This window comes from Pontibacter harenae (genome assembly GCF_020907245.1).
GTDB lineage: Bacteria > Bacteroidota > Bacteroidia > Cytophagales > Hymenobacteraceae > Pontibacter > Pontibacter harenae.
This window is the reverse complement of the sequence record NZ_JAJJWH010000014.1, coordinates 1-114,641: the sequence shown is the minus strand read 5'-3', so window position 1 is coordinate 114,641 and position 114,641 is coordinate 1. Positions and strand designations below refer to the sequence as shown.

Genomic DNA, 114,641 nt, shown 5'->3' with positions numbered 1-114,641 from the left:
ATTTATTCCTACATCATACATTCTAAACCACAACCAAAAATTTATGGGATTTGACGTTAGACACACCATATGATGAAAGTATCAATTCAAACTGTAAACTTTTGTTAGGTAAATGGAATGTTGATATTGAAAATTTAAAACAGCTGCTTTTAAAGAACAAGGCGTATACACTAGGCAATATATTTCAAGAGATTCATCAAACTAGTGTAGCAAAGAAATATTATAAACAAGTAGTCAATTCAAAATATTCTGATTTGTATAGGGGAAAAGCATTTATAGGACTGGCTGATGTTTATAAAACGCAATGGGATTCAAAATCTCATTTTAAAGTAACACAAGATGCTTTGAAGATAGCCAATAGATTGAAGGATGAAACTGGTAGGATTGCATGTTTTATCCATTTAGGCATATACTATAAGAGAAAAGGAAGCTTCGGTCAAGCACTCAGAATGCATAAAGATGCATTTAATGTTATCTATAATTCAAAAAGCCTCGATTACATGAATAATCAATCAGAGCTCTCTGAACAACATTATCATATTGGAATTATAGAGCGTGCAAAAGGTAATAATGATGAGTCTTTAAGTCAGCTTTCTAGAGCGGAAGGTATGGCAGAGATTGTAGGTGATGAACATTTATTTGCTCATATCTTAAAGGAGAAAGGATCGAATTATGAAGAGATGATTCCTAAACTTGCTGATATCTCATCTGTAGATGAATTTCGAAAAGAGGCTTTAAAGTTTTACAAATTGTCGCTAGAAAAAGCAACAGCACTTGCTATTCCAACATTGATAATAGAAAACTTGATTCATATTGGAAGGCTCTCTGAACCCAACATTAGAAAAGAGAATTTAGCTAAAGCAGCAGAATTAGCCCAGCTAATTAATATCAGTCATTACCAAGATAAGGTGAAGAAGGAAATGGATAAAATCTAACATAATTCTTCCTCATCATAACCGTTCTTACACTTCCGTAGTCTTAATCAGCAGTTTTCTGTACTTGGTAAAGATGCTCGATTTTGAGACAAAGCCAACATATACCTCACCATCCAATACGGGTAAGTTCCAGGCACCAGTTTCATCGAATTTTTTCATAACGGCAGCCATATTATCATCTTCCTGCACAACGGCACGAGGTTTTATCATCAGGTGCTTTACCTGTACTGTTTTATATTTCTCTGTTTTAAACATAATCTCCCGAACCTGTTCCAGCAGAATAATTCCTACCAGTTTCTGTTCGGCCGTTACCACAGGGAAAATATTACGGCTGCAATGGGCAATTACCTCTACCAGTTCTCCTAAACAGGCATCTGGCGAAATAGGTTGAAAATCGGTTTCAATCAAATGGCGAATCTTCATGATGCGCAGAATGGTGTTGTCCTTGTTATGGGTAAGCAACTGGCCTTTCTGAGCTAGCTTTTTTGTGTCGAGTGAGTACGGCTCGAAGTATTTTACCAGAGCAAAAGAAGTAGCAGACACGATCATAAGAGGGATCATGAGCGTATAGCCTCCCGTAATTTCGGCAATAAGGAAAACAGCGGTCAAAGGGGCATGCATCACGCCACTCAAAATACCTGCCATACCCACCATAGAGAAACTGTGTTCTGGTAATCTGCCAATGTCAAGCATGTTCATCAGGCGCGAGAAAAAGAAGCCTGTACTGGCACCCACAAACATAGAGGGCGCAAAGTTGCCACCGTTACCGCCTGATGATATGGTAAGTGTGGTGGCAAATACCTTCACCAATGCCAACGCACCTATAAAGCACAGCACCAGCCATTCGTTTGTCCCGAAAAAGGCGAGCCAACTATCCTGCAAAAGCTGTTCAGCTTGTGAGCTCTCCAAAAGTTTAATACTGTCGTAGCCTTCTCCAAAAAGCGGGGGAAACAGCATAATAAGCAGCCCCAGCATTGCGCCGCCTACCAATGCTTTGCTGTATACTTTATCCTGATAGGGTTCAAAGAGATCTTCTACCCGATGCACCATCCGTACATAATATACCGAAATGATACCTGCCAATATTCCCAGCAGTACATAATAAGGCACATGGCTAGCTTCAAACAATTCATTCTGGCCAATGTAAAAAAGTATTTCTTCCTGAAGGATAATTCTGGAGCATAGAGCACCTACTACGGCAGAAATAATAAGGGGAATAAAGGCAGCGATACTAATATCGGTTAGTAGTACCTCTATGGCAAAGAGAACGCCTGCAATAGGAGCGTTGAACACGGCAGCAATACCTGCCGCAGCGCCACAGGCCAGTAGTAATGTGCGGTCGCGATAGTTTAGATGGTAGTCGCGGCCGTAGTTAGAACCGATAGCTGAACCCGTTACCACAATAGGGGACTCCAAACCCGCTGAACCACCAAAGCCTGCTGTTATACCACTTGTAATTATATGAGAATACATCTTGTCCCTTTCAACCATGCTCGACTTCTGCGAGATCGAGTACAAAATGTTAGCCGTGCCTCTACCTAGTTTGCCGCCAAAAAAGTTCTGTACAATAACAACTGTAATCAGAATACCGATAATTGGAAAAACAACCAGCCAGTAAGGTTGATCTAGCAAGCGGTTACCATAAGCCAGGAGCATGTGTATGTAATGCACCAGTGTTTTGAGTACCACAGCAGCAAGCCCTGCCGTAAGCCCAACAAGCACACTGGAAAGGAGCATGAACTCCCTGTCGGAGGTATGGCGGCGAAGCCACAATAACGGAATCTTATACTTTTTGTAATGAGGCATAGCCGTTTACGGCAATTAATAGAAAGTGGAGCGCAAATGTAACCAGAACAATTGCGGGGCTCAACCTTTTAGAGACAAAAGAAAAAAAAATATACTAAAACCAACTCAAGCGCTGTTTTCGGTGTTTATATATAGTGCAATTTCAGCATTCAATTTAAATTTTGTATGGCTCCAGCAGATCAAAAATTTAATAACTTGATACTCCCTGACCTCCACGGTCCGTTTCATATTATTGGTGATGTGCATGGCTGCTTTCAGGAGTTGCATGCCCTCCTGCACCTGCTGGACTTTAAAGTTGAATATAACGAGATTGAACAACGTTTTCAGGCTAAGTTGCCACAACACCAGAAGCTGATTTTTGTGGGTGACTTGGTAGATCGAGGCCCTGATTCGCCTGCTGTGTTACAGCTTGTGATGGACCTGGTAGAGCAGGGGCTCGCTTTCTGCGTACTCGGAAACCACGATGATAAACTGTACAGAAAACTAAAAGGCCGCAAAGTAAAAGTGAGGCACGGTTTGGAGGTAACGATGGAGCAGCTTCAGGATCGAAACAAGGCTTTTATTGATCGTGTGAGGAACTTCATTGGTAAGCTACCGCACCACCTTGTGCTGGACGATGACAGACTGGTGGTTGCACATGCTGGCTTAGAGGAGCGGCTGCATAAAAAGAATACCAGAGCTGCCAGAGAACTTAGTTTGTATGGACCTACAACAGGTCAGTTAGATCAAAACGGGTTTCCCGTCCGATTAGATTGGGCAGCAGACTATGCAGGTGAGGCTGTAGTAGTGTATGGGCACACACCTGTTTATGAGCCTCGTTGGCGTAACAACACCATCAACATAGATACTGGCTGTGTTTTTGGTGGGAGATTAACTGCCCTTTCTTATCCCGACTTTCGTCTTACGGCCGTAGATGCCTTTAAACTATACACTGAACCAGCCAGACCTTTTGTAAAATACGCTAAAGCCTCTTAGAGTTTTTCTGAAGCTGATCTTCAACTTCGTCTTTGTCCAGTTCACGCTTTTGGAGGTAGTTCTGAAACTCTTTCAGATCTGTTTTCTTCCATAAAGGCACCTTTTTATAAATAGCAGTGCGTGTAATGGCATGAGCGGCCACTGGAGAAGTAATCAGTGTAAAAAATAGGATAGCGAGTATCTTAAGCATTATCTCGGTATCGTTAAAGTATACGCCAATACCTATCACAATCATACCCATCCCCAGTGTAGCTCCTTTCGTGATGGCAGACATGCGGGTATAAAAATCAGGGAGACGCAGCAATCCTATCGAAGCGACGAGCATAAAAAATACACCCGCCAATATAAATGCGCTGCTAATGATTTCTTTAACAAATTCCAGATCTATATCCATTAGTTATTTCTTCTCAACATGTAGTAGGTAAAAGAGATGGAGCCAAGAAAGCCAAACAACGACAGAATCAATGCCACATCAATCAGCTCAAAATCTCTGGTAAGTTTGCTGTAGATGACTATAATGCCTATCACATTCGCTACAATTAAATCGAAGGCCGTGATGCGGTCTAGCAGGCTTGGGCCCATGGCAAACCTTATAGCCGCTAGCAGCAGACAAACGCCCAAAACAAAAAAAGCAATTAGAAGTGTCGTATCGAAAATATTCATCGGGTTATCGCTAAAATTCTTTTTTCAAATCCGTCCTTTAACTCCTTCTTAATGCTTTCAACTTTTTCATCGTCTGCATAAAGTAGGTGCACATAAAGCTCCTTGCGGTCTTCTGAAACATCTACGCTTAAAGAGCCAGGTGTAAGCGTGAGCATATTCGCCAGCAGGCTTATTTCTAAATCGGTAGATGCTTTAAGAGGTAAGGCAATAATAGAAGGGTTCATAAAGTAACGGGGAGTTATAATATCATAGGCTATTTTTAGGTTAGCCATGATCAGTTCTTTCAGAAAGAAAAAGAACAGGCCCAGCACCTTCGGGATTTTCCTGAAGTAGTTTCTGTCGTATAAAATCGAGCTCAGCCACAGAAAGGTGAAAGCGACAAGAAACACTAGTATGGTCATGGCTGCACTATCGTCAAACCAGTTAAGTTTACCTATAGCCCAGGTTACGGCATAAGCCGCTATGGCAAAGTGTATGAGAAAAGTATTCATGACGCAGTATCGAGCTTAGTTATTGTTTAATACGGCATTAATGTACATTTCGCTATTTAGTAGCTGTTCAGCGGCACGCATGGTAATGTCAATAAAGGGCTCAGCATAAATACCCAGCGCTACAATACATGCCAACAGCATCAGCATAGGCAACTGCAGCATGTTTTTCAATGGCTGCACAGGCAGTAATGTTTGAATGTTCTCTGGCCTTTCCTTCAGAAAAACCTGGTTCCATATTTTTGTCAGGTAGATAATAGTGACAACGCCAGCAGCCAGGGAAACACCTGCTAACGTATAAAACCCACTCTCGAAGCCAGCTTTAGCTAACATAAACTTACCCCAGAAACCTGAGAAAGGCGGAATGCCCGCCAATGAAAGCGCAGACACAAAAAAGATGATGGCCAGCAGCGGGTGCTTCTTATAAACACCTCCCAGATGCCTGAACTTAAAGCTTCCCTGTGCCTGTGCTACGGCACCACCAACCATAAACAAATTCGTTTTCACAAGCATGTTATGCATGATAAAATATATGGTTCCTGCTAAGGCTAAGGGAGTGAAAATGACAAGCCCCATCAGCATATAGCCTATTTGGCTCACGATGCTAAAGGAGAGTACTTTTCTGTAATCATTCTGTGTAGCTGCTCCCAATACACCTACTACCATGGTTAGTCCTGCCATAATCAGCAGCACGTACATGGTAAAACCAGGCTCTACTTTAAATACCAAAGTAAATAGCCTAACCAGCACATATAAGCCCACTTTAGTGAGTAGGCCAGCTATAATAGCGGAAACAGCAATGGGAGGCGTGTGGTAAGAAGCAGGTAGCCAGAAGAAAAGTGGGAAAGCAGCTGCCTTTATACCAACACTAACTATAAAAAACATACTGGCTACAACAAACAAGCCCTGCAACTGTGGCATAGTTTGCGCCTGTACGGCAATTTGAGCTAGATTAAGCGAACCAGTCATACCATAGATGGTACCGATGCCTACCAGCAATAAGCCAGAGGCAATTAGGTTGATGGTAACATACTTCAGGGCTCCTTCCAGTTGTTCTTTTGTGCCGCCTATGGTTATAAGCACAAAGGCACAAATCAACAGTATCTCAAACCAGACATACAGGTTAAATAAGTCCCCTGTTAGCAAGGTGCCCCCGATACCCATTTGCATAACCATCACCACAGGATAGTAGCCGTAGCGGATACGAGGTTTATCTAAGTCATAAAAAGAATAGATAATAACGGCTAGGCCCGCTAAAGAACCTGCTACCAATAAGAGGCAGCTTAGCATATCGGCCACTAAGGTGATACCATAAGGTGCTGGCCAGCCTCCCATTTGTATATTCACTATCTCGTGCAGTGCTACATGCCTGTAGAGCATAAAGGCACTCGCCAATAAACCTAGTTGAGTTAACAGGGCGATGATTTTTTGAGCAGTAACTTTTCGCCAACAAAAAATGCAGAGGATGGCACCAATAAAAGGTACCAGTATCGGTAGTAGTAGTAGCAAGTGATCTTCTAGCTGCATTGAGGTTATTTTTCTGTTGAATCAATTTTGTCTGTGTTGTTTAGCTCGTCAATATCATCGGTGCCCGCTACCTGGTAGAGCCTTTTTACCAGTACTATAGCAAAGGCCTGCAAACCGAACCCAATTACAATGGCTGTCAGAATCAGGGCCTGTGGAACGGGGTCTGCAAATGGCTCTAAAGCTATTTCAGCATCGGAAGGAATAATGGCACTTTTTTCACGCGTAAGCCTACCTATGGCAAACACATATAGGTTGCTGGCAAGGCCAAATATCATTAAGCCGACAATCAGTTTAAACAAGTGTCGGTGTAGTATTAGGTATAGAGAGGCAGCGAATAGTAAGCCTACTGCAACTGTAAAAATTAGATCCATCGTTTTATTCTTTCGACATTACCAAGGTGATTTTTAGCACTACGGCAGCTACGAGCAGGTAAACGCCTATATCAAAAAGAAGCGTTGTGCCTACTTTGCCTATCAGTGGCAATTGTGCTTTTGCCCACAGCCCTGTCAGAAAAGCCTCTCCAGAAAAAAGAGGTATGAGGCCGGCAAGCAGCGATAAAGACAAACCCACAGGTATAATATGCAGTGGCTCAATCACAAACTGTTTTACAAGTACTTTATCTGCATCAGGCCGTGAATACCAAGGTACAAGGCCGCGCAAGCGATACCCTATATTTCGCAAATAATAATTCATATCAGACTCCTGTTCATTCCGCCTAAGCGAGTAAACGCGCTTCAGGAAAAGCTTGTCATGAGTTTCATCTGCTCCATGTATCAGCACATGAAAGATAAAAGGAATAACTAAAATCAACCCCCCGATAAATCCGCCGCCAGGGTGGTTGTGCCCCCTGATAAGTATATAAAATGAAAAGAAAATAAACAGCGGGAAAAACAGTCTAAGTGCTGCTGAGATTATAATGGTTTTCATAACTGATCTCCTTTCTCTGGATATAGCTTCAGCAGCGAAAAAATACCAATGACTGCGATTGCCAGCACGGTTATTTCTCCCATTGTGTCGAAAGCTCTGTAGTCTACCAGTATAACGTTTACAATGTTCCTGCCTTTGGCCTCAAGCCAACTTGTGGCCCCAAAATAAGCCTTCAGCTCTGAATCTAGTGGGAACTGCCGCACCATAACTAGCACATAGGCCATTGTGGCTCCAAAAAGCACAGACAAGGACAGGTAAAATGCATTGGTTTTATATTTTACCAATGGAACAAACGGAGGCAGTTTATGCAAGACCAGCACAAACAGTACGGCCGTAAGTGTTTCAACCAGAAACTGAGTAGCCGCCAAGTCAGGAGCGCCAAAGAAGATATAAGACAGGGCAATGGCATAGCCTACTAAGCTCATAGTTGTAATGGCAATTAGTCGTGAGTTTGTCAGACACACGAAAATGGTGGCTGGCACCATGAGCAGAATTAGGATGTATTCATTCAGTTCGATGTCGCTGAGGGCGGCTATGAACGTGTCTGGCGTTACCACTCGGTATAGTTCTTCCTGCCAAATTGCCCCTACAACAAGTACTATAAAAGTCATGATGATAACAGCCACATAATAGCGTAGGGAGCCTGACTGTACCGATTCGATGAATCCTTTGCTACCAATAGAAAGGCTGTTTTTAAGCGTATAGTAAAGCTCACCAGGCCCTATTTTGTACAGCCTCTCTAGGTGTACAGGCCAGGTAGTAAAAATATTGGTGAAGGCATAAAACACGATACCCAGTATAATGGTGAGTATGGTTAACATCAGGATGGGGTTAAACCCATGCCAAAGTGCGAGATGTAGGTGTACTTCGGAACCTGCCACGGCACCTGCAGCGGCACTCAGAATAGGTGCAACTGTTATGTTCGGAAGTATACCAAATACGAGACCTGCTATACCTAGTAGGAGCGGTGGTAACCACAGAAATGTTTCGGGTTTGTGTGCGATGTGCGTTGCTTCATTTGCTGATTTACGAAAGAAAATGCCGTAGCCTAAACGTACAGCCACCGCCACAAAAGCAATTCCAGAGAAAACGATAGCAGCTGTTAGTGGTACTGCAAAACGTGGGGCTTCGAATGCTCCTTCATAAAGCAACTCTTTTCCCAGAAAGCCAAAGAAAGGAATCATGCCTGCCATGGATAAGGCAGAAAGTACAGCGGCGGCAGAAAGCAAAGGCATGCGCTTGCCAAGCAGGTGCAGTTTGGTTGTGTCGCGGGTGCCTGTGGCATGGTCTACCGTTCCTGCAATCATGAAAAGGGCGCCTTTATAAAGTGCATGAGCAAGCAGGAAAACCAGCATGGCCTCTAAAGCAAACGTAGAACCGATACCGATAAGGGTAACTAAACTACCCAGTGCACTGATGGTGGTATAAGCCAGTATGGCTTTAAGGTCGAGTTGCTGCAGTGCAAGAAAGGCACCTACTACAGCTGTTGTGGCACCTACGGCCATGATCGTGTAGTTCCAGACTTCGGTGCCGCCCAGCATGGGAGAAAAGCGAGCCAGCAGATACACACCAGCCTTCACCATAGTAGCTGAGTGCAGGTAAGCACTTACAGGCGTAGGAGCTGCCATAGCATTTGGTAGCCACACATGAAACGGAAACTGTGCCGATTTTGTAAAGGCTCCCAGCATAATCAGCAGCACGATAGGGAGGTAAAAACTGTGATTTAGCAGGTCAGGTCGCTGTTGCAGCAGCTCTATAAATGAAAAAGAGTCTCCAGCTATACCTAACAATATTAACCCAGCCATTAAACAAAGTCCGCCCCCGTTGGTGATCAGCAAAGCCTGTAGGGCAGAAGCCCTCGAGACCTCATACTTATGCTTATAACTAATGAGCAGATAAGAACTGATACTGGTAAGCTCCCAGAAAACAAGCAGGCACAATATATTGCTCGAAAGCACTACTCCAAGCATGGCCGTCATAAACAAAGTCAGGTAAAGGTAAAACCTGCCAAGGTGTGAATCGCCCTTTAGATAAGCACCTGCATAAGCCATGACCAACACGCCAAAGCTGGTAATAAGCAGCGCAAAAAATAGCCCCAGCCCATCCAGCATAAACTGTAGGTTTATACCCAAAGAAGGTATCCAGCTATATTCCTGCATAACAAGCTGCCCCGCCACAACAGGTGAAATAAAGGTGCAGAAATAGGCAAACAGTACAGCAGGTAGCACTACCATCGGAACAGAAATGAACCTGCCCAGCAGACGATATAACAGTGGCGCTGCAAACGCTAAAATAAGCCCTGCAAGAATAGTGTAAAGCATGAATTTACCGAATGTTTGTAAAGGTTATACTGCTTGTTCCGTACGTTATATTAAACACTAAGTACCCGCCTGCGCAAAATTGGTTGCATTTGGAAGAAAAGGGAAGATTAAATGCGGAGGTAGTAAAGGTATCATACTTAAAACATATAACTGTTGTAGACATGAATACACTAACTAAAATACTGGTTGGACTGGACCTTTCTGAACTGGATGAAACGCTTATTCAGTATGCTGCTTTTTTGTGTAGCCAGTCTGCCATAGAGGAGGTCGTGTTTGTACATGCCGAGAAGAATATGGACATACCGCCTGAAGTTATTGAAGGAATGCCTCCCATGCAATCGCCCGAAGAATCTCTTGAACTGGTAATAGAGCAGAAAGTTGAGCAGTATTTTAAGCAGGTGCCAGGGGTGCAGGTTAGAGTGCATGTTGTAGAAGGATCGCCTGCAAATCTGTTAAAGCTCTCTAAGGAAGCAGAGGTTAACTTAATGCTGCTAGGGCGAAAACTGCGGCTGAAAGGGAGCGGAGACTTATCGCAAAAATTACTCAGATCGGGTAAGGTCAGTATAATGTTCATTCCTGAAAACACAGTGCCTAGGCTGCAGCGTGTTGTGGTCAGTGTAGATTTTTCTGAGTACTCTATGATGGCTCTTGAAAGGCTGCTCCAATCTGCCTTGGTTGTACCTGCCATGGAAATTGTTTGTTTACATGCCTACGAAGTACCGACAGGATACATCACCTTAGGAGAAAGCTACCAAAAGTTTGATGAGCGTATGAAAGGCTTTGCCTCAACAAAATTTGAACAAGTGTTAGAGCGTTTCCCAGAACTTAAAAGCCGTGCTTCTCTGAAGCTGGTGCGTCAGGAAAACGATGACGACATTGGTGAGTTGATTGTAATGGAAGCAAAACGTGCCCAAGCTGATATGCTGGTTGTAGGTGCAAAAGGTAAAACTGCCGCAGCAGTTTTTATGTTGGGGAGCGTTACAGGAAAAATACTACGCCACAACCATGACATTCCACTTCTTGTGTTTAAAAATCCTGCGGAAAGAGTTGGATTGATGGATGTCCTACTTGGCAGCAGTGAATAATCTTTATGCTACATGCATGCTCGGTACAGTAGGCTTATTGTCATGATGACTGAGTTTCAAAAAAAGTTAAAGCCAGCTTTTTAACGTAAAAGCTGGCTTTAACTTTTTTTGAAACTGCTTATAATTAAGAAAGTATACCTAACTCTTTCCACTGCTCCTTGGGAAGCTCTAGTTCCTTTATACGACCAGATTTTATATCCAGCACCCAACCATGAACTTCTGGTACCTGAGCTGATTTAAAAGCTCTTTGTAAAACCGAAGTTTTGTAGATATTACCTACTTGTGCAATTACATTTAGTTCTGCTAGTCTGTTCACGCGTTCTTCTTCGCTTGGCAGGCTATCTATTTCTTCTCTGTTCTGAAGATAAACTTCTCTGATAGGGTTCACCCAACTTCCTACCACACCTGTGGCAGTTCCTGCATAAGCAGCCGCTACACCTCCACAGAAATAATGGCCACAAACTACCACGTGCTCAACCTTTAATGCTTCTACAGCATATTCAAGCACAGAAAGCAAATTCATGTCTGTAAGCGACACTTGGTTAGCCACGTTACGGTGTATGAAAAGCTCGCCTGCCTCTGTTTTGGTAAAATTTGTAAGTGGCATACGGCTATCAGAACAGCCAATAAACAGGAAAGGAGGCTTTTGGCCTTTAGCAAGGTTCTCGAAATAAGAAGGATCTACAGAAAGTTTTTCCTCAACCCACTCCTGGTTGTTTTTGATTAGGTCGTCGTAATTATGGTAGTGCATAGGTTATAATTTTAGATAAACTATTTGGTTATACTTCTATTTGATACTGTTTCACATATACAATTGTTTGCATGGGTGTAAGAAACTTACCGTTACTAAAACGAAGCGCCAACTACTTCTTTCGAAATATAGCGGGAGTTTAAAATGCTGAGGGCACCCATATAGCGAAGGTTAAATTTAAGCACATCTCCAACCTTGTAGTCCTGAAGGTTCTCACCTAGCTCCACCACCAGCATGTCTGAACTGGCTCCGATCACACTTAAGCTTTCATCTTTTGGTAACAGAAACTTAGGGTTTATATCTAGCAAGCCAATATCGAGTATAGCACGATGGGATGTTTTGCCGTAGAGGCTTTCATCTATTTCAAAGCTTTCACCGCTTGGGTTTTCGGCTAGCATACCACTAGGCACCATTGGCTTTTCCGTCAGTTCAATAATCTCTGTCTCCAACTCGAAAACATCATCGTACATGCCCTCAAATGTTTCACCAGTAAATAAATTAAGGCCAAAAAATAATGCTTCGCCTACACGGAAATGATTTACCCTTTTTGGAAGTTGGTTGTTAAACAGCAGTGGAATTGTTACCGACGTTCCTCCCGAAATCCATGGAATATTGATGTTAAACTTAGCTTCTATAAGTTGCGTGTAGAGGCAGAGCTGTACTAGTTTATCATGCGTTGGCATGACACCGTGCAGACAATTAAAGTTTGCTCCGAGACCAATAACAGAAATACCAGGTAGCTGAAATACTTTAGCATAAAAGTCGAGCAAATCATCGCCCATCACGCCTTCTCTAAGATCACCCATTTCTATCATAATAATGATCTTGTGAAGCTTTTGCTGCCGTTCCGCCTCTTCAGACAGAAGCTTAATCGTTTCCATTTCAGTCTCAAAACTCACATCAGCATATTTGACTACATCAGGAATGCTTTTTTTAGGCGCTGGTTTAATGTATACAGTTTGCACCTCAGGAGCCATCTCTTTGATAACTCTTAAATTTGTTACTCTTGAGTCGTGGATCTCTTTTATACCAAGCGCTAGAACCTCTTTCAGGAAAAGCTCATTGCCGCACAATAGTTTGGTAACTATGCCCCAGTCTATGTTGTGCTGCTTGAAGACTTTGTCCAGGTGCTGATAGTTGTTTTGGAGCTTATCTCTGCACAGCTTTAATACTGCCATATTATCTTATAAGTCTGTATTCTAAGTATTTGTTTGTGAAGCCCATTTTTTCATACAAATGTCTTGCAGGATTGTTCGGCTCCACGTGCAGGGCAATGCTGCCAGAAGTGTGGTCGGCGGCTAATTGCACCAGCTTTTTACCTACGCCTTTCCCGCGCTGGCTGTTGTGCACGGCCACATATACAAGTATATTTTCGGGTATATACCCGCTCATGCCTGTGTTATTTAGTATTAATGCGCCTACTACTTTTTCATCTTCACGGGCTACAAGCACAGAGCCACCTTTACCTTCAGCATCTGATAGGGCATACTCTAAGCATTTGGCAATGTCTTCACGAGCATCTCCATATTCATCAAGATGCTTAAAAAGAAAATCAAGTACTTCGTCGTGGTTTAAGCCTTGAGGGTTTTCTGGAGTGTAGATGCCGTAGCGGACATGATTCTCTTCTGCCATGTTTTATTTTGTTTTAAGATCGGGGTAAAGTATAGTGAAAGTTATATAAAGAACTAGAGAGGCCGTTAAACCAAACAGATTCGCATCAAGGTTGTAAGGCAAGCGAAACGTTAGGTTCAGCCAGTCTATGTGTACGATACTGTTGGTGGCAAGGGTGCCAGAAATCAATTCTCGGAGTTCAAACTCACCCAAACTTACCCAATTGCTGCTTGTTTCAGCAGGAAAATAAGATTGTAATGTGCTTGCTAAACCCAGTAAGTCTGCATCAGGAGCGGGAGCCGAAAGTGTACTTACTTGCAACATGACCGTTACGACTCCACCTACCAGCATGGCCCAAAATGCTGCTGTGCTACTTCTTCGCTTCCAGAATAAAGCTCCCAGTATAGGTATAAACAGCCCAGAAACCATAAAGGCATAGGAGTAGAGCATCAGGTCGAGCACGTTTGTCATGGTGGTGGCCAAGCCAAGCGCCAGCGCACCGATGACAAGTGTCATGATTTGTGATAGCTGCAGGGTGGAAGGTGCATCTGGATCAATTTTCCAGAAATGACTGATCACATCTGTCACAATATTTCCCGAAGATGCCATAAGGCAGCTGTCGGCGGTGGAAAGTATGGCTGAGAAGTAGGCTGAAAGCATTAAACCCATCAGCCCTACGGGTAGCACCGTTCTCAAAAGCATCGGCAGCCCAGTTTCAGGGTCTACTTCTGTGCCTACGCCTAAAGCCTCAAACATACCTTGTTCTGCCGCCACCCGAGACAATATACCTAAACTCACACCCATAAAAGCCATAATCGGCCACTCGAATAGCCCTGCAATGAACCATGCTTTCTTAGCAGTTCTTTCGTCGCGGCAGGCATAAATGCGCTGGTAGAGCGTCATGCCCACAAACCAGATCGGTATAATGGTGATGCCCCAGTTTACGAGTTGCTGCCAGGTTATGTTGGTCAGGCTCAGGAATTCGGGTGGTAGTGTGGTGCGAATGGCAGCCATACTTCGAGCGGACTGCTCACTGAGCCAACCTGCATCAAGAAACTGGGAGAAACGTATCTGCTCCATACCACCACCCACAGCCAGGAAAGAGACAGGTATACCTATAAAGATAAGCCCACTCATCAGAATGGCCCATTGAATAGTATCGGTATAGATTACAGCTTTCATGCCGCCCATCACGGTATAAACAATCGCTATCACACCCATAATGATAAGTGCGGTAGTAAGATCTAAATCAACGAAAGTACCACTGGCCAGTTTGGCACCTGCTAAAATTTGTGAGCTGGTAAAGCCAGTGTAGCCAATGGCAGAAATAATGCCTGCCAATAGCGCCACACGCGCATTGAAATAATAGCCAAAGATCTGCGGAAAAGTAAGGAAACGTGCAAAAGCAGGATTGTTCTTTACTTTTGGAATAAGGAATACCGCCGCCAGCCAGGCTCCTAACAAACCTGTAAACAACATCCAGGAGCCAGAGAGGCCCATAGCATAACCCAAACCTCCCAACCCTATCGAAAATCCGCCGCCAACATCGGTGGCAACAACCGACAGACCTATGTGTCCGCTGCTCATTTTTCGGCCTCCCACATAATAGTCGTCTGCACCCTGGTTCTTCTTCAGAAAGTAAAATCCTACTCCGAGCATGGCTAGCATGTATAGCACAAAAATGGTAAGGTCTATAAAATGCATCTATTAGAAAAGTATAAGTTTAAGTGCCTATTAGGTTTTCTGTTTAACTCTAAGATAACTAAAAGGAGGCTTATATCCTTGAAATATGACCTTCAGGGCTAATATCAATGCATGTTGAGCATAGATACTCTAAATCAAACACAGAACTTTTTATTCTGGTGATGCTCCGCCATCAGATGTGACATCTTCAAAAATGTCGTATCAGTGTCATCAAAATACTATTTACCGCAGACGCTAAGCTATCAGCTTGGATAAAATTATTTCTTAAGTTACAGAGCCCATTGAAGCACCTGCATATTTTGATATTCTCTTTGGAACGCCACCTTATCATTTTATTTGTTGGGATACTTTCTTATTCTGCTATAGAGTTATTGCGTTTGCTTTCTGCCAAAAACCATAACTTTGCAGCATAAGGCAATGGAGTTTGCCTGAAACCGCCAGCACCCTACAACAGGGCATCGGCTGATAACTCCTATATTTTGGCAGGCTAAAGTCTGTCCATGTTGTATATTTGTTATCAGCTATACTTAGTAATGCGAAGAAATTCTTTATCTACCTTTATAAAAAGAGCCTTACGACGTGCCGTTTCGGCTGGTGAGCAGACCATCGCTTTACTGTACCTGTGCAAGTGGCTTTTCATATCCATACTTGTAGGAGCAGTTGCAGGCTCCGCATCAGCCTTCTTTCTAATTTCGCTAGACTGGGTAACAAATTACCGTGAGGCTAATACCTGGATTATCTGGCTGCTGCCGCTCGGAGGCTTGTTTGTTGGATTGATTTACCATTACTATGGCGAACGTGCTGTAAAGGGAAATAACCTGCTGCTGCAGGAAATACATCAGCCTAAAGAAATTATTCCTTTCCGTATGGCACCCCTGGTACTGTTTGGTACACTTGTCACTCATCTGTTTGGCGGGTCAGCAGGTCGGGAAGGTACAGCAGTGCAAATGGGCGGCACCATTGCCGATCAGTTTACGCGTGTGTTCCGTCTGCGCCCCCGCGACCGCAAAGTGCTAATCATAGCAGGTATTAGCGCGGGTTTCTCTTCCTTGTTTGGTACACCACTCGCAGGGGCAGTTTTTGGTTTAGAGGTTTTCTTGATAGGTAGAATACGCTATGATGCACTATTGCCAAGTTTTCTGGCTGCTGTTATTGCTGATTTTGCTTGTAAAGCTTGGGGTGTTGGCCATACCCATTATAGTATTCCATTTGTGCCCGAACTCACGGCAGCAGGTTTTGGCTACACATTGCTGGCGGGTGCTATCTTCGGGTTGGCAGGAATGGTGTTTGCAAAGTCGACGCACTTCTTTGTAGAGCAATTTAGAAAACAAATTGCCTATGCGCCTTTCAGACCTTTAGCTGGTGGTGCGGTTATAGCAGTAGTCGTGTGGCTGATGGGCACTACCAAATACATAGGCTTGGGTATACCGACGATACTTGCCTCTTTCGAGCAGAAGCTACCTATATACGATGCAGCTGTTAAGATTCTGCTTACCGCTTTTACGCTAGGAGCAGGGTTTAAAGGGGGAGAGGTAACCCCTTTGTTTTTCACGGGTGCTACGTTAGGCAATGCTTTATCTCAGGCCTTACCATTGCCCATGGCTTTGCTGGCAGGTATGGGTTTTGTTGCTGTTTTTGCAGGCGCAACAAATACACCGCTTACGTGTACGTTAATGGCTATCGAACTTTTTGGTGCTGAGAGCGGCGTATTTATGGCCTTGGCCTGTGTTACAGCTTACCTTTTTTCTGGTCATTCAGGAGTTTACGGGTCACAAATTATAGGCAGCCCCAAAAGCCTTTTTTTTGGACGTGACAAGGGCAGTACGCTCACAGATATAGGTTCTAAGCGTAGAAACAAAAAAAATGCCTGAACTTTTAATCCTCTATTAGTATTAAGTGTGGTATGTGATTGATTAAATGATGTTTATAAGCTATATTTAAATATGGCGCGCATATAATACACACTTTACTAATAAGCTACTATGAGTGGAGCAAGTACTAAAATATTGCTCTGTTTTTTCTTGTTTTTTGCACTAACGGCGACGGGTGTGGGACAAATTCCTGCTAATGGCGTAGCTAGTGAGGCTGATACTGTGTACTTTGTTCATACTAAGAAAAAGAAAGTAAAAATTCCTTTTCAGCTCGTTCATAATCTGATCATCATACCTGTTAGCATAAACAATTCTCCTCCTCTTAATTTTATATTAGATTCTGGCATTCAGAACACACTCATTACGCAGTTGTATTACACCGACTCTTTAAATCTTCAAAATGCTAACAAAGTTGTTTTAAACGGGCTTGGTACTGGTAATGAAATATGTGCGCTTTATTCAAAAGGAAATATGATGCATATGAATGGCATTGAAGGTATAAACCATCAAGTATATGTCCTGCTAGAAGATGTTTTTGACCTGTCCTTTCGAATGGGTATGCCTGTACATGGCATTATTGGTTATGATATTTTCAAAAACTTTATTGTAAAAGTAAACTATAGCACGAAAATCATTACCCTTTATAAGCCTGACACTAAATTAAAATTTAATAAGAAAGCGGAGGTGCACCCTTTGCATATTGAGGGAAAGAAAGGCTACATTTATGCTAAAGTGAAGCAGCATAACGGCGACACCGTAAACGTGAAACTGGTAGTTGATACAGGTGCCAGTCATTCGCTTTCGCTTTACCTGCCTAGCAATAGTAAACTTCAATTACCGCCCGTGTCCCTTGATGCTTATTTAGGTCGTGGATTAAGTGGAGATATAAAAGGAAAGATAGGCCGATTAAGTAGCTTTATAATCGGCAAATATGCTATAAAAGACATGCCAACTTCTTATCCAGAGGAGGATGCCATAAAACGAGCCATGGTTATTTCTAACAGAAATGGAAATATCGGCTCAGATATTTTTAAGCGATTTGATGTCGTTTTTGACTTCCCTCACAACCAAATTATTCTTAAACCTGGCAGAAAATTCAAAGACCCTTATTATCATAACCTTGCTGGCTTTGAAGTTAACACACCCATTCCAGGTTCAAATATTTATGTTGTTTCGCATGTCTTGGAAGGCACTCAAGCCAAGCAGATTGGCCTTCTGCCTGGTGATCAGCTATTATGGATAAACGGTAAAAATTGCCTCGAAATGAAACTGACAGAGGTTCTGGACTTGCTGCAAAGTAAACCTGGTCGAAAGTTACGCATGAAGCTTCAGCGTAATTCAATTCCTTTTGCCGTGGATCTAGTCCTGCAGAGTGGTATATAGAAAAGTGATTCTTTTTTAAGTGCTTCTTGAAGCGTATGGAAGGCGATAGTGAAACCTGCTTTTTATTGTGGCGTACTTGCCCCTCCGCCGAACAGGTCTACATACACCTGGAAAAGCAACATCAAGACAGCTGCAAATAAAAGGAAAATACCCACTAACATTCGGCTTCTAGGTATAGGGCGAAGCACCTGGTTTCCCGTTTCATTTGTTCTTTTAAATCTGAGATTCGATAAGATTAGGCCATTCCCAAAGCTTAGCCAAATAGCCGCTGTTAGGATTTGTCCTGTTAATATAAGAGCAACTGTGCCAATGGCTGAAAAAAAAATACCGAAGAAAACAGGCAGCGAAAGGCTTTTCATTAAATAAATGTAAAGTAGATTAGAATAAGCGGCAAATTAAATGAATAAAATTGGTTTTAATATTCTACAGCCACACATTCAATACTAATTCATCATGTTAGTATAACTAGTTTTTAGCCTAAAAGAATTTTTTTCTGGTAAAACATTGGTTTTATCAGAATTATTAAGAAACATTTGCATGTGAAATGGGTAAAACTAAATCCCATTTGCTTTAAGAAAAGAAATGCAAAAAAAACCTCTTTTATCATCTAATATGGTAAAACACTCCTTTAACAGGAGTGCGCGTTTTTCTGCCCCTACATTAAGGGCAGTTTTGAGGCACACCCTTCCTACACTACGCTTTAGGCCCTAGGCCGATGCGCTATTAGACTGCCTACGTAGTAGTCGTTATTCCCAACTTTTTTGTTAGCTCTTTTGTCTGAGGTTGCCATACGGCAGGCTTAGTTTAATTGCATTTTATTTTTTGACTTAAAAGCTGTGCGAAGCGCAGTAAAGGAATATTTTCTATCATGAACAATCAATCTGATTTTATAGTAACAGTTGCGGGCGGACAGCACATTATTTATGCTTTGCAAATCTGCAACGAAATGGAATCATCAGCCAAAGCCAGAGGCACAGGTATAGCCAAACGCTCGCCTGACTATGTGGCGCAGAAAATGCTGGAGGGCAAGGCTGTCGTGGCGTTGCACCCTGATGGCCGTTGGGCTGGCTTCTGCTATATCGAGACCTGGGGACACGGCCAATATGTGGCTAACTCTGGTCTTATTGTGTCGCCTGAGCTGCGCAAAAGCGGCTTGGCGAAGCGCATCAAAGAAAAAATCTTCCAACTTTCGCGCACCAAATACCCAAACGCCAAAATATTTGGCTTGACTACGGCTTTGGCTGTGATGAAAATCAACTCTGACTTAGGCTATCAGCCCGTAACGTATTCTGAGCTAACAGACGATGAGGCTTTCTGGGCAGGTTGCAAAAGCTGTGTAAACTACGAAATTTTGATGAGCAAAGGCCGCAGCAACTGCTTCTGCACAGCTATGCTGTTCGACCCTGAACGGGCAAAAAAAAAGGCTGAGGCAGCACAGTTGCAGCAGTCACGCTATACCTCAGGTCCTGTCGAGACAGGCGCACCCGAGCTCCCTCAATTAGAAAAAGTAACTCTTTAAAGAGACACAAGTATCAGGACGCAAGACACAAGATTTATAATCTATACTTGAGGACTTGATAAAAACCGCATTACATTAAATCAATAATCATAGTTAGTCTCAACACATAATTATTAGATGGAAAATAAAAAAGTAGTATTAGCCTTTAGCGGCGGCCTCGACACTTCTTTCTGCGTGAAGCACCTGAAAGAGGACAAGGGGCTGGAAGTACATTCGGTGATAGTAAACACAGGCGGTTTTTCAGAAGAAGAGCTTCAGGGAATTGAAAGGCGTGCTTACGCACTGGGTGTAAAAGAGCATACTACCTTAGACGAAACAGAAAACTACTACCAGAGCTGCATCAAGTACCTGATCTTCGGAAATGTACTAAAAAACAATACCTATCCGCTATCCGTAAGTGCAGAGCGTATTACGCAGGCCATGGCGATTGCAAAGCAGGCTAAAGCCAAAGGTGCTGCTTATGTGGCACACGGTAGTACAGGCGCTGGCAACGACCAGGTGCGTTTCGACATGATTTTCCATATCATGATACCAGATGTTCAAATTCTGACCCCGATCCGCGATATGAAGCTGTCGCGCGAGGAGGAAATCGAGTACCTGAAAAAGCACGGCGTGGAGATGGATTTCCAGAAAGCGCAGTATTCGATCAACAAAGGTATCTGGGGAACATCCGTAGGCGGTAAAGAAACGCTTACTTCTCATCTTCCTTTACCAGAAGAAGCTTACCCAACGCAGGTGACAAAAGAGCAACCAGAGCGCGTAACGCTGCAGTTTGAGAAAGGTGAACTTGTTGGGCTGAACGGTGAAACTTTCGAAAGCCCAGTGAAAGCTATACAGGCGCTGCAGGAAATGGCTGCTCCGTTTGGCATCGGTCGTGATATTCATGTGGGCGACACCATCATAGGTATAAAAGGCCGTGTTGGTTTTGAGGCAGCTGCTCCAATGGTCATTATTAAAGCGCACCATGCACTGGAGAAGCACGTGTTGACCAAATGGCAGCTGTACTGGAAAGAACAGTTGGCAAGCTGGTATGGCAATTGGTTGCACGAAGGTCAATTTGTAGATCCGACCATGCGCAATATCGAAAGCTTTATGCAGGAAACGCAGCAGAATGTAACTGGCAAAGTGCATGTGCTATTAGCTCCTTACCGTTTCCAGGTAGAAGGCATCGAAAGTGAATATGACCTGATGTCGTCGAAGTTCGGAAGCTATGGTGAAATGAACAAAGGCTGGAGTGGCGATGATGTGAAAGGCTTCTCGAAGATCTTCGGCAACCAAGCCATGATGTACCACAAAATAAATGGAACGGAGTTTTAATGGCGGCTAAAGTAAAAGCGGGCATTGTAGGCGCGGCTGGCTATGCAGGCGGCGAATTGCTGCGCCTTTTGCTCCAGCATCCGCACGTAGACCTTGTTTTTGCGCAAAGCGGCAGCCAGGCTGGTAAACCTGTGGCATCTACACACACCGATTTGCTGGGCGATACAGAATTACAATTTGTTGCCGAAGCTTCTGATGATGTTGAGGTTTTGTTTCTGTGCTCAGGCCACGGCCAGGCGGAAAAGTATTTGGCAGACAATGCTATACCTGCTTCAGTTAAAATTATAGATTTAAGCCAAGACTTCCGCTGGAACGAAGGAACTACAGGAGATGCAGTGGAAGCGCAGGGTCGCACTTTTGTATATGGCTTGCCAGAGCTTCAGCGGGAAACTATAAAAGAGGCTCAGAACATTGCAAATCCTGGTTGCTTTGCAACGGCTATACAATTGCCTTTGTTGCCTTTAGCTAGAGCGGGCAAACTGAATGCCGATGTACATATCAGTGGTATTACAGGTAGTACAGGAGCAGGGCAGTCCTTAAGTGCTACTTCACACTTTAGCTGGCGCACCGAGAATATATCTACCTATAAAGTAATGCAGCACCAGCACCTGCGTGAAATCGGCAGAACTTTAAAGTTTCTGCAGTCTGAGCAGGTGCCTAGCATAAACTTTATACCTTACCGTGGTCCATTCTCGCGAGGCATTTTCATCACGGCTTACCTGCAAACGGAGCTGTCGCTTGAAGAGGCGAAGGAGCTTTACAGCAACTACTATAAAAAGCACCCTTTTGTGTGGCTAGCGGAGCAGAACCCAGATATGAAACAGGTGGTGAATACTAACAAATGTATTTTGCATCTGCAGAAGCACGGCCAGCAGCTGGTTATCACCAGTATTATTGACAACTTACTTAAAGGTGCTGCAGGACAGGCCGTGCAAAATATGAACCTGCTTTTCGGATTCGAAGAAACAGCTGGTTTAAATTTAAAAGCAACAGCCTTTTAAGCTATATTTAAATCAACAATAAGCAAATCACTATCAATCAAAAGTATATGAATTTATATACAGAATATTACCTCTATTGTTTATCCTCATACCTCTAGTTATAGAACTATGAACTTGTTTGATGTATACCCGCTATTTGATATAGAACCAGTTAAAGCTTCTGGTTCCATCGTCTGGGACAAAGACGGCAAAAAATACCTAGACCTGTACGGTGGCCATGCCGTTATTTCTATTGGTCACAGCCACCCGCACTACGTAAAGCGCATCGCCCGCCAACTCTACGACATCGGCTTTTACTCCAACGCCGTGCAGATACCGCAGCAGCAGGAGTTAGCCGAAAAACTGGGCAAACTGAGCGGCTACGAAGACTACAACCTTTTCCTGTGTAACTCTGGTGCCGAGGCAAACGAAAATGCTTTAAAAGTAGCTTCCTTCCACACTGGCAGAAAAAAGGTTATCGCCTTTAAAAACGGTTTTCACGGCCGCACCTCCGCAGCAGTAGCTGCTACCGATAATCCTTCTATCATTGCTCCCATAAACGAGACGGATAATGTTATCTTCCTGCCACTTAACGACGAGGCAGCCTTTGAACAGGCACTTCAAGAGCATGGTGCTGAACTGGCCGCTGTAATAGTGGAGGGTATACAAGGTGTAGGCGGTGTTTACATTCCTGAAACCTCTTTTCTCGAAGCACTAGCGGTTGGCTGTGCCAAGGTAGGTGCTTTGCTTATTCTGGATGAAGTGCAGTCGGGTTACGGACGTTCAGGTAATTTTTTTGCCCATCAATACGCCAACATCAAACCTGATCTGATTACCGTTGCCAAAGGTATGGGAAACGGTTTTCCTGTGGCAGGTGTACTCATTAGTCCTGACATTGATGCTAAACATGGCATGCTCGGTACAACTTTTGGAGGTAATTACTTGGCTTGTGCGGCTTCTCTGGCGGTACTGGAAGTAATAGAGCAGGAGAACCTGGTGGAGAATGCTCAAAAGGTAGGAGACTATCTGGTAGAACAACTGCAAAAAATCCCGCAGGTGAAAGAGGTAAGAGCGTTGGGCCTGATGATTGGGATTGAGCTGGCTGAGTCTTGTGCCCCTATCAGAAAAGCTTTGTTACAGGAGCACCGCATCTTCACAGGTTCATCATCAAACAAAAATACACTTCGTTTATTGCCAGCTTTATGCATTACGCGCAAAGAAGCTGATAAATTTTTAGAGGCCTTTCAGGCTGTACTTTCTGAGGTAGCTGTTTAAATGAAAAATTATACTTCCGTACACGATGTTGCCGATATTCAGGCACTTGTAAACGAGGCGCTGGAACTGAAAAAGTCGCCTTACGCACATAAAGAACTTGGGGTAAACAAAACCCTAGGGCTTATTTTTCTGAACCCGAGCCTGCGCACCCGCCTCAGCACGCAGAAAGCCGCCATAAACCTTGGCATGAATGTGATGGTGATGAACATGGATAAGGAGGGCTGGGCGCTGGAAACGCAGGATGGTGTAGTAATGGACGGTGCCACGGTAGAGCACATAAAAGACGCTGCTGCCGTAATGGGCCAGTACTGCGACATCATCGGTCTTCGTTCTTTCCCCAAGTTGCAAAACCGCGAAGAGGATTACAATGAGGAAATCCTGAACAAGTTTATCGAGTACGCTGGTGTGCCTATACTTAGTCTGGAGTCAGCTACGCGGCATCCGCTGCAAAGCCTGGCCGATTTAATCACGATACAGGAGCATACACCTGCAGGTAAACGTCCGAAAGTAGTGCTAACCTGGGCACCGCATATTAAACCGATTCCGCAATGCGTAGCCAATTCTTTTGCCGAATGGATGAGCATGGCAGATGTAGATTTGGTCATCACGCATCCTAAGGGCTACGAATTAGCGCCTGAGTTTACTGAAGGCACTACTATTGAACATGATCAGGATAAAGCTTTAGAGGGCGCTGATTTTGTGTATGTGAAGAACTGGTCGTCTTATGAGCAGTACGGCAAAGTGCTCTCCGATGGCAAAGGTTGGATGATGACGAATGAAAAACTTTCGCTGACAAACGATGCAAAGGTGATGCATTGCCTTCCTGTGCGCCGTGGCTTGGAACTGAGCCACGAAATTTTGGATGGTCCGAATTCTTTAGTGGTAAAAGAGGCTGCTAACCGATTGTATGCCGCTCAGGCCGTGCTGAAGCGCCAGTTGGAAGGGCTGAAGTAGGAAAATCTTTTTAAAATACCTTTGCTAACGTACTTTACTCACCCCTAACCCCTCCATGGAGGGGTTAGGGGTGAGTATACACCTGCAGAATATATATCATATTAACACATGAACTCACTCAACGTCATCAAGATCGGCGGTAACATTATTGATAACCTTGAGAAGCTGCAGCAATTTCTACAGAACTTTGCGTCATTGCCAGGGCTAAAATTGCTGGTGCATGGTGGTGGTAAAATTGCCTCGGCCATTGGAATGAAACTGGGAATTGAGCCGAAGATGGTAGACGGCCGCAGGATTACAGATGAGCAGACATTGGAGGTGGTGACTATGGTGTACGGAGGCTTGGTGAACAAAAATGTGGTGGCACAGCTGCAGGCAAACGGTTGCAATGCCGTAGGTTTAACAGGAGCAGATGCCAACATTATACCTGCCACCAAACGCCCTGTAAAAGAAATCGATTTTGGTTTTGCTGGTGATGTGGCTGGACGTGAAACAATAAATGTAACAGCTCTTTCTGCTTTTTTAGAAGTTGGTTTGACACCTGTTTTTGCTCCGCTTACACATGATACCCAAGGATCGATGCTTAATACCAACGCTGATACCATAGCCTCAGTACTGGCTACTGCATTGGCGCAACAGTATAAGGTAAATTTGATATATTGCTTCGAGAAGAAAGGCGTGCTGCAGGACGTGAATGACGATGCCTCTGTGATTCCAAGTATTTCAGAAGAAGAATACAAGCAGCTGAAGCAGGAGGGAATTATTGCAGCAGGCATGATTCCAAAGCTTGATAATGCCATGAAAGCAATACAGGAAGGAGTAGAGGCTGTATATATCTGCCATGCTGATGATATTCTGAATATAACAGCTTCGGGGTCCTCTTTAGGCACACGCTTACATGCTGTTAAAGGATAACAACTAAACAATAAATAGAAGTATAATGTCTACGATAAGCAAAAAGATTGCAATTATAGGTGGTGGTAATATGGGTGTGTTGTTGGCTAAAGGACTTGCAGCATCAGGCAATTACCAGCCTGAAAATATTACTATCACACGCCGCAATGTTCGCCTACTCGATGGGTTAGCTTCTGAGGGATTCATAATTACTGATAATAATAAAGCCGCCGTAGCGCAGGCCGATGTGGTGGTAATTACTGTGCTGCCACAGCAACTGGACAAGGCTCTGGACAATATTAAAGAGGAAGTGGATGCAGATAAGCACCTGCTGATTTCCATTGTTTCAGGTGTTTCGGGAAAGGATATCACCGATAGATTAGGCAAAGAAGTGCAGGTGGTGCGGGCTATGCCGAACACCGCTATAGCCGTTCGTGAGTCCATGACCTGTATTGCCAGCAGCAATGCCACTTTAGAAACAATGGCTCTGGTAAAAGAAATGTTTGATACGGTAGGAGAGACGCTGGAGATACACGAGGAACTAATCACTTCGGCCACCGCACTTTGTGCCTGCGGCATTGCCTTTTTCCTGCGCTCCATTCGTGCAGCTTCACAGGGCGGAACTGAAATCGGGTTTCATGCGGCAGAGGCTTTACACATGGCAGCCCAAACGGCCAAAGGTGCTGCATCTCTATTGCTAAAGCAGAAAACTCATCCAGAAAACGAAATCGACAAAGTAACTTCTCCGAAAGGCTGTACCATAGCAGGTTTGAATGAAATGGAGCATTTCGGTTTTAGTTCTGCTTTCATAAAAGGCATTAAAATGTCAGCTGTACGAGCAGGTGGACTATACACAGACGAAAAATAACAAGTATATATTCAGCAAAGAGATACGAGATAAGGCATGACCAAACTGCCCGAGCAAGAGGATAAGCAAACAACAACAGAACACTTACACCAAGAAGCGCTGGCGCTGCTGCAGGAGCTTATTTCTGTTTCGTCTTTCAGCAGGGAAGAGGATAAAACGGCAGCTGCGATTTTTACTTTCCTGAAACAAAGAGGAGTGGAGGCGCACCAGTTGCAAAATAATGTGTGGGCATTTAACAAGCACTACAATCCTGCCCTTCCCACGCTGCTGCTCAACTCGCATCATGATACCGTAAAACCCAATACTGGCTATACCCGCGATCCTTTTGCACCCACTATAGAAGGCGGCAAATTGTACGGTTTGGGAAGTAATGATGCAGGCGGTTGTCTTGTTTCGCTTATCTCTACTTTTCTATACTTCTACAAGCGCAAAGATTTAAAGTATAACCTGGCGCTGGCAGCAACGGCAGAAGAAGAAATTTCAGGTAGAAACGGTATAGAGTTGCTGTTGCCGCAGCTGGGCAAAATAGAAGCAGCTATTGTAGGTGAGCCTACCGAAATGCACCTGGCAGTAGCGGAGAAGGGGCTGATGGTGCTGGATTGCTCAGCCAAAGGCAAAGCTGGCCATGCTGCCCGCGAAGAAGGTGTCAACGCTATTTATGAAGCACTGCCAGATATAGAATGGTTCAGGACTTATAAATTTCCAACAGAGTCGGAGCACCTGGGGCCGATCAAAATGAGTGTAACGGTGGTGCAGGCAGGTCAGCAGCACAACGTGGTGCCAGATACCTGCCTGTTTACTGTAGATGTCCGCTTGACGGATGCATACACAATGGAGGAGGTACTGGAGGTAATTCAGCAAAACGTGAAAGCTGAGGTAAAGCCGCGCTCTATGCGCCTGCGGCCGTCGTCTATACCTATGGAGCACCCGCTAGTGCAGGCAGGCCTCAAAATGGGCCGCACCACCTATGGTTCCCCCACCACTTCCGATCAGGCTTTACTACCAATTCCGTCGCTCAAGATGGGGCCAGGTTTTTCAGGCCGTTCGCACATGGCCGATGAGTATATTTACCTACAGGAATTGCAGGAGGGGATTAAACTATACATTGAGCTGCTGGAGCAGGTGCTTTTTTGAAGCGACACACGTAGCACGTATCAAGGCACACGACTTTTAATAAAGCAAGAAGGGCAAAAAATAATGGAAAAGTGTCTTTTGTAGCTATTTATAATTACGCCGTTGTTGTGTGTTCTCACCAACAACTTAAAAAGCTGAAGCTATGTAATCTTTAAACAGATGAGAAGATTGCTATAGCTTAAGACAAAAAGCAAGAATTCAGCTTAAAACTACAGTACCGTTATCACATTACCACATTAAATCATCAGCACATTAAACCACTAGCACATTAACATTAGCAACATGAAACTTTGGCAGAAAGAGACGCAGGTAGCAGCAGAAATAGAACGTTTTACAGTAGGCAAAGATCGGGAACTGGACCTGGAGCTGGCGCCTTTCGACATTCTGGGCTCGCTGGCGCATACCCGCATGCTAGCCGAAGTAGGGCTGCTGGAGCAGGACGATCTGCAGGCTGTGCAGCAAGAGCTAAAGCAACTGTACAAAGAAGTAGCTGGAGGTAATTTTACCATAGAAGATGGAGTAGAGGATGTGCACTCGCAGGTGGAACTGCTGCTGACGCAACGCATAGGTGATGCTGGTAAGAAGATTCACAGCGGCCGTTCCCGCAACGACCAGGTGTTGGTAGATCTGAAACTTTTCATGCGGCACCAACTGCGTGGGCTAGTGGAACAGGTGGAAGCGTTGTTTCATACGCTACAATCACTTAGCGAAAAGCATAAAGACAAGCTGCTACCTGGCTACACGCATTTGCAGGTAGCGATGCCGTCTTCTTTTGGTTTATGGTTCGGTGCCTATGCCGAAAGTCTGGTAGATGACCTGCTACTGGTGCAGGCAGCATACCGCATCAGCAACAAAAACCCGCTTGGTTCGGCGGCTGGTTATGGTTCTTCTTTCCCGCTCAACCGCCAGATGACAACTGATCTGCTTGGTTTCGAAAGCCTGAATTATAATGTGGTGTATGCGCAGATGGGGCGCGGCAAAACAGAACGTACCGTTGCAACAGCTATTGCTGCGGTGGCCGCCACGGTTGCCCGTATGGCGATGGATCTGTGCCTATACATGAGTCAAAACTTTGCCTTTGTGACATTGCCAGAAGAACTGACTACAGGCTCTAGCATTATGCCACACAAAAAGAACCCTGATGTATTTGAGCTAATGCGCGGTAAGTCCAATCGCCTGCAATCTTTGCCGAACGAGGTGGCGCTGCTGATGGCAAATCTGCCTTCTGGCTATCACCGTGAAATGCAGCTGCTGAAAGAGAGCCTTTTTCCTGCCTTTGCGGAGCTACAAAACTGCCTGCAAATGGCGAACTATATGCTGCCGAACCTGCTCATCCGTGACAATATAATGCAGGACGAGAATTATAAATATGCTTTTAGTGTGGAGGTAGTGAACAATGAAGTGCTTAAAGGAGTTCCTTTCCGTGATGCCTACAAAAACATTGGAGCAGCTATTGCCGAAGGTACTTTCGAAGCACCTGCTACAGTACAGCATACACACGAGGGAAGTATAGGCAACCTATGCAACCAAGAGATTCAGGAGCAGATGCAGCGAGTATTGCAAGGGTTTGATTTTATAAAAGTAGATGAAGCTGTAGCTAATCTGTTGATTTGATCTAGCGGAAAGCTTCCGATAAATAGCACTAACAATCCCGTAAATTTTGCTTGAACAAAGTCTTTGATTTGAAGTTTTATAACCCAAACCACCTATTTATAGTAATGTTACTTATATATGCTTTGGCTTATTATATTATATTAATCTCAAATTAAATTTTTCGTTCAATTATAAATCTAAACAACTATGAGAATCAAAAGTGTACTTAATTTAGCACTAGTATTTGTTTTTGCTCAGCTGCTTTTTGCTTGTAACTCAGCAAAATATTATGACTTTGGCGCCACTAAGGGCGGAGCTTATGGAAATGTAAAGAAGAAGCCAGCACCAGTGGCTCCAGCCAAAGAATTAAATTTGGCTGAAATAGCACTAGCTGCATCAGCGCTAGAAGCTGAAGAAAATACGGCTGAACCTGTATTAGAAGCCAAAGTAACTGAGGCTTCAGAGTTAGTTGTTGCACCAGCACCAGCACCTAAAGTTGCTAAAATAACAACGCCAGCGAACACAGAAACAAACAAGTTAACTGAGGCCGAGGCTATGGCAATGGCAAAAGAGAGAATTGCCTCCATGACTAAAGCCGAGAAAAAGGAACTGAAGAAAGAGGTTAGAAAAGCTTTCCGTCAGTCATCAACTACTACTTCTATTGTAGAAATCATACTGGCTATTATTCTTCCTCCATTAGCAGTATTCCTGCACGATGGCATTGGAACCTCGTTTTGGATTAACATTATTCTGACATTGCTATTCTTCCTGCCAGGTATTATACATGCCTTGTTAGTAGTAACAGATACAATTTAGGTTTAGCACTACGCTAAAGCAATAAACCACAAAAGCACCGTGTAAGCGGTGCTTTTGTGGTTTTAAATAAATGCGTAAAGGCTTTATAGAGTTGATTTTGTTAAGTATGTTCTCTCATTGGGAATAATGAAATAATAAATTGGCTGGTCGTACCCACGACAGGTGTCGTTAAAAAGATAAGGAGATTATAATATCTGGTAGCGTAGAAAAAGTACAGCGAGAATGGATTACAAGGACTACTATAGCACATTAGGCGTTGAGAAAACTGCTTCTCAGGACGAAATAAAGAAAGCCTATAGGGCTCTGGCAAAGAAATATCATCCTGATAAAAACAAGGGCAATAGCGCCACTGAAGATCGTTTTAAAGACATCAGCGAGGCCTACGATGTGTTGGGCGATGAAGAAAAACGTAAACAGTATGACCAATTAGGCAGCAACTGGAGACAATTTCAGAATGGTGGCTATTCTACCGGCCAAGGCTACAGGGGTGGCAGAGATTTTAGCGATGAAGGAGATGAAGGTTTCGGTGGCGGATTTTCTGACTTCTTTCAGCAGTTTTTTGGAGGTGGCGGTTTCGGAGGTCATCGTGGTGGAGGACCTAGAACTGCCAAAGGTCAGGATTATGAGGCTCATGTGGAGTTAACACTTCAGGAGGCCTATACGGGCACAGTTAGATTGATAGGCTTAAAGAATCAGCAGCTGCGGATAACGATAAAACCTGGAGTTGCGGATGGGCAGGTGTTGCGTATTCCTGGTAAAGGGGCACCTGCTGTAGGGGCTGGTGTAGCAGGCGATCTTTATGTTAACATAAAAGTGAAGGAGCATGCACAGTTTAAAAGAAACGGTGATGACCTACATAGGGATTTAGACTTAAATTTATACACAGCTATACTGGGAGGTTCTGCGTTTGTTCCTACTATGGATGGCCAGCTAAAATTAAACATTCCTGAATACTCACAGAACGGTAAAGTGCTTCGGCTACGAGGAAAAGGCATGCCAGTATATGGCAAACCTAACCAGTTCGGCGATTTATACGTGAAAACTAACGTTCTTTTACCGACAAATCTTTCTGCGCAAGAAAAAGGTTTATTTCAACAGCTACAAAAGTTACAGCAAAGTAAAAATACCTAAATCATTAACCTTATTTTATCAAACTAAGCTTCAGATGTACCTGACGAGGCAGTTTCTACAGGTAAGCTCATATATGCTGGTTGAATAAAGTCCAGCCACCCGAATTGCTGGCACAGGCGCTGCATGTTCTCTGATAACTTTGCTTTTATAGAAAGTGGCGCACCCGAAACTGGATGTTTAAATTGCGTTTCAGCAGAATGCAACAGCATAAAAGGACTTTCAAGTTCTTCTAAAAACATTTTGTTGTGTCGCCAGTCTCCGTGCCTTTTATCGCCGATGATGTAGTGCCTGATATGTGCAAAATGCTTCCTAATCTGGTGCATACGCCCTGTTTCCGGTTTCACTTGAACCAGGGAGTAACGAGCAGTATTGTATCTACCAACAGCTATGGGTAGTTCTATCGTTGCCAAACGTTCGTAATGCGTTACGGCGTCTTGTGGTGTTTTATGTTTATGATCTTTATCTGGTTTGATAGGATTGTCTATTGTTTCCTTTTCTGGTGTGTAACCTCTGGCTATTGCAAGGTATTTTTTCTCAACAAGCCTATTTTCGAAAGATGCAACTAAGAGTTTTGCTGCCTCTGCATTTTTTCCAAGTATGAGTACTCCAGAAGTGCCTCTGTCGAGCCTATGAATTGGATAAAGGCGATACCCAAGCTGATCTCGTAGCATCTGAAGCGCAAATTCTTTCTTTTCTTCTGCAATGCGTGTGCGATGCACCAGCAAACCGTTTGGCTTGTTGACAGCCACGTAATGATCATCTTCAAAAACTATTTCCAGCACCTTTACTATTAATTAATTTTGGAGCAAAGATACATGCTAATTTGCTACGGCTATAGTCTCACTACTGAAAAGCTACAGCTGTAGTTAAGTCTCTTGATTTTATCAATGCAACTTTGATTGAGTTAAACGTATATTTGCCACATAAACCCGAATGTAAAGGTAGTAGAGATGGCAATTTCAATTGATAACCTCAGGCGAGGGAAAAAGTACAGGTTGCGAAATTATGGCGAAGAAATAGAGTTTCAGGTAATAGATATGCCTGAAGAAGGAAATTACCGAATAAAGGATTTACTAACTTTAGAAGTTTATCAGTTACAGGACTTTATCAAGTACGGCAAAGGCAAAGATTACGATTTAGAGGAGCTAGATTAGTCTGAAGCTATGACCTCACTTTCTGCTTACTTTTCCTTTTAGCTCCCAATGGCTTTTTAGAATATCGTTGCTGTCAGGTTTTCTCACAATTCTGCGCACGTATCGTTCTCCCAAAATAGCACCGTCTTGCTGCCTTTTACCTATAAATAGAGTGATGGGCTCTCCATGTTCGTTTGTAACAAAGGTAATATCCTTGCCAGAATATGTGTCATCTATAGTTGCTTTGGGTGGGTAAGTCTTGCTAAGTTTTGTTTCTAGCTTTGCTTGTAGTGCCATAAATACCGCTTCTCTTATTAATAGTGCTTTTACGTACATGAAAGAGGCAGCGGTTATACATTTTCAATTTTGCTTCAGCCATTCGCGAATTACTTTAGAATTTTGACATCATATTGCAGCAAGAATGTAATAGTATTATTCTTCAACCGTTTACTTCGTAAGCGTAAACACAAGAATTTGTGCTGCGTATAACCCTCAAATCCTAAATGCTTATGCAGTTACAGAATAATCATTACTTCGTATACATATTAAATGGACAGTCTCGGAACGAGTTGGAGATTGGCACTGCAGATAACCTGGAAAAGCGGGTAAAAGATACGAATGCCACTTTGGAGACAAACCAGTTGATTCAGGATTATAAGCTTGTTTATTACGAGCACTATAATGTGCAGGAGATGGCCCTTGCCCGGGAGCGGCAAATAAAAGATGGAGCTATTGATAATACTTACCAGTTGATAGAATCTATGAACCCAAACTGGCTTGATTTGAGCGATTTGCTAGAAGAATAATAAGAACGAAAAACATTAATAGAAACAAAAGAGGCGGTGCTTATACATCGCCTCTTTTGTTTCTATTGTCTATTACATATGCCCAAAGCTAATTTATTCTTTTGCTCCTTTATGTTGGTTATGCTCCTTGAATTAATTTCAACTTTCTACCTTTGTCATTTCTGAACACAGTAGGATGCTTTTATTGTTATGCATTCTTTAAACCCATTTAATGCAACAAGAAGCATCTATAAAACAGCAGGAGACGAAGCGCCTACAGCTATTCATAGTACTGGTAGGCGCGATGCTGCTTATTACGAAGTTTATAGCATTTTTTGTAACGAACTCCAATACCATCCTGACCGATGCATTGGAGTCCATCATAAATGTAGTGGCTGGTTTATTCTCCCTTTACAGTATTATTGTATCAGCACGTCCTAAAGACTTAAACCATCCGTACGGGCATGGCAAAATTGAATTTTTGGCTGCCACTTTCGAGGGATCGTTGATCATTTTTGCTGGAGGAGCAATAGTTTTGAAGTCTATATACAATCTCATTAATCCAGTACCGCTTCAGCAGCTTGATTTAGGTATGGTGTTAGTTGCTATTTCAGGTGTCATAAACTATGGAGTTGGTATCGTTACAGAAAAGCGTGGACGGCAAAATAACTCTATTGTATTAGTGGCAGGAGGGAAGCATCTAAAATCTGACGCTTACTCAACAGCAGGTATAGTTGTAGGTCTGTTTTTGATTTACGTTACAGGTTTAATTTGGCTCGATAGTGTGGTGGCAATTATATTCGGTATCGTTATTGCCACAACAGGTTTGCGCATTGTAAGGTCTTCTTTAGCTGGCATCATGGATGAAGCTGATTATGAACTGCTGCGCCGAATTGTTGATGTGCTAAATGATAATAGAAGAGATAACTGGATAGATATACATAACCTACGAGTGATCAAGTATGGCTCCACACTCCACATCGACTGCCACCTGACGGTGCCCTGGTACCTTAATGTATTAGAGGCTCATGATGAAGTGGTTGCAGTAGGAAAACTTATTCGAGAAAAGATAGACCCCAGTATAGAGTTTTTTATTCATACAGATCCTTGCATAGCACCATCTTGCAGCATCTGTAGTAATGCAAACTGCGACCACCGCTTGCACCCATTTCAGCAAAAGATAAAGTGGGATTTCGATAAAGTAATCACAGACCAAAAACATAGTCTGCATTAGCAGGTTATTTATCAGACACCTAAATTTTAAAGAAGATGGTTAAACTTATTTATACTTTTTTACCGCTCTTTATGCTGTTTTCAGCATGTAGCGAGGCACATACCACAAGTGCGCAAACGCATGCTGATGGAGAAACAAATACAACCACTTTAGCTATAACAGATACTGCTGGACTTGCAAAAGCTACGTTTGCAGGAGGATGCTTTTGGTGTACTGAAGCGTTTTTCGAGCGGCTTCAGGGAGTGGAACAAGTAGTTTCAGGCTATGCAGGTGGCAACAAGCCTAACCCTACTTATCAAGAGGTTAGTTCTGGAAATACAGGCTATGCGGAGTGTGTGCAGATTTATTACGATCCAAACAAAATTTCTTACCAAGACCTGCTAGAGGTGTTTTTTGCGACGCATGACCCAACTCAGTTAAACAGGCAAGGACCTGATGTAGGGGAGCAGTACCGTTCTGTTGTTTTTTATCACAATCAGGAGCAAAAGCAGCAGGCACAGCAGTATGTAAAGAGCTTAGAAGAGGCTAGTGCTTTCCTGAAACAGATTGTGACCAAGGTAGAACCAGTTAAAAACTTTGCGGCAGCTGAAGAATATCATCAGGACTTTTATGAGCAGAACCCTGGTAACAGATACATGCAGCAGGTTGCGGAGCCAAAAATGAAAAAGTTTGAAGAGAAGTTTAAAGAGAAGCTGAAAAATTAGCTTTAAACCTCATTAATTGGATGTAAATCGATTAGCTATTGTCAAGCCTCAAGATGTTTGTTTGTAGATTTCGTTTCATCTTGTTGAAGGGATTATAGCTCTAAATTCCGCTATAGGTTATCAATTTTGCGCATCTGCACGTATGTTAGGGCAATGTACAACTCTAAAATTTAAAACTATGGAATTTATAATAAACTTGCTGGTAACTGCAGGAGTGATTTTGCTACTGGCTTATTTAATGCCAAGTGTTCATGTAAAAAGCTTTTGGACAGCTCTATGGGTGGCTTTTCTTACCGCTATTTTTACAGCAACTATTGGCTGGCTATTAGGAGGTATACTTAACTTGGTAACATTCTTTCTTTTAGAAGCTATTGTAGGCTTAATTGTGACGGCCCTAATGCTGAAGCTGGTAGATGCGCTTGTTGGAAACTTTAAACTTGATGGTTTTTTGCCTGCTATCATAATAGCGATTGCCGTAGCTGTGGCTCTTGCCATAGTAAGTTGGGCAAGAGGAGATAACGAAGGAGAAGTATCTCAGCTGCAGCCACAACCGCAACAAACTGAGCTTTTGCTTTCGCAAAAATAAATTATGAGAAAAAGTTGTAGATAAAAGGCCTGTGCAATTTTTGCACAGGCCTTTTGCATAGTTAGACTTAGGCTTAAAAAATTGCTGTGATTATCGCACAGCCAATTGCTGCTGTTCCTCCTCTGTAAAAAGGCGTGAATATATGATAAACCTTTTTCCGAGCGGTATCTCTAACGAGAAACTGGAACCTCGTCCTGCTGTTACATCCATAATCAGTTGCGTGTGTTTCCAATACTCAAATTGGTCGCGGCTCATGTAGAATTCGCAACCATGCACTTCTCCAAGCAGAGCTTGGTTGGGAGCCGTCGCAGCAACCACCGCTTTGGTGAAACATCAGCGGCCCATGCTTTTCCCGAAGCACATCAATTACTTCTTTGGCAGCATCTGTTATCAGTACTCGTTCAATTTTCTGCATATAAAAAAAGCAGCCTCTACGCCAAAGGCACAGAGGCATGCACTATAATTTGTTAAAAGAAGCCGAGTTTACGCTTGTCGTAAGAGATCAGCATATTTTTGGTTTGGCGGTAGTGGTTCAACATCATCTTATGAGTTTCGCGGCCAAATCCTTACTTTTTGTAACCTCCGAATGGAGCATGGGCTGGGTAAGCGTGGTAGCAGTTCACCCACACACGACCAGCCTGTATGGCACGTGGCAGCTGGTACATTTCATGGGCATCCCGTGTCCAAAGTCCTGCACCCAAGCCGTATAGAGTGTCATTCGCAATTTCTATGGCCTCTTCTGTGGTTTTAAAAGTAGCAACAGAAGTTACAGGGCCAAAGATTTCTTCCTGGAACACACGCATTTTGTTGTTTCCCTTAAAGATGGTTGGCTTTACATAGTAACCGTTTTGAGTCCGCTGTTTAAGTTTGCCGGTCCGCCACCTACTAGCACTTCAGCACCTTCCTGCCTGCCAATATCCATGTAAGAGAGAATCTTTTCAAACTGGTCGTTTGAGGCCTGAGCACCCATCATGGTGTCTTCGGCAAGTGGGTGGCCCATTTTAATGGCTTTTGTACGCTCTACTACACGCTCCAATAAACGATCCGCCACGCTCTCATGCACTAGTATTCTAGAAGGACAGGTACAAACTTCGCCTTGGTTCAGGGCAAACATCACAGCACCCTCTATACATTTGTCAAAGAACTCATCGTCGGCATCCGCTATACTAGGCATAAAGATGTTCGGTGATTTTCCGCCTAACTCCATGGTTACAGGAATCAGGTTTTCAGATGCGTACTGCATAATCAGGCGACCTGTGGTGGTTTCACCTGTAAAGGCAACTTTTGCTACGCGAGGAGAGGAGGCGAGGGGCTTACCAGCCTCAGGACCAAAGCCTGTTACAATGTTTAGTACACCAGCTGGCAACAGGTCCTGGATCAGCTCCATCAATACCATAATGCTTGTTGGTGTTTGCTCTGCTGGTTTCATCACCACTGTGCAACCAGCTGCCAGCGCAGGTGCCGTTTTCCAGGTTGCCATTAGTAGCGGGAAGTTCCAAGGTATAATTTGGCCAACTACGCCTATAGGCTCTTGTAAGTTTATGCTGACGGTAAACGCTTTTTAATTTAGTAGAAAACAGATCCGCTTATACGCTGGAGAACTGTGAGCTGAATGTGTTTGAGACACGTCAGGCCGCCACTAATGTAAGCCTGTCGTTCAACGATTGGGTACTAACCAGCATGCTTCGGGGTAAGAAAGTGATGCATCTTTTTGATAAACCTGGTTTTAATTACTTGCCAGGTGAGTCTGTTATAGTGCCGCCCAATGAGTTGATGAGAATAGACTTCCCTGAGGCTGAAGAACAAAACCCTACACAGTGTATTGCGCTGGCCATTTCTGAAGAGCATATTCGCACCACCATCAATCTGCTAAATGAGCGGCATACTAAAATAGAGTCTGGTGACAATTGGCAAATTGATGAAAAATTCTTTCACCTTGCAAACAAAAAAGAAATTGGTGTGACACCAAGAGCATTTCAGAAGGGTAGTGGGAGATAGAATTTTAAAGCCTAGTTGTTCTTTTATTTCTGTTTTTTTTTCTGCACTGTTGTAATGAACGAATTTTTCGTGCCGTGGTAAATACTTTATGAAAGTTTAGTAATGTAACTCAGCACCAAATATATTTTTAAACTACAGCAGAATTAACCTAATTTAAAATGAGCTTTTCATGTGCTTTTAAATTATTATGAACCATAATCTGAGTTTATCTAATAAACAATTTTCTCTTATTATAGCTGTACCAGGTGACATCTAAACATTCAAAGCCTAAACTTCTGAAGTCCTTTTTGTATCCATTCTTCAAAAAATTTAGAAGGATTTATAGCCTGTCAGTTCAACAAACTCGTTGTTGTGATTTTAGCCATCTTAAATCTCTAGTGCAGTAATGCGATCAGATCATACTCCTTTCACCTGTCGTTAAATAAACTTCTATTTAACATAAAGTATATTATTAGTGACACTTATTATAGATCATTATGATCGTATATTATAAGTCTTATAATATATATTATGTTAAGTAATGTTAAAATAAACAAGAAAGGGAAGCAATTACTCTTCCCTTTCTTGTTTATTTTCTATGCTATTTATTAGCTTAGTTTCCCATTTGCTTGCTGATACGATCGGCATCAGCTTTACGACCTAAGCGTGTATAGATCTTAAACAGGTTTTGCATGGTATTGTAGTCGTCTGAACGAATCTCCAAAGCCTTCTCGAAATATGGCAAAGATGCTTCGTAATGCTTCTTTGCTTGAGCTTCTAAAGCTTTGCCCTGCTTCTGGAAAGTCGCATTGTCCATTTTAGCAGCTTTGTTGTTAATTTCAGCGCCTTTGTTGTACTCAATAACAGCAAGGTTATAATAAGCATCGTAATTTGTAGGTTCAATAGTAAGTACCTGCTTGTAATTTTCCATAGCAGCATCTATTTTACCTTTCTTTTCATTCAAATTACCTAAAACAAAGTATAAACTAGCGTTCTCAGGAGTAGCTTTAATAGCATTCTCTAGTTTTGCATATACTTCATCTTCCTTGCCAGCATTGATCAAATAGTTGATTTCCTGCAGCATTAACGGAACACTAGTCGGGAAAGCTTTCAAGCCAGCTTGTACAGTTTTGTAAATCTCATCCTTACTCTTGCCTTGCTCTTGCTGCACATTTATCATATCTGTATAAATGCTTTCCTTCTGTTGGCCTTTATCCAAAAGATTTTGGTAGTAACCTAGCGCTCTATCATAATCACCGCTTTGGTATGCAATGATGGCAGCATTCTGGGTTCCTAACGTATCCGCAGGATTTAACTTTGCAGTTAAATCAAAATATCTTAGCGCTTCTTCTTTATTTTCGTTGTTATAAGCCTGTATACCTTGGTTGAAAGTATAGATAGATAGATCAGCTAATTTCTGAGGGACCTGCTTAGCATACTCGCTATCGGCTCCACCTAATTCCACTGCTTTTTCGTAAGAGCTAATAACTTTCTGATGGGCATCAGCCGCAACAGTTTTACCATAGATTGGGTGTCCTAGCATGTCCTGAAGGATAGCTCCTCTGGTAAACCAAGTTTTAGGATCATCCTTGGTCTTTTTATGCTCAGTTGCCTTTTCAATTTCTGTTTGTGCTTTATCAAGCGTACCGCTCTTCTGGTAGTTGATAGCCATGTTAACTGCAGACTTTTGTGCTGAAGCAACTTGTATAGATGCAACAGTTAGCGCTACTAAAAGTATTTTCTTCATACTTATATTAGAATTGGTTTATTTTTATATAAACTTTAAAAGGTAAAATAAAATTCCTTTACTACGAGATTATACCTCATCTGTTTCTTCAGGATCAATTAAATTGTCTGGCTGAAGCGATTCTTCAGGACTTAATTCAGACTGTTCCATGATCATCTCCTCTACCTCCTCTTCATTATCCATTTCGATTTTGGCAACAGAAGAAATTTGGTCTCCTTCGTTCAGTTTTATTAGACGCACACCTTGTGTGGCACGGCCAATAACCCTAATGTCTCCTACGCGCAACCTAATCGTGATACCAGAACGGTTGATGATCATTAAATCATCTGAATCAACGACACCTTTAATTGCTACAAGTTTACCAGTCTTATCAGTAACGTTCAAGGTTTTAACACCTTTACCCCCGCGGTTCGTAATGCGGTATTCATCTAGTAAAGAACGCTTGCCGAAACCGTTTTCAGAAACAACGAGTAACTCCGTACCTTCATTCTGTACACAAACCATACCAACTACTTTATCTTCTGGTCCAGCCAATGTTACAGCTCTTACTCCAGTAGCGTTACGGCCCATTGGTCTTACATGGCTCTCGTTAAATCTGATAGCTCTGCCAGATTCTAAGGCGACAACAATTTCGCTGTTTCCGTTTGTTAACTGAACATCTAGTAAACGGTCGTCTTCGTTAATGGTGATGGCATTAATACCGTTTGCTCTAGGGCGCGAATATGCTTCTAGTACAGTTTTCTTAATGGTGCCTTTTTGGGTACAGAAAACGAGGTTGTGGTTCAGCACGAAGTCCTGATTTTTCAGATCGCGTACATTCAATACGGTTCTTACCTTATCGTCACGCTCTATCTGAATAACATTCTGGATCGCTCTACCTTTGGTAGTCTTCCCTCCTTCTGGTATCTCGTACACTTTAAGCCAATACACCCTTCCAAACTCTGTAAAGAACATCATGTGGTGGTGTGTGCTGGCTACAAAAAGGTGTTCGGTAAAGTCACTTTCCTTCGATGCAGCCACTCCCCTGGAGCCTACTCCTCCACGGCTTTGGCTACGGTATTCGCTTAATGAGGTACGCTTTATATAACCTTCATGAGAAATGGTGATAACCATGTTTTCTTCAGGAATCATGTCTTCGTAAGAGATATCACCCATGGAGGCCTCTATACTTGTGCGGCGCTCATCTCCGTAGCGTTCTCTTATTTCTGTCAGCTCATCTTTGATAATCTGCATGCGAAGTCCTTCATTATTGAGAACTTCTGTCAGGTGATCAATGAGCTTCATCAACTCATCATACTCTTGCTGGATTTTATCCCGCTCCAGACCTGTAAGGCGCTGCAAACGCATATCCAAAATGGCTCGCGCCTGAATTTCAGAAAGGCTGAAACGCTCAATCAAACCGTTACGAGCTATTTCTGGGTCTCTGGAGGAACGGATTAAGCTGATTACTTCATCCAGGTTATCCAGCGCTATGAGTAAGCCTTCCAGAATGTGAGCACGCTTCCTTGCTTCGTCCAGCTCGTATTGTGTTCTGCGGATAACCACCTCATGCCGATGCTCGACAAAATGATGGATCAGCTCCTTTAGGTTAAGTGTTAAGGGACGGCCTTTTACGAGCGCCACATTGTTCACGCCAAAAGAAGATTGCAGCTGCGTATACTTATAGAGGTTGTTTAGCACGACGCTTGGCATTGCATCACGCTTCAGATCATACACAATGCGCAAACCATCACGGTCTGATTCATCACGAAGGTCTGAAATACCCTCAATTTTCTTTTCGTTTATAAGAGCAGCCGTTTTTTCAATCATGGATGCCTTGTTGACCATGTAAGGAATTTCCGTTACAATGATCTGCTCCTTGCCTGAGGCTGTTGTTTCGAAAATAGCACGTCCGCGCATCAACACACGGCCACGACCTGTTTCAAAAGCAGCTTTTACGCCATCATAGCCATAGATAATACCACCCGTCGGAAAGTCTGGAGCTGTAATATACTCCATCAACTCAGCAATTGTGATTTCTCTGTTATCTATATAAGCAATAGTGCCGTTTATAACCTCTGTTAAGTTGTGAGGTGCCATGTTAGTGGCCATACCCACCGCGATACCAGATGTTCCGTTCACCAGCAGGTTCGGGAATTTAGCTGGCATTACCGAAGGCTCTTTCAGCGAGTCGTCGAAGTTAGGAACAAAATCAACAGTGTTCTTGTCTAGGTCGGCCAGTAGTTCATCGGCAATACGTTTTAAACGTGCCTCTGTATAACGCATGGCTGCTGGTGAGTCGCCATCTATGGAGCCATAGTTTCCCTGTCCGTCTACAAGCGGATAACGTAAAGACCATTCCTGGGCCATACGCACCATGGTGTCATAAACCGAAGAGTCACCATGCGGGTGGTACTTACCAAGCACCTCTCCTACAATTCTGGCAGACTTTTTATACGCTTTGTTATAAGATACACCAAGCTCGGACATACCATAGAGCACGCGGCGGTGCACTGGCTTCAATCCGTCTCGTACATCGGGTAAGGCTCTGGAAATGATAACTGACATTGAGTAGTCGATATACGCACCGCGCATTTCGTCTTCAATGTTGATCGGTATTATTCGTTCGCCATCGGCCATGTTGAATAGTTAAATAGTAAATGTTATAGAGTCTTTTAATATATGGCAATTTAAGTATAAATGCCCTTACAGTATATAGGCTAGTCTTTATTTTTACTCTTGCTACTGCCTTTAGGGGCTTTTTCCTTGGTAGCCTTCGGTAGCTTCTCTCCTATTTTTGGGTTTTGCTTCTTGAATATCGGCTGCCCCCTAAACTCCTGTCCGCCATGTGCATGAACCATGCGCACTTTGCAGGCTGCTATAGGGCATGTTTTGCAAGACGTTAATGCAGGAGAAAGAATAGCAAAGCAAAGGAATAGAAAAAGAGATCTTTTAGCCATGAAAACAAGATTGGAAAGCCTTTTATACTTGTTAGGCTTTCGTTGCCATATCATACAAAAGTACGATATTCTAGTAAATTTTACTATCTTTTAAATGCATAGTTTTGTATGTACTATGTACCTAAAACGGGTGAAATCCATTGATGGTAAAGCCACCGTCTACGGCCAGTGTTTGCCCAGTAATGTAGGCTGCTGCGGGCATGCACATAAAGGCCACTGCTGCCGATACATCTTCTGGTTTTCCAATCTGTTGCATTGGCGTTCGGGAAATGACAGCATTCATGTAAACATCATTTTTTAATACCGATTGAGCAAGCGGTGTGCTAATGTACCACGGCGCAATGGCATTTACTCTTATCCCATCTGTTGCCCATTCTGCTGCCAGGTTTTTTGTCAGTTGGTTGAGTGCAGCTTTTGTGATACCGTAAATCGCGCCCGTACGCACATGTGTGAGGCCTGCAACAGACGATACATGTATAATGTTGCCTTGCTCAGCTTTCTTTAATAACGGGTACAATCGCTTATTTAAATCGAAAGCAGATCGTAGGTTCGTGTTCATCACAACGTCATATTCTTCTGCCGAGTATTCAGCAGTAGGTTTGCGGATGTTGGTCCCTACGTTGTTGACCAGTATATCCAGACTGCCCCAGAGCTGAACCACTTTCTCCTGAACAGCGGCTCTTCCTTCTGCGGTACTAACATCGGCCGCTAGTACTTCTACACCCGAAGCTGACTCCTGCTGTAGTACATCAAGATCCGTTTGCTTTCTTGCAATTGCCAGTACTTCTGCGCCCAATGCTACAAACTCTTTTACAATGGCTTCGCCTATTCCTTTAGAACCGCCTGTAACTACTGCTTTTTTGCCGCTAAGCGACCATCTGTTATGTTGCATAGAATGAATTTTATGTGTTGTGTTTGATCTATTTATCATGAGCGTCTGTTATACACCAAACAGCTTTTTTCGTTCAAAATAGGCTTGGTATTGGAGAAAATTTAAAAACATTAGGTACAAGTTCAAATTCTCAGGTATTCGATAACCGATACAGTGGCGTAAGAGGTACACCTTTCTTCGTGGACGACTGGACGAAGGGTACAGTTCATATGGCAAATAAGGAGGTTTATGAGAATATGGATCTTAAATTCGATGTTTATGAAAATAGCCTTGTGTTTAAAAGAAACAATAATGCATATGTCATAGATCCAGGCCTTTTGGAGTCTTTTACAGTGGCAATACCGACAGGGCAAGCCTATACTTTCACAAAAGCTCCTGAAGCTGTTGTAGCAGCAGAGCCTAAAACAGCCGCTAGTTTTGTAGCGATGCTGTTTGAAGGGCAGGATGTTAAACTGGCTTTTGTTCCTTCCAAAAGGCTGAAGAAAGCAAATTATAAAGTAGATCGTAACAGTGCGGGTGCGGGTGTCTATGGCAGCAGTTCAAACGATACTTTCGATGAGTTTTTATGGGAGAACACTTACTTTGTAATAAAGAACAACGGTAAAGCAGAGGCAGTAAACAAATTGAACAAAAAGAACCTTTTGAACGCACTTAGTGATAAGGAGAAGGAAGTGAAATCTTTTATATCGAAAGAAAAAGTGGATGCAAACACTGAAGAAGGTTGGAAGAAAACATTAGAGTATTACGATTCACTTTAATTTCTTCAGTATCCTATCAAAACAAAAGAGGCGCTAATTATAGTGCCTCTTTTGTTTTGATACCCCTTATCCTTTCCCAGTAATCAAGTAAATAGGCTTTGTCTACTTTAGGGCGATTGTTGATTTCCTCAAAATTTAAAGCTTCACCAGGTCCTTCAGGCCATACATGGTAAACAAACACATATTGGCCTCCACTGGCTCGCCAATCATCAAATTTTCCGAAGCGCAAATCTTTTATGTAGATTCCTTTTTCCGCTTCTTCTACTGCATAATAGCCTTTTGTTACCTGGAGTAAACGTTCTAGCTTCTCGTTCCCTCTATAAGAATCAAGCAGGTATTCTTTTTGCGGCTCAAAGCTATAGTCTATATTGTTGTTCTTGTCAAAAATAGAGTAAAAACCTGTATAATATCCTTTTTCAGTTTTGGCTGATACCGCCCAGAATAAAGTATTGAGCGGCGTAGGCTTGCTTATGTAATCTAGATAGGCAATGCCTTTTTTTTGCAAGCTTTCTTCAAATGCCCTATCCGCTATTCCTTTAGCTACAAAACTAAACACCAGATAAGCCGAACTGATGGTAAGGCCCAAATAATTTAGCTTTCGCCTTCGTTTACTGTGTCGGTTATAAAAGGCTGCGGCTAATACAAAAGCCATAAAGGGAACAGTATAAAAGGGGTCAACTACAAAGATATTGTAGAAGGCTATGCCCTTGTTGCTAAAGGGCCAAAGCAGTTGTGTGCCCCAGGTGGTAAAGCTGTCAAGAATGGCATGGGTTGTAAAGCCCAGAAAAAAAAGCAGGGTCCAGTCTATGAAAGTTGCTTTGCTGTTTGGATACCATTTCCTGAGCAGCCATGCCAGTAATGGTGCGCATAAGAATGCAAAAAAGAATGAATGCGTAACCGATCGATGAAAGGTAAGCTCCTGTACTGTATCTAACCAGGGGCTTGCCAGTACGTCGAGATCTGGAATAGTCCCTGCAATGGCACCCCACAAGAGTGCTTTATTGCCAATTTTTCTTCCTGCAACTGCCTCTCCTACCGAAGCTCCTAAAACAATCTGAGTTAGTGAATCCATTTGATTAAGTATGTTGTAGGCTTATAATCTTGGTTTGATACAGTTGTAGTAACAACAAAGTAAGATCAAAGGTATAAAAGCTACGGCGATGGAATACCCTTGCGCCTCCAAAATAATTTTGAAATATGGATCTGTACCTATTATTGCCAGGGATTCTGATTTTAGCGATAACCATATTTGATATTATTTATACTGTACTTGCTCCAGGTGGATCTGGACTTGTTAGCGGTGCCATCAGCAATGGCTTATGGAAGATTTTCTATGGCTTGAGCCGAGCGGTCAATAAAAGACAGGTATTAACAGGCGCAGGAGTCACCACAGTAGTGGCCATTGTTATTGGCTGGGTAATGCTGCTTTGGATAGGGAATTTTCTCATTTTAAAGTCTGACCAAAATTCTGTCATCAACAGTTCAACGGGTGATGTGGCAAATTCTAAACAAGTATTTTACTACACGGGGTACGTTCTCTCAACCATGGGTAATGGCGATTATAAAGGAGGATCTGATAATTGGCAGATATTTTCTGCCGTTATTTCCTTTTCAGGTTTAATCATGATTACGATAGCCATTACATACATCGTGCCTGTAGTGGCAGCTGTAACTGATAGGCGAACACTTAGTATTCAAATCTCATCCATTGGCCACAGTGTTCAGTCTATGCTTCTGACTAGCTGGAACGGCAAAGACTTTAAAAGTTTAGAGAGCGATTTGCATGGCATATCTCAGAACATTGCCAGGCAGGGTCAGTTACACTACGCTTATCCTGTCCTGCACTTCTTTCATCACCAAAAAAAAGTAGCTGCCCTGCTTCCAAATCTGGCAGCCCTGGATGAAGCCCTTACCATTCTGTATTTGTATGTTCAGGAGGAAAAACGCCCCTCGCATGAGGCTGTATTACCTGTCAGAATAGCCCTTACAACTTTTCTGGAATCGCTGCAATCTTCTTTTATAAAACCAGCCGAAACGGCACCTCCTTTAAAGATAGAACTTTTGAAGGAGGCTGGTCTTCCGCTGTTGGAGCCAGATCAGGTAGCTTTCCAAAATTTAGACCTACGCAGGCGGATGCTTAAAAGCATGATAGCGCATGACGGCTGGACCTGGGAAGAAATAGATCAGTTTCCGATGAACAGAAAGATGGACGACTACGACAAATTTACCTTATGATAGGCATTCGCTTAAACTCTTTGGTCCTGTCGAAAAGATAGCGGAAGGTAGCATGTGTTTTGTAAATACTGCCTCCAATCTGCTCCACCACTTTCATCATCTTCGGGTTAAAGTCCCCTATCCAGTTCATCTGCAAGTCAACGTAAGGCATAGAAGGATTATTCTGAACTACCTGCCCGGCAGCATAAATCATAGCAGCCTCTACGCCTTTAGCCTGGTGTTCAGGCGTAATACCAAACACGATACCGTACATGGTCTTGCATACTCCTCTCCAGCGGTTAAATACAAACTTCAGCTTGCCCCACAGGTCCATCTTACCATTGTTATACTTAAATATTTGGTTCAGCTCTGGTATAGACAGGAAAAAACCTATTGGTTCTTCGTTGTAGTAAGCAAACCACATCAGGCGTTCGTCTATGATCGGTTTTAAGGTGCGCATAATGGCAGCAGCCTGCGCTTCGCTCATGCCCTTTACACCCTCGTGCTTCGTCCAGGCTTTATTATAAACAACTCTAAAATCTTCTGTAAACTTCTCTACCTGCTTTAGATCCATGTGGCGGAACTGGTAGTTGGTATCTCTTAATATCCGCTGTGCCTTTTCATTGAACTCTGGGGAAAGCGGTGTATCTACCATGCGGTGGTAAGTGTACTGCTTAAAGTATATTTGAAATCCGTAGTTTTCTAGCAACCTCTGGTAGTATGGGTAGTTGTAATGCATACAGTAGGTAGGCGGATAATAACCGTCGATCAACAGCCCCCACCATTTATCACGATCCCCTAGGTTAATGGGGCCGTCCATTGCCTCCATACCACGAGACTGCAGCCACTCCTTACAGGCATCAAGCAATATATTTGCAGCTTCCTGATTGTCGGTGCAGTCAAAAAAGCCCATACCGCCCGTTGGTTGCTCGTATGTTTTAGCAGTCTTTGTATTGATAAATGCAGCTATGCGGCCAATATACTTCCCCTGGTTGTCTTGCAACAGCCAACGAACAGCTTCCCCAGTTCTGAGGAGTTTGTTTTTTTTAGGATTAAAAACATTTTCAACATCCTGATCGAGAGGACGGATATAGTTAGGGTCTTTCTTGTAAAGTCTAACTGGCACCATCAAAAATTCCTTTACCAGTTGGGGAGAGTTCACCTCTATGAGTTGCATAGCCGTATTGCGCTGATTTATCTAAGCTCAAAATAAGCGATTATACCTGATAAAACATAACGGCGACTTATTTGTGCAAATAGTACAAGAGAAGGAAATAGCAGCAGTGGCTTTCAACCATTCGAGAAAGGAACTACTAAACTACGAGCAGGCGGGCTGATGAAATTAGCAATAGCTACTAAAATGAAAAAGCCACTAACAAAGGTTAGTGGCTTTTCAGATGAGCCCCCTGCCGGGATCGAACCAGCGACCTACTGATTACAAGTCAGTTGCTCTACCAGCTGAGCTAAGGAGGCTTGTACTGTATGTTTACTAAAAAGCTGATGCAGTACAAACATAAGCTTTTTTTGGAGATGAGCCCCCTGCCGGGATCGAACCAGCGACCTACTGATTACAAGTCAGTTGCTCTACCAGCTGAGCTAAGGAGGCTTACTCTGGTATGCTTTATTGTTTTAAAGCGTTGCAAAGGTATTCGTATATTTTAATTCTTCAAACACCTCTGCAAACTTTTTTCAGCATATACTACTAAGCTTTTGATTCTCAGAAGGAAAATTTTTAACCTCTATAGGCCTCCCACTGCTTATAAAGCATATCTATGCGCGTTTGAGCCTCGGTTATACGGCCTTCATACTCTTCTCTAAGCTTATTAGCGTTTTTAGAGTTGGCAAAAAACTCAATATTTGTTTTTAGCGTCTGTATGTCGTTTTGCAACTGCGTTATTTCACGACGGATAGAATGCTCCTTCTGCTGTAGCTTTTGCGATGCATCAGGGCTATGCTTTAGGCGTTCTACCTGCAGCTTCACGAAGGTGCTGGTACGTTCTTCTGCAGACAAATCAGTTACTCTCTCCAAGAATTTCTCCATCAGTGCCAGGAACTTCTCCTCAAGCTTTGCGCTGCTGCGCTTGTTTGTATCCAATGCTCTCCACTGTTCTACATAAACATTATATTCCTGCACCGTTGCAGTTGTGTTAGGCTGCGAAAGCTTTTCACTGATGCGGTCGCAAAGTTCATATTTCTCCGCCGACTGTTTTTCGATTTCCGCTGTCTTAACCTGCTCATGGCTTTGCTTCCGATCAAAAAACTCGTTGCAAGCAGAACGGAAACGCTGCCATATTTTATCAGAATGCTTATCAGGTACGCGGCCAATGGTTTTCCATTTTTTCTGAAGCTGAATAAGCTTCTCTTTGGTGGCATTCCAGTCTTCACTTTCTTTCAAGCTCTCTGCTTCTTCACAAAGTTCGGTCTTCAAGCGCAGGTTTTGCATTTTCTGCTCGTCTAGGCTCTTAAAGAACTGGTTCTTATGCTGGAAAAAAGCCTTATAGTTTGTCCAGAAACTTTTGTTTATTTCTTCGGCATACTCTTTCGGTACCAAGCCAGCAGCATCCCATTCTTCTTTCAATTTCTGAATTTCGTCAGTTTTATCGCGCCAATCGTTAATCCTGTCAGTTTTGAAGTCTTGGTAGCCCATTAGTTGCTCCAGTAAAGCACGCTTCTTGGTTAGATTAACAGTTTCCTGCTCCCTGCGCTGCTCCTGGTAGCTGCGTCTGTGTTCGTGTATTTTTTCTGATGCATTGATGAAACGCTCCCAAATCGGGTCGCGTTGGTCATTCGGCACAGGGCCAATGTTTTTCCACTCATCATGCAGGTGGCGTAGTTCCTGCAGTGCTTTATTAATAGATGGTTCGTTAGCCAAAGCTTGTGCTCGCTCTATCAACTGCAGTTTTGCATCCAGATTACGCTTTCTGTCAAGCTCTTTCAGTTCGAAGAAAATACTGCGGTTGTTGTAGAAAATATCCAGCAGCGCGTGGTATGAGTTCCACAGTTCCTGGGCTTCGCCAGCTGGTACAGGTCCAATTTCTTTCCACTCAACTTGCAGTTTTTTCAGCTCATCGCTGCTACTCTTGGTCTCAGCAGATTCTACAAGCTGACGTAGCCTGCTTAGTAGCTCTTGCTTTCGTTCTAAGTTGCGCTGGCGCTGCTCTTCCTGGTTTTGTCGCTCGTGGTACCTAGCTTCTCTATAAGCAGTCAGCAGGTTTTCTATATCCTGGTGTTCTTTCGGAGCATGATAAGCAAATCCTTCTTCAGATCCGCTTTCTTCTTTGAAACGCTCGAGTGCCTCTTGCTTTTCTGCATTAAACTTCAGCTCGTAGTGGCGTTGCAGTTCATTTATAACTCTACCTCTCTTGCGTGCATCCGCACCTTTTAAAATAGAGTTTAGCTGACTGCGTAACTCGTCTATCGAGAACTGGCTATAGTCAGCTTCTTCGTGCTCCTCATGCTCTTCTTCATCCTCTTCGTGTAGGTTGTTCGCTTGGGCAACAGGCGCAGACTGAGGAGAAGTTTGTTCTGTAGTATTTACGACAGGAGCTGCCTCTTCTGTTTTAGTTGCTTGGGCCAAAGGTACCTCGGGAGCCGAAGTCTCTGGTTCTTCTGTATTCAAGATAGCATTTGCCATCACTTCCTCACGTTCAAACACAGTAGTTTCTTCCGCTGCCGTTGTTGATTCTGGCTTTATTTCAGGCTGCTGCTCTTTAGGTGGTTCAGCAGCAGATGACTCCTGCTCTACTTGATCACGGTTATTGATTTCAGCTAATCTTTGTTCTACAATGCCCCTAGGTGTACTAGTATCCTGAGGATTCTGATTAGTGGCATCTTGATTCTGAGGCTTGTTTGCCTCTGCTCCAGCAGCGTCCATATTTTGGTTTTCAGTTGTCATGTCAGCAGTTTTTCTCAAATTTTACCACACTAGTTTAAGCGTGGGTCAACAGGGTAGTTCGACAGTACTTTATACTTGCCCCCCATCTCGCGTAAAATGTTGCGCCATAGGTTATCTGCCTCCAAATTAAATAAATTATCTGTAGCATTGTTATTAACTATCCAAACATTTTTATCAATTTCCTCCTGTAACTGCCCTGGTGTCCAGCCAGAATAGCCCAAAAAGAACTTGATATCATCCTCTTGAACAAGGCCTGCTCCTATCATTGTTTTAAGAGCCTCAAAGTCACCGCCCCAGTAAACATAGTTGCTTAACTGCAACGCCTGAGGCAAATGCGCCAGGCGGTGCACATAATGCAGCGTGTTGTACTGTACAGGTCCTCCTATGCCAAGTACCGCATCAAAAGAATCGTTGTAAACGTCAATAACATCTGAGAGTTTTAGGTTAGACATTCGATTTAACACTAATCCAACAGTTCCCTCTTCCTCATTGTGACCGCACAGTAGTATAACAGTGCGCTCAAAATTAGGATCACCCATAAAAGGCTCAGATATAAGTATACTTCCATTATGTGGTAAATCTAGTCTGCTCTCTTCCATATCTCCTTTATGTTTTAGGCTTCACCATTTCTCTTTAAGATAAAGCTATTTATAAGAACATGCAATTCTTGTACTCTTTCTTACGCAAAGATTTACTAAGTGTAGAGATGAAGAAGGCACTTTATCGCAACTCCTCAAACGAACCCATACATAAACCGAAAGCGTATGTGCAGCCAACGATGCCTTTTTATAATTTAGCAGCAGCGATTAATTTTATAATTTTGGCTTAAAGAGAAAATATGGCACCAACACATAACCTTGCCGCTATACGCAAGAATTACTCGAAACAAGAACTGACAGAGGCTTCCGTAGCCAACAACCCTATAGAACAATTCAACGCTTGGCTAGATGAGGCTATTGTCTCCGAAGCCGATGAACCTACTGCCATGGTGCTGTCTACTGCCGATACTACGGGTAGACCTTCTGCCAGGGTTGTGCTTCTGAAGGATGTTTCAGAAAAAGGCTTTACATTTTTTACAAACTATGCCAGCCGCAAAGGCAAAGAAATGGAGCAAAATGCTTTTGCCGCCCTTACGTTTTTCTGGCCTGTGCTGGAGCGACAGGTACGTATTGAGGGTTCCATTGTACGTGTGTCACCCGAAACTTCAGACACATACTTTCATAGCAGGCCCATCGGTAGCCAAATTGGTGCCTGGGCTTCGCCGCAGAGCCAGGTTATTGCCAACAGAGATGTTTTAGAAGAAGCTGACAAAAGCTTTACTGAGAAGTTTTCAGAAGAAAAAGAAGTGCCGCGGCCAGACCATTGGGGTGGCTATACCTTGCAACCAGACCGTGTTGAGTTTTGGCAAGGCCGACCAAATCGCCTGCATGATCGTATCCTTTTCGAGCTAGAAAGTGAAAACTGGAGCATAAAAAGACTTGCTCCTTGAGTTTCATTTTATATTAAACAAAATAAACCCTTCATGGCTGAAATATTACCCTTCAAAGCCTGGCGCTATAACCAAAGCCTTACTGACTCGATTGATGCCCTTACCGCTCCCCTATTTGATGTTGTGTCTGATAAGCAGCGAGAGGCGCTTTACCGCAACAGCCTCAACAGTATACACCTTTCTGTTCCGCGCGGAGATACGCCTGCTCAGGATGCAGCCAGGCTGCTGGAGAAATGGAAAGCAGAAGGTATATTAAAGCAAGATGCTTTACCAGGCATTTATGTTTACTACCAATATTATAAGCTAGCTGGCAGCACCAAAGAGTATTGCCGAAAAGGTTTTGTCTGTAACATAAAAGCCTACGACTGGAAAGAGGGCATTTTACTCCGCCACGAGAACACGATTCCAAGCTCTGTCAATGATCGGATTCAGTTGCTGGAAGAAACGCTTCTAAACTCCAGCCCTACCCATGGCCTTTATACTGACGCTGCTTTTGTACTGGAACCTTACATGGATGAAAGTATAAAAACGCCTATTTATGAAACAGAAGATTATCAGGGCGTACGGGATGTGCTTTCTGTCATTCATGATTTGAAAGTGATAAAGCTATTCTTAACTACACTAGAAGAAAAGCAAATCTTACTAGCTGACGGACATCACCGATACGAGGGGTCTTTGGAGTATCGCAATAAGATGATGGCGCTAAACCCAAATCATACAGGTTTTGAGGCTTACAATTACCACCTGATGTATCTGTCAAACTCTGAGAACGACGATCTGCGCATCTTTCCTACTCACAGAGTTTTGGACAGCATAAACTTGACAGATGAAGAGTTCTTAGATAAACTTAGCCATTATTTTTCCATCACGCCCAAAGAAGATCCTTTTAAATTAAATGAAGTGATAGTGGGTAAAAAGTGGGCTTTTGGGCTATACCTGAGTGGCAATAGCTATAAATTGCGCCTAAAGCCTGAAGTGCACGAGCACATAGACTGGAATTTTCCGAAGGAGGTGAAAGACCTGGATCTGACAGTGATGCACTATTTCATCTTCGAGAAAGTGCTGGGTATCTACAGGCAGTCGCAGCGTAACTACAGCGGCTTACATTTTGTGCGAAACTTCACAGAATGTATCAGCAGTGTTAGTACTGGTAAAGCCAGAATGGCCATCATCACAAACGAAATTTCGATGGATGAAGTGAAGCGTGTTTGCTACAGTGGCGCTATCATGCCTCAGAAGTCTACGTACTTCTACCCTAAAGTTATTTGCGGATTTTTATTTAGCTCAATTAAAGAAGATGAATTTATCTCGGCCTCTGCTGCTTGCCTCTAACTCCCCTCGCAGAAAAGAACTATTAGCTAGCCTCGGTCTTACGTTTGAGGTGCGTGTAAAAGAAGTATCTGAAGATTTTCCTGATACCTTAAAGCGCGAAGAGGTAGCAGAATTCCTGGCATCGCACAAAGCAGACGCCTACAAAGAAGATTTACAGGAGGAGGCGTTAATCACGGCAGATACCATTGTTTGCCTGGACGATAAGATTTTGAACAAACCAGCCTCTGCTGAGGAAGCGTATGCTATGCTTCGCGCACTTTCTGGCCAGACACACGAAGTGATTACGGGTGTTTGTGTTCTGATGAAAGAAGGAAAAACAGTTTTTCACGATAGCACCACCGTTTACTTTAAAGAACTGACGGATGCCGAAATCAACTATTACATACAGCATTACAAACCTTTCGATAAAGCAGGTGCTTATGGTATACAGGAATGGATTGGGATGATTGGAATTGAGAAAATTGAAGGCACTTACTTTAATGTGGTTGGCCTGCCAGTTCAGAAGCTTTACGAAAATTTAGTGCAATTAAAAATAGTTGTTTAGCCTATATAATGCGACTATTTTGTATTTGTAGTAATTGATAAACAAGAAGTTGCTAACCCTTTATTCAAATTTGCCATAACTGATTTGCCTGTTTATCCCGTATAAAAAAGTAATATCATTTTTTTTACGGATCTAAAACACAAAACAAACTTAATATGGCAGTTAAATTAAAACCGCTCAATGAGCAAGTAATTGTATTAACAGGAGCATCCAGTGGAATAGGGTTAGCAACAGCCAGGGCGGCTTCTGTAAAAGGTGCTAAACTCGTGCTAGCATCCCGTAACGGAGCTGCTTTAGCAGACATAACACAAGAGATTAACGATGCAGGTGGCCAGGCCATCTATGTAGTAGCAGATGTAGGAAATCAGCAAGACATACTTAAGATTGCAGATGCTGCCATTAGTACCTTTGGCGGATTCGATACTTGGGTAAACAATGCAGGTGTATCCATTTACGGAAGATTAGAAGAAGTAAGCGACGAAGACAACCGCCGCATGTTCGACACCAACTTCTGGGGCCTTGTATATGGTTCTACCACGGCTGCTAAGCACCTCAGAAATCGTGGCGGTGCAATCATCAACATTGGTAGCGTCCTTTCAGATGTTTCCATTCCGCTTCAAGGCATGTACTCAGCGAGTAAACACGCTGTAAAAGGTTTTACAGATTCCTTGCGTATAGAATTAGAAGAAGACAAGGCGCCTGTATCGGTTACGCTTGTTAAACCTTCGGGTATTAATACTCCTTACCCAGAACATGCCCAAAACTACACCGATCGTGAATTAACGCTTCCACCTCCAGTATATGCTCCAGAAGAAGTTGCCAATGCTATTCTGCATGTTGCGACCCATCCTATGCGCGATATTTTAGTAGGTAGCGGAGGCAAGGCTATGAGCACCACAAACAAGTTTGCGCCAGGCATTATGGATTGGGCAGGCGAAACAATGATGTCAAAGATGCAGGTGAAAGATAAGCCAGCACAGCTCCGCGTAGGCGGCTTGCATACATCAGGCGAAGGTGGACGCATGTATGGCAACTACGAAGGCCACGTGATGAAGACCAGCCTTTATACACGTGCTGCTATGCACCCGCTAATTACTGGTGCCGTAGTGGCAGCAGCTAGTGCAGCAGCAGTAGCGCTTATCGGCAACAGTAATTCAAAAAAAGAAAAACGTTCTGAAAAGTCAGGCGACTGGAACAGAACAGCAAGTAAAATAAGCCAGCAACCAACAGTGGTGCACCAGCCATCACAACCAACGCCTCCAATTCCACCTGTGCCAGTTGATCGGGCAAACCGAGTAGAAAATGCTGACCGTGTAGAACGGGTTGAGCATATCGACCTTCCAAACAGGTTGGATAATGACAAAACAGACAGAAGATAGAAAATAATTATTCATTTTTTTAAGAGAAAGGGTATGTCAAGCTACGTTACATAAGTGGTTTGGTGTACCTTTTTTTAGCTATTTGTATTATTGAAGCAGCCTGATTAACAGCAGAATTGTGAATTATTCATGGGAGTGGAATCTTTTAGTTAATTTTGGCACTTATAATTAGCATTAGAAACACAGTAAGAAGTAAAATATACATGTCTATAACAAAGTTATACCTGGCACCAGGTAAAGAAAATTCTTTGAAGCGTTTCCACCCGTGGGTTTTCTCGGGAGCCATTAGAAAAATTGATGGTGAAGTGGCAGAAGGTGATGTAGTGGAGGTTTACTCCCATAAAAGAGAGTTTTTAGGGCTTGGCCACTTTGCGCCAGGTTCAATTGCCGTTCGTGTATTTTCTTTTGATCAGGTAGAGCCCAATTATAGTTTCTGGAAAAGCATGGTGCAGCAAGCCTATGACTACAGAAAGCGCCTTGGACTCTTAGACAGTGCGGACACGGATGTTTATCGTTTGCTGTATGCAGAAGGAGACGGAGTACCTGGTTTAATTGTGGATGTTTACAAAGATGTGGCCGTAGTACAGACGCACTCTGTAGGCATGTATCTGGTAAGAGAGCAAATAGCCGAGGCACTGCAGGAAGTATACGGTGGTGCCTTGAAAGCGGTATATGACAAGAGTGCTGAATCACTGCCACAAAAAGCACCCGTTGATGCCGTTAATGGTTACCTCTACGGAGAATCATCAGCAGGTACAGAGGTGTTGGAAAACGGCAATCGCTTCTTTGTGGATTGGGAAAGCGGCCAGAAAACGGGCTTTTTTATTGATCAGCGCGAAAACCGTACATTGCTAGGCCAGTATGTGAAGGACAAGAAAGTGCTAAACACTTTCTGCTATACAGGAGGCTTCTCTGTGTATGCACTTAATGCTGGTGCTGCCGAAGTACATTCTGTAGACAGCTCTAAAAAGGCCATTGAACTGACGGATAAAAACGCATCGTTAAGTCAAGCACCAGAAAAGCATGAGGCTTTTGCGATTGATACTTTTGAGTTTTTGAAAGGCAAAGAAGATCGCTACGATGTTATCATTCTAGACCCTCCTGCTTTCGCAAAAAGCCAGAATGTGAGACATAACGCACTCATGGGCTATAAGCGACTCAATACAGAGGCTATGAAAAAGATCAAGCCTGGTGGCATATTATTCACCTTCTCATGTTCTCAGGTGGTAGACAAATACCTTTTTAATAACACAGTGATGGCTGCAGCTATAGAGGCAGGTCGGAACATCAAAATTATGCACCACCTTTCCCAGCCTGCCGATCATCCTATTTCTATTTTTCATCCAGAAGGCGAATATCTAAAAGGGCTGGTGCTGTTTGTGGAATAAAGTATAAAACGACACGCACGTATCAAGATATAAGAAATAAGTTTCAAACAAGAAAGCGTTAACTAGCACTAGTCAACGCTTTCTTTATATATGGTTTTTCTTCTGTCAATGCTGCCGAAATAAAATATTAAAAGACGCATCTCGACACATCAAGCTAATCTTTCAAAAAGCTAGCCTCAGGCAACTCCTGCGGAAGCTCCATTCGGATACGCCACTCCTTCGGATAATAATTATTCAGGCGGTTACCAATTTGCTTTACCCAACCTAAGGGTATGTCCTGGTGTTGCATCAGCAGCCAATCATTGCCACTGAAGCCAAGATTTATATCTTCTTTCCGAAGGTATCGCAGTGCCTGCTCTAAATCCAGCTCAGTACTGGCAAAAGCATCTTTATTCAGGTACTGCGACAGAGCTAATGCCTGTAGAGGCTTTATTTTTTTGCCGTTAACTTCAGCTACTTCTATGCCAGCATAAAGCACGTATAAGTTCTTGTAGAGCTCGTCTAAAGCTTCAAAAATTGTAGCAGGCACAGCAGAAACAACTTCGTTATGCTGTACCCATTCAAACTTTTCGGTCTGTAAAAGCCAGCCTTGTACCAAGGCTTTCTCTTTTTTTCCTGCTGCTACTAATTTATACTTCTTCTTTTTAGTGGTGGAATGCCTTGTTTCTTCTTCCCCAGCTTTACGCATTACAGCCATAAAAAAGCCTTCACCCTGCACCCTGTGCGGGTAAAAGCGGTAACCTTGTACGCCTTCTAGTGCTGTTTCTTCTACTCCCCAACTCGGATCTAACTCTATTTTCAAGCTTTCTGCTGAGTGCTGTGCTGCAAGCCAGGCCATATTCTCTTCATTTTCGGCTTGGTTCCAGGTGCAGGTGCTGTAAATAAGAATGCCTCCTGGTTTTAGTGCCTCCCAGACATCCATCAAAATACGTTGCTGGCGCTGCGAACACAGCACAACATTGTCTTCAGACCACTCACCTACTGCCTGCGGATCTTTACGAAACATTCCTTCTCCACTGCACGGAGCATCTACCACCATCACATCAAAAAAAGAGGGTAATCTGCCAAAGTCTTTTGGGTCGTTACTTGTAACCACTACATTGCCACTGCCCCATTTTGTTACGTTTTCTGCCAATATAGAGGCGCGGCTGCGTATTACTTCATTCGATACAAGTAAACTTTCAGGAGAAATAAGGCTTGCTATATGTGTGGATTTACCACCTGGAGCTCCGCATAAATCTAGTACCTGCAGCTCCTGATCGAGGTTCACAACTTGCCGTAATGCCTGTTCCAGAAACATAGAACTTGCCTCCTGCACATAATAAGCACCAGCATGTATAAGCGGATCTAAGGTAAACTGAGGGCGCTCTGGCAGATAAAAAGCAGTCTGGCTCCATGGTACAGGTTTCAGGGCAGCAGGTAAAGCTATTTTAGACTGATTTACTCTGATACTGACAGGTGCAGCGTGTTGCAGCGCGTCCTCAAACGCAGCATACTCATCATTGAGTAAAGCCTGCATGCGCTGGGTAAAGGATTGTGGTAAGTTCATGTAAGTATAAAGGTACGCCCGTTTATGCTAAAATGGAAGTAGATTAAGCAGATTCGCCACCTGACATGCTCGCCTTAAACTGTAGATATTGCTCCACTACAGGGATATCAGCAGGACACCAGTCATAAGAAGTTAAATCACTTAGTTCTGCCCACTGGTAAGCATTATGCTCTGCTAAAGATACATTGCCACTTGTATATTGACAGACGAAAGGAATTAAGATGATATCTTTATCAGAATAAGTATGCTCTACAGGAGCCAGCTGATGTATGGGCTCTACCTCAATCTGAAGTTCCTCTTTTAGCTCTCTCCGAACACATTCCTTTTCCGTTTCATCGATTTCTAATTTTCCTCCAGGAAACTCCCACAGCATAGCCTGCGACATGTGTTTATTTCGCTGTGTTACCAGTACTCGATCGTTTTGTTCTACTATAGCGCATGTTACTTTTAATCCCATTCAAGCTGATTTTTATAGTGATGTAAGTGTAGTTTTACTTCTTCTTTTTCCATAGTAGTACCGTTGCATTGGCAATAGGAGTTTCATACTGGTAGAATATATACCCTATAGAAGTACAGGTGAGCAGGTTTAACCACAGAGGCCATTCTGGTTCTGCCAACCCAAAATAAATTACCTGCACCAAAAAAATATGGAAAGATGCTTTGCCAATTTCAACTAGCACCTGTACGAATACATTATTGATGGTTGCGGGGAAGAGCTTGAACCCTACATAAACAAATAAGGCGGCATATGGAAAAGCCATAAAATTCTGTGCCTCCCATTCTGGCCTAATGTACTGAACGTCGAAATCTGTGTAAATATCAAAATACAGGTATAGAGCGCTTATAACAGCTCCAGTAACTAAAAGTAATAGGCCGAACCCGTTTTTGTATTTCACTAGGTGCACGAGCCCGTAACCCAGTGCAACAGCGGATAAATATCTTAGAAAAGCAGCATCATACAGATAACGTTCTTCAACAAAAAAAGCTATGTTTTTACTTATGATCAGAAACGAGATTTCAGCTATAACAAGTATTGTAGCAGAAAGCCAAGGTTTGTAATACAAACCATAACCAATAACAGGAAGCAGCAGGATGGATTGCAATACGAGGGTAACAAAGTAGTTTCCTTTACCTGGAACTGGCAACATGCCTATGGCTGTATATCCTTTAAATATGAAAGGATCTTCGCCAGTAGCTACATACCATATTCCACCAGTTATAAGAGAAGCCACATAGGCTATAAGTATAGGAGTAACTATCCTGCTCCCTTTCTTAAAAAAATATGACCTGTCATAAAGTTCAGTAAGCTGAAAGTGCTTCCCATTAGTAGACATACCTAAATTAAACCCCATCAGGACAAGGAAAATAGGAACAGCTTGCCAGATATGGAAGATAGAAAATGAAGAAAGAAGTTCATCTCTTTCTAGCGAATGAAGTAGCAATACAGAAAGTATAGCAAGGCCTTTCAGAATGTCTATCTGCGGGAAGTATTGCTTATTGTTCATTCTATACTTTATGCTACTGCAAATTTGTTGGCTGAAATGGATTAGCTAAATAAAATACAAATCATATCTTATACCTAATCATGAAAAAGGAGTATAACAACATGTATACAAAACCGCTATGAAGTGAATATAAGTCTTAACTATAGGTATTTACTTAAACTCAGTTGCATTGGAGTAGGTGTAAATATACTGCTAAACAGTCTTGTTGTGCTAGTTATCTGGTATAAAAGCAGTAGCATAGAAGTGAGAGGCTCAGATGGTTTGTCAGTATACTTATACATTTCAAGTTTTATTTGCTGTTCGATTCTTTGCTGGTACACTACAAAAGCTACCCGTAAAGCGTTGCGAAAAAAGATAGTGCTACCGCTGCACTGGCACCTGAAAAGTAAAACTTTAATAGATCAACTACCATCTTTAACTGCACTAAGGGCCTTGATGTTTGGTATCGGTGGTGATATTCTCGCAGGACTGACCTTATGGTTGCTACAGCTAAAACAATATGAAACGATGCTGCTCTCAGACGTGCTTTTATTTATTTTGGCTTACGCAATAGTCTCTGCCATTGGAACAATATTTGTTTGTTTTTACAGAGCCCTTGGAGACATAACAAACCACAGAACAAGTGTCATAACAACTTCTTAAATAGCAGAGGCTCACATGTCAATGTAAGCCTCTGCTATATGGTTTAACTAATAACGAAATTAATTAAACTTCTCTTTTAAGATTTCAAATTCAACTATAGGAGAAATACGCTCATACAGTATTTGATATACTGCATTTGTAATGGGCATCTCTACCTTTAGTTTCTTGTTAAGCTCATATATGCTTTGCACAGCATAGTATCCTTCTGCCACCATATTCATTTCAAACTGAGCCGACTTAACAGTATAGCCTCTGCCAATCATATTTCCAAACGTACGGTTACGACTAAACTGAGAGTAAGCTGTTACTAAAAGGTCGCCTAAGTATGCTGAGCCGCTTAAGGCACGGTGTATGGGCATGATGGCATCCAAAAAACGTTCAATTTCAAACATGGCATTCGAAACAAGAACTGCCTGAAAATTGTCGCCAAAATTAAGCCCGCGAGCTATGCCACAGGCAAGTGCAATGATGTTCTTCATAACGGCACAATATTCTATACCATCTAAGTCATCCAAAGGGCTGGCTTTGACATAGCGGTTGCGTAGCAATTCACAGAAATGTTCGGCCACAGCCAGGTCGTGAGAGCCGATGGTGAGGTATGACTGCTTTTCCAAAGCTACTTCTTCGGCATGACAAGGACCCGCAATAACCAATTGATGGCTGTTGGCAACCTGAAAATAACGCTCCAGGTAATCTGTTATCAGAATGTTTTCCTGCGGAATCATTCCTTTAATAGCAGACACAACTACTTTGTTTTTTAAGGCTCCTCTAGGTAATTCAGAGAGAACACTTTGAACAAAGGCAGCTGGCACAGCCAATACAACCCAATCTGCCGAAGCCACCACTTCTGCTAGTTGGGTTGTTGGCTTCACATAATTCAGGTCGAATTGAACGCCGCTTAAATAGCGCGGATTATGGCGGTATTGTACCAGGTGTTGCACATCATTGCTGTTGCGCATCCACCAAAAAACTTTAGACTTATTCTCAGAGAGAATTTTAACTAGCGCGGTAGCCCAGCTTCCTCCTCCCAATACGGCAACTTTCTCCAAATCTATTTTTATTCTGTACCTCCAGCAGCTATGGCTGATTTATTTAAAGATGCTTCGTCTTTTACGGCAACCTTGGCACCATCAGAAAGTGTATTAGACACTGCTCTAAACGGACCAGAAACTACTTTCTGACCAGGTTCTATGCCACTAAGGATTTCCATGTTGTCGAAGTCGCTGATACCTGTTTTCACTTTTACGCTTTTAACGGTATTTGTACCTTGGTCATATACAAAAACAACTTCATCTACTTGCGCTGGTGCTGATTGTTGCCGTGACTGGTTGTTGCTTTCAGCTTCCGTAGCCTCTTCGTTAGCCTCGTTCTGTGTTGGCGCACCTGCATTGCTACGTGTAGTAACGGCAGATAATGGAACAGCCAACACGTTTCCTTTACGCTCTGTAATGATGTCTACAGTAGCCGTCATTCCTGGTCTGAAAGGTGTGGCATTTGCTGCAGCCAAGTGCTCATAAGAGTCATTTATCAGGCGAATCCGTACTTCAAACTCCGTAACAGCCTCAAGCGATGCAGCATCGTTGGCTGTGTTTGCAATGGCTGTCACTATGCCTTTAAATCTTTCATTTTGGCTGGTATACGAGTCCACTTCAATAATGGCAGAGTCTCCTAACGCTACGCGTATAATGTCGTTTTCATTTACATTAACACGAACTTCCATATTGTTCAGATTGGCAATGCGCATTATTTCTGTACCTGCCATTTGGGACGTACCTACTACACGCTCGCCACGTTCTACGTTAAGCTTAGAAACCGTTCCGCTCACAGGAGCATATATGGTAGTTTTATTCAAGTTTTCCCGCGCATCTTTTAAAGAGGCTAATGCATTTTGTACACTGAACTCTGCAGCTCTAACACTTTGCACTGCCGATTCTACTTCCTGTTGGCTTACTTGGTAGTTAGCTCTTATCTGCTGGAACTCAGCCTCAGAAATAACTTTTTGCTCATGTAGCTGCTGGTTACGCTCAAAATCCTGTGTGCTCTGTACATTGTTGGCTCTAGCTTGTGCCAAACGAGCCTTTGCTTGGGCTAGGTTAGCACGGGCCTGGTTTACGCTTGCCTCCTGCGCATCTACAAACGACTGGTAGTTGTCAGGGCGAATGCGCAGTAAAAGCTGTCCTTTTACTACCGAGTCCCCCTCCACTACATTCAGTTCTATAATTTCACCTGATACGTCTGGACTTATTTTAACCTCTGTTTCTGGTTGCACTTTACCAGAAGCACTTACTTTCTCAACGATCTCTGTTCGTTTTGCCTCCGATAATATTACCTCGGTGCCTTCATCCTGCCCTATCCATCCAGCTTTCTTGGCTACAAGTATTCCAACAATACCAAGTACAAGTACGACTATAAGAATAGGAATTAGCTTTGATTTTTTAGCTGCCATAGTTTTAGAAAGATATGTCTTTACCTTGGTAGAAGTCCAAGACCTTTAATTTGAAAGCATATTCATACTTTGCCTGAATCAGGCTTGATTGTGCTGAGCGGAAAGTATTGGCGACAGTGTTGAATTCTATCGTATTAATCACGCCTGCGTTTAGACGCAACTCAGCGTTTCGGTAATTTTTCTCTGCTGCGGTAATCTGCTGTTTGGCTGCCACATACCTTCTTTGGGCGGCTACAGCATCTACGTAAGCCTGCTCAATAGTTTGTAGCAGGTTATTGCGTGCAACATCGGCATTTAGCTTGGAGTTGTTCTGTGCAATTTTGGCACGCGCTACATTTGTTCTGGTTTGAAACCCGTTGAAGATAGGTATTTGTAGTGAAACAGCTACCTGCCTACCAATGTTGTCCCTAAACTGATCAGGCAGAGAGTAATCAAGAAAAGGCATGTTTACCTGAGTCTGCGGAATATAAAGCGAGAAAGGTTGTGTGCGGCTTTCATCTAAATAGCCTACCAGTTGCCTGTTATACCCTGTTATAGTAGTTTCTGCATCTCCATACAAATAAGAGCGGCTGGAGTAGAACGTATTTACGCCAGCACTTACAGAAAGCCTTGGGAAGTAACTGCCTCTAGCTATGTCTATGGCCTTGGCAGCACTTATCACCCTTATGTCAGCTGCCTTGATAGCTGGTAAGGTTTGCAGTGCCACTTCATAAACAGTACCAGGTTCAACTAAAACAGGGCTTTGGTCAGGTTCAGGAATTTCAGGAATTTCTATCTGGAATTCAGCAATTGCAGGCAAATTAAGTGTTTGTTTCAGCGTCAGCCGTGAAATATCCCGCTGATTTTGAGCATTGATCAGGTTCAATTCATCCGTTGCCAACTGAGATTCCAAATCCAAAACAGCATTTTCTGCCACACTTCCGGCTCTGAAGAGTACTCTCGTTCGATCCAGCTGCTGGTTAGTCAGGTCTCTTTGCAGGGTTGATGTATTGATTAGCTCGTTTGCGAACAGGATGTTTAAATATGCCGTAACAATCTGAATCGTAATGTCATTTTGCGCCGATAGCAGGTCTTGCTGACTAGCCTGTAGTTCTAGTGCATTCTGCTTAACGGTGTTCACCAACTGAAAACCCATAAACAGCGGCAAGGAAGCATTCGCATTCAGGCTACTCGATCTTGTGGTCTGGGTTCTTAAGTCATAGGTGGCAGGGTCTATGTTTGTACCTGTGTTAATGGAGTACGAGCTGCTGCTGTTTACGCTTGGAAGTCTGGCAAACCTCGACTGCGTATAAATAGCATCGTTTGCCTCTACGTTAAATTTGGCCTGCCGCACTTGAAGATTATGGATTCGAGCATAGTTTACAGCCTCTTCCAACGACCATATGCCGTCGCTTCCTGCTCCTTCTTGCTGTGCCTGTGCAGCACTTGCTCCTGCCAGAGACAAGCCGATCACAAGCAACAAATTCTTTGAAAGTTTTTTCATAATTTAGGTAAGGAACTCTTATAGATCAATATTAGGTATATAAATTACCTGCTTCACCCAACTTAATTGTCGTAGATACTCTAGAGTTATCGGCTTTATACCTGAATCCATTTCAATAAACTGCCTGGCTAACTCATTTCTGCCTTTCCTGGAAACATTCATCGTCGCAATGTTACACTCGTCGTGTGCCAGCACCGAGGCTATAAAAGCAATGCTACCTTTTACATCGTCAGCATCTATAATGAGCGTATGCAACGTAGCAGAAAAGCTGGAGGAGAAGCCATCCACTTCTACAATGTTGATCACGCCTCCGCCCCTGCTTTGCCCGAGAACCTCCACCTCTCGGCCTGAGGCTTTCAGGTTCAGCCTGATTGTATTAGGGTGCATGGTAGATGCGTTGCCGACGGATTTGAAGGTATACTTCAACCCTCGTTCTTTAGCGTATTCAAAAGCTTCTTTTATGCGTTTATCGTCCGTTTTAAAGTCGAGCAAACCTGCTACAATGGCCCTGTCGCTGCCATGGCCCTCGTAAGTGCGGGCAAAGGAATTGTAAAAAGTAATCGTCGCCTCTTCGGGCTTCGAACCAAGCATACGAATGGCGGCACGGGCAATACGGACTACACCTGCCGTATGCGAACTGGAGGGACCTATCATAACTGGTCCTATCATATCAAAAACGCTACTTTTCTCAGCCATAAAGAGTTAGCGACTATTACTATATCGCAAAACTCAAATTTAGCAAATAGGGAGCAGAAACATAGTTTTTACATTTTTAATTGCCCTTAATTCTACCAAACCAGCAATTTGTTCTACCAACTGTAGTTATGCTCCCATCAAGAAGCTAAAGTTTATAGAGTTACTTTCACTTTTGTACCTTTTCAGCTGTTTCCGCACCTAAAGATGGGGTGCCGGAACATCTGTTTTATATAAAGGACTTTTCTCCGGCTAGAAATGTTAAATTTGCCGTGCAATTCTTTCTTTCAAGAGTAAAGCGCAAACAATGGAGCATCATTTTAAGCCAGAGGTACTGGAACAACTAAAGCGACTAGAGGAAAAGTATGTGCCGCTTGGCCAGGATTTAGCATCTTATCTGGAAGGTTTGTACCACACGGACTTCCTGAATTACTGGGATTACATACACCTCGACACTTTGCTGAGCTTACAGGTGCCCATGACGAATATTCCTGATGAAAAGATATTCATCATGTATCATCAGATCACAGAGCTATACTTTAAACTGTGTCTGGAAGAGTACAAGCAAATTGGTGAAGACAAGGCGCTTACTATGGATTGGCTCATTAGACGCTTAAACCGTATAAACCGTTATTTCGATAATCTGATAGATTCCTTTGATGTGATGGTGGAGGGCATGGACCCAAAGCAGTTTTTGCAGTTTAGGATGGCACTGATGCCAGCCAGTGGATTTCAATCGGTGCAGTACCGCATGATCGAGATTGCCTCTACCGATCTACGTAACCTGGTGGATAAAGCCAAGCGAGCTGCCTTAGGATTGCAAACCACACAGGAGGAAATGATTGGCTGCATTTACTGGAAAGAAGGAGCAACCGAAGTGGCTTCAGGCGCCAAAACACTTACGCTGCTCCGTTTCGAAGAGAAATACACAACACAGCTCATTCAGTTCGCTAAAGACTACGAGCACAAAAATGTGTGTTCAGTATACAAGCGTCTGCCACAAGAGGACCAGCAGAACCCTAAACTCATCGGCCTGCTCCGCGATTTAGACAGTAAGGTGAATATAAACTGGCCCCTCATGCACTACAAATCTGCTGTGCGCTACCTGCAGCGCGACCCAGAGGTTATTGCAGCCACTGGCGGTACAAACTGGCAGAAGTACTTGCCACCGCGTTTCCAGAAGCGTATTTTTTACCCTGAGCTGTGGAGCGAAAAAGAGGTAGAAGAATGGGGCAAAGGCTGGGTAGAAAAGGTTCTGAACGGAGATATTTAATACTAGAGCATTAGTAGGTTAAATCGAACTACCTGCACCCACAGCATGTTCTAAACCAATAGTAATTTATATAACAATCAACATAAAGTTTAAGGTTAACTACCTTACCTGTTATACATGAGAAAAAAAGAACTTGACCTGGTACTGCCACCAGAAATTGCGTTTGATGCTGAACGCCTAGAGCAAGAAATTATTAAAAATGCCCGCGTAAAACCTGAGGATGTAAAGTTTATACATCGGGTGAAACGCTCTATAGATGCCAGAGGCCGTGAAGTAGTTACAAAAGTACGCGCTGATGTTTACTTGGATACTCCTCCTGCTGATGTGCATTCCCCAATTTACACCTATACTGATGTTACAAATCAGCCTAAAGTAATCATAGTTGGAGCTGGTCCTGCAGGGCTTTTTGCAGCATTGCGATGCATAGAGTTAGGGCTAAAGCCAGTGGTGCTGGAACGTGGCAAAGATGTGCGAAACCGCCGCCGAGACCTGGCAGCCATCAACAAAGAACATTTAGTTAATCCAGATTCAAATTACTGTTTTGGTGAAGGCGGTGCAGGTACTTATTCAGATGGCAAACTTTATACCCGCTCTAAAAAACGTGGCGATTTGCAGCGCATCCTTCAAATACTGGTGCAGCACGGTGCTACTCCTGATATTCTTTTTGATGCGCACCCACACATAGGCACAAATAAACTACCTAAAATCATAGAAACCATCCGTGAATCAGTACGTGAAGCAGGCGGCGAAGTGCTGTTCGACATGCGGGTGACGGAATTTATAGTAGCACAAGGTGCTATGCGGGGTGTGGTAACGCAGGATCGGCAGGAGTATATTGGTGAGTCAGTTATACTGGCAACTGGCCATAGTGCCCGCGATATTTTTGAACTGCTGCATCGGCAGGATATAGCCATAGAAGCTAAGCCTTTTGCCATGGGAGTGCGCGTAGAGCACCAGCAAAGCTTGATTGATCAGATTCAGTACAAATGCACTAGTCGCAGTGCATGGCTTCCTGCCTCTTCATATGCCTTAGTGCAGCAAACTAACTATGACAACAGGCAGCGAGGCGTTTTCTCGTTCTGCATGTGTCCTGGCGGCTTTATCGTGCCTTCGGCTACGGCTCCTGGCGAGGTGGTGGTAAATGGCATGTCGCCGAGCCGCCGCGATTCACGCTTTGCAAACTCTGGTATTGTAGTGGCTATTGAGCTGGAAGACATGGAACTGGAGAAGTACGGACAATTAGCTGGACTAAAAATGCAGCAGGCACTGGAACAAAGAGCCTGTGCCATGGCTGGCGGTACCCAAGCGGCTCCCGCACAACTGCTGCTGGATTTTACTAAAAAGAAATTGGGAGGCGAACTGCTGGAGACATCTTACCAGCCTGGCTTGGCACCTGTCGATATGAATGAGCTTTTTTCACCTGCCATGGCTTACCGCCTGCGCGAAGGGTTTAAGGGTTTCGGCAACAAGATGCGGGGCTATCTGAGCAATGATGCTCAGATCATTGGTGTAGAAAGCCGCACCTCCTCTCCTGTCCGTATTCCGCGCGACCGTGACACGTTAGAGCATGTGCAGGTAAAGAACTTATATCCTTGTGGCGAGGGAGCTGGTTATGCAGGAGGTATTGTATCGGCGGCCATGGATGGCGAGCGCTGCGCCGAAATGGTAGCTGCCAAAGTAAAGCGTGTGCTATAACAGTAGGCTTGTATTATGTGCAGGACCACTTGCTTTATAACGTTTCTTCCTGAAATGGTGTTAAAGAAAGTGTAACAGGATAGGACATCAAGCTAAAGATAAAACAGATATGAAAAAGACGGTTGTATTAGGCGCTACCGACAATCCTACGCGATATGCCTATAAGGCAGTGCATCGTTTGCAACAAAGCGGGTTCGATGTAGTACCAGTCGGAATTAAAAAATCTACAGTAGGCGGTATGCCTATTATCACGGATTTAAGTCAGCCAGTGGAAGACGTAGATACGGTGACACTTTATGTAGGGCCGCAAAACCAACCTTACTGGTATGATTACATAATTAGTTTGAAGCCAAAGCGGATCATTTTTAATCCAGGTACAGAAAATTTAGAATTGGAACGCTTAGCAGATGATGCTGGCATTGAAACGCTGCACCATTGCACCTTGGTAATGCTGGCCTCTAATAGCTACTAAAATATTTTCGCCTGCGGCTGAAACCATACATTTTTTCAAACGTTTAAATAACTAGGTTGAACAGATGGCATTGTTGTCTATGTTTAGCCAAATCATAAAAAGAGGGACCTCTGATGAAGAGATCCCTCTTACGTTTTTAAAGGTCTATCATTGTTTATATTTTCAATTCGAATATCGAACAACGAGCTTTAGGCTTCTTTATCGTAATAAGCGTCTTTCGTTTCTTCTTCCATTTGCATGTGCATTATGCTTGAAAGGGCTGTATCAGGAATAACGTTAGAAGCCGCAGCCTGAATTTTGTTCATAAAGCCAGGTACTACTTTTACTTCCCCTTTCATCATGGCTTCGTAGCCAGCTCTAGCCACATCTTTTGGCTCAGATAATGGACCATTAGCCGCTTTAGTATATTCAGCATCCGCTTTATGAAAGAAGTCTGTATTGCCTGCGCCAGGGCATAAAGTTGTAACGGTGATATTAGTATCCTTCAGTTCGTTAGCTAATGCTTCTGAGAACGACAGCACAAAGGCTTTGGTAGCACCATAAATGGCCATTAGAGGTGCGGGCATCAGTGAAACAATGGAGCCAAGGTTTAATATTTTGCCTTCATTCCTAAGCTTCATTTCTGGAAGGAAAAGTTTTGTAAGCGTAACCAGTGACACCACATTTAGCTGAATAACATCCAGTTCCCGCTGAAACTCATTGTCGAGAAATGTGCCGTGTACACCTACACCAGCGTTATTAACCAGTACATCTATCTCTATTCCGCTGCTCTTTACTTCCTCATATATTTCCTGTGCAGATTCAGGTCTGGTAAGGTCAGAAGTTACAATGCAAACGTGCTCCAGTTGGTGTTCATCTTGTAAGCTGTAGCCTAGCTTCTTGAGCCTGTCTGTACTTCGGGCCACCAAAACTAGATTGTATCCATCTTTAGCAAATAGCTTCGCCAGTTCCATTCCAAAACCGTTCGAGGCTCCTGTTATCAATGCTGTTTTCTTTTTACTCGTTGCTTTCATAGTTTATTGTAATTTGTTGTTCATTTAAGGAGTACACCCCTCACTTTGTTTACCTGCTGCTGTAGGTTATAGTTACAGATACTTTTTTTAACTGTGTCGCATTTCTGAGACTGCTTCTAAATCATGAAAGTACCATATTCAATGTTGATACATAAAACTCGTATATGGGAACTACAAAGTAATTTAAAAACACGTACTTTGATTTTTGCAACGTTTTTAGAAATTACAATGCTTACAGATACTACCAGCACAGCTTATTCCAAAAGAATTACAAGAATAGCAGTGGGTGCTATGTTTTTTCTGCAGGGCATGAGCTTTGCAAGTTGGGGATCTCGTATTCCAACCATTCAACAGGCATTAGGTTTATCGGAAGCAGCATTAGGAGGTGTTCTGTTTTCCCTGCCTGTAGGCTTGATGGTGTCCCTGCCTCTATCAGGATGGTTAGTAACAAAAATCGGCAGTAAGAGAGTAGTTGTGCTGTCTCTGTTAACTTACAGCCTCATCTTGGCTACGATAGGTTTTGCACAATCCGCAACTCAACTGATAGTGGCTCTTTTCTTTTTTGGCTTGGCGGGAAACATGGTCAATATTGCAATTAATACCCAAGCCGTAGGCGTGGAGGAAATGTACAAGAAACCTATCATGGCCTCTTTTCATGGCTTATGGAGTCTGGCTGGTTTTACGGGCGCAGCGATAGGTACCTTTATGATTGGGTTGGGCATCGTGCCCTTTCAGCACTTTATAGGCATCACCATTTTTACGTTTGTCTTTGTAGCTATTGCTTCTAGGTACATTTTGAGCGAAGATATCAAAACAGGAGAAGAACAGCGCGTATTTGTTATGCCAACTAAATCGTTGCTCACCCTTGGGTTGATTGCCTTTTGCTCTATGGTTTGCGAAGGAGCTATGTTTGATTGGAGCGGCGTTTATTTTAAAAAAGTGTTGCAGGTGGAGAATGCTTGGGTAGGCGCTGGTTATACGGCATTTATGTGTGCCATGGCCTCTACAAGGTTTGTAGCAGACTGGTTAACTGGTAAGTTTGGTTTGAAGCGCGTTTTGCAGGCAAGCGGTATCCTAACGTTAGTCGGTCTTGTTATAGCCGTGGCCTTGCCCTATCTGTTGCCAGCTACCATCGGTTTTTTGCTGGTGGGTGCTGGCGTATCGTCGGTGGTGCCACTGGTGTATAGTGCTGCTGGCAAAACAACCACTATGTCGCCGGGCGCAGCCATTGCTGCCGTTTCCACCATCAGTTTCTTCGGCTTCCTGATTGGTCCGCCCATGATTGGATTGATAGCCGGTGCCACAAGTTTACGCGTTTCTCTTTCTGTGATTGCTGTACTTGGCTTTTGCGTGACGGTTATTTCGACAAGAACGAAAAGTATATAACTTCCTTGAGAGGAGTTATAGAGTTGAGGAGTTAGAGCGTTAAAGGGTTAGAGAGTTGAGGAGTTAGGGAGGCTGCAACCTTTGACTTCCTTTTCAGTCAAAGGTTGCAGTAATCTAAAATACCTTACTGCAACCTCTAGCTCTTATCCTTACGCTTCTCTTCTTAGCACTTCCAAAGGCGGCCTTACTAATATGCCTCGGCTGTTTAGCAGGCCTACTGTAACTGTTAGTAAGGCCACGATGGCAAATATGACAAACAACGGCCATACTACAGGTACAAAAGCAACTTCGAAACTGTACACAGCCAAGGCCCAAGCAGCTCCAAAAGCTATTACTAGTCCAGTGGAGGCTGCTAAAACACCTAGGAGCAGGTACTCTAAGGCTGTGATAGCGAAAATCTGTTTTCGGCTTGCTCCTAACGTTCTAAGTAGTACACTCTCCTGTATCCGCTGAAACTTACTAACGTTTACAGACCCAATCAGTACGAGCAGCCCAGTAAATATGCTGAAAAGAGCCATAAACTGGATCACAAAAGACACCTGCCCTACCACTTCATCCAGTGTCTGTAAAATAAGGTCTAAGCCTATGGTGGAGATATTCGGAAAACGCTCAACTATCTGCCGCTGAAACTGTGCCGCCTGCTGGGTGCTGTCAGAGCGGGTCATAAGCACATGAAACTGCGGGGCATCTTCTAGTACGCCTTCAGGGAAAACAATCAAGAAATTACTTTGCACCCTGTTCCAGTCCACTTTGCGTAGGTGTGAAACGCGAGTTGTGATAGGTGCTCCCTGCACATTAAACTCGAGTGTGTCTCCTATTTCAGCCTTTATACGTTCTGCGTAATGGTCTTCAAGTGAAACGGGCACTAAACCATTGCCATTGTAGGTGCCTTCCCAGGTTCCTTCCACAGTTTCTTCAGCTCCAGAAAGCTTATCGCGATAAGTTACTCTGTACTCACGGGTAAACAGCCAGGGGCGGATGTCTAAAGTGCTGTCTTTACGCGCCACAGCTCCTGTTATTTGATTTACCCGCTCTAGTCGCATCGTTACGATAGGGTCTAGTTGCAGCACTGGCAAATCCTGCTCTTTTGTCATCTGCACCACATCATCGCGCTGTGAATTCTGAATATCAAAGAGCACCAGGTTAGGCTGGTTTTCACTTCCCGAAATAGAGACTTCGCTTAAGAGCGTGCGCTGCACCAGGTACAGTGTCCCTATCAAGGCACTACCTAAGCCAATCGAAACCATCAGCAGCAATGTCTGGTTGTTCGGACGGTAGAGGTTGGCCAGCCCTTGCCGCCATACATAGCTCCATTCTGTCGGAAAGAAACGCTTCACGAGCCAGGAAAGCAATGTAGCAAATAAGGCCAGTAATAAGAAAGCAGCTATCACACCACCAGTGAAATACAGCGCTTGCCACCATGTTCCCATCTGCCAGCGGGAGAAAAGCAGTGTAAAAAGTGCTATAGCAGCATAAACCACCCAGCGTAGCACATCTTTCTGGCTTGTCAGGTGCTCTATACTTGCCCGTAATGTTATCAGCGGAGAAACCTTGCGAATACTCAGCAAAGGCAGCAGCGCAAAAAGTACAGAAACTACCAAGCCGAGCAGCACCCCTTGGGCAGCGGCTGCAATAGAGAACACCGCTTGCACATTAACAGGTAAAAACGCTTTGAATAACTGCGGCAATACCAACTGTACAACACTACCTAAAATAGCGCCTGCCAAACCACCAAGTAAGCCCATTCCCATTACCTGGAACAGGTACACCAGAAAAGCTTGTGTGCTGCTCATGCCCAGGCAGCGAAGCACGCCAATTGTTTTAAGCTTGTCGCGCATATAAACATGCACGGCACTTGCCACACCTACACACCCGAGCAGCAAAGCCACAAAGCCAACGAGTGCTAGGAAGCCAGCCAACTCGCTATAAGCTTCGCCCATTCCCTCTTTGCGTGTCTGCACTGTGTCGTAAAAGAGGCCATACTCTTCCATGCGGTCTTCAAGTTTATTTGCTAGTGTGTCAGGCTGCACAGATTCAGGTAAGTCGTAATAATAGTAATAGGAAACCCGGCTTCCGCGCTGCATCAAACCTGTCTCGTCTAGGTACTGTCGCGGGATGTATACTGCAGGCGCAATGGTAGCTGTAAGTGCGGTCTGGCCAGGAATTTTATGCAGCGCACCTGCAATTTCAAATGTCTGTATGCCTATTCTAATCGAATCACCTGGTTCGGCCTCGTATTGCAGCAGGAGGCTTTGGTCCACTAACGCGCGGCGGCCTTGCCTGAATGTACGACTTGCATCTTCTGGTACTGTTTCTATGGCTCCGAAATAAGGGAACCCTCCTTCCAAAGCCCGTACCTGCACCAAGCGTGTACCGTTCGTGTTCAGGAAGTAAACCATTGAAAGAAGGCGGTTTTCATCCGAACGCTCTCCTAAACCTTTGATAGAATCAACTAAGGCTAAGGCTAAAGAGTCAGGCTCCCGATTCATGCCCATGACTAAGTCGGCCCCAATAAGCGATCTTGCCTGCTCATCTATGGCGCGTTGCAAGCTGTAGCGAAAAGAGTTTATGGCCACCAGCGCCGCTATACCAAGCACGATAGACGATAGAAACAACACCAACTTACCCCGGCTACGGCGTGTATCGCGCCATGCCAGACTCAGGAGCCACTTCAGGTTTAGCTTGTTCTTATTACCAGTGTTATCAGTTGTGTCAGACACGTATCTACTTTTGAATTAGTAAAGGATTGAGCTTAAAACAAATTATCAAGGCCTTTCAGCGTCGATTTGCTGCTGGCAGGGCCGCTATCAGCTATCACAGTGCCTCCTTTTATGCGGATGATGCGCTGTGTTCGCTGCGCCAGTTCCAAGTCGTGTGTTACCAACACCAGCGTAGTGCCTGCTTCTTTGTTCAGGTCGAACAGTAGTTTTTCTACACGCTCTCCCGTTTCCTCATCCAGGTTACCTGTTGGTTCATCCGCGAAAAGTATACGCGGTCTGTTAGAAAAAGCCCGGGCTAACGAAATACGTTGCTGCTCCCCTCCCGAGAGTTGTGTCGGGTAATGGTCGTGCCGTTGGTCCAAGCCTACCCTCTCCAACAGTTCCTTCGCAATGGGTTTTACATTCCGCTCTCCGCGCAACTCCAGCGGCACCATTACATTTTCAAGGGCTGTTAGCGTTGGTATCAGCTGAAAGTTCTGGAAAATAAACCCAACATACTGGTTCCGAACCTGTGCCCGTTGGTCTTCAGAAAGATTGTCTAGTGTGACACCATTTAAAATTACGGAGCCAGCGCTGGATCTGTCTAACCCAGCGCAAAGCCCTAACAAGGTTGTTTTGCCAGATCCGCTGGGACCAACAATGGAGCAAGTGTCGCCTTCTTGTAAGGCAAAATTCACATCGTGTAAAACTGTAAGGTGGCGGTCGCCGCTGTGGTAGGTTTTGGTAAGATCTCGTACTTCGAGTATGGTTGACATGCTTTTTATTTTATGACAGATTTCTTTGTTTGCACTAGTTGCAAGGAAACAACTAAAACCTATAAACTGTAAGTCCGCGTTATAGGTTTTTAAGAGTGCAACATATAAATTTATAAATCATTAAGCACAAATTGTGAAAAAGAACAAAATCTTATACCTCTCATTGGCCTTGCTGTTCACATTGTATAGTTGTGGGCAAGTAGAAAAGGAAGAAACCGTAGAAACAGAACAGGAAACACAAACTCAAGCAGGTGCCTCTTCTGGCAACAGTCAAGCAGGAAAGCAAAAGACGATTGTGTTTTTCGGCAACAGCCTTACTGCTGGATATGGCTTAGAACCTGATCAGGCTTTTCCTGCGCTTATTCAGCAGCGTATCGATTCCCTGGACCTGCCTTACAAGGTTGTAAATGCAGGTGTTAGCGGAGAAACATCAGCAGGTGGTAAAAGCCGCATCGATTGGCTTCTGAGACAACCCATTGATGTTTTTGTATTGGAGTTAGGAGCTAACGACGGCCTACGTGGAATTGACCCCTCCTCTACCTACACGAATTTGGCAGCTATCATAGATAAAGTGAAAGACAAATATCCTGATGCGGAAATTGTGCTGGCTGGCATGCAGATGCCGCCAAGCATGGGGCAGCAGTACACAGAAGAATTTAAGCAAGTCTATAGCCGTTTGGCCGAAGAAAAAGACGCAAAATTGATTCCGTTTCTGCTGGAGGGTGTCGGTGGCGTGCCTAAACTAAACCAGTCTGATGGCGTGCACCCTACAGAGGAAGGGCAGAAGATACTGGCAAATAATGTGTGGCAGGTACTAGAACCGATTGTAAGGCAAGAGTCTTAAGCAATATATTAGTCTACCAGTTAAAATTGCTCCTATTCTCTAAGTTTTTGAATGTTGTGGCGGTTTATTTTAATGAGGAGGTTGAAAAAGTAAAATAAAGATGAGGTTACGTCAATGATCAATCCTTTTGATGTAAAATTAGAAAATAAACGAAGTTTATGAATTTAGATTTTTCATTAAAGAGCTTTACTGAAAATTATTATACTTTTCAAATTTTAAAAAACAAGGTATGGATTGTATCGGAATGGATAGGCGATGACATTTCGTTTATTATATTTGAACCAAATAATAACCTCCTTTTAATTAAGAAAGGGGTAGTTGAAAAAATAAAATGGGAGGCAGTTGGAAAAAATCGTATTATTATAAATAGAAAAGAAGGGAGCTATATTTTTAAAATTGAATTATCAGAAGAGAATCTTATTGTTTTGAAAGCAGACAATGATGATTCATTTATATTTTTGATTAATGAACCTCTCTACCTCCAAGGGATAAAATCAAATGAAGAGGTTTTAAATTACTTGATACAGAAATACCCACTAATTGAAGGATTATCTACAACTTCAGATTCATATTTAGAAATTTCAGGAAAAAAAATTAATATAGAAAAGTCTAAAGAAGAAGCCAAGAAGATAAGATATAAGAAGCAAGATTCAATTTTATTAATGATTATAGGAGTATTAGTTTTTATCCTATTCATAATTATTGGTAATGGACTATAATAATTACATAAATATTTTTTCTACTACACAAGTAGTTTAGCTAAACCTACCTTATTGTTTACTTGTGAATATTGACTCGTAGTAATAGACAAAAATTATTCCTGTACTAGCCGCATTGAGAATGCTGCATAACATTCTCAAAAAATTGCACTAAAAAATTTCAATTATTTTTCTACTCAGCGCAACCATCTGATAAATGGTGCCGTACATATGTATGGCTAAAAGTTGAAAAGTTAATTTCAAAACAGCGAAGGCTCCTCGTTCTGTAGGAGCCTTCGCTGTTTTTATGGGTATTATGTAATTTTTACTCAGCTACCTCAGCCTTCTGCTTTTCAGCCAATATAAAGTAGCCCCCCTTCTCATAATTTTTGCATCATTTTGTAGAGGTTCTTTCAACTTAACCTCTTTAAAACTATACCCCGTAACTCCTGTTCCTACAGGAATCATTTTGAAGGCTTCTTCGCCAGCTTACTGTAATATGTAAGACTAATGATTCTTGTACAAGACTTCAGCCTCATCGGGCATAGCAGGTTCAGGTTATTTTCCTGTGGTCTATGCTAATGCAACTCCATTATCTGGTCGGCTCCAGGCATCTAAACCATCCAAACCAGGTAAAGCGCAAAACAAAGTACTAGATTTTTCATGCACCAAAAGAGAAGCTAAACAGAATAAAAAAGGGCTGATTTTGCTTCATTCAAAATAATTTAAAAAAAATAACAAACTTATACTTGTTCATTTTCAAGATGATACGAGTAACATAGCGCATTTATGAAAAAAAATAAGAAATTTAGGTTTACTCAGGCAACCTCCACCCCATTATTTACATCTAGGGGATAAAGAGACAAGTTGAAGCTCTGTACATTTGGCTTAGTACTAAATAAACAATTTGATAAACCTTTACCAGCGTGACCGAAGCGGAATTAATAGCAGGCTGCCAGAAAGGCGAGAGTAAAGCGCAGAAGTACATGTACGAGCGCTATGCCTCTCAGATGTTTGGCGTTTGCTTGCGCTATCTCAAAAACCAAATGGATGCTGAGGAAGCGCTATTGAACGGATTTATGAAGGTTTACCAGCACATTGGCCGCTTCGAAGCGAAAGGTAGCTTTGAAGGTTGGGTACGAAGAATTATGGTAAACGAAGCTCTAAGTTTCTTACGAAAAAAAGAACCCTTGCACCTGGCTGTTGTAGACAGCACTATACAGATAGCTGGCAGCGGAGGCGCAGATCATGACTTAGGTGAAGGTGAATTGATGGACCTGGTGAGGGCATTGCCCGCTGGCTACAGAGCTGTTTTTAACCTTTATGCTATTGAAGGGTACTCTCATAAAGAGATTGCCGATATGCTAAATATTACCGAAGGCACTTCAAAGTCGCAATTGAGCAAGGCAAGAGCTATGCTGCAGCGTAGATTAACAGGTGAAGAAGCATTAGCAAGTTAAATTGTTATAAGCTAGAAATTATGAAAGAAGAAGAAATAGATAAGTTATTTAGCCAGAAACTGAGTAATGCTGCCCCTACTCCTCCCGCTGATATGTGGAGCAGGCTACAGGAGCGCATGCAGGAGGAGATGCCAGCGCAAGAGGAGCCGAAGATTGTGCAGCTTCAGCCTGAGAAGGAAGAGAAACGGCATAGCTTTATGTGGATTTACTCTTCTGTGGCAGCTACTTTGTCTCTTTTGTTGGCAGTTGGTGTGGTTTTTTACAACATCAACACTTCTCCAGAGGTTAGCCAACAGTTGTCCTCAAACGGAGAGCGTGTTATTTCTGAAACACCTTTACATATACCTCAATCTGCTCCTGAAACAAAAGAAGAGACCCAGCCTGAACCAGAGGCAACAGCACAAAATATTTCTGAGGACCAGGCAACCGAAGCTAGCAACACTTCATCTGAGATTACAGAAGAGGTTAAGAGAGCCACTACAATAGGTGCGAATGCTGAACAACAGAAGCCTGCCGTTATGGAAAGAGCACCCAAAAAAGCAACCTCAGTTTCTCTGCCTATAAAAGGCAGTGCTGAGAGCATAATGGCAGTGCACAAGCCAACAGATGCTGCTCAGGTGAAAGTAACAGAAGTGAAGCCTATAACAACAGCTAGCTTAGCCAGTAGCAGCATAACCACTCCTGCTGCTTCAAACCTTACTGCTGAGCCTGTTGAGATTGTTATCAAACGTGCCGTTGTGTCGCAGGCACCGCAGCCAGTGGCAGAAGAGCCTAGTGAACTAGCTAAGAAAACGACCTTGGCAAAGAACATCTTCAAACAAATGAGAAATCTTTCTAACGGAGAGCGTGTCGAATTATCTGAAATAGTTCATGCCGATAAAATCTCAGTGGAAACCCAGATTGGGAAGCAAAAATTATCAAAAGTTATCAATCTTTAACCCTTAAAACGATGAAACGACTAGTACTACTTTTTACGGCCATTTTTATGGCTGCAGCTATCGGTGTGTCTGCCAAAGGCGGTCCTACCATTGGCCAACGACTTGGAGAGCAAGACACCATTGTAATTAAAATGGCAAACGGTGCAAAAATGATTCTACAGCTACAGAACATCCAGCAGCTAAAAGCTTTCCAGAACTATAGCTTAGACTCTTTGATGCGCGAACTGAACGTATACATAGCACAGACTGACAGTGTGGAGATGGCTAACCAAGGTTCTAAAAACATAACAGTTACTTTCAGCAAAAGTGGTAATGCTGCCAACCCAGAAAACGTAAGCGTTGTAGTTACAGAATCTAATACCCAAACTGGCACGGCAAACAAAGAGCGCCATGAGATAAAGATCGGAAGGAATATCAAAATTGATGTTGACGTGGAGGAAGATGGCGATAATACGAAGGTGAACGTGGCTACGCCTTCAAAAGCGGAGCGTGATAGCACAAAGGCTGCCAAGGCTGAGGAAAATTATAAATCTACCCGTTCTGGCCTAGACATAGACTTGGGTCTGAATAACTTCATCAACACAGCCTCAGACCAAACTATACCTGATCTTAAGCCGCTTGGTTCCAGATACGTAAGCCTTAACTGGCATATAAATTCACAAGTAGGTGGCCGCAAGAGTCCGTTCCACATCATCTCAGGTCTTGAGTTTGCTTTTAACAACTATATGTTTGATGACAACTATATAGTGCGTGACGTTAACAATGTGACGGAGTTTAACAGAATCACAGACATTAGTTTTCAGAAGTCAAAGTTGACGCACTCTTCTGTAAACGTTCCTCTTATGCCTATGCTAAACTTTAAGCGCGACAATGGCAAAGACGGCTTTAAAATTGGTGCTGGTGGCTTTGCAGGATATCGCTTAGGAAGCCACTCCAAACTGAAGTACAACCAGGACGGTAATACTGAGAAAGACAAAACCCGCGACAACTTTAACCTGAGCGATTTTCAGTATGGATTAACAGGCGTGATTGGATACGGTAATCTTGATTTGTTCATGAAATACAACATGAACGACTTGTTTAAAGAAAACAGAGGTCCACAGGCGAACGTGATAAGCTTCGGCTTAAGGCTGCTGAACTAAACTAGTGTTAAGCTAGATTTTAGATAAATATTTACAGAGGAAGGAGTCCATAACTAGGACTCCTTCCTTTTTTTTGTGCTTTAATTCTAAAATTAGAAGGTAGTTATGGTGCACACTTCTGTTACTCATAAATAAATAATAAAAAAGCAAAATATTCAGGCAACCAGCTAGCCAGCTCATGCATCTTAGATATATAAAGCGCTTTTAGAATTGAATCTCAAATTGAATTATTATATCCTTTAAATATACGATCATGAAAAAGACTATACTGACGCTGGTTACTGTTATATTGGTTTCAGCAACAAGCTTATTCGCTCAAGAATCAACTGCTAGTGGAGACACTGTAAAAACTTCCTCAGGCAAATCAGGTCCACAGTCTAAATCTTATTTAGCCATAGACCTAGGCTTGAACACCTTTGTTGACGGCAACCAAATGCCTGATTTAAAGCCTATGGGCTCTCGCTACGTAAGTTTAAACTGGCACCACACAACACAAGTCGGTTCTAACAGCCCACTTTTTATAGTGTCTGGTCTTGAGTTTGCTTTCAATAACTATATGTTTGATAAAAACTATGTAATAGAAGATGTAAATGATGTCACTCAGTTTAGCAGAGCAGAGAACCTGAACATACAAAAATCAAAACTTACTCATTCTTCTGTAAATCTTCCGTTGATGTTTATGTTACGTACCGACAAAGATGGTTGCGACAATGGTTTCAGGATAGGTGCTGGAGGTTTTGTTGGTTACAGATTGGGAGCTCATTCAAAATTGAAGTACAACCAGGATAGCCAAAGAGAAAAAGACAAAACCAGAAGCAACTATAACCTCTCTGACTTTCAGTATGGCGTAACGGGAGTTGTGGGATACAAAGGCTTGGATCTTTTTGCGAAGTATAACATGAACGAGCTTTTCAAGGATGACCGTGGTCCTGAAGCAAACGTAATAAGTTTCGGACTACGTTTGAACCTGGAGTAGCAAATCATTTAGCTTACACAGAAAGAGGAACCGTAGCTGGTTCCTCTTTTGGTTTTATAAAATTGTAGACTGAAGCTTAGAACATTATTTCTAACAAACAAGCTAGCTTCATAAATCTATTTTTAAAAGTTTCGCATAAAGTTATCGATGATGATAGCGGTTGCCGTGGCTACGTTCAGCGACTCTGCCTTGCCATACGCAGGAATTTTTATCAATTGGTTGATATGTTTTTCTACTTCAGGCCTGATCCCGTTTGCCTCGTTGCCTAAAACTATTATTCCCGCTGGCTGCAGGTGCATGTGGTGTAAGTTTTCACCTGCTAGCGAAGCACCATATATTTTACAGCTTTGGGTGTATTGCGAGAGGAAGCTTTCAAGATTTACATAAACAGCTTGTAGTCTCGTAAAAGAGCCCATGGTGGCGGCAATTACCTTTGGGTTATAAAAATCGGCACAAGATTCTGAGCATATAACCGTTTTTATGCCGTACCAGTCGGCAATACGAATTATAGTTCCTAAATTACCAGGATCTCGTACATCATCGAGTGCTAAAACAAAATCTGTGGGTGAAATAGTTGGAACAGGCAGGTCGCGCATTTTGGCAACGGCGAGTGCAGCATTGTTACTGGCGTAGGTACCTGCTTTTACAAGTTCTTGCTCTGTCACTATTGTAAAACCGAAGCTTTTATCCAGAGTTTCGGAATTTTCCTGGTAAAAATCCTCTGTAACGAAGAGGTGCTGCAGTTCGAAGTTGGAGGTTAGCAGTTCTTTTACACTTTTAGCTCCCTCAACCACAAAGGCTTGGTGTTGCGAGCGGTATTTTTTTACTTGCAAAGAGTTTATATACTTACTTACTGCTTTAGACAACATAGCTGCTTTACGTTTGAACACTCGATTTTACATATTCTGTTTCTTATTTACAATTCTGGGCGTTTCGGCTTGTGTGCCTACCAAACATTTAGCCGAAGATGAAAGACTACTTTTGGGTGTTGAGCCGAAGGGTTTAGAGCACGTCGATCAAGCTGCTATTGAGGCACTTTACCAGCAGCAACCTAATCGAACAGTGTTGGGCTCTACCCCTTACCTGAGCATTTATTATTTTGGAAAAAGATTTCATGATCCAGCAAAAATCGATGAGCGGATTGAGAAGCAAAATGCAAGAAGAGCCCGCAAAATTGAAGAGGCAGGTACAGATACCGCCCGCATAAGAAAGCTACAGACAAGGTTTGACGACCGAATAGAGGACCTGCAAAACACAAAAGAAGAGGGTAATTTTGTGATGCGTCTTGGAGAGCCGCCTGTCATTTATGATTCTACTCTGATGGCTGAAACCATGGACCAGATAGACATCTATATGAACTCCAAGGGGTATTTTAAGCACAATGCTACTTACGAAAAGAATGAGCATGGCAAAAAACTGTACATTGATATAGCGATAGAAGAAAATGAGCCTTACAGGTATACAGCCATAAAGTATGATGTAGCTGATTCGGCGTTACTTAAACTTGTTACCGCTACGCCTTTCTCATCTTACCTTCAACTAGGAGAAATCTACGATGAACAAGTACTGACACAGGAAAGGGACAGGCTGAACGAATGGGTCAGGAACAACGGTTATTATGATTTTGCTAGAGCTTACATTTTCTTCGACATCCTTAAAAAAGACTCTGCTAATGCGGTAGAAGTAACAACTGTCATTCAAAACCCAGAGAACAGTGACTCACATAAAGCTTACACGCTAAACAATGTTTATTTTAAGACTGATCCTGATCGCTTCGGTATAGACAGAGATACTGTACATTACAACAACCTGAACTTTATAGCTTACAATTTCAGGTATTCTCCTAAACTGCTCGACAAGAAGGTTGATATTTATCCTGGACAGACCTACAGCCAGTTACGCACCTTCACGACGCAGCGAAAGCTCTCCGAGCTTGATGTTTTCCAGTTTAATAATGTGAGCTATAGTAAAACAGAAAACACTGCCGATAGCACGGGCTTATACCATTTGGATGCTTTCATAAATGCTGTCCCTGCCAAAAAATTTCAGGAAACAGCCGAGGTGGGTTTAACTTACTCTGAACGACAGCCTGGACCTTTTGCGAGCGTGAGGTTACGAGTTCGAAACATTTTTGGCGGTGCTGAGAATTTAGACTTAGGCTTAAGAGGAGGTTTAGAAGCGCAGGTAAGCTTAACTGACCAAAATGAGGCGGTTATCATTCAGGAATATGGCGGTGATGCAGCCCTTTCTTTTCCCATGATATTAGTGCCTTTTACGAAACGCAATATCCTGTCCGATTATAGCCCCAGAACCAGAATTTATACAGGCTTCACCAATGTAGACCGGCAGGAATACAAGCGGAAAGATTACGATCTGTCGCTAAGTTACCTTTGGCAGCGTTCGAGAAGGCCTTTGCTGCCGCCTATTGAACAGTTTATATTTTCGCCAATCAACTTAACTATAGCCCAGGTAGATACTGTTTCTCCAGAATTTGCAAGAGATTTATTACGCTACAGCCAAGGCAGTAGATCTTTGATTGAAAGTTTCAGAAGCGGCTTAATATCCTTTATGTCGTTCAATTATATCTATAACACGAACGATATTACCCAAACCAGAAATGCACACTACTTCCGCACTCTTTTTGAAATTGGCGGCCTTACAGAAGAGTTAGGCTTAAATTTGCAGCTAAGAAACCTGCGGACTTTCCAATATACAAGAATAAATCCTGAGTTCAGGCGCTACATTCCGTTGGGCAACAGGCGTTATTTTGTTTATCGAATAAATACTGGTTTTGGAGCACCTCTCTTTAATACGCAGGTACTACCTTATGAAAAATACTTTTTCGCTGGTGGAGGTACCAGTGTGCGTGCCTGGCGACCGAGACGACTTGGACCAGGGTCTTATGCTACAACCGATACTTTAGAAACAGGACAAGTTGTACGAGACTACTCGCCAGAGCAACCAGGTGAAATTTTGATAGAAGCCAGCGCTGAATATCGATTCAATATGATTGGTTTCTTGAACGGAGCTTTATTTGTTGATGCAGGAAATGTATGGCTGCTGGATAAAGATGAGGCCCGACCAGGCGCTAACTTTGCGTTTGATCGTTTTTACAAAGAATTTGCCGTAGGCACTGGATTCGGCCTTCGCCTGGACTTGTCAGTAGTAGTATTGCGTTTCGACCTTGCCACGAAAGTGTATGAACCTGGCGGTTTGCGTGGAGAGAAATTTGTACTTAATAATTTCAAGTTAGGTGATTTTTTTAGGACCAGCGATCAGAGTTCGTTGAACATTGGTATAGGCTATCCTTTTTAAGCTCATTAGATATTCATTGTACTCCTAAACCAGCAGCGGCCTTTCTTAAATGAAAGGCCGCTGCTGGTTTATAAACATTTTGCTAATAATTTAACAGCTCTTCCATAGCCGCAGCAACCTTAGCTGGGCTCGGCAGCATCATTTTTTCCAGCTCGACATTAAGCGGTATGGCAGGTAAACCAGCGGCACCTAAGGTATACACTGGCGCATCTAACTGCTGGAAACATTCCTTAGATATTCTACCTGCTAAAGACTCAGCAAAAGAATTCATCAGCTGCTCTTCCGTCAGCACCAGTACTTTTCCATGGCGCATTACAGAAACCATAACCGCGTCAAAATCCAACGGATTCAGCGTACGCAGGTCCAGTATTTCTATGCTTCCTGCAAACTGTTTAGCTGCTGTTTTAGCCCAATAGACGCCCATGCCATAGGTGATTACGGTCATGCTATTGCCCAGGTGCACCTGCTCCTCGTCTGCCTGCTGCACCACGTTGGCTTGGCCAAGCGGAAGGACATAGTCTGCATCGGGCTCTACTGTTTTAGCGTCTTCTGTTCCTGGCACTTTAGACCAGTACAAGCCTTTGTGCTCCAACATGACAACAGGGTTTGGGTCTAGGAAAGCTGCTTTCATCAGTCCTTTCATATCGGCGGCATTGCTTGGGTAAACCACTTTTATGCCTCGCACCGTCAGCAGCGTCGATTCTATACTACCAGAGTGGTAAGGACCGCCGCCGCCGTAGGCACCTATTGGTACCCGAATTAGTGATTGGATCGGAAATTTACCATTCGACAGGTAGCAGCTTTTGGATAATTCCTCCACCAACTGGTTCATACCTGGCCAGATGTAATCTGCGAATTGCACCTCCACAATAGCCTTTGCCCCAACCGCCGAAATGCCTGCTGTGGAGCCGATAATATAAGCTTCTTGAATCGGTGTATTAAACACACGGGCACTGCCATACTTTTTAGCTAGCAGGGCTGCCTCTCGGAACACACCGCCTAGCTCCCCGCCTACATCTTGCCCGTAAAACAAAGCTTCTGGGTAGGTACTTAAAATATCATCCACTGCATGCAAGGCAGCATCAACTAAAGTTGTTTTAGGAGCTCCAGCTGCTGGTGCCCTGTTTCCTTTTTCTTCCGTGACAGGAGTTGGTGCAAACACATGATCATCAAACGTTGCAGGATCTGGCTCAGGGGCATTTAAGGCTTTTTCGTAATCTTCGGCTACCAAACGAATTGCCTCCTGCTCCAGGTTGTCTACTTCCTCAGTGGTAACATTAGCTTCTAGTAAAGCCTGACGCATTTTCGGAATGGGGTCATTTGTGCTGTGCTCTTCCAGGTTATTACCACGGTACCACTCGCGGCGCACGCCTGAAGTATGGTGGCCCAGCAACGGCACTTTCGCATGCACTAGAATCGGTCTTCGCACCTGGCGGGCATATTCAAAGGCAATACGCATCCCTTCGTGAGATTCCAAAAAATCAGATCCATCTATACGCAGGCGTTCTAAACCTTTGAAACCAGCGGCATACTCGAAGGCATCCATGGCACGCATCTCTTTGCCCGTAGCCGAAATTCCCCAATCGTTGTCCTGTATCAGGTATACTATGGGCAGGCCCTTCAGTACCGCCATCTGGAAAGCCTCTGCTACCTCGCCCTCCGTTACAGAACCATCTCCCAAGGAGCAAAGCACTACAGGCTTCTCTTCGCCCTGCAGCAGCCCCTGCCCTTCCAAATAGGCAATGCCATGCGCCATGCCAGTAGCAGGTATAGCTTGCATACCCGTAGCCGAACTTTGGTGCGGTATAGTAGGGAAACCTTCTCTTTTTAAAGATGGATGGGAATAGTAAGTACGACCGCCAGAGAAAGGGTCATCGGCTTTAGCCATCAGCTGCAGCATCAGTTCATATGGCTCTAGGCCAATGCCTAAAAGTATGGAATCGTCGCGGTAGTAGGGTGAGGCATAGTCGTAAGGTTTTAGCTGAAAGGCAGCAGCCAGTTGTATGGCTTCATGCCCACGTGAGGTACTGTGCACATACTTGCTGCAGATGGTTTTATTCTCTTCATAGCAATCGGCCATGGCTTTGGCAGTGTGCATGAGGCGGTAGGCCTTTTTGAGAATAGCAACATCTACCTTAAAGTCCTCTAAGGTATCTTTTGTCATCCGTAATATTTTGTTTGTAGTGTAGATTCGTCGTGTATTTCGAATTTACGCAATTCTGTCCTTTAAGTAAAATGTACGGATGGGTTCGGTAGAACGGCCAATATTCGGTAATTTTGCCATCAGCAGCTGAAATTTTCAACTGTTCAATATTGCCTAACAACTGTTAGTATCTTGTTAAAATATGATGCACTGCAGCAAAATATTTGCAAGTATAGCAGAAGCAATATTTTAGTAGTTGTCCTTAATTCTTTTGTCGATATTATGTTCAGAGAAGAAGTAGAAGCTTTTATGCGTCAGTTCCAGACTGACCTGTGCCATGCCCTCGAAACCTGCGACGGCGGCGCAACCTTTACCCGCGATGCCTGGCAGCACGAAAGCGGCGGCGGCGGTTTGTCGCGTGTGATAGAAGGTGGCTCGGTGCTGGAGAAAGGTGGCGTAAATTTTTCGGCGGTACAGGGACAGCTGTCGCCCCAGTTCCTGAAAATGTTGCAGATGCCCGACCCGAACTATTTCGCAACGGGAGTATCGGTGGTCATGCACCCGCACAGCCCGATGGTGCCAATTACGCATATGAACGTGCGCTATTTTGAAGCTGGCAACGGACAGGCATGGTTTGGCGGCGGCATTGATCTTACACCTATCTATGTAAACTTGCAGCAAGCCAAAGAGTTTCATGAGCAGCTGAAAGCAGTATGTGATAAGCATCACCCAAGCTATTACCCCGAGTTTAAGAAGTGGGCCGATGTTTATTTTTATAACGAGCACCGCAACGAAACGCGTGGCGTAGGCGGAATCTTCTTCGACAGATTAATGGTAACTGATGATATTAGCTTGGAGAAGCGCTTTGCTTTTGTGCGGGATGTAGCCTATGCTTTTGCACCTTTCTATACTTCTATTATGAACCAGAACCGCAATTTGCCTTACGGAGAGCAGGAAAAGCAGTGGCAGCTGATTCGCCGAGGGCGTTATGTTGAGTTTAACCTGGTGTATGACCGCGGCACTAAGTTCGGATTAGCCACCAATGGACGCATAGAGTCTATCTTGATGAGTCTGCCGACTTTGGCCTCCTGGGTATATAATCACCAACCAGTGGCAGGCAGCGAAGAAGAAAAAACACTCGCTTTCCTGAAAAAGGATATTGATTGGCTTAACGTGGTATAATGGAAAAGCTGGAGCAACTGGATCAGGATATTTTCCTGTACCTAAACGAGCAGCACAACACTTTTTGGGATGCTGTGATGGTATTCGTTTCAAACAAGTATGTCTGGATACCTTTTTACCTCGCCCTGATCGTTTACCTGGTGTACCGCTACCGTCGTCAGAGCATGGCTATGCTGGGGATGGCAATTGCAGCAGTTGGCTTGGCAGATTTTGTAGCTTCAGGTATTTTCAAGCCTTTCTTTGCCCGCCCCCGTCCCTGCCACGATGCTGACATTTCGGCTATGGTAAATTTTATAGACGGCTGCGGCGGACAGTTCGGGTTCATGTCGTCACATGCTTCCACAGCGTTTGCGCTGGCGGTTTTCTTCAACCTCATCCTCTCCGACCGCTATGCTATTTTTAAAGTGGTGCTGGTAGTGTGGGCCGTGGTGGTGTCGTATAGTCGCATCTACCTGGGCGTACATTATCCTGGCGATGTAGTAGGTGGTGCTTTGCTGGGTAGTTTTCTGGCTTACCTAAGTGCTTTATGTTACCAAATCTTATTGAATAAATATCCCCAGCTCAAGCGTTAAACATTTAGCTGCGGAGTTTGTTTCAGCTTTGGTAGCGACACATGTATCAAGGCTAAAGACTATGAAGATTTTATGTTCCGAAGCGGCACCTAGCGTGGGCATCTCCAGGTTCACGTGAGGTTCAGCAATTTCATTTAGCAGGAGGCGGCTTTAAAGGAGCAGTATTTGTTTGGCTCTTCGAGCCCGTGAAGTCGCAGACTCTACATTATCAAAAGTCACGAATCTTTAGATTCGCGGCAGAGGGTAAGGCAGCGGGCAGGGGTTTATCATTTAATCTCCATCAATAGTCTTGTGTCCTGATACTTGTGTCTCTTTTACTTCGAACTATAAACCTTACTTAGGTTTGCGAACATATTTTGCTTTTCTATCATTTCTTCTTCTAATCCTGCCTCTGCCTGAGGTTTGGGCGCAGAAAACGTTCACCATTCGTGGGCGCGTACTGGATGCTACTACAGGTGAAGCATTGACTGGTGCAACTATCGTTTTGAAAGAAAAGCCTTCTGGTGGTACTGTCGCCGATGCAACTGGTAATTATAAACTTTTTGCTCCAGCAGGTACTTATACATTGGTGGCACAGTACATCGGCTATAACACCTATGAAGAGCAGCTTCAGCTGGATCAAAATATAGAGCGAATCATCAGAATTACTCCAGCTGCTTATAGTGTGCAGGAAGTGGAAATTTTGGCAGAGCGAAAACCTCCTTTAACGGAAACAGCTACCATGGGTGAACTAGAGCTACCGCTGGAAACAATAAAGAACCTGCCTGTGCTGTTTGGAGAGACGGATATTTTAAAAACCATCCAACTACTGCCAGGCGTGAAATCAGGTGGTGAAGGAAGTACAGGTTTTTATGTACGTGGCGGTGGTGCCGACCAGAATATGGTAACGTTGGACGATGCTGTGGTGTACAATCCAGGTCATTTGTTTAACTTTTTCTCCGTCTTTAACAGTGATGCCCTCGGCAGTACGACGCTGTTCAAAGGTAACATGCCTGCCCGTTACGGCGGCCGTCTCTCCTCAGTATTGGACATCAGCATGAAAGAAGGCGACATGAGCGAGTATAAAGTAAATGGTGGCATTGGTTTGATTTCATCGAAGTTGCTGGTGCAAGGTCCGATCGCCAAAGAAAAAGCCTCTTTTCTATTGGCTGGCAGACGAACCTACATAGATGCGTTAGCTAACCCTTTCCTCCGCAATACCGAGCAAGGAGGCGTGCCTTATTACTTCTATGACCTCAACGGAAAGTTGTCCTACCACATCACCCCAAAAGATAAACTAACGCTGAGCGGCTACTATGGCCGGGATGTAGGCGATTTAGTACTTTCTGACGGACGTTTTAAAGCTGACTTTTTCTGGGGGAATGCCTCTGCCACGGCAAACTGGAGACATACTTTCAATGATAAGTTTAACCTGAACCTATCTGGTGTCTATAGCAACTATAACTTTCGGTTTGGCTGGGACTTCGGTGGCTTTAACACAGTTGTTACCACTGGCGTCAGCGATTATACTTTGAAGGCAGATTTCGATTTTAAGCCATCAGCAAATCACCACCTACAGTACGGGGCACTTTATACTTACCACTACCTGCAACCTAGAGTGGGAAGTGCTACAAACGAAGAAGGATTGTCTTTCGATACGAATCGGGTGCGGCCGAAGCAGGGGCACGAAGCAGCTCTATACTTGTCTGATGACTGGAACATAACAGACAGACTGCTGCTCAACGTCGGCATGCGGGCCAGCGGCTATGTGCAATCGGGGCCGTTTACGCTTTACACCTACGACGAAAATGCACTGGCGACAGACTCTACAAACTATGGCAGCGGCGATATTGTTAAAACATACTTTAACCTGGAGCCACGGCTGTCAGCGAGGTATAAATTAACAGAAACTTCCTCTTTAAAAGCGGCTTTCTCGCAGAATGCGCAGTACCTGCACCTCGTTTCAAATGCCTATACAACACTGCCTCTGGATGTATGGGTGCCAAGTTCGGTGCTGGCTCCACCGCAGCGGGCTACGCAGGTGGCCATAGGCTATTTTGAAAGTATAAAGCAGAATGAATATGAAGGCTCGGTGGAAGTATACTATAAAGACCTGCAGAACCAGCTGGAGTACCGCGAAGGTTTCGCCCCAGGCCCCAGCAACCGCGACCTGGAGTATGAGTTTGTGAGCGGCAATGGCGAGTCATACGGTGTGGAGCTTTTTATGCGGAAGAATTATGGCTTACTGCAAGGCTGGATTGGCTATACCCTCTCCTATACCGATCGCACCTTTCATGACTTAAACAACGGAAACGCTTTTCCTGCCCGTTTCGACCGCCGCCACGATGCCTCCGTGGTGGCCATATACAAATATAGCCCCCGCTGGACTTTCGGAGGCTCCTTCGTCTATGGCACAGGCGATGCCACTACCATGCCCGTTCGGAAGTATAGCATTGAAGGAAATATTAATTATCAGTACGGCAGCCGTAACAGCTTTAGAATGGAGCCCACACACCGCCTGGACCTCTCGGCTACATTAGAAGCTAAACCTAGCAGCAAACTAAACTCGAGCTGGAATTTCTCTGTCTATAACGTGTACGGCCGTCGTAACCCGTTCCTGTACTACATAGACAACGAAGGTGAATCCTATAGCATTGACCAACGGGTGCAGGCGAAGAAGGTCTCTATTATTCCTTTCCCGCTGCCGTCTGTTACCTGGAATTTTAATTTTTGAGTATGAAGTGCAACTATATACTTTGGCTGTTATTGATTATGGCGCTCTTCGGTTGCGAAGATGACGTTACCTTAGACTTACCCGCTGGCGAGGAGCAACTGGTGGTAGAGGGGCACATTGAGCAAGGCGCACCCCCTATTGTTGTGGTAACACGTACAGTTCCTGTTTTTAGTAACGCTACCATTCAGGATCGTGCAGCAAGGTTTGTGCATGGCGCTGAGGTAGTCGTTCGTTCTGGAGGTAGTGTTTATACTTTACAGGAAGTTCCAGCAGCAGCCTTTACTCCTGAGCTGAAACGGCTGCTGTCGGAGCAGTTTGCAGTGCCGCCAATACAGCTAGCGACAGGCAGCAGCTTTGTTTTTTATGCATATACTACAGATGAACTACAGGGCGAGGTTGGGAAAAACTATCTTTTGCAGATCAAATATGAAGATCAGTTGCTGACATCTACCACCACCATTCCGCAGCTAAACCCGCTCCTTTCTCTGTTTACGCAGCCGCACCCTAATCCGCAGGAAGATAGCTTAGTTTCGCTTTTTTATCGCTATGCAGACCCAGACACCTTAGGCAACAGCATACGCTATTTCACCAAACGCAACAGCGAACCATTTTACCCTGGCCTGCTTTCTTCTGTTTTCACCGATGAACTTATTAACGGTGCTCCATTGTTAAGCTTTCCTTTAGCCAGAGGAGTTCCGCAAGGCCAAGAATTGGACGAGGAAACAGCAGGCTATTTCGGCAAGGGCGATACCGTCACCATCAGGTGGGCAGCTATTGATTTACCGCACTACCGCTTCTGGAGCACATTGGAAGCCGAACGTAGCAGCAATGGCAGTCCTATCGGCTCACCCAAAATTACCGGCTCCAACATCAAAGGTGGTCTCGGCATTTGGGGCGGCTATGGCGTTACGTATCACAGTATGATTGTTGAATAATTGAATTTTGAATGCCTGCATTGAAGAAGGTTTGATAGTCACAGCTACATCATGCTGTCATAACACCTGCCGTTGTTGTGCCTTCTGACCAACAACTAAAACGGCTTTAGATCACCTGAATTCCAACCGTAAGATTTTATCTTGAGGTTTTATGAGGCAAGCGTTTATGTAAAGCAAAGTTGTTGGTCAGAAGGCACAACAACAGCAACTAACCCTATGGCAGTAGCAAAACTCCTGCTTTCATTCATCCAATTATTCAAAAATAAAGCGCTACTTCCCTAGCAGTCTTGCCACATATTTGCCAATAATATCAAACTCCAGGTTCACTGTGTCTCCTGATTTGATGTGCTGGAGGTTGGTGTGCTCATATGTGTAGGGGATAATGGCAACCGAGAAACGATCTTCCTGTGAGTTTACCACCGTTAAGCTGATGCCGTTTACGCAAATGGAGCCTTTTTCTACCGTTACGTTGCCTTTGCTGGCGTCGTATCTAAAGGTGAAAAGCCAGCTGCCGTTCTGGTCTTCCACTGATTCGCAGACAGCAGTCTGGTCTACGTGGCCCTGCACCACATGCCCGTCGAAGCGGCCATTGGCTTGCATGCATCGCTCCAGGTTTACCAGGTCGCCTTCTTTAACGGAGTTTAGGTTTGTTTTCTGAAGCGTTTCATCGATGGCGGTTACCGTATACTTATCGGCAGCAATATCAACTACCGTGAGGCAGATGCCGTTATGGGCAACGCTTTGGTCTATCTTTAACTCATTTGTAAAAGGTGCCGAAATGGTAAAATGCTTGTTCGTGCCTTCTGCCCTAATGGCCTCTACTCTACCTGTTGTCTCTATAATGCCTGTAAACATAGTTTCTCTTTTAGTCCCTCAAAATTAAGAGGTTTTACCCACACCTGCACTTCAGGCTTGGGGTTTTGCCATTTTAACTGAAGTATTTCCTGCTTTTTCTGCCTCACTTGCTTATTTTCGCATAATCAACTTCTCTGTTACAATATGAGTAAACAATAAAAGAGAAGAATAATTTTAAATCCGAGAATAATCCGAAATGCAGACAGACTTGTACAAGCACAAAGGCATGCGCCGTGCACTAGTAAAACAATTGCGCGACAAAGGTATCCGTGATGAACGTGTATTGGCAGCCATTGAAACTGTGCCACGGCATTTCTTTTTTGAAAAAGCCTTCGTGGAGCAAGCCTACAAGGACAAAGCATTTCCCATCGGGGAAGGTCAAACTATCTCACAACCATACACTGTTGCTTTTCAGTCGGAGTTGCTACGCTTGCAGCCGAATGATAAGGTGCTGGAAATTGGCACAGGCTCTGGCTACCAATGCTGTGTTTTATTGCAGATAACGCCGAATGTGTATACCATTGAGTATAATCGTCCTCTTTATGAAAAAGCGGTTCTTTTCTTCCGAACCTACGGTTTGACACCCAATACCTTCCACGGCGACGGCTCCGAAGGGCTACCTCGCTACGCTCCGTTTGATAAAATTATCGTAACGGCTGGCGCCCCTACTGTACCTAAAAGCCTGATGAAGCAGTTGTCCATTGGAGGTATACTAGTTATACCTGTCGGAGATGATAAAACGCAGAAGATGCTGCGCATTACGCGAGTAGAGGAAGAGGAATTTACTAAAGAGGAATTTACAGAATTTAAATTCGTGCCGCTACTCGGCAAGGAAGGCTGGAATAGCTAAGTTAAATGTTTAAGTTGTTCTTATAGATGCGGCCTATTATTAATTGCACCCATTTCTAATTCCATATTTACAATTCGCGAAGCTTCAGATTTTATCCTTTGACTGCATACCCGTATCTTTGCATCTACAACTGAACTGCAAACAAAATAATGCGCAAACAAAAAAAAGTTAGTGAATCTTACGTTATCATGACGGAGCTAGTGCTTCCAAACGACACCAACACCCTGAATAACCTAATGGGCGGCCGCATGATGCATTGGATGGACATTGTATCAGCTATTTCGGCACAAAAATTTTCCAATAGAATCGTTGTTACCGCTTCTGTAGACAATGTTTCCTTCTCCGAAAGTATAAAGTTAGGAAACGTGGTAACCTTAGAAGCTAAAGTTACCCGTGCCTTCAACTCTTCTATGGAAGTGCATATTGTTGTTTACGCCGAAGATATTCCGAGTGGCAAACGTGTAAAATCAAACCAAGCCTACTTTACTTTTGTGGCTGTAGACCAATTGGGCAATCCAATCGATGTGCCAGAAGCAGTTGTTGAATCAGAAGAAGAGGTTAAGCACTACGAAGGCGCTTTGCGTCGCCGTCAGTTGCGCCTTGTATTGGCTGGCCGTATGAAGCCGAGTGAAGCGAATGAGTTAAGATCGATCTTCGATATAAAAGAAGACGCACAATAATCAGAAAGATGGCAGGGCTACAGGCAGATTTACTCAACCAGGAGTTTTTAAAGAATTTTATTCCAGAAACAGTTTATTTACTTCCAGATGAAGCACTTATACCTGTAGCCCAGCCTCAAACAACTGCCGCCGCCTCTGAAACTACTCCAGTAGAAGCTCCACAACCTTTAAAAGAAGCAATTGCAGCACAGTCAATAGCGCAGAAAACGACACCTGCTATACCTAAATTACCTCAGCCCGCCGCTGTCGCTGCACCAAAAGCTTTCGATATCGTAGGAGAAAACAGGAAAGGTGTAGCTGTTTTGGTTACTGTTTCTGATGAACAATTCAGCACTTTGCCACAGCTGGACTTTCTGCAAAAAATCTTGAATGCGATTGGCTTAACCGCTACCGATGTCGCCTATGTCAACAATAAAACTGGTGCGATTGCCAGTTTCGAAGAGTTGCAGCAAACATTAGAAGTGAATTACCTTATTAGTTTCGCCAGCCGTATCGACACAGATAAACCCCACGAGAAATTCTCGCTTTACAAGCCTGTGGTGGTAGGTCAGGTACCTGTTGTATTCGCGCAATCCTTAGCCATTATCGAAAAGGATGTAGAACACAAGAAACAGCTGTGGAATGCACTGAAGCAGATGTTTTTATAGCGGCACCTGGTTGCCTAAGCCATTTGTAAATATTTATGTTTTGCGGTTGTTGGTGAGAACACATAACAACGGCAGATGGCTATGGTATAAAAACCTATAAAAAGCAGAAGCCCCTCCAAAGATGAAGGGGCTTCTGCTTTTTATATTGATTATTGAAGCCTACTTCAGCAAGCTTGCCAGCTTTTGCTCTAGCTCCGCGCCTCTTAAACCTTTCGCGATGATTTTTCCTTGCGGGTCGATCAATACAGTTTGAGGGATAGCAGTAACGTTATAAGCTTCAGCAGCTTGGCTTTGCCAGAACTTCAAATCCGAAACATGCACCCAGCTTAACTTGTCGTCGGCAATGGCTTTTAACCATTTATCTCTAGATTGGTCTAGCGATACACCGTAAATTTCAAAGCCTTTATCTTTGTACTCGTTGTACATACGCACTACGTTCGGGTTCTCTTTGCGGCACGGTCCACACCAGCTAGCCCAGAAATCGATCAGTACATACTTGCCGCGCAAAGAGGACAAAGCTTTCGTTTGACCGTCTGGAGTTGGCAGGTTAATGTCCGGAGCCATCTGCCCTACTGCAGTACTACGCAGCGGTTGCAGACGCTCATTCACCATGGCTGTGTACTTCGAATTCGGCAGATTCTGATTTAATAAAGTAGCCATGCTATCGGCAAAGGCAAAATCGTTTTCTGGATCGATGAGTGTAGCAGTACCGAAAGCAGAAACAATTGAGTTAGGGTGCTGCGCTATAAACCGCTTCACCTGCTTCTGAATAGAAGCATACTCTTCCTGTATTGCCATCATGGAATCCTGCTGACCAGCATTTTGGGCCTGCTGAAAACGCTCCTGTAGCTTCATTTGCTGCAAACGCGTTTCATTTACCAACTTGTTCAGTTGCTGAAACAACTCTGAGTCTTCCGAGCCTTCAAATTTAGCCGTTCCATTCATGTCTTTGGCATCGGCCTCTACTTTAATGTTGCCATTGTCCAGCACCAGCATCAGGCCATTTTGTTGGTCAGTTGAAATGCGATACAAAGTAGGTTCCTGAACCGTGCCTTCAAATTTGAAAGCACCGTCTTGGCCTAACTCTGCCGTATCGCGAGCTACAAACTGCTGCGAGCCCAGCTCATGCAAATATACCTGACCTGAGGAGGAATTATTAAATTTGCCTTGAATAACATAACCATTATCGCTGTTGGTGGCGGATTTATTGCCTTGGCAACTACCCAATAAAACAACAGCAGAAGCTATTACTGCTAATTTTCTATACTTCATATTTTATAATTAAGCACTTAAGCCTTCACGTAGCAATTTGTTTGCCACTTTAGGATCGGCTTTGCCTTTGGTTTTCTTCATAATCTCGCCCATAAACATGCCTATAAGGGCTTGTCTACCAGCTTTATACTCAGCAACCTTCTCAGGATTCTCAGAGATTACTTCCTTGATAATCTGCTCCAGTTCTCCTGAATCTGACTGCTGCAACAGGTTTTGCTCTTCGGCCACCTGCTGCGCCGTTTTGTCAGGGTGCTCCAGCAAGAAAGGGAAAACTTGTTTCGACGCAACCGAGTGGCTCACCTTGTTCTCATCTACTAAAGAGATTATCTGCGCAATTTGTTCAGGTGCAAGCGGAAAATCTTTTATGTGTAGCTGCAACTCATTCAGGTAAGACTTTACCGGTCCCATTACCCAGTTAGAAGCCGCTTTGTAGTTGCTGGCGTGCTTTACAAGCTCTTCAAAGTATAAAGCAATCTCTTTGGCATCTGTCAGTACTGCTGCATCATACTCAGGTAGTCCTAACTCCTCCGTAAAGCGCTTGTATAGTTGCCCTGGTAAACTCGGCATAGTGGCACGAATCTCTTCCAGCCAATCCTGCTCAACGATCAATGGCGGCAGGTCTGGCTCAGGGAAATAGCGGTAATCATTCATGGTTTCCTTAGAACGCTGACCATGTGTCGTGCCTGTGTTTGCATCAAAACCACGGGTCTCGCCGTCTACAGTTCCGCCGCTCTCCAGAATCATGATCTGGCGTTCAATCTCATGATCAATGGCGCGCTGCACGTTACGGAAGGAGTTCATATTCTTAACTTCTACCTTCGTGCCGAATTCCTTAGCGCCTTTCAGCATCACTGAAATGTTGGCGTCGCAACGCAGAGAGCCTTCTTCCATGTTACCGTCGCAGATTTCCAGGTAACGCACGAGTCGGCGCATCTCCGACATGTAGTTATAAGCCTCCGTAGAATCACGCAGATCTGGTTCCGATACAATCTCGATCAGTGGCACTCCTGCACGGTTATAATCCACCAGCGTTTCTACCTCACCTGGCAAGTGCATTGATTTACCAGCGTCTTCCTCCATGTGAATACGGGTGATGCCGATGCGGCTGTCTTCACCGTTTTCGTTCTTCACCACCAGAAAACCACCCGTACAAATAGGCGTCTTGTCCTGCGTCAGCTGGTAGCCCTTCGGAAGATCGGGGTAGAAATAGTTTTTGCGGGCATACACGTTGTAGCGTGTAATATCGCAGTTGGTAGCAAGGCCCATTTTAATTGCCATTTCCACCACTCGCTTATTGATGCGTGGCAGTGTACCAGGATGCGCCAGCGTAATCACGCTCATGTTGGTATTCGGCAGCATGCCATACTCTGTAGAGTCTGAAGAATAAGCTTTACTCTGCGTCAGCAGCTGTGCGTGTACCTCTAAACCTATAACAGGCTGATATTTATCTCTTATCTCTTGATCCATCTGTTTAAGAACAGCTTATGCGTTTAACGAGTTCTTTATTAATTCCAAAGCTTTAGTAGGTACGGCTTGTAAACCTGCAGTTTCCTTGCCACCAGCTGTGGCATAGAATGGCTGACCACCACCGCCTCCTTTGATTTCCTTTGCCAGTTCGCGCACCAGTTGGCTTGCGTTCAGCTTTTTGTTAGAAACTAAATTATCGGAAAGCATCACGGCAATTTGGGGTTTACCATCAATTTCAGCAGCAAGTACAAGTACTAAATTGTCCACTACCTGGCGCATATCAAAAGCCAGTTTTTTCAGATAATCGGCTGTACTTACATCAACTTTCTCGGCTAAAAAATTCACTCCATCCAGTGGTTGCACCTTTTGCACCAGTTCATCTTTCAGGCTGCTCAGTTGCTTTAGCTCGAACTGCTCCAGTTGCTTTTGCAATGCCTTGTTCTCTTCCTGCAGCTTCTGTACCGCACCAGACACATTGCTTTGCGTGCCCAGCACCTCGCGCACTGCCTGCAGTTCGTTCAACTGTTGCTGCGTGTATTCTTCAGCGGCTCCAGCTGTGATAGCTTCTATACGACGAACACCAGCAGCTACGGAGCTTTCAGAAATAATTTTGAAGTAGCCGATATTGCCTGTGTTCAGCACGTGTGTACCGCCGCAAAGCTCAACGGAATGGTCGCGGCCAAAAGTGATGACACGAACAAATTCGCCGTATTTCTCACCAAACAAAGCCGTAGCTCCCATTTCTTTTGCCTGAGCAATCGGCACATTGCGCTGCTCATCTAAAGGAATACTTTCACGAATGCGTTCGTTCACGATTTGCTCCACCTCGCGCAGTTGCGCCTCCTCTACTTTAGCAAAATGAGAAAAGTCGAAGCGCAGGATTTTTTCACTCACTAAAGAGCCGCGCTGCTGTACGTGCTCGCCTAATACTTTTCTTAAAGCAGCATGCAGTAAGTGTGTAGCCGAGTGGTTCTTACGGATCAGGTTACGACGCGCTGCATCCACTTCACTTCGGAAAGCCGCCTCCACATTTTGTGGCAATTTAGTTGTGATGTGGATGATTAGATCGTTTTCTTTTTTCGTGTCCAACACCTCAATTTGCTCTGCATCCGAGATAAGGAAACCTGTGTCACCTATCTGTCCGCCACTTTCAGCATAAAAAGGAGTTTTATCTAAAACGATATGATATTCACTCTTACTCTTTGTCTTCACTTGGCGGTAACGCACGATATACGATTCAGAAGTATCGCAGTCGTAGCCGATAAACTCGGTTGATGCGTCAGGTTGCAGGATTGTCCAGTCGCTTTGCTCGCTGGCTGAAGCGTTGCGAGAGCGGTTCTTCTGTTGCTCCATCTCCACATCAAAACCAGCTTCGTCTACTTTCAACCCTTTCTCGCGTGCAATTAGCGCTGTCAGGTCCAGCGGGAAACCAAACGTATCGTAAAGTTCAAAGGCGGTTTTGCCGTCGATGGTATTGTTGTTCTCTTTTAACTTGTCTTTAAGCGCACCCAACCTTTGCAGGCCATTATCCAGCGTGCGTAGGAAAGCATTCTCTTCCTCCTCAATTACACGCTGCACAAAACCTAACTGCTGTTTCAGCTCAGGGAATACGTGCGCCAGCTGATCAGCCAGCACTTCGGTTAACTTGTATAGGAAAGGCTTTTTAAAATCAAGGAAAGTAAATCCGTAACGTACAGCACGACGCAGGATACGGCGAATTACGTAACCAGCCTTGTTGTTTGATGGCAACTGTCCGTCAGCAATAGCAAAGGCTATGGCGCGAATATGATCTGAGATGACACGAATAGCAATATCTGTTTTCTCATCGTCGCCATATTTTACCCCTGCTTCCTGCGCTACAAACTGTATCAGCGGCTGGAATACATCAGTGTCATAATTGGAGCGCTTGCCTTGGATAGCCATACATAAACGCTCGAATCCCATACCTGTATCTACGTGCTGTGCAGGCAGTTTTACCAGCGAGCCATCAGCCAGTCGGTTAAACTCCATGAATACGTTGTTCCAGATCTCCACCACCTGCGGATGGTCGTTGTTCACCAGGTCTTTGCCAGGCACCTGCGCAATTTCTTCTTCTGTACGAAGATCAATATGAATTTCTGAGCAAGGACCGCAGGGACCAGAATCGCCCATTTCCCAGAAGTTATCTTTTTTAGATCCGAACAAAATGCGGTCTTCTGAGATCATGGTTTTCCAGATGTCGTATGCATCCTGGTCTTTGCTGAGATTGTCTTTCTCGTCGCCCTGGAAAACAGAAACGTATAGCCTGTCTTTCGGTAGTCCATATACTTCCGTCAGCAGTTCCCACGCCCACTCCAGTGCATCTTTCTTAAAATAGTCACCAAAAGACCAGTTGCCCAGCATTTCAAACATAGTATGGTGGTAAGTGTCATAACCTACTTCCTCTAAGTCGTTGTGCTTGCCACTCACGCGCAGACATTTTTGAGTGTCTACAGCGCGTCTATAAGGGGCGGGTTTAGTGCCCAAAAAGAAATCTTTAAACTGGTTCATACCTGCGTTGGTAAACATCAACGTAGGGTCATCTTTCACCACAATGGGTGCGGAAGGCACCACCTGGTGCTGCTTGGAAGCGAAGAAATCGAGAAACTTCTGTCTAATCTCAGCTGAGTTCATCTATGATTATTAAGCTTTTATATACTTGTCTCTATACTGCTTGTTTAAGAACAAAAAATATAGAATTTTTGCCTTTCAGAAACACACTTACATGCCCTTTACTGAAGAAAGCATTTATGGCAAAAGTAGCATATTTTATGTGGATTCAGTAGTATCGGGGTTAAATTTCATGGTGTTTCTATCCTAAACAGACTAGACCTATGCCTTATAAAGAAAGAGAAATCGAGAAGCAATACTATTCTATTGGCGAGGTAGCCGCCATGTTTGATGTGGCACCGTCGCTTATTCGCTTCTGGGAAACAGAGTTTGAGCAACTGAAGCCGAAAAAGAGCAAGAGTGGTAACCGCCAGTATACACCCAAAGATATTGAAACACTTCGTTCAGTGTATCACCTGGTAAAAGAGCGCGGCTATACCATACAGGGCGCTAAAGAAATGCTGAAAAACAAATCGGTTCAGACAAAAGATAAAATTGAGATTATCGAATCGCTGGAGAAAGTAAAAGCATTTCTGCAAGGTATTAAAGAGCAACTGAATACTAAGCCGTAGATGGCTACCCCGATTTAAGAATTAAAAATCACAAATAAGAAAAGCTTCTATTCATGGATATCCTGCTTTGTTTCACAAATAGACTCTTTCTAGTTGTTTGAATAGCATAAGCCACTACGTAGGCTTCAATGATGGCGGAAGATCAGAAAATATATGAGATTGCTCTTACTCAATTACCTAACATAGGTGCCATAACGGTGCGTATGTTAGTGAGTTACTGTGGTTCTCCTGAAGCTGTGTTTCAGGCAAGAAAGGATAAACTACTAAAAATTCCAGGTGTTGGAGAGAAAACGGCAATTGGTATACTGAATGGAGCTTCCGAGGCTTTACGAAAGGCAGAAAAAATAGCCAAGCAAGCGGAAGACCAGCATGTAAAGGTGCTCTTCTATACCAGTCCAAGCTACCCAGATCGACTTAAAACCGTTGCTGATGCGCCTGTTTTGCTTTATATGCTGGGCAACGCTAACCTGAACACGCGTCGGATGATCAGCATAGTGGGTACCCGCAACGCCACCGACTATGGCCGCATGGTGACAGAACGCATTGTAGAAGATATCAAGCCTTACGGAGCCACGATTGTCAGTGGTCTGGCTTATGGTATTGACATATTCGCACATCGGGCAGCTTTACAAGCTGGTTTACCAACAATAGGTGTGATGGCTACCGGGGCAGATGCTGTTTATCCAGCTGCTCATAAGAAATATGCAGAGCGCATGATTACGCAGGGCGGCTTGCTCACTGAGAATCCTTTCGGCACCAAACCAGATGCCCCACGTTTTCCTGCCCGTAATCGCATAATTGCTGCCCTAGCCGACAGTACCATCGTAGTGGAGGGCGCCATAAAAGGAGGAGCTTTGATTACCGCTGATATTGCCCATAGCTACGACAGAGATGTCATGGCCGTGCCAGGCAATATCACTTCTATCGTTTCGGAAGGCACAAACTATCTGATCAAGTCAAATAAAGCCGCTGCGTATACTTCGGTGCAGGACCTGGTGGAGCTGCTGAACTGGGATTTGCAGGATGAAGCCGCTGCAAAAGCTGCTACTAAAGTATCAGCCTACAATCCTGTCGATTTTACGCCTGACGAGTATAAAGTAGTAGAGCTGTTGCAACAAAGCAAAGAAGAGTTAATTGATAACTTGAGCTGGAAAACACAGATACCAGTCAATCAGCTTTCTTCCGTTTTGCTGGGTTTGGAGTTTAGAGGAATTGTGAGGCAAATGCCAGGGAAGCGTTTTGTGCTGGTAAAGTAAATTGCTTTATGAGTTTTAGCTTTCGTAGCGGCTGTTTATCCTCAGTTTTGCTCACCTATAGTTTTATGGTTTGTTTTGGTGCGCTCCAAGTCCGCGAGGACTCGTTTTCCCCTTCAGCGCTGCTTTCGTTTCCTGCCTAACGGCTGCCGCTCGCGCGGCACCAGAAACTCTCGAGGCGCCTCATGGAAAAACTGGGAACGCTTTTTTCTTCTATCATCAAAAAATAATCATCTTCTTCCGCTAGAACACTAATCTGATAGTTAATCGAAACAAGAAATTTCTTTTCTCGACTACAGAGCAAGAGCCTTAACGAGGTGCACTAATGACGATTTTTTGTTTAGGCCTTCAGCGAGTGGGGGAAGGGGCCCTCTATTCAAAATCGTCTTAATTCTTTTGCACTCCCCTCCTTTTTTCAACTAGTTCTTACACACATCTTTTTTTAAAAAGGGGGAACTATAGCATTGGGTATTAACCTGATTTTCAGAAAAGGGAGTATGAAGGTTGAGGCAGGCATGTTTGCGGGAGCTTTTGTGGACCGTCGGCTGGAGGTGAGGTGTGAGCAGGTTTACAGAGCCATGCTGGATGCAAAGAGTGCGGTTCTGCACCGCTGCTGTCCCGACAGGGCCGCCATGACAGGAGCGTATCGACTTATGAACAACCACCACGTAAGCTATGAGCAAGTGCGGGAACGGCTTACGGGCAACTGGAGCTGTGCCGGCAAACGCATTCTTTGCATCCAGGACACCTCAGAGGCCAACTTCACCAGCCACAGCGGTGCCCTTTCCTCCAAAGACCCGGACATAGGCCCTTTAACCAAGGGCACGCACGCCGGCTTTTTCATGCACCCGAGCCTGTGCCTGGACATGGAGGACGGTTTTCCGCTGGGCCTCTCGGAGCTGCTGCTCTTCAACCGCCGATGGGGCCAGCCCGACAAGCACGAGCGCAGGTACAAAGAGCTTGCCCTGGAGGAGAAGGAAAGCTACCGCTGGCTCGAATGCGCCCAAAGCAGCAGGCAGAAGCTGAGCGATGCCGCTTACGTGCTCTTTGTGGCTGACCGGGAGGCTGACATCTACGAGCTCTTCCACCGGCTGCCTGACGGGAAGAGCGATGTGCTGGTGCGCCTGTGCCGGGACCGTTTGCTTTACCAGGGCAGTGACCAGACACCCAAGATGTCGCAGCAACTCGGGCTGTGCCCGGCAGAGGCCGCTTCATTAGCCGTGCGTAAAAGCGGGCAGCGCAAGGAGCGGGTGGCCGAGCTGCAGGTAAGGTACACGCGGCTGGAGATAGCAAGCCCCATGAACGGCACGGGGGCAAAGACGCACACGCAGGTGTACGTGGTAGAGGCCAGAGAGAAGCCCTCCAGCGCCCCGAAGGGAGAGCAAGCCATCTGCTGGCAGCTTGTCACCAGCATGCCGGGCTCGGGCAGGCAGTGCAGTGCCTCTACTACTACAGCCTGCGCTGGAGAATAGAAGAGCTGTTAGCCATGGTCAAGTCACAGGGCATGAAGCTGGAGGAAAGCAGGCTGGAGAGCGGCAGAGCCTTGAAAGTGATGGCCGCCCTTGCCCTGCAGGCTGGTTTGCAGATCATTCAGCTCAAGGAGGGCAGGGAGCGGGAGGACAAAGCAGCCTGCCTGGCTTTTACCCGACAGGAACTGGTGTTTATGGCTCTGCTGTGCCGGAAGCTGGAGGGTAAGACTCAAAAGCAGCGAAATCCATTCGCCGAAGGCACCATGGCTTATGCAGCCTGGGTCATCGGACGATTAGGTGGGTGGAAAGGACTCAACAGCCAGGGAAAAGCAGGCAACAGGACAATGGCATGGGGACTAGCGGCCTTCAATCAGCAGTTTCAGGGATACCTCTTGGCCAGGAACTGATTATCGCATTTACAAAAAAAGTTATGTGTAAGAACTAGTTTTTCAAGGAGGGGTGCCGTAGGCGGGGTGGTTAATCTCATCAAGGAGAAAAGTAAGGCCCAGCTGGCGAGGCGAAAAGCCTGCAAATAGATATAAGCTTCAAATATCATAACAAGCATTCACATTTAGAATTAAAACTCATTGCAAAAGCAGATTCAAACTAGCCTTTTCATCCCACATGAGTTAACTTCGTTAAACAAACACAACAAGCGTTTTGTTGTAACGACAACACTTGCAGCTCCTAAAGTATCTGCATCACTAACTAAAGCCCTTGAACTACCGCAACCTAAGTTACCTCGTGCTCCTGCTGATCGGAGTGTTTACAGCAGCAAGTCTCTATTTTGCCTCTCGCCTTCGCTTCGACTATAACTTTGATAACTTCTTTCCCAAAGGCGATCCAGACCTGGCCTACTACTTTAGCTACCGCGATAAGTTCGGCAACGACAACGATTACATCCTCATCGGACTCGATAACGACGGAAGTGTCTTTGAGCAGGAGTTCCTGGTGAAGGTGGATAGCCTGACTTCTTTTCTGCAGCGACAGCTGGATGTAACAGCGGTGCTCTCTCCTACTACCGTAAAAAGTCCTGTAATAGAGCATTTCGGCTATTTCGAAATCCCATACCTGCATCTGGAGGAGCCCGCTCGTTATGCGCATGACTCTCTGCAGATTTATCAGAATAGGGAATTAGTAGGCACTTTGTTTTCTGAAGATGCCACAGCCGTTTCACTTTTCATCCAAACAACAGATAACTTATCAAAAGAAGCCAGCGATACATTAGTCGTGGCTATGAAGCAAAGGCTGGCGGAGTTAGAACTGACACAGCACCACATGGCGGGAAAGGCGCTGGCGCAGTCGGTGTTTGTGGAGAAGATGAAAATAGAGCTTGCTATTTTTATGAGTGCCTCCATTGTGCTGGTTATTGTATTTCTCTGGATTTCTTTCCGAACGCTTTGGGGCGTGCTGGTACCGCTGGTGGTAGTATTGCTTTCCATACTCTGGGGCATGGGTGTAATGGGCATTTTCCATAAGCCCCTTGATATAATGACCGTTTTACTCCCAACTATATTGTTCGTGGTGGGAATGTCGGATGTAGTTCATATTATCTCGCGTTACCTGACAGAAATAGGCCAGGGCACAGAAAAAATCAAGGCCCTGAAAATTACCCTGAAAGAAGTAGGATTGGCAACTTTTCTGACCTCCTTCACGACATCCATAGGTTTCCTGACGCTGCTAACAACGGCCATTGTACCCATTCGCGAATTTGGCTTATACACAGCAATAGCTATCGGTCTGGCTTATGTCCTTTCCTTTACAGTTCTTCCAGCTATCCTGCTGCTACTCAAAAAACCTACTCCTAAAGCTCCCAAACGTACTATATTCTCTTGGCCCATCCTGCTGCGCCGTATGCTGAGTTTTGTGCTGCGTTACCCTAAACTTATAATTGGTTGCAGCGGCCTTTTTGTTCTAGTTTCCCTCATTGGTATTTTATTCATCAGGATTGATACTACCATGCTGGAAGATTTAGGAGACGATGATCCTATCATAAAAGATTTCCAGTATTTCGATCAACGGTTTTCAGGTGTGAGGCCTTTTGAACTGCACCTGATTGCTGCGCCAGGACATACAATGTATGAGCCTAAGGTACTGCAAGAAGTAGAAGAACTAGAAATATACCTGCGACAGGATTATGGCCTTAACTTTATACTTTCTCCAGCAACTGTAGTAAAGACTATAAACAGAGCCCAGAACGGCGGCTTGCAGGATTACTATAAATTGCCCGAAAGCAAACGCCAGTGGCAGCAGGCACAACGGCAACTCCAGGCGTTCCGAAACCGCAGTGAGTTAACTGCCGTGGTGACAGCTGATGCGCAGGAAGGTCGCCTGAGCGGGAAAATGCCTGATGTAGGTAGCGCACAAGCCACAGTGCTGAATGGTTCCCTACGTTCCTTTATTAGTCAGAACATAGATCCAGAGCTGCTGCAAACACGGCTCACAGGAAGTGCGCTGCTGCTGGACAAGAATAATGAGTATGTGGTGTCCAACATGATGCAGGGTTTACTTATTGCCTTTCTGGTTATCGCTGCGATTGTTGGTTTGATCTTCCGATCGTTCAAAATGGTGATGCTCTCACTTATTCCGAATATCATTCCGCTGCTCATGATCGGCGGCATGATCGGCTATTTAGGAATTAACCTCACCGTTTCAATTTCTATTATCTTCACCATCGCCTTTGGTATAGCCGTAGATGACACCATACATTTCCTGAGTAAGCTGAAACTGGAGTTGATGGCTGGGAAATCACTGCCTTATGCTATTAAACGAACTTTTATCTCTGCAGGAAAAGCTATCATCATCACCTCCTGCATTCTGGTAGCAGGCTTCCTGACTTTGCTGTTTTCCACCTTCGATGCCACCTATTATGTAGGTGTTTTCGTGAGTCTTACATTGGTGTTTGCCGTAGTGGCTGATTTGTTTTTGTTGCCTGTGCTCATCCTGTACTTCTACAAACCAAAGAGAAAATAAATTGTGGCTTATTGAAGAAGGTTAGCCATATTTGTATGTTGTAAACTATTTCAGGAAGAAGCGATGAAGAATAGACTACTGATTATGGCAGTATTTTGCCTCTCAGTATTGGGGGCACAGGCGCAGCAGCAAGAGCAACTAAAACAGCAAGAGGAAGATAATCTGACGGAGATTATGAGCGAGCGCGAGCAGCTTATAATGGAATATCAGTATTTGAACCAGCAGAACAGCAACTTCTGGGGCAAAAAGTCTAAGCAGGACTTAATGAGCATCATCGAAACGCTTAAAAAGATCATCAACAAAGATACAGAACTGGTAGCGGCTGTTAAAGAAGCAACCATTAAAAGAGTAGCCGCATCGACAGTAGACCAGCAGCGTGCCGTAAAAATAACGGTGGAGGATAAACGTAACATCGATGCACAAATAAATGATTTGAAAGGGCAGATTAAAACCCTTCAGACCAATAGTAAGAAACGTGAACGCATTATCAAAGACCTGGAAGCAGAGTTGAAAGGTGCCGACGACATACGTTATGGTAAGGACAAAGTAATCTCTGTGCTGGCAGTAGTTTCATTTATACTGCTACTCTATGCAGTATTCCTGCAGGTGCGCCTGAACAATTCGAAGGTAGCGCCTAAAAAGAAAGTGGTCAGGAAAAAGGCGTAATTTGACCTTTAGATTCCCTAGAACATGCTTGTTCTGGAATTAAGTTATAGTTTAAGTTTGTTACGTATGATGGCTGGCCGAAATGACTAGCGGGTAATAACGTCTAAATAAAAAATCATAAAAGATAAGGCTGGCGTATAAACACCAGCCTTTCTTATTTTAAATACATGAGTGAAATTTTGTATGAACTGAAGCAGGTCCAGGAGCTGCTTAAAATTGAACAGGAAGAAGATCGCCAGCAATATAAGCTGAAGAGCATGAAAAGCACCATTACCGAACGCAAGGAAATGGGCTTCTGCTGGTATCCTGTGGTAATTGTGAAAGAAGAGTTTGGCTTTGGCAATAAGGTAGTAATCGAACTGGAGCGTACAAAAGACCGCGACCAGCTACACCTTTTCCAGACAGGCAAAGCTGCCTCTTTGTTCAGTAACAGCGGCGAGCGCCAAAGTATAAGCGGCGTTATTGTTGGCCTTAGGCGCAATAAAGTGTTGTTGGCTACAAACAAAGAAGACCTCCCTGATTGGATAGAAGATGGTCGGCTTGGAATTGATCTCACTTTTGATGAGATGAGCTACCGTGAGATGGAAATTGCCATGAAAAAGGTGATAGAAGCTTATAAAACGCGGCTGGCCGAACTGCGCGATATTTTGCTGGGCGATGTGGCTCCGCAGTTTACTGATGAGCAGATGGAGGATATTTCTTCGTTAAACGAGTCGCAGAATGAGGCGGTACGGAAAATTGTGCAGGCAAAAGATGTAGCAATTATTCATGGACCTCCAGGCACAGGTAAAACGACTACGCTGGTGCAGGCTATCTTACAAACGCTCCTCACGCAAAAGCGCCTGTTGGTTACAGCTCCTTCAAACACAGCAGTAGATTTACTTACTGAAAAGCTGGCAAACGAAGGCGTAAATGTAACACGCATAGGCAACCCTTCCAGGGTATCGGACGTGTTGCTGGAGCATACATTGGATGCACAGGTGATGGCGCATCGCTCCTACAAAAACCTAAAAGAGTACCGCAAAACCGCTGAAGAATATAAGCGCATGGCTAATCAGTTTAAGCGTAAGTTTGGGCATGAAGAGCGAGCACAAAGGCAGTTCTTTAAGTCAGAGAGCCGCCGTTTACTTGATGAAGCAGATCGGATTGAAGAATATATTTCGGAAGATGTGCTGTCAAATGCGCAGGTAATTACCTGTACCCTTGTTGGTGCTGCCAACAGAGCCATACGTCATTTTGAGTATGATACCGTCTTTATAGATGAGGCGGCTCAGGCGTTAGAGCCTGCCTGCTGGATTCCAATATCGAGGGCGAAACGTGTGGTATTGGCAGGTGACCACTGCCAACTCCCTCCTACTGTAAAATCATTCGAAGCCGAAAAAGGCGGACTTGGCAAAACACTATTTGAAAAATGCATTGAGCGGCAGCAAAATGTAGGCGTCATGCTGAAAACACAGTACCGCATGCACCACCATATTATGCAGTTTTCGAACGAACAGTTTTATCACGGAGAACTGAAAGCGGATGCAAGTGTACACGATAGTGACCTGAGCCATTATAGCAAAGCATTTGCGCCTGGTTTGGCTGTGGAGTTTGTGGATACTGCGGGTTGCGGCTATAACGAAGTGGACCGTGAAGAGAGCCAGAGCTCCGCTAACCCAGAGGAAGCGAACCTGTTGCTCAACCACCTGGTACACCTACTAAAAGATTACACGCCAACCGAAGAAGAACAAGAGCCTTTGCGTATAGGAGTAATAGCACCGTACCGTGCCCAAATAAATTACCTGGAGGACCGCGTGGAGCACACGCCCCTACTGCACGAACTGAAACTGAAACGTGAACTTTCCGTTGGTACAGTAGATAGTTTCCAGGGGCAGGAACGTGATATTATCTATATCAGCATGACGCGCAGCAACGATTTGGGCGAAATAGGCTTTTTGGCCGATATAAGAAGAATGAACGTTGCCATGACACGGGCTAAGAAAAAACTGGTGATTGTGGGCGATAGTGCCACTCTGAGTCAGCACCCGTTTTATGCTGATTTCATAACCTATGTAGAAAGTATAAACTCTTATCGCAGCGTTTGGGAACTAACGGAATTGATGGAGTAGCTCACGCTGCGATTAATTAGAAATAAAAGGTGTGAGTGGCCGAGCTCGTAATTTATCCAAGCTTCGGCAAGGCGGCTTAAGATAAAATTCTTACCTTAGTTTAAAACACACTAGAAACTCAAATAACTATTAGTCATGAAAATCGACAAGAACAAAGTGGTTTCGCTCACCTACGAGCTTCGGATTGATAACGAGAAAGGCGAGCAAAGCCTGGTTGAAGTTGCCAACGAAGAGCAGCCGATGGTGTTTATTTATGGCATGAGCGGCCTTCCTGACCAGTTTGAGGAGAACCTGAATGGCCTGAATACAGGCGACTCTTTTGATTTTAAACTGGATTCTGATGATGGCTATGGTGATATTGATGAGAATGCAGTAGTTGAGCTCCCGATGCAGGTTTTCCAGGTAGATGGCAGCGTTCCTGATAACATGCTGGAAGCAGGTAACTTTATACCTATGGCAGACAGCGAGGGCAACCAGCTACAGGGCCGTGTAGCAGAAGTAAAAGACGATTCAGTTATTATGGACTTCAACCATCCTTTGGCAGGCAAAGAGCTTCACTTTAAAGGCAAAGTTGAAAACGTACGCGAGGCCACGCCAGAAGAAATCGACCACGGCCATGTACATGGCGAAGGTGGCCATCATCACTAAAAAATAGAATATTACTTATTGATACGTTTCGAAAAGAGCAGCCTTTTAGCTGCTCTTTTTGTTTTAAAGAGAATTATATTGTCATTTCGACCATCGGGAGAAATCTGGAATACTTTTTCATTATATATCAGATTTCTCACTACCGTTCGAAATGACAGCCTGTATGATTGATAAAAATTAAGTTTGATTTTTCATCAAAAAACAATGCTGCAGTGCCTCCTTCCTGAAGCTGAATTAGTAGAGCATACTAAAGAGCACTCCTCAACTGCTTAACATAAGCCACCAACTCTGGAAAGAATAGTGCGAAATCGGCTGCATACAAAGTATAGTTCTCTACTAACTCTTCGGCTGCTGTTTCCATACCAGAAGCAAAAGCGGCTCTTCGGCTCATGCCCGTTAAAGCCTGCCCCACTCCTTCCACCCTGGCATAACTAAGCAGCCAGTTGTGCTGCATCATATGCGGAAAAAAATGCTGTACCCGCTGAGGCAGCAGGTGAGAATTGCTATTGATGATATTGTAAACCCGCTGCGTATAACGCTCTAGCGGCTCCTGCGCGTACTGCTCAAACTGACTAGCCAGAAAATGGTCGAAAAACATGTCGGCTACAACAGGGGCATATTTTCTATACTTAGGTCGAAGGCGGGCTTTGGATTCAGCCACTATAGGATGTGTGTCGGTGTAGGTATCGATGAGGCGGTGCAGGCGTATTCCTTTGGCTATACCTGGTGCGTAGGTAGCTCCTTGCTTGCCTTTTACGGCATCGGCTATAAAATTCCCGAACAGCAGCTCTTCATCATCACCAGAAAGAAACACATGAGCCAGATAATTCAAAACAAAAAGTATAAATTGGGTTCAAAACAATTATTTATTTATCCTGTTCTTAAGGAAATAAGCTAAAGCAGATAGATCTCAAGTATAAACCATAAGCTGTTTTACAGCGTAATCTTAAACTGACCTAACAAGAAAACTATGAATACAGATCAAAATACGATGGAAAACCTCCAAAAGCTAATAGACCTGATAAAAGATATTGACATTGCCATGATGACGACGCAGGACGAGGATGGCAGCCTCCGCAGTCGCCCTATGCGTACCTCTGAGACGAAAGCAGACGGTACAATGTGGTTCTTTACAGGTTACCATTCAGGCAAGTCTGAAGAGTTGAAACACGATTCACATGTTAATCTTAGCTTTGCCAACACAAGCGACCAAACTTACATTTCGGTTTCGGGTAGAGCAACATTAACCAAAGATAAAGCAAAGATTGATGAACTTTGGAATCCTGCCCTCAAAGCCTGGTTTCCTGAAGGAAAAGAAGATCCGAATGTTGGGCTGATAAAAGTGACGATTGACAAAGCAGAATACTGGGATGCGCCAAACAGCGCGGTAGTACATTTATATGGAATGGTAAAAGCTGCCATTACTGGAGAGCCCGCACATCCAGGAGATAACAAGAAAATAAACCTATAACTAATTTGATTGAAAGGAATTGAAACGACTGATTCCTTACAAAGCACCTGCCATACAAGATGGCAGGTGCTTTTTTAGTGTACAGCATAAATTTTTAGCTGACTTTATCACGTAATAAACTGCCGTTGCTGGTGAAACCACGCAGCAAGGGTAAGCACTAAGTCTGCAAAAAACTAGCGCTTGTATATAGTCACCCTCTATTTCAAACCTCACTTTGAAAAATGCTGCCCTAACTTATCAAGCACGCCTCACCACCCTTACTTTGTTCGGCATCCGCAACGGGCACATACGATGGGGATTAGCGCAGATGGGGACATCTGTGCCGAAACTGGCGAAGGTGCCAGGACTACTTTTTTATAAACTGCTGGGAAGTGGGCATGGCAAGGGTTTCAGTATTAAGCCTAACTTCAGGCGCTACGGCCTGATGTGCACGTGGGAAAGCGAAGCTGCCGCCGATGCTTTTCTTCAAAACTCAGAGCTGATACAAGAATATAAGCAGCATACTGTTGAAATATGGACTGTAAAATTGCTTCCGCTGCAGTCACATGGATTTTGGGATAGGCAGAACCCCTTTAATCCTGTTCTTGATGCTTCACCATCGGCTGGTCCTGTAGCCGTGATAACGCGAGCAAGTATAAATTGGCTGGCTTTGCCCAGCTTCTGGCGATTTGTGCCTCGCACCAGTACCGCTTTAGAAAGTGCCGAAGGCTTGCTTTGCTCTATCGGTTTGGGGGAATTACCTTTAATTCGTCAGGCTACCTTTAGTGTCTGGGAATCTGTGGAGGCAATGAAAAGCTATGTCTACAAACATCCGCTGCACCAGGAGGTAATACGCCGCACCCGAGCAGAGAATTGGTACAGCGAAGAACTCTTTGCTCGCTTTATACCAATGAATAGCAGCGGTACCTGGAATGGTGTTGATCCGCTACGGGAGGTTCTGCAATAGGAGTTGCTACAATTTTATAGTTGCTCTAAACCATCTAAAGCCTCCTGCAAGCGCATCTGCACTGCTTCATACATGCGGTAGCCACGGTTCAACAAAAATAGTTTTTTCGGACTGAGCAGGTACAAACTAGGAAAAGCATTGGCCTGCAACTGGTGCGCAATCATAAAGTCTTGTGCTGTTTTTTCCTTTGCCTCTTCCGATACAAAGCTGGCAATAAAAACCTCCAGTTCTACATCAAAGCCTAAGGCTACATTAGCCAATACCTCTGTTTTATTTATATCTTTCCCATAAGCATAGAATGCTTTCTGCAGAGCTTCCGCAAAAGCAAACTCTGCCTCAGGCTTCATATAGCGCATCGTTACGACAGCCCTGCAAGCTGGTTCAGAATCATAGATAAAACCTTCGTCGAGTAATTTGTAACTGAAAGGCTGATCAGTGATCTGCTCCACCTCCTGCCAATGATGTCGCAGTGTCCGCTTATACTGCTCGTCCAGTTCTGTGCTTGAGCCAGGCCTTAAACCTCCCATCACCAGCTTCAGCTCCAACTGACCTTTATACTCCTCGGCTACGCGTTGCATCACGGGTGCAAACCCATAGCACCATGAGCACATCGGATCCATTACGTATACCAACTGCGGCTTTTTTGCCTGTTCATTGTTTTCCTGAGACATAGTTCCTATCTGAAACGTAAAGATAAGGCAATCATAGTAAATTTCCTGCCCTGTATGTTTGTGTTCAGATTTTGCTAGCTCTTAAAATCTGAGAACTTATTATTTGTCGCAGGTTTAGCATTAATGCTACTTGTGGCTGTACAAGGGCAAATTTAGAACTTGCGTTACCTGCCATTATCTCATCCGCAAGTCACAGACTTGGCCCATGTAACACCACCAGTTACCGCTTCGACTAAACTGGCGGTATGTATAGGACTGTATAGTCATAAACAAATTCTAATACTTGATACGTGCTACGTGCGTCGTAAAAATCTCTCTTAAAACTTTTGTCTTTTTAGCTTAACTTAGCGGTTTAACACAGAAACACGACCTTCAGATAAAGATGTCAGAATATAACTTCAATCAGATTGAGAAAAAATGGCAGCGTTACTGGGAAGAGAACCAGACGTTTAAAGCCGAAGCAAAAAGTGAGAAACCTAAATACTACGCCCTCGACATGTTCCCTTATCCTTCGGGAGCAGGTTTGCACGTGGGACACCCGCTAGGCTACATCGCCTCTGACATCGTGAGCCGCTACAAAAGGCTGCAAGGCTATAATGTGCTGCACCCGATGGGCTTCGATGCCTTCGGTTTGCCAGCCGAACAATATGCCATCCAGACTGGGCAGCACCCAGCCATTACCACAGAGCAGAACATCAAGCGCTATGTAGAGCAGCTCAAAAACATCGGCTTCTCGTTTGATTGGGAGCGTGAAATCCGTACGTCCGAGCCTAGCTACTATAAGTGGACGCAGTGGATTTTCATGCAGCTGTTTAACAGCTACTATAACTACAGCACCGACAAAGCAGAACCGATTGATGCGCTTGTGCGCGTATTCGAGCAAAGCGGAAACGAGAAAGTAAACGCTGCCTGCGACGAAGATACGGCTGCTTTCTCTTCTCATGATTGGCAGAATTATAACGAGCATCAGAAATCGGAGATATTACTGAAGTATAGATTAACGTATGTGGCTGAGGCCATCGTGAACTGGTGCCCAGCCCTAGGTACAGTATTGGCCAACGACGAAGTGGTAGGCGGTGTATCGGAGCGTGGCGGATACCCTGTAGAGCGGAAGCGTATGCGCCAATGGATGATGCGCATCACGGCCTATTCCGAACGTCTGCTGCAAGGACTGGATACCATAGATTGGCCTGAGCCAATTAAGGAAATGCAACGCAACTGGATCGGCAAATCTGTCGGTGCTGAAATGGCTTTCCCAGTAGAAAATTCTGATGAGAAGATAAAGGTATTCACCACGCGTATTGATACCGTTTACGGCGTAACGTTCCTGGTGCTGGCGCCTGAGCACGAGTTGGTGGAGCAGTTTACTACCGATGAACAACGTGCGACAGTAGAAGAATATGTGTCGGTAGCCAAGAACCGTTCAGAGCGCGAGCGTATGACGGATGTGAAAACAGTTTCGGGAGCCTTTACAGGTTCTTACGCCATTAATCCTTTTAACAACGAGCGTATTCCTATTTACATTGCCGATTACGTGTTGGCTGGTTACGGTACGGGTGCTGTAATGGCCGTTCCTTCTGGCGACCAGCGCGACTGGAACTTTGCCAAGCATTTCAACCTGCCTATTGTACCTGTTTCAGATGCACAGAAAGACATCGATACACAAGCAGACAATACGAAAGAAGGGCACTACATTAACTCTGGCATCGTAAACGGCCTTACATATCAGGAAGCGTTGCCTGTACTGGTGAAGTTTTTAGAAGAAAATAAACTGGGCAAGGCAAGAATCAACTATAGAATGCGCGATGCAGTGTTCAGCCGCCAACGTTATTGGGGTGAGCCTGTGCCTGTATACTTTAAAGATAGGATTCCACACCTGCTGGAAGAAAGTGAATTGCCGTTAGAGCTGCCAAAGATCGATGCTTACCTGCCAACCGAAACAGGAGAGCCGCCGCTAGGCCGTGCCGTGGACTGGAAGTATAACGGACAGTATGAATATGAGCTGAGCACCATGCCAGGTTGGGCAGGCTCCAGCTGGTACTGGTACCGCTACATGGACCCTAAAAACGACGAGGCCTTTGCTGCAGAAGACATTGTAAACTATTGGCGCAACGTGGACCTATACATTGGTGGTTCGGAGCACGCTACGGGTCACCTGCTCTACTCCCGCTTCTGGAACAAGTTTATGTTTGATATGGGACTAGTGCCTGAACAAGAACCGTTCAAAAAGCTCATCAACCAGGGCATGATCCAGGGCCGCTCTAACTTTGTGTATAGATACAAGTCATCTGAGAAAACCCAACCTAAATATTATTCTCTTAATAAAGCTAAAGAAAAGGCTCATGAATTACATGATTCTCTAGGAGCAATTTCACAACTTAATAAGGAAGCATCAAATCTTGTTACAGAAGGTAAGTACTCTATACATCCATTAGATGAGTACTTTACAAGGCTGCACGTGGACGTGAACATAGTAGAAAATGATGTGCTAGACATGGAAGCCTTTAAAAGTTGGAGACAGGAGAACGCTGAGGCTGAATTTATACTTGAAGACGGCAAATACATTTGCGGTGTTGAGATTGAAAAGATGTCGAAGTCGAAGTACAATGTGGTAAATCCTGATGACATTGTAGAGCGACAAGGCGCTGATACGCTGCGCATGTACGAGATGTTCCTGGGACCACTGGAGCAGTTCAAGCCATGGAATACCAACGGCATGGATGGTGTACATAAGTTCCTAAAGCGTTTCTGGAACCTATTCCACGATAAAAACGGCAACTTTGCTGTGTCTGATGAGGCTCCTACAGCTGCTGAACTGAAGTCGCTGCACAAGACGATAAAGAAAGTGGAGGAAGATATCGAGCGCTTCTCTTTTAATACTTCGGTTTCAACTTTCATGATCTGTGCAAACGAACTGACACAGCTGAAGTGTAATAAACGCGCCATACTGGAGCCGCTTACTGTTATACTTTCACCTTACGCACCGCACATTACCGAGGAGCTTTGGGAGAAGCTGGGCTACAGCGAAAGCATCAGTTATGCTTCTTTCCCAGTATGGAACGAGGAGTATCTGGTAGAGAATACGTTTGAATATCCTGTATCAGTGAACGGTAAAATGCGTGCTAAATTGACTTTTGCTACGGATACTCCACGTGAAGAAATTGAGAAAGCCGTGTTAGCTGATGAGCAGGTAACCAAATTTTTTGATGGAAAGCCGCCGAAGAAAATTATTATTGTGCCAAACAAAATAATAAATGTGGTAGTATAAATAGCTCCATCTTACTAACTAAACCAGAAGCCGTTCAAGTTTATGCTTGGCGGCTTTTGGTTTTAAATAAAGCACTAAGTAGGGAGTGTAATTTAAACTGTGTCATTTCCATATTTCAAT

General features: G+C 44.0%; 98 protein-coding genes, 2 tRNA genes, 2 pseudogenes and 1 riboswitch. Of the genes and pseudogenes, 58 read left to right on the top strand and 44 right to left on the bottom strand.

The genetic code is table 11. From position 1 onward, the window contains the following. Positions 1-50 precede the first annotated feature (50 nt). Positions 51-935: a hypothetical protein gene (locus tag LN893_RS09680; protein ID WP_229969613.1), complete on the top strand. Its 885-nt coding sequence runs from the start codon at positions 51-53 to the stop codon at positions 933-935. Between the two features lie 27 nt (positions 936-962). Here the strand turns inward: LN893_RS09680 and LN893_RS09675 are convergent, their stop codons facing one another. Continuing rightward, entirely contained in the window at positions 963-2,741 is a 1,779-nt protein-coding gene (locus tag LN893_RS09675) for a chloride channel protein (RefSeq protein WP_229969612.1), read from the bottom strand. Positions 2,742-2,906: 165 nt separating this feature from the next. On the opposite strand from LN893_RS09675, the gene LN893_RS09670 reads away from it, so the two are divergent. Beyond that, a complete protein-coding gene (locus LN893_RS09670; RefSeq protein WP_229969611.1) occupies positions 2,907-3,716 on the top strand; it encodes a metallophosphoesterase in 810 nt (269 codons plus the stop codon). Here LN893_RS09670 and mnhG read toward each other — a convergent pair. From mnhG to mbhE, 7 genes are read right to left on the bottom strand one after another with little or no spacing between them, the layout of a single operon-like run. Further along, positions 3,703-4,110 (bottom strand): monovalent cation/H(+) antiporter subunit G, encoded by a 408-nt coding sequence (mnhG, locus tag LN893_RS09665; RefSeq protein WP_229969610.1) that lies wholly within the window; start codon positions 4,108-4,110, stop codon positions 3,703-3,705. The two genes, LN893_RS09670 and mnhG, sit on opposite strands and share 14 nt — an antisense overlap. After that, complete coding sequence (locus tag LN893_RS09660; RefSeq protein ID WP_229969609.1) at positions 4,110-4,379, bottom strand: MrpF/PhaF family protein; 270 nt, start codon at positions 4,377-4,379, stop codon at positions 4,110-4,112. The genes mnhG and LN893_RS09660 overlap by 1 nt, the downstream gene beginning before the upstream one ends. After that, on the bottom strand, positions 4,376-4,870 hold the full coding sequence (locus tag LN893_RS09655) for a Na+/H+ antiporter subunit E (RefSeq protein ID WP_229969608.1): 495 nt from the start codon (positions 4,868-4,870) through the stop codon (positions 4,376-4,378). The genes LN893_RS09660 and LN893_RS09655 overlap by 4 nt, the downstream gene beginning before the upstream one ends. 15 nt (positions 4,871-4,885) lie before the next feature. Beyond that, positions 4,886-6,394, bottom strand: a complete 1,509-nt coding sequence (locus tag LN893_RS09650) for a proton-conducting transporter transmembrane domain-containing protein (RefSeq protein ID WP_229969607.1) — start codon at positions 6,392-6,394, stop codon at positions 4,886-4,888. A gap of 5 nt (positions 6,395-6,399) precedes the next feature. Next, positions 6,400-6,765: a Na+/H+ antiporter subunit C gene (locus tag LN893_RS09645; RefSeq protein WP_229969606.1), complete on the bottom strand. Its 366-nt coding sequence runs from the start codon at positions 6,763-6,765 to the stop codon at positions 6,400-6,402. A 4-nt stretch (positions 6,766-6,769) separates the two neighbouring features. Further along, complete coding sequence (locus LN893_RS09640) at positions 6,770-7,321, bottom strand: MnhB domain-containing protein (RefSeq protein WP_229969605.1); 552 nt, start codon at positions 7,319-7,321, stop codon at positions 6,770-6,772. Then, positions 7,318-9,642, bottom strand: coding sequence for a hydrogen gas-evolving membrane-bound hydrogenase subunit E (gene mbhE, locus LN893_RS09635; RefSeq protein ID WP_229969604.1), 2,325 nt, complete (start codon positions 9,640-9,642; stop codon positions 7,318-7,320). Before mbhE ends, LN893_RS09640 begins: the two co-directional genes overlap by 4 nt. A 161-nt stretch (positions 9,643-9,803) precedes the next feature. On the opposite strand from mbhE, the gene LN893_RS09630 reads away from it, so the two are divergent. Further along, positions 9,804-10,727, top strand: coding sequence for a universal stress protein (locus LN893_RS09630; protein ID WP_229969603.1), 924 nt, complete (start codon positions 9,804-9,806; stop codon positions 10,725-10,727). A gap of 124 nt (positions 10,728-10,851) precedes the next feature. Here the strand turns inward: LN893_RS09630 and LN893_RS09625 are convergent, their stop codons facing one another. The 4 genes from LN893_RS09625 to LN893_RS09610 form a co-directional block, all read right to left on the bottom strand. After that, positions 10,852-11,478, bottom strand: a complete 627-nt coding sequence (locus tag LN893_RS09625) for a carbonic anhydrase (RefSeq protein ID WP_229969602.1) — start codon at positions 11,476-11,478, stop codon at positions 10,852-10,854. Positions 11,479-11,573: 95 nt separating this feature from the next. Next, positions 11,574-12,656 (bottom strand): alanine racemase, encoded by a 1,083-nt coding sequence (locus LN893_RS09620; RefSeq protein ID WP_229969601.1) that lies wholly within the window; start codon positions 12,654-12,656, stop codon positions 11,574-11,576. 1 nt (position 12,657) lies between these two features. Next, the gene (locus LN893_RS09615; protein WP_229969600.1) at positions 12,658-13,110 is read right to left on the bottom strand and encodes a GNAT family N-acetyltransferase; all 453 of its coding nucleotides are present in this window, start codon (positions 13,108-13,110) and stop codon (positions 12,658-12,660) included. Positions 13,111-13,113: 3 nt separating this feature from the next. After that, complete coding sequence (locus tag LN893_RS09610) at positions 13,114-14,793, bottom strand: sodium:solute symporter family protein (RefSeq protein ID WP_229969599.1); 1,680 nt, start codon at positions 14,791-14,793, stop codon at positions 13,114-13,116. Positions 14,794-15,197: 404 nt separating this feature from the next. Continuing rightward, positions 15,198-15,275, top strand: a riboswitch (Fluoride riboswitch). Positions 15,276-15,326: 51 nt separating this feature from the next. On the opposite strand from LN893_RS09610, the gene LN893_RS09605 reads away from it, so the two are divergent. After that, complete coding sequence (locus LN893_RS09605; RefSeq protein WP_229969598.1) at positions 15,327-16,664, top strand: voltage-gated chloride channel family protein; 1,338 nt, start codon at positions 15,327-15,329, stop codon at positions 16,662-16,664. A 111-nt stretch (positions 16,665-16,775) separates the two neighbouring features. After that, positions 16,776-18,047 (top strand): aspartyl protease family protein, encoded by a 1,272-nt coding sequence (locus LN893_RS09600; RefSeq protein ID WP_229969597.1) that lies wholly within the window; start codon positions 16,776-16,778, stop codon positions 18,045-18,047. 62 nt (positions 18,048-18,109) lie between these two features. Here the strand turns inward: LN893_RS09600 and LN893_RS09595 are convergent, their stop codons facing one another. Then, positions 18,110-18,406: a hypothetical protein gene (locus LN893_RS09595; RefSeq protein ID WP_229969596.1), complete on the bottom strand. Its 297-nt coding sequence runs from the start codon at positions 18,404-18,406 to the stop codon at positions 18,110-18,112. 509 nt (positions 18,407-18,915) lie between these two features. On the opposite strand from LN893_RS09595, the gene LN893_RS09590 reads away from it, so the two are divergent. From LN893_RS09590 to LN893_RS09540, 11 genes are all read left to right on the top strand, one after another. Then, on the top strand, positions 18,916-19,566 hold the full coding sequence (locus tag LN893_RS09590) for a GNAT family N-acetyltransferase (RefSeq protein ID WP_229969595.1): 651 nt from the start codon (positions 18,916-18,918) through the stop codon (positions 19,564-19,566). Positions 19,567-19,683: 117 nt separating this feature from the next. Further along, positions 19,684-20,883, top strand: coding sequence for an argininosuccinate synthase (argG, locus tag LN893_RS09585; protein WP_229969594.1), 1,200 nt, complete (start codon positions 19,684-19,686; stop codon positions 20,881-20,883). Further along, positions 20,883-21,884 (top strand): N-acetyl-gamma-glutamyl-phosphate reductase, encoded by a 1,002-nt coding sequence (gene argC / locus LN893_RS09580; RefSeq protein WP_229969593.1) that lies wholly within the window; start codon positions 20,883-20,885, stop codon positions 21,882-21,884. Before argG ends, argC begins: the two co-directional genes overlap by 1 nt. A gap of 108 nt (positions 21,885-21,992) precedes the next feature. Continuing rightward, positions 21,993-23,138, top strand: a complete 1,146-nt coding sequence (locus LN893_RS09575; protein ID WP_229969592.1) for an aspartate aminotransferase family protein — start codon at positions 21,993-21,995, stop codon at positions 23,136-23,138. Then, positions 23,139-24,092: a Rossmann-fold NAD(P)-binding domain-containing protein gene (locus tag LN893_RS09570; RefSeq protein WP_229969591.1), complete on the top strand. Its 954-nt coding sequence runs from the start codon at positions 23,139-23,141 to the stop codon at positions 24,090-24,092. A gap of 108 nt (positions 24,093-24,200) precedes the next feature. Then, entirely contained in the window at positions 24,201-25,007 is an 807-nt protein-coding gene (gene argB / locus LN893_RS09565; protein WP_229969590.1) for an acetylglutamate kinase, read from the top strand. 25 nt (positions 25,008-25,032) lie between these two features. Continuing rightward, a complete protein-coding gene (gene proC, locus LN893_RS09560) occupies positions 25,033-25,854 on the top strand; it encodes a pyrroline-5-carboxylate reductase (protein WP_229969589.1) in 822 nt (273 codons plus the stop codon). 36 nt (positions 25,855-25,890) lie between these two features. After that, on the top strand, positions 25,891-26,988 hold the full coding sequence (locus LN893_RS09555; protein ID WP_229969588.1) for a M20 family metallo-hydrolase: 1,098 nt from the start codon (positions 25,891-25,893) through the stop codon (positions 26,986-26,988). Positions 26,989-27,270: 282 nt separating this feature from the next. Continuing rightward, a complete protein-coding gene (gene argH / locus LN893_RS09550; protein ID WP_229969587.1) occupies positions 27,271-28,602 on the top strand; it encodes an argininosuccinate lyase in 1,332 nt (443 codons plus the stop codon). A 186-nt stretch (positions 28,603-28,788) separates the two neighbouring features. Next, positions 28,789-29,397 carry a YqaE/Pmp3 family membrane protein gene (locus LN893_RS20940; RefSeq protein WP_439651191.1) on the top strand — a complete coding sequence of 203 codons (609 nt, stop codon included), beginning with the start codon at positions 28,789-28,791 and terminating at the stop codon, positions 29,395-29,397. A gap of 222 nt (positions 29,398-29,619) precedes the next feature. After that, positions 29,620-30,528, top strand: coding sequence for a DnaJ C-terminal domain-containing protein (locus LN893_RS09540; protein ID WP_229969586.1), 909 nt, complete (start codon positions 29,620-29,622; stop codon positions 30,526-30,528). A 23-nt stretch (positions 30,529-30,551) separates the two neighbouring features. Here the strand turns inward: LN893_RS09540 and LN893_RS09535 are convergent, their stop codons facing one another. Then, entirely contained in the window at positions 30,552-31,310 is a 759-nt protein-coding gene (locus LN893_RS09535; protein WP_229969585.1) for a pseudouridine synthase, read from the bottom strand. A 168-nt stretch (positions 31,311-31,478) separates the two neighbouring features. Between LN893_RS09535 and LN893_RS09530 the strand changes: the two genes are divergently transcribed. Beyond that, a complete protein-coding gene (locus LN893_RS09530; protein WP_229969584.1) occupies positions 31,479-31,682 on the top strand; it encodes a hypothetical protein in 204 nt (67 codons plus the stop codon). Between the two features lie 15 nt (positions 31,683-31,697). Here the strand turns inward: LN893_RS09530 and LN893_RS09525 are convergent, their stop codons facing one another. Beyond that, positions 31,698-31,958, bottom strand: coding sequence for a hypothetical protein (locus tag LN893_RS09525; RefSeq protein ID WP_229969583.1), 261 nt, complete (start codon positions 31,956-31,958; stop codon positions 31,698-31,700). A gap of 212 nt (positions 31,959-32,170) precedes the next feature. Here LN893_RS09525 and LN893_RS09520 point away from each other — a divergent pair, with 212 nt between their 5' ends. From LN893_RS09520 to LN893_RS09505, 4 genes are all read left to right on the top strand, one after another. Continuing rightward, positions 32,171-32,467, top strand: a complete 297-nt coding sequence (locus LN893_RS09520) for a GIY-YIG nuclease family protein (protein ID WP_229969582.1) — start codon at positions 32,171-32,173, stop codon at positions 32,465-32,467. Positions 32,468-32,678: 211 nt separating this feature from the next. Further along, positions 32,679-33,680: a cation diffusion facilitator family transporter gene (locus LN893_RS09515; RefSeq protein ID WP_229969581.1), complete on the top strand. Its 1,002-nt coding sequence runs from the start codon at positions 32,679-32,681 to the stop codon at positions 33,678-33,680. 71 nt (positions 33,681-33,751) lie between these two features. Then, a complete protein-coding gene (gene msrA / locus LN893_RS09510) occupies positions 33,752-34,384 on the top strand; it encodes a peptide-methionine (S)-S-oxide reductase MsrA (RefSeq protein WP_229969580.1) in 633 nt (210 codons plus the stop codon). A 178-nt stretch (positions 34,385-34,562) separates the two neighbouring features. Beyond that, positions 34,563-34,970, top strand: coding sequence for a phage holin family protein (locus LN893_RS09505; protein WP_229969579.1), 408 nt, complete (start codon positions 34,563-34,565; stop codon positions 34,968-34,970). Between the two features lie 90 nt (positions 34,971-35,060). On the opposite strand, the pseudogene LN893_RS09500 reads toward LN893_RS09505, so the two are convergent. Both LN893_RS09500 and LN893_RS09495 read right to left on the bottom strand, forming a co-directional pair. Further along, positions 35,061-35,385: pseudogene (locus LN893_RS09500) on the bottom strand (DUF779 domain-containing protein). Between the two features lie 52 nt (positions 35,386-35,437). Further along, positions 35,438-36,522 (bottom strand): annotated as a pseudogene (locus LN893_RS09495) (aldehyde dehydrogenase family protein); the annotation flags it as partial. A gap of 62 nt (positions 36,523-36,584) precedes the next feature. On the opposite strand from LN893_RS09495, the gene LN893_RS09490 reads away from it, so the two are divergent. Continuing rightward, positions 36,585-36,968, top strand: a complete 384-nt coding sequence (locus tag LN893_RS09490; protein ID WP_439651190.1) for an AraC family transcriptional regulator N-terminal domain-containing protein — start codon at positions 36,585-36,587, stop codon at positions 36,966-36,968. Between the two features lie 592 nt (positions 36,969-37,560). Here the strand turns inward: LN893_RS09490 and LN893_RS09485 are convergent. From LN893_RS09485 to LN893_RS09475, 3 genes are all read right to left on the bottom strand, one after another. Next, entirely contained in the window at positions 37,561-38,694 is a 1,134-nt protein-coding gene (locus LN893_RS09485; protein ID WP_229969578.1) for a tetratricopeptide repeat protein, read from the bottom strand. A gap of 69 nt (positions 38,695-38,763) precedes the next feature. Next, complete coding sequence (gene gyrA, locus LN893_RS09480; RefSeq protein WP_229969577.1) at positions 38,764-41,313, bottom strand: DNA gyrase subunit A; 2,550 nt, start codon at positions 41,311-41,313, stop codon at positions 38,764-38,766. A gap of 441 nt (positions 41,314-41,754) precedes the next feature. Continuing rightward, positions 41,755-42,525, bottom strand: a complete 771-nt coding sequence (locus LN893_RS09475; RefSeq protein ID WP_229969576.1) for an SDR family oxidoreductase — start codon at positions 42,523-42,525, stop codon at positions 41,755-41,757. Between the two features lie 209 nt (positions 42,526-42,734). Here LN893_RS09475 and LN893_RS09470 point away from each other — a divergent pair, with 209 nt between their 5' ends. Then, a complete protein-coding gene (locus tag LN893_RS09470) occupies positions 42,735-43,283 on the top strand; it encodes a hypothetical protein (protein ID WP_229969575.1) in 549 nt (182 codons plus the stop codon). Positions 43,284-43,320: 37 nt separating this feature from the next. Here the strand turns inward: LN893_RS09470 and LN893_RS09465 are convergent, their stop codons facing one another. Further along, complete coding sequence (locus tag LN893_RS09465; protein WP_229969574.1) at positions 43,321-44,355, bottom strand: metal-dependent hydrolase; 1,035 nt, start codon at positions 44,353-44,355, stop codon at positions 43,321-43,323. A gap of 125 nt (positions 44,356-44,480) precedes the next feature. On the opposite strand from LN893_RS09465, the gene LN893_RS09460 reads away from it, so the two are divergent. After that, positions 44,481-45,518: a hypothetical protein gene (locus LN893_RS09460; protein ID WP_229969573.1), complete on the top strand. Its 1,038-nt coding sequence runs from the start codon at positions 44,481-44,483 to the stop codon at positions 45,516-45,518. On the opposite strand, the gene LN893_RS09455 is transcribed toward LN893_RS09460, so the two are convergent. From LN893_RS09455 to LN893_RS09435, 5 genes are all read right to left on the bottom strand, one after another. Next, on the bottom strand, positions 45,508-46,674 hold the full coding sequence (locus LN893_RS09455; protein WP_229969572.1) for an LSm family protein: 1,167 nt from the start codon (positions 46,672-46,674) through the stop codon (positions 45,508-45,510). The two genes, LN893_RS09460 and LN893_RS09455, sit on opposite strands and share 11 nt — an antisense overlap. 223 nt (positions 46,675-46,897) lie before the next feature. Beyond that, positions 46,898-46,970 (bottom strand) — tRNA-Thr (locus LN893_RS09450). A gap of 60 nt (positions 46,971-47,030) precedes the next feature. Beyond that, a tRNA-Thr gene (locus LN893_RS09445) sits at positions 47,031-47,103 on the bottom strand. A gap of 126 nt (positions 47,104-47,229) precedes the next feature. After that, positions 47,230-49,410: a DUF349 domain-containing protein gene (locus tag LN893_RS09440; protein ID WP_229969571.1), complete on the bottom strand. Its 2,181-nt coding sequence runs from the start codon at positions 49,408-49,410 to the stop codon at positions 47,230-47,232. An 11-nt stretch (positions 49,411-49,421) separates the two neighbouring features. Next, the gene (locus tag LN893_RS09435) at positions 49,422-49,991 is read right to left on the bottom strand and encodes a YqgE/AlgH family protein (protein ID WP_229969570.1); all 570 of its coding nucleotides are present in this window, start codon (positions 49,989-49,991) and stop codon (positions 49,422-49,424) included. 239 nt (positions 49,992-50,230) lie between these two features. Here LN893_RS09435 and pdxH point away from each other — a divergent pair, with 239 nt between their 5' ends. The 5 genes from pdxH to LN893_RS09410 all read left to right on the top strand — a co-directional run bounded on the left by pdxH (position 50,231) and on the right by LN893_RS09410 (position 55,524). Beyond that, positions 50,231-50,881: a pyridoxamine 5'-phosphate oxidase gene (pdxH, locus tag LN893_RS09430; protein WP_229969569.1), complete on the top strand. Its 651-nt coding sequence runs from the start codon at positions 50,231-50,233 to the stop codon at positions 50,879-50,881. Between the two features lie 33 nt (positions 50,882-50,914). Continuing rightward, on the top strand, positions 50,915-52,213 hold the full coding sequence (locus LN893_RS09425; protein WP_229969568.1) for a DUF1015 domain-containing protein: 1,299 nt from the start codon (positions 50,915-50,917) through the stop codon (positions 52,211-52,213). Further along, positions 52,179-52,757, top strand: a complete 579-nt coding sequence (locus LN893_RS09420; protein WP_229969567.1) for a Maf family nucleotide pyrophosphatase — start codon at positions 52,179-52,181, stop codon at positions 52,755-52,757. The genes LN893_RS09425 and LN893_RS09420 overlap by 35 nt, the downstream gene beginning before the upstream one ends. Positions 52,758-52,912: 155 nt before the next feature. Beyond that, positions 52,913-54,136 (top strand): SDR family oxidoreductase, encoded by a 1,224-nt coding sequence (locus tag LN893_RS09415; RefSeq protein ID WP_229969566.1) that lies wholly within the window; start codon positions 52,913-52,915, stop codon positions 54,134-54,136. 203 nt (positions 54,137-54,339) lie between these two features. Further along, entirely contained in the window at positions 54,340-55,524 is a 1,185-nt protein-coding gene (locus tag LN893_RS09410; protein ID WP_229969565.1) for a class I SAM-dependent rRNA methyltransferase, read from the top strand. Positions 55,525-55,678: 154 nt separating this feature from the next. Here the strand turns inward: LN893_RS09410 and LN893_RS09405 are convergent, their stop codons facing one another. The 7 genes from LN893_RS09405 to sdaAB form a co-directional block, all read right to left on the bottom strand. Next, a complete protein-coding gene (locus LN893_RS09405; RefSeq protein WP_229969564.1) occupies positions 55,679-57,073 on the bottom strand; it encodes a methyltransferase RsmF C-terminal domain-like protein in 1,395 nt (464 codons plus the stop codon). A 43-nt stretch (positions 57,074-57,116) separates the two neighbouring features. Further along, positions 57,117-57,530, bottom strand: coding sequence for a (deoxy)nucleoside triphosphate pyrophosphohydrolase (locus LN893_RS09400; RefSeq protein ID WP_229969563.1), 414 nt, complete (start codon positions 57,528-57,530; stop codon positions 57,117-57,119). 34 nt (positions 57,531-57,564) lie between these two features. Beyond that, on the bottom strand, positions 57,565-58,578 hold the full coding sequence (locus LN893_RS09395) for an acyltransferase family protein (protein WP_229969562.1): 1,014 nt from the start codon (positions 58,576-58,578) through the stop codon (positions 57,565-57,567). A 701-nt stretch (positions 58,579-59,279) separates the two neighbouring features. Continuing rightward, positions 59,280-60,269: an NAD(P)H-dependent glycerol-3-phosphate dehydrogenase gene (locus tag LN893_RS09390; protein WP_229969561.1), complete on the bottom strand. Its 990-nt coding sequence runs from the start codon at positions 60,267-60,269 to the stop codon at positions 59,280-59,282. Positions 60,270-60,277: 8 nt separating this feature from the next. Then, positions 60,278-61,666, bottom strand: a complete 1,389-nt coding sequence (locus tag LN893_RS09385) for an efflux RND transporter periplasmic adaptor subunit (RefSeq protein ID WP_229969560.1) — start codon at positions 61,664-61,666, stop codon at positions 60,278-60,280. A 4-nt stretch (positions 61,667-61,670) separates the two neighbouring features. After that, positions 61,671-63,149: a TolC family protein gene (locus LN893_RS09380; RefSeq protein ID WP_229969559.1), complete on the bottom strand. Its 1,479-nt coding sequence runs from the start codon at positions 63,147-63,149 to the stop codon at positions 61,671-61,673. Positions 63,150-63,167: 18 nt separating this feature from the next. Beyond that, positions 63,168-63,845, bottom strand: coding sequence for an L-serine ammonia-lyase, iron-sulfur-dependent subunit beta (sdaAB, locus tag LN893_RS09375; protein ID WP_229969558.1), 678 nt, complete (start codon positions 63,843-63,845; stop codon positions 63,168-63,170). Between the two features lie 304 nt (positions 63,846-64,149). Here sdaAB and LN893_RS09370 point away from each other — a divergent pair, with 304 nt between their 5' ends. From LN893_RS09370 to LN893_RS09360, 3 genes are all read left to right on the top strand, one after another. Then, positions 64,150-65,115 carry a tryptophan 2,3-dioxygenase family protein gene (locus LN893_RS09370; RefSeq protein WP_229969557.1) on the top strand — a complete coding sequence of 322 codons (966 nt, stop codon included), beginning with the start codon at positions 64,150-64,152 and terminating at the stop codon, positions 65,113-65,115. 117 nt (positions 65,116-65,232) lie between these two features. Beyond that, entirely contained in the window at positions 65,233-66,810 is a 1,578-nt protein-coding gene (locus LN893_RS09365) for an NAD(P)/FAD-dependent oxidoreductase (protein ID WP_229969556.1), read from the top strand. A 109-nt stretch (positions 66,811-66,919) separates the two neighbouring features. Further along, positions 66,920-67,282, top strand: a complete 363-nt coding sequence (locus LN893_RS09360; RefSeq protein WP_229969555.1) for a CoA-binding protein — start codon at positions 66,920-66,922, stop codon at positions 67,280-67,282. A gap of 188 nt (positions 67,283-67,470) precedes the next feature. Here LN893_RS09360 and LN893_RS09355 read toward each other — a convergent pair whose 3' ends face one another. After that, entirely contained in the window at positions 67,471-68,295 is an 825-nt protein-coding gene (locus LN893_RS09355) for an SDR family NAD(P)-dependent oxidoreductase (protein WP_229969554.1), read from the bottom strand. 228 nt (positions 68,296-68,523) lie between these two features. On the opposite strand from LN893_RS09355, the gene LN893_RS09350 reads away from it, so the two are divergent. Further along, entirely contained in the window at positions 68,524-69,681 is a 1,158-nt protein-coding gene (locus tag LN893_RS09350) for an MFS transporter (protein WP_229969553.1), read from the top strand. Between the two features lie 149 nt (positions 69,682-69,830). Here LN893_RS09350 and LN893_RS09345 read toward each other — a convergent pair whose 3' ends face one another. Then, the gene (locus tag LN893_RS09345; protein WP_229969552.1) at positions 69,831-72,401 is read right to left on the bottom strand and encodes an ABC transporter permease; all 2,571 of its coding nucleotides are present in this window, start codon (positions 72,399-72,401) and stop codon (positions 69,831-69,833) included. A 32-nt stretch (positions 72,402-72,433) separates the two neighbouring features. Further along, the gene (locus LN893_RS09340; protein WP_229969551.1) at positions 72,434-73,156 is read right to left on the bottom strand and encodes an ABC transporter ATP-binding protein; all 723 of its coding nucleotides are present in this window, start codon (positions 73,154-73,156) and stop codon (positions 72,434-72,436) included. Between the two features lie 133 nt (positions 73,157-73,289). Between LN893_RS09340 and LN893_RS09335 the strand changes: the two genes are divergently transcribed. The 6 genes from LN893_RS09335 to LN893_RS09310 all read left to right on the top strand — a co-directional run bounded on the left by LN893_RS09335 (position 73,290) and on the right by LN893_RS09310 (position 79,214). After that, positions 73,290-74,000, top strand: a complete 711-nt coding sequence (locus tag LN893_RS09335; RefSeq protein ID WP_229969550.1) for an arylesterase — start codon at positions 73,290-73,292, stop codon at positions 73,998-74,000. Positions 74,001-74,158: 158 nt separating this feature from the next. Next, on the top strand, positions 74,159-74,719 hold the full coding sequence (locus tag LN893_RS09330) for a hypothetical protein (RefSeq protein WP_229969549.1): 561 nt from the start codon (positions 74,159-74,161) through the stop codon (positions 74,717-74,719). Positions 74,720-75,624: 905 nt separating this feature from the next. Beyond that, entirely contained in the window at positions 75,625-76,158 is a 534-nt protein-coding gene (locus LN893_RS09325) for an RNA polymerase sigma factor (RefSeq protein WP_229969548.1), read from the top strand. Between the two features lie 20 nt (positions 76,159-76,178). Continuing rightward, positions 76,179-77,096 carry a hypothetical protein gene (locus tag LN893_RS09320; RefSeq protein ID WP_229969547.1) on the top strand — a complete coding sequence of 306 codons (918 nt, stop codon included), beginning with the start codon at positions 76,179-76,181 and terminating at the stop codon, positions 77,094-77,096. 11 nt (positions 77,097-77,107) lie between these two features. Then, the gene (locus LN893_RS09315; RefSeq protein WP_229969546.1) at positions 77,108-78,238 is read left to right on the top strand and encodes an outer membrane beta-barrel protein; all 1,131 of its coding nucleotides are present in this window, start codon (positions 77,108-77,110) and stop codon (positions 78,236-78,238) included. A gap of 253 nt (positions 78,239-78,491) precedes the next feature. Then, the gene (locus LN893_RS09310) at positions 78,492-79,214 is read left to right on the top strand and encodes an outer membrane beta-barrel protein (RefSeq protein ID WP_229969545.1); all 723 of its coding nucleotides are present in this window, start codon (positions 78,492-78,494) and stop codon (positions 79,212-79,214) included. A 122-nt stretch (positions 79,215-79,336) separates the two neighbouring features. On the opposite strand, the gene LN893_RS09305 is transcribed toward LN893_RS09310, so the two are convergent. Then, on the bottom strand, positions 79,337-80,083 hold the full coding sequence (locus LN893_RS09305) for a TrmH family RNA methyltransferase (RefSeq protein ID WP_229969544.1): 747 nt from the start codon (positions 80,081-80,083) through the stop codon (positions 79,337-79,339). A 13-nt stretch (positions 80,084-80,096) separates the two neighbouring features. Between LN893_RS09305 and tamL the strand changes: the two genes are divergently transcribed. Beyond that, complete coding sequence (gene tamL / locus LN893_RS09300; protein WP_255709962.1) at positions 80,097-82,529, top strand: translocation and assembly module lipoprotein TamL; 2,433 nt, start codon at positions 80,097-80,099, stop codon at positions 82,527-82,529. A gap of 82 nt (positions 82,530-82,611) precedes the next feature. On the opposite strand, the gene LN893_RS09295 is transcribed toward tamL, so the two are convergent. Beyond that, a complete protein-coding gene (locus tag LN893_RS09295; protein WP_229969542.1) occupies positions 82,612-84,693 on the bottom strand; it encodes an alpha-ketoacid dehydrogenase subunit alpha/beta in 2,082 nt (693 codons plus the stop codon). Positions 84,694-84,954: 261 nt separating this feature from the next. Between LN893_RS09295 and hemF the strand changes: the two genes are divergently transcribed. The 4 genes from hemF (at position 84,955) to LN893_RS09275 (ending at position 90,074) form a co-directional block, all read left to right on the top strand. After that, on the top strand, positions 84,955-85,854 hold the full coding sequence (gene hemF, locus LN893_RS09290; protein WP_229969615.1) for an oxygen-dependent coproporphyrinogen oxidase: 900 nt from the start codon (positions 84,955-84,957) through the stop codon (positions 85,852-85,854). After that, positions 85,854-86,426 carry a phosphatase PAP2 family protein gene (locus tag LN893_RS09285; RefSeq protein ID WP_229969541.1) on the top strand — a complete coding sequence of 191 codons (573 nt, stop codon included), beginning with the start codon at positions 85,854-85,856 and terminating at the stop codon, positions 86,424-86,426. The genes hemF and LN893_RS09285 overlap by 1 nt, the downstream gene beginning before the upstream one ends. A 343-nt stretch (positions 86,427-86,769) precedes the next feature. Next, complete coding sequence (locus LN893_RS09280) at positions 86,770-89,139, top strand: TonB-dependent receptor (protein WP_229969540.1); 2,370 nt, start codon at positions 86,770-86,772, stop codon at positions 89,137-89,139. Positions 89,140-89,141: 2 nt separating this feature from the next. Further along, positions 89,142-90,074: a DUF4249 family protein gene (locus LN893_RS09275; protein WP_229969539.1), complete on the top strand. Its 933-nt coding sequence runs from the start codon at positions 89,142-89,144 to the stop codon at positions 90,072-90,074. A gap of 270 nt (positions 90,075-90,344) precedes the next feature. Here the strand turns inward: LN893_RS09275 and LN893_RS09270 are convergent, their stop codons facing one another. Further along, the gene (locus tag LN893_RS09270; protein ID WP_229969538.1) at positions 90,345-90,929 is read right to left on the bottom strand and encodes a riboflavin synthase; all 585 of its coding nucleotides are present in this window, start codon (positions 90,927-90,929) and stop codon (positions 90,345-90,347) included. A gap of 196 nt (positions 90,930-91,125) precedes the next feature. On the opposite strand from LN893_RS09270, the gene LN893_RS09265 reads away from it, so the two are divergent. The 3 genes from LN893_RS09265 (at position 91,126) to LN893_RS09255 (ending at position 93,106) form a co-directional block, all read left to right on the top strand. Further along, positions 91,126-91,779 (top strand): protein-L-isoaspartate(D-aspartate) O-methyltransferase, encoded by a 654-nt coding sequence (locus tag LN893_RS09265; RefSeq protein ID WP_229969537.1) that lies wholly within the window; start codon positions 91,126-91,128, stop codon positions 91,777-91,779. A gap of 149 nt (positions 91,780-91,928) precedes the next feature. After that, positions 91,929-92,459: an acyl-CoA thioesterase gene (locus tag LN893_RS09260; RefSeq protein WP_229969536.1), complete on the top strand. Its 531-nt coding sequence runs from the start codon at positions 91,929-91,931 to the stop codon at positions 92,457-92,459. 8 nt (positions 92,460-92,467) lie between these two features. Beyond that, positions 92,468-93,106: a hypothetical protein gene (locus tag LN893_RS09255; RefSeq protein ID WP_229969535.1), complete on the top strand. Its 639-nt coding sequence runs from the start codon at positions 92,468-92,470 to the stop codon at positions 93,104-93,106. A gap of 159 nt (positions 93,107-93,265) precedes the next feature. Here LN893_RS09255 and LN893_RS09250 read toward each other — a convergent pair whose 3' ends face one another. Genes LN893_RS09250 through alaS form a run of 3 tightly spaced genes read right to left on the bottom strand, consistent with a single transcriptional unit; the run spans position 93,266 to position 98,497 of the window. Continuing rightward, on the bottom strand, positions 93,266-94,378 hold the full coding sequence (locus LN893_RS09250) for a TlpA disulfide reductase family protein (protein WP_229969534.1): 1,113 nt from the start codon (positions 94,376-94,378) through the stop codon (positions 93,266-93,268). Positions 94,379-94,387: 9 nt separating this feature from the next. Further along, complete coding sequence (gene gatB, locus LN893_RS09245) at positions 94,388-95,845, bottom strand: Asp-tRNA(Asn)/Glu-tRNA(Gln) amidotransferase subunit GatB (protein WP_229969533.1); 1,458 nt, start codon at positions 95,843-95,845, stop codon at positions 94,388-94,390. A 15-nt stretch (positions 95,846-95,860) separates the two neighbouring features. Further along, positions 95,861-98,497, bottom strand: a complete 2,637-nt coding sequence (gene alaS / locus LN893_RS09240; RefSeq protein ID WP_229969532.1) for an alanine--tRNA ligase — start codon at positions 98,495-98,497, stop codon at positions 95,861-95,863. Positions 98,498-98,697: 200 nt separating this feature from the next. Between alaS and LN893_RS09235 the strand changes: the two genes are divergently transcribed. From LN893_RS09235 to LN893_RS09200, 8 genes are all read left to right on the top strand, one after another. Further along, positions 98,698-99,045: a MerR family transcriptional regulator gene (locus LN893_RS09235; RefSeq protein ID WP_229969531.1), complete on the top strand. Its 348-nt coding sequence runs from the start codon at positions 98,698-98,700 to the stop codon at positions 99,043-99,045. Positions 99,046-99,173: 128 nt separating this feature from the next. Beyond that, the gene (gene dprA / locus LN893_RS09230; RefSeq protein ID WP_369427668.1) at positions 99,174-100,301 is read left to right on the top strand and encodes a DNA-processing protein DprA; all 1,128 of its coding nucleotides are present in this window, start codon (positions 99,174-99,176) and stop codon (positions 100,299-100,301) included. 461 nt (positions 100,302-100,762) lie between these two features. Continuing rightward, positions 100,763-101,770 (top strand): IS4 family transposase, encoded by a 1,008-nt coding sequence (locus LN893_RS09225; protein ID WP_229969530.1) that lies wholly within the window; start codon positions 100,763-100,765, stop codon positions 101,768-101,770. A 14-nt stretch (positions 101,771-101,784) separates the two neighbouring features. Next, on the top strand, positions 101,785-102,174 hold the full coding sequence (locus LN893_RS09220; protein WP_229969529.1) for a hypothetical protein: 390 nt from the start codon (positions 101,785-101,787) through the stop codon (positions 102,172-102,174). A 310-nt stretch (positions 102,175-102,484) separates the two neighbouring features. Further along, on the top strand, positions 102,485-104,740 hold the full coding sequence (locus LN893_RS09215; protein WP_229969528.1) for an efflux RND transporter permease subunit: 2,256 nt from the start codon (positions 102,485-102,487) through the stop codon (positions 104,738-104,740). A gap of 63 nt (positions 104,741-104,803) precedes the next feature. Beyond that, positions 104,804-105,406, top strand: coding sequence for a hypothetical protein (locus LN893_RS09210; RefSeq protein ID WP_229969527.1), 603 nt, complete (start codon positions 104,804-104,806; stop codon positions 105,404-105,406). A 167-nt stretch (positions 105,407-105,573) separates the two neighbouring features. Then, the gene (locus LN893_RS09205; protein WP_229969526.1) at positions 105,574-107,517 is read left to right on the top strand and encodes an AAA domain-containing protein; all 1,944 of its coding nucleotides are present in this window, start codon (positions 105,574-105,576) and stop codon (positions 107,515-107,517) included. Between the two features lie 135 nt (positions 107,518-107,652). Then, positions 107,653-108,165 carry an FKBP-type peptidyl-prolyl cis-trans isomerase gene (locus tag LN893_RS09200; protein WP_229969525.1) on the top strand — a complete coding sequence of 171 codons (513 nt, stop codon included), beginning with the start codon at positions 107,653-107,655 and terminating at the stop codon, positions 108,163-108,165. Positions 108,166-108,412: 247 nt separating this feature from the next. On the opposite strand, the gene LN893_RS09195 is transcribed toward LN893_RS09200, so the two are convergent. Beyond that, positions 108,413-108,997 (bottom strand): acyl carrier protein phosphodiesterase, encoded by a 585-nt coding sequence (locus LN893_RS09195; RefSeq protein ID WP_229969524.1) that lies wholly within the window; start codon positions 108,995-108,997, stop codon positions 108,413-108,415. A 138-nt stretch (positions 108,998-109,135) separates the two neighbouring features. Here LN893_RS09195 and LN893_RS09190 point away from each other — a divergent pair, with 138 nt between their 5' ends. Further along, the gene (locus tag LN893_RS09190; protein WP_229969523.1) at positions 109,136-109,636 is read left to right on the top strand and encodes a pyridoxamine 5'-phosphate oxidase family protein; all 501 of its coding nucleotides are present in this window, start codon (positions 109,136-109,138) and stop codon (positions 109,634-109,636) included. Positions 109,637-109,850: 214 nt separating this feature from the next. Next, positions 109,851-110,582 (top strand): spheroidene monooxygenase, encoded by a 732-nt coding sequence (locus tag LN893_RS09185; protein ID WP_229969522.1) that lies wholly within the window; start codon positions 109,851-109,853, stop codon positions 110,580-110,582. A gap of 14 nt (positions 110,583-110,596) precedes the next feature. On the opposite strand, the gene LN893_RS09180 is transcribed toward LN893_RS09185, so the two are convergent. Continuing rightward, entirely contained in the window at positions 110,597-111,253 is a 657-nt protein-coding gene (locus LN893_RS09180) for a DsbA family protein (RefSeq protein ID WP_229969521.1), read from the bottom strand. A gap of 382 nt (positions 111,254-111,635) precedes the next feature. On the opposite strand from LN893_RS09180, the gene LN893_RS09175 reads away from it, so the two are divergent. After that, the gene (locus tag LN893_RS09175) at positions 111,636-114,521 is read left to right on the top strand and encodes a leucine--tRNA ligase (RefSeq protein WP_229969520.1); all 2,886 of its coding nucleotides are present in this window, start codon (positions 111,636-111,638) and stop codon (positions 114,519-114,521) included. Positions 114,522-114,641 lie beyond the last annotated feature (120 nt).

Excerpts from the sequence above, each read along its gene's own strand:
- pdxH (WP_229969569.1), top strand. The coding sequence starts at position 50,231 with ATGGCACCAACACATAACCTTGCCGCTATACGCAAGAATTACTCGAAA.
- LN893_RS09605 (WP_229969598.1), top strand. The coding sequence starts at position 15,327 with ATGCGAAGAAATTCTTTATCTACCTTTATAAAAAGAGCCTTACGACGT.
- LN893_RS09575 (WP_229969592.1), top strand. The coding sequence starts at position 21,993 with ATGAACTTGTTTGATGTATACCCGCTATTTGATATAGAACCAGTTAAA.
- LN893_RS09515 (WP_229969581.1), top strand. The coding sequence starts at position 32,679 with ATGCAACAAGAAGCATCTATAAAACAGCAGGAGACGAAGCGCCTACAG.
- LN893_RS09355 (WP_229969554.1), bottom strand. The coding sequence starts at position 68,295 with ATGAAAGCAACGAGTAAAAAGAAAACAGCATTGATAACAGGAGCCTCG.
- LN893_RS09340 (WP_229969551.1), bottom strand. The coding sequence starts at position 73,156 with ATGTCAACCATACTCGAAGTACGAGATCTTACCAAAACCTACCACAGC.
- LN893_RS09475 (WP_229969576.1), bottom strand. The coding sequence starts at position 42,525 with ATGCAACATAACAGATGGTCGCTTAGCGGCAAAAAAGCAGTAGTTACA.
- mbhE (WP_229969604.1), bottom strand. The coding sequence starts at position 9,642 with ATGCTTTACACTATTCTTGCAGGGCTTATTTTAGCGTTTGCAGCGCCA.
- LN893_RS09525 (WP_229969583.1), bottom strand. The coding sequence starts at position 31,958 with ATGGCACTACAAGCAAAGCTAGAAACAAAACTTAGCAAGACTTACCCA.
- LN893_RS09250 (WP_229969534.1), bottom strand. The coding sequence starts at position 94,378 with ATGAAGTATAGAAAATTAGCAGTAATAGCTTCTGCTGTTGTTTTATTG.
- LN893_RS09180 (WP_229969521.1), bottom strand. The coding sequence starts at position 111,253 with ATGTCTCAGGAAAACAATGAACAGGCAAAAAAGCCGCAGTTGGTATAC.
- LN893_RS09630 (WP_229969603.1), top strand. The coding sequence starts at position 9,804 with ATGAATACACTAACTAAAATACTGGTTGGACTGGACCTTTCTGAACTG.
- LN893_RS09350 (WP_229969553.1), top strand. The coding sequence starts at position 68,524 with ATGCTTACAGATACTACCAGCACAGCTTATTCCAAAAGAATTACAAGA.
- gyrA (WP_229969577.1), bottom strand. The coding sequence starts at position 41,313 with ATGGCCGATGGCGAACGAATAATACCGATCAACATTGAAGACGAAATG.
- LN893_RS09530 (WP_229969584.1), top strand. The coding sequence starts at position 31,479 with ATGGCAATTTCAATTGATAACCTCAGGCGAGGGAAAAAGTACAGGTTG.
- LN893_RS09315 (WP_229969546.1), top strand. The coding sequence starts at position 77,108 with ATGAAACGACTAGTACTACTTTTTACGGCCATTTTTATGGCTGCAGCT.
- LN893_RS09395 (WP_229969562.1), bottom strand. The coding sequence starts at position 58,578 with ATGAACAATAAGCAATACTTCCCGCAGATAGACATTCTGAAAGGCCTT.
- LN893_RS09465 (WP_229969574.1), bottom strand. The coding sequence starts at position 44,355 with ATGGATTCACTAACTCAGATTGTTTTAGGAGCTTCGGTAGGAGAGGCA.
- LN893_RS09305 (WP_229969544.1), bottom strand. The coding sequence starts at position 80,083 with ATGTTGTCTAAAGCAGTAAGTAAGTATATAAACTCTTTGCAAGTAAAA.
- LN893_RS09660 (WP_229969609.1), bottom strand. The coding sequence starts at position 4,379 with ATGAATATTTTCGATACGACACTTCTAATTGCTTTTTTTGTTTTGGGC.
- LN893_RS09265 (WP_229969537.1), top strand. The coding sequence starts at position 91,126 with ATGCAGACAGACTTGTACAAGCACAAAGGCATGCGCCGTGCACTAGTA.
- LN893_RS09555 (WP_229969588.1), top strand. The coding sequence starts at position 25,891 with ATGACCAAACTGCCCGAGCAAGAGGATAAGCAAACAACAACAGAACAC.
- LN893_RS09210 (WP_229969527.1), top strand. The coding sequence starts at position 104,804 with ATGAAGAATAGACTACTGATTATGGCAGTATTTTGCCTCTCAGTATTG.
- LN893_RS09460 (WP_229969573.1), top strand. The coding sequence starts at position 44,481 with ATGGATCTGTACCTATTATTGCCAGGGATTCTGATTTTAGCGATAACC.
- LN893_RS09435 (WP_229969570.1), bottom strand. The coding sequence starts at position 49,991 with ATGGAAGAGAGCAGACTAGATTTACCACATAATGGAAGTATACTTATA.
- LN893_RS09470 (WP_229969575.1), top strand. The coding sequence starts at position 42,735 with ATGGCAAATAAGGAGGTTTATGAGAATATGGATCTTAAATTCGATGTT.
- argH (WP_229969587.1), top strand. The coding sequence starts at position 27,271 with ATGAAACTTTGGCAGAAAGAGACGCAGGTAGCAGCAGAAATAGAACGT.
- LN893_RS09410 (WP_229969565.1), top strand. The coding sequence starts at position 54,340 with ATGTCTATAACAAAGTTATACCTGGCACCAGGTAAAGAAAATTCTTTG.
- gatB (WP_229969533.1), bottom strand. The coding sequence starts at position 95,845 with ATGGATCAAGAGATAAGAGATAAATATCAGCCTGTTATAGGTTTAGAG.
- LN893_RS09260 (WP_229969536.1), top strand. The coding sequence starts at position 91,929 with ATGCGCAAACAAAAAAAAGTTAGTGAATCTTACGTTATCATGACGGAG.
- LN893_RS09255 (WP_229969535.1), top strand. The coding sequence starts at position 92,468 with ATGGCAGGGCTACAGGCAGATTTACTCAACCAGGAGTTTTTAAAGAAT.
- LN893_RS09190 (WP_229969523.1), top strand. The coding sequence starts at position 109,136 with ATGAATACAGATCAAAATACGATGGAAAACCTCCAAAAGCTAATAGAC.
- LN893_RS09620 (WP_229969601.1), bottom strand. The coding sequence starts at position 12,656 with ATGGCAGTATTAAAGCTGTGCAGAGATAAGCTCCAAAACAACTATCAG.
- alaS (WP_229969532.1), bottom strand. The coding sequence starts at position 98,497 with ATGAACTCAGCTGAGATTAGACAGAAGTTTCTCGATTTCTTCGCTTCC.
- LN893_RS09655 (WP_229969608.1), bottom strand. The coding sequence starts at position 4,870 with ATGAATACTTTTCTCATACACTTTGCCATAGCGGCTTATGCCGTAACC.
- LN893_RS09360 (WP_229969555.1), top strand. The coding sequence starts at position 66,920 with ATGAAAAAGACGGTTGTATTAGGCGCTACCGACAATCCTACGCGATAT.
- LN893_RS09600 (WP_229969597.1), top strand. The coding sequence starts at position 16,776 with ATGAGTGGAGCAAGTACTAAAATATTGCTCTGTTTTTTCTTGTTTTTT.
- LN893_RS09640 (WP_229969605.1), bottom strand. The coding sequence starts at position 7,321 with ATGAAAACCATTATAATCTCAGCAGCACTTAGACTGTTTTTCCCGCTG.
- LN893_RS09570 (WP_229969591.1), top strand. The coding sequence starts at position 23,139 with ATGAAAAATTATACTTCCGTACACGATGTTGCCGATATTCAGGCACTT.
- LN893_RS09295 (WP_229969542.1), bottom strand. The coding sequence starts at position 84,693 with ATGACAAAAGATACCTTAGAGGACTTTAAGGTAGATGTTGCTATTCTC.
- LN893_RS20940 (WP_439651191.1), top strand. The coding sequence starts at position 28,789 with ATGAGAATCAAAAGTGTACTTAATTTAGCACTAGTATTTGTTTTTGCT.
- argB (WP_229969590.1), top strand. The coding sequence starts at position 24,201 with ATGAACTCACTCAACGTCATCAAGATCGGCGGTAACATTATTGATAAC.
- LN893_RS09330 (WP_229969549.1), top strand. The coding sequence starts at position 74,159 with ATGAATTTAGATTTTTCATTAAAGAGCTTTACTGAAAATTATTATACT.
- hemF (WP_229969615.1), top strand. The coding sequence starts at position 84,955 with ATGTTCAGAGAAGAAGTAGAAGCTTTTATGCGTCAGTTCCAGACTGAC.
- LN893_RS09420 (WP_229969567.1), top strand. The coding sequence starts at position 52,179 with ATGAATTTATCTCGGCCTCTGCTGCTTGCCTCTAACTCCCCTCGCAGA.
- LN893_RS09175 (WP_229969520.1), top strand. The coding sequence starts at position 111,636 with ATGTCAGAATATAACTTCAATCAGATTGAGAAAAAATGGCAGCGTTAC.
- LN893_RS09520 (WP_229969582.1), top strand. The coding sequence starts at position 32,171 with ATGCAGTTACAGAATAATCATTACTTCGTATACATATTAAATGGACAG.
- LN893_RS09370 (WP_229969557.1), top strand. The coding sequence starts at position 64,150 with ATGGAGCATCATTTTAAGCCAGAGGTACTGGAACAACTAAAGCGACTA.
- LN893_RS09220 (WP_229969529.1), top strand. The coding sequence starts at position 101,785 with ATGGTCAAGTCACAGGGCATGAAGCTGGAGGAAAGCAGGCTGGAGAGC.
- LN893_RS09425 (WP_229969568.1), top strand. The coding sequence starts at position 50,915 with ATGGCTGAAATATTACCCTTCAAAGCCTGGCGCTATAACCAAAGCCTT.
- argG (WP_229969594.1), top strand. The coding sequence starts at position 19,684 with ATGGAAAATAAAAAAGTAGTATTAGCCTTTAGCGGCGGCCTCGACACT.
- LN893_RS09610 (WP_229969599.1), bottom strand. The coding sequence starts at position 14,793 with ATGCATTTTATAGACCTTACCATTTTTGTGCTATACATGCTAGCCATG.
- LN893_RS09455 (WP_229969572.1), bottom strand. The coding sequence starts at position 46,674 with ATGCAACTCATAGAGGTGAACTCTCCCCAACTGGTAAAGGAATTTTTG.
- LN893_RS09540 (WP_229969586.1), top strand. The coding sequence starts at position 29,620 with ATGGATTACAAGGACTACTATAGCACATTAGGCGTTGAGAAAACTGCT.
- LN893_RS09235 (WP_229969531.1), top strand. The coding sequence starts at position 98,698 with ATGCCTTATAAAGAAAGAGAAATCGAGAAGCAATACTATTCTATTGGC.
- msrA (WP_229969580.1), top strand. The coding sequence starts at position 33,752 with ATGCTGTTTTCAGCATGTAGCGAGGCACATACCACAAGTGCGCAAACG.
- LN893_RS09485 (WP_229969578.1), bottom strand. The coding sequence starts at position 38,694 with ATGAAGAAAATACTTTTAGTAGCGCTAACTGTTGCATCTATACAAGTT.
- LN893_RS09365 (WP_229969556.1), top strand. The coding sequence starts at position 65,233 with ATGAGAAAAAAAGAACTTGACCTGGTACTGCCACCAGAAATTGCGTTT.
- LN893_RS09615 (WP_229969600.1), bottom strand. The coding sequence starts at position 13,110 with ATGGCAGAAGAGAATCATGTCCGCTACGGCATCTACACTCCAGAAAAC.
- LN893_RS09275 (WP_229969539.1), top strand. The coding sequence starts at position 89,142 with ATGAAGTGCAACTATATACTTTGGCTGTTATTGATTATGGCGCTCTTC.
- LN893_RS09205 (WP_229969526.1), top strand. The coding sequence starts at position 105,574 with ATGAGTGAAATTTTGTATGAACTGAAGCAGGTCCAGGAGCTGCTTAAA.
- mnhG (WP_229969610.1), bottom strand. The coding sequence starts at position 4,110 with ATGGATATAGATCTGGAATTTGTTAAAGAAATCATTAGCAGCGCATTT.
- LN893_RS09285 (WP_229969541.1), top strand. The coding sequence starts at position 85,854 with ATGGAAAAGCTGGAGCAACTGGATCAGGATATTTTCCTGTACCTAAAC.
- LN893_RS09645 (WP_229969606.1), bottom strand. The coding sequence starts at position 6,765 with ATGGATCTAATTTTTACAGTTGCAGTAGGCTTACTATTCGCTGCCTCT.
- LN893_RS09380 (WP_229969559.1), bottom strand. The coding sequence starts at position 63,149 with ATGAAAAAACTTTCAAAGAATTTGTTGCTTGTGATCGGCTTGTCTCTG.
- LN893_RS09650 (WP_229969607.1), bottom strand. The coding sequence starts at position 6,394 with ATGCAGCTAGAAGATCACTTGCTACTACTACTACCGATACTGGTACCT.
- LN893_RS09400 (WP_229969563.1), bottom strand. The coding sequence starts at position 57,530 with ATGGGATTAAAAGTAACATGCGCTATAGTAGAACAAAACGATCGAGTA.
- LN893_RS09675 (WP_229969612.1), bottom strand. The coding sequence starts at position 2,741 with ATGCCTCATTACAAAAAGTATAAGATTCCGTTATTGTGGCTTCGCCGC.
- argC (WP_229969593.1), top strand. The coding sequence starts at position 20,883 with ATGGCGGCTAAAGTAAAAGCGGGCATTGTAGGCGCGGCTGGCTATGCA.
- LN893_RS09595 (WP_229969596.1), bottom strand. The coding sequence starts at position 18,406 with ATGAAAAGCCTTTCGCTGCCTGTTTTCTTCGGTATTTTTTTTTCAGCC.
- LN893_RS09590 (WP_229969595.1), top strand. The coding sequence starts at position 18,916 with ATGAACAATCAATCTGATTTTATAGTAACAGTTGCGGGCGGACAGCAC.
- LN893_RS09200 (WP_229969525.1), top strand. The coding sequence starts at position 107,653 with ATGAAAATCGACAAGAACAAAGTGGTTTCGCTCACCTACGAGCTTCGG.
- LN893_RS09310 (WP_229969545.1), top strand. The coding sequence starts at position 78,492 with ATGAAAAAGACTATACTGACGCTGGTTACTGTTATATTGGTTTCAGCA.
- sdaAB (WP_229969558.1), bottom strand. The coding sequence starts at position 63,845 with ATGGCTGAGAAAAGTAGCGTTTTTGATATGATAGGACCAGTTATGATA.
- dprA (WP_369427668.1), top strand. The coding sequence starts at position 99,174 with ATGATGGCGGAAGATCAGAAAATATATGAGATTGCTCTTACTCAATTA.
- LN893_RS09670 (WP_229969611.1), top strand. The coding sequence starts at position 2,907 with ATGGCTCCAGCAGATCAAAAATTTAATAACTTGATACTCCCTGACCTC.
- LN893_RS09415 (WP_229969566.1), top strand. The coding sequence starts at position 52,913 with ATGGCAGTTAAATTAAAACCGCTCAATGAGCAAGTAATTGTATTAACA.
- LN893_RS09270 (WP_229969538.1), bottom strand. The coding sequence starts at position 90,929 with ATGTTTACAGGCATTATAGAGACAACAGGTAGAGTAGAGGCCATTAGG.
- proC (WP_229969589.1), top strand. The coding sequence starts at position 25,033 with ATGTCTACGATAAGCAAAAAGATTGCAATTATAGGTGGTGGTAATATG.
- LN893_RS09625 (WP_229969602.1), bottom strand. The coding sequence starts at position 11,478 with ATGCACTACCATAATTACGACGACCTAATCAAAAACAACCAGGAGTGG.
- LN893_RS09505 (WP_229969579.1), top strand. The coding sequence starts at position 34,563 with ATGGAATTTATAATAAACTTGCTGGTAACTGCAGGAGTGATTTTGCTA.
- LN893_RS09320 (WP_229969547.1), top strand. The coding sequence starts at position 76,179 with ATGAAAGAAGAAGAAATAGATAAGTTATTTAGCCAGAAACTGAGTAAT.
- LN893_RS09405 (WP_229969564.1), bottom strand. The coding sequence starts at position 57,073 with ATGAACTTACCACAATCCTTTACCCAGCGCATGCAGGCTTTACTCAAT.
- LN893_RS09385 (WP_229969560.1), bottom strand. The coding sequence starts at position 61,666 with ATGGCAGCTAAAAAATCAAAGCTAATTCCTATTCTTATAGTCGTACTT.